The sequence below is a fragment of the Kribbella sp. CA-247076 genome (assembly GCF_050942445.1).
Classification (GTDB): Bacteria; Actinomycetota; Actinomycetes; order Propionibacteriales; family Kribbellaceae; genus Kribbella.
Window position 1 is genome coordinate 2,347,562 of record NZ_CP192051.1, and the last position, 113,910, is coordinate 2,461,471.

The window sequence follows — 113,910 nt, forward strand, 5'->3', positions numbered from 1 at the left end:
GCGGCCCGCTCGTCGGGCGCGCGCCGGCGAGCACGATCCGGTCGTGGTGGGTGAGCGCCGCGCTGACCGTGTCCGGGACGAAGAGGTCGTCGACCAGGTAGTGCCGCCGCAGCGCGGCCGTGTCGAAGCCGGGGACCTGGTCGGGATGAGTGGCGTGCCTGATCTGCAGATTCACGGAACCAGGTTCTACTTCGCGGAACTCGCTGTCAACGCCGAGCGGTGGAACGGTGGACGGAATTGTTCCAGGTTCCGCGCCTTGACACTAAGTTCTGGTGAATGGAACCTTCCACACAGCACCCATCGCCCCTGGGAGGAACCACATGACCGCAGTGGACTGGACGGTCCTGGCCGGCTATTTCGTCTTGATGGTGCTGATCGGCATCTGGTCGCGCTCGAAGATCAAGACGGTGGTCGACTACTTCACCACCGGTGGCCGGATCCCGTGGTGGCTGTCCGGCATCTCGCACCACATGTCCGGCTACAGCGCCGTCATGTTCGTCGCCTTCGCCGCGGTCGCCTACACCTACGGCATCACCGTCTACGTCTGGTGGGCGGTGTCGATCGGTGTCGGCGTCGGCATCGGCGCGTTCGTGTTCGCGGCCCGCTGGAACCGGTTGCGCGCCAGACACGGCGTGGTCTCTCCGCTGGAGTACCTCGCCCGCCGCTACAACCTGCCGACCCAGCAGGCCCTGGCGTACTCCGGTGCCGCGCTGAAGGTGGTCGACATCGCGTCGAAGTGGGTGGCGATCGCCGTCCTGCTGAACGGGTTCACCGGCGTCCCGATCCGCTGGGGCATCCTGCTGACCGGCGTGGTCACCATGCTCTACGCGACCCTCGGTGGACTGTGGGCCGACGTGCTGACCGACTTCGGGCAGTTCGTCATCCAGTTCGGCGCCGGCATCGCGATGTTCGTCGGCGTACTCGCGCACCTCGGTGGCGTGTCGACGCTGTGGACGATGTGGGACCGGCTGCCCGAAGGCCACGGCGACCCGCTGAACGGGCCGTACACGACGATCTTCCTGGTCGCGTTCCTGTTCATCAAAACCTTCGAGTACAACGGCGGCATGTGGAACCTGGCGCAGCGCTACATGGCCGCGCCGTCCGGTTCCGCGGCCAAGCGGTCCGCGCTGCTGTCGTCGTTCCTGTGGCTGGTGTGGCCGCTGATCCTGTTCATCCCGATGTGTGCCGCGCCGCTGCTGGTCAGCCCGGGCAAGCCCGAGCAGTCGTACGTCGAGCTCGCCCAGCTCCTGCTGCCGACCGGCCTGATCGGGCTGGTGCTGGCCGGGTTCTTCTCGCACACGATGGCGATGGTCGCCTCCGACGCGAACGTGATCTCCTCCGTCATCACCCGCGACCTGGCGCCGGTGCTGGTGCCGAAGGTGCGCCGGCTGACCGAGGCGGGCGCGCTGAAGTTCGCCCGGATCACCACCTTCACCTTCGTCACCGTCAGCATGCTGATCGCGATCCTGACCAACGGACAGGGGGTCGTGCTGAAGATCGTCGTCGACCTGGTGGCCGCGACGATGGGCCCGATCTCGATCCCGCTGATGCTCGGCCTGCTGCCGTGGTTCAAGCGCAGTGGACCGCGGGCGGCGCTCGCGTCCTGGGCGACCGGCCTGGTGGTCTGGGCGATCGTCAAGTGGGGGATCGAGTCCACCGACACCACCCTGGTCGTCGCGTTGCCGCTGGCAACTTCCTTGGTGGTGTACGTCGGCCTCGGGCTGCTGCTGCCGGAACGCCGTACCGAGGTCGACGAACTGGTCGACTCGCTGAACACCGACCCCGACGAGACCGACGAGATCGCCGCCCGACGCACCGCGCTGGCCGGCTGAATACTGTCCCGTGACACAGAACAACTGAGTGGAGTGCCTGTCATGCCGAACATCACCGTCGAACTCCTGTCCGGTCGCACCCTCGACCAGCGGCGCGAGTTCGTCGCCGCCGTCACCGAGTCCGCGATCTCGATCCTGAACGCGAAACGCGAGTCCGTCCGCATCGTCTTCACCGAGATCGAAACCACCGACGTGGCCAACGGCGGAGTCCTCGTCTCCGACTCCTGACGGTCTCGTCCCACGGCCCGGCCTCCCGTCCGCCCCTGGGAGGCCGGGCCGCCGCATGCTGAAATTCGGCGGTGCGGCCGTGGCCGACGAACTAGGGTGCAGGCATGCGAGTCGGAGTGTTCGGGGCCACGGGCCAGGTCGGCAGTGTCATGCGGGAGTTGCTGGTCGAGCGGCAGTTCCCGGTGGACGAGGTGCGGTACTTCGCGTCCGCGCGGTCGGCAGGTACGAAGCTGCCGTTCGGCGACACCGAGATCACGGTCGAGGACTCCGCGACCGCCGACTTCACCGGCCTCGAGCTCGCGCTGTTCTCCAACGGGAAGACGGCGTCGAAGGAGCTCGCTCCGAAGGTCGCCGCGGCCGGGGCGGTTGTGGTCGACAACTCGTCCGCCTGGCGGATGGATCCCGACGTACCGCTGGTCGTCTCCGAGGTGAACCCGGGCGACCTCGCCGACCTGCCGAAAGGCATCGTCGCCAACCCGAACTGCACCACCATGGCCGCCATGCCGGTGCTCGCGCCGCTGCACCGCACCGCGACCCTGAGCCGGCTCGTGGTGTCGACGTACCAGGCCGTCTCCGGCTCCGGTGGCGTCGGCGTCAGCGAGCTCGAGGGCCAGGCACGCGCGCTGGTCGAGACGGGCGGCCGGCTCGCCCGCGGGACCGAGGGTGTGACGCTGCCGGAGCCCAAGGTGTACGCCGGACCGATTGCGTTCAACGTGCTTCCGCTGGCCGGATCGATCGTTGCCGATGGCACCGGCGAGACCGACGAGGAGCAGAAGCTGCGGAACGAGAGCCGCAAGATCCTGCACATCCCGGACCTGCCGGTCGCCGGCACGTGCGTCCGGGTGCCGGTCTTCACCGGTCACTCGCTGAGCATCCACGCCGAGTTCGCCGAGCCGATCACGCCGGAGCAGGCGACCGAGCTGCTCCGCGCCGCTCCCGGCGTCGCGCTCGCCGACCTGCCGACGCCGCTGCTCGCCGCCGGTCAGGACCCGTCGTACGTCGGTCGCATCCGGCAGGACCAGTCGGTCCCGGGCAACCGCGGCCTGGTGCTGTTCGTCTCCAATGACAATCTCCGCAAGGGTGCGGCGCTGAACGCGGTCCAGATCGCGGAGCTGCTGGCGGAGCGCTGACTCCGGCTTTTGTCAATAAAATGTCACAGACAGAGAACTCCTGCGAACGCTGACCCGGCGTAGGGTGTGCCTTTCCTGCTGGTTGTTCCAGGACGATCTCGTCGGCCGGGAGCAGGGGAGGTGACCGAGCTGGCGCAGCGTGGGGTGGACGGGCTGCGGTTCCGCCTGCTCGGAACGATGGAGGTGCGGACCGCCGAGGGTGCGGTGATCCCGCTGCCGTCGCACCGGCCCGCCGTACTGCTGGCGGCGTTGCTCCTGCGGCTCAACCGCACGGTCCGTACGGCGGACCTCGTCGACGTCCTGTGGGAGGACGACGAGCTGCCGAGCAACCCGCGCGCGGCGCTGCAGATCTACGTGTCCCGGCTCCGTGCGGCTCTCGGCGACACCGGCCGGTCGATGATCCGCACCGGCGACGGCGGCTACACGCTGCATGCGGACCGCGAGCAGTTGGACCTCGAGACCTTCCGGTCGCTGGTTCGTGCTGCCGGTGAGGCGAGCGACCCCGCCCACCGGTTGGCTCTCGTCAGCGAGGGGCTGGCGCTCTGGCGCGGAGAGCCGCTGGCCGGGCTGGACGCGGGGGCGCTGACGCGCGAGATGATCCCGCGGCTGGTCGAGGAACACCTGCAGGCGCAGGAGTTGGCGTTCGACGCGCGGCTGGCCATCGGCGATGCGGCCGCGGTGATCCCGGAGCTGACCGAGCTCGTCGAGCGCCACCCCACCAGAGAGCGGTTCTGGGCTCAGCTCATGCGCGCGCAGCACGCGTCCGGACGGCAGGCGCTCGCGTTGTCGACGTACGCGGAGGTCTCTCGCCGGCTGCGTGAGCTGCTCGGTGTCGGGCCCGGCCCCGAGCTCCAGCGTGTGCACGCCGAGCTGCTCGCGGCCACGGACACCGGGAGCATGGTGGTCCCGCGCCAGTTGCCGACGGCCGTGCCGGCGTTCGCCGGGCGGACCGAGCATCTCCGGCGGCTCGACCAACTGCTCCCGGACACCCACCTCGGCCTGATCATCGGACCGGCCGGCGTCGGCAAGACCTCGCTCGCGATCCACTGGGCCCGGCAGGTCGCCGACACCTTCCCCGACGGCGTCCTGTACGCCGACCTGCTCGGGTACTCGCCGTCGCTGGAGCCCGCCGACCCGCTCGCGATCCTGCCGCGGTTCCTCGCCGGGCTGGGGATCCCGGCCGACCGGCTGCCGATCGCCGCGGACGAGCAGATCGCCTTGTACCGGAGCATGCTCGCCGACCGAGCGGTCCTGCTCGTCCTCGACAACGCCCGGACCGCCGAGCAGGTCCGGCCGCTGGCAGCCACCGGGCCGGGCTGTCTCACCCTGGTGACCAGCCGGAACGAGCTCGCCGGGCTGGTCGCGACCGAGCAGGCCGAGCCGATCCAGCTGGACATGCTGGATCCGGCGCAGTCCAGGCAGTTGCTTGCGGCAAGGGTCGGCGAGCGGCGGCTGCACGAAGATGCCCGGAGCACCGACGAGCTGATCGCCCGGTGCGCAGGGCTTCCGCTGGCGCTTTCGTTGCTCGGGGCCCAGATCGCGCTGCGGCCGCGACGGCAGCTGGAGTCCTTCGTGGACACGTTGAGCCTGGCTCCGCTCGACGCCCTCGCGACCACCGACGGCGTCGACGTACGGACGATCTTCTCCTGGTCGTACCGGCAGCTCCGGCCGGAGCTCGCGCGGATGTTCCGGTTGCTCGCCCAGCATCCCGGTGCCGAGATCACGCTGGGCGCCGCGGCGGCGCTGGCCGGCGTACCCGTTCGTGAGGCTCGCGGGCTGCTCGCCGTACTGGTTGCGAACCATCAACTACTCGAGCTCGGGCCGGATCGCTACGCGCTGCACGATCTGCTGCGGAGTTACGCGCGGGAGTTGTGTGAGGAGCAGGAGGCCGACGAGGCGTTCGAGCGGCTGCTCGGGTATCTCGTGCACACCGGCAGCGCGGCCGCGTTGGTCCTCGCGCCCAGGCGGGATCCGGTCGAGTTGCCCGGGCTCGATCCCGGAGTCGAGGTCGCGGTGCCGACGACGCGCGAGGAGGCGTTCGCGTGGTTCGACTCCGAGCAGCCGAACAATCTCGCCGTACTCCGGGCGGCCGTCGGACGGGCGGACGGGTTGCTGTGGTTGTACGTGTGGACGATCGCGGACTACCTGGATTTCCGCGGGCGCCCCGGATACATGGAGTCGGAGGAGCTCGCACTCGAGGCGGCGGTCCGGCTCGGCGATCTGCGCAAACAGGCCCAGACCCGGCGGGACCTCGCTCGCGGCCACATGGCGTTGCGGCAGTGGGACCAGGCGATCCGCCAGCACGAGTTGGCGCTCGGTATCGCCGAAGAGCTCGCCGACGACGCCGGGATCGCACACGGCTCGCTCAGCCAGGCGCGCGTGCTCAGCCGGATGGGGCAGCACGGCAAGGCCATCGAGAAGACCACCCGCGCCCTCCGGATCTACGAGCGGACCGGCCACGCCGACGCGCGGGCCAACGCGCTGAACAACCTCGGCTGGTACTACGGGCAGCTCGGTGAGTTCGCGGCCGCGGTCGACTACGCCCAGCAGGCCCTCAAGCTCTACGAGGAGCTCGACTCGGAGTACGGGCGTGCCGTCGTCAGTGACACCAAGGGGTACGCACTGGCCGGCTCGGGCCGGCTCGACGAAGCCGTCGCCAGTTACGCGACCGCGGTCGCGATCCTGCGGACGCAGGGCCGGCGGGGGGAGACGGCGGAGTGCCTGATGTCGCTGGCCGAGGTCCAGGAGCGGGCCGGTCAGCTCGACGCTGCGCGGACGAGCTGGACCGAGGCGCTGGAGATTCTGGAGGCGCTGAACCACCCGGACGCGGAGACGGTCCGCGGTGCGCTGGATCGGCTGCGGCGCGGCGGTTGACGAGGCCCGCTGGGGGAGGGGTAGAACTGACAGTGAGACGCAGGCCACTGGCCGTGTGCAGGCGTTGCGGAAACGTAATGGAGAAGGTGGGGGCGGGCGAGCGAGGGGCATAGTCAGCCGTGCCCACTAGCCATTACCCTCCAGTCACTTGACCCCCGATGGAGGCCAGACCATGAAGCCAGTCGCCGATGAGGGCCAGCTCGCGCTGCTCAGCAACCGCAAAGAGAACATGGCCGCGATGTTCCTCGACCGGGTCGCCGCGACCCCTTCGCGCGAGGCCTTCCGGTACCCGTCCGGGGACCAGTGGAAATCCGCCAGCTGGCGCGAGCTCGACGAGCTGGCCCGGCGCCGGGCGGCCGGCCTGATCGCGCTCGGCGTACAGCCCGAGCAGCGGGTCGCGATCGCGTCCAGCACCCGGATGGAGTGGGTCGAGTGCTACCTGGCCGCCGTCCTCGCGGCCGCCGCGACCACCACCATCTACCCGACCACGATGGCCGCCGACGTCGCGTACATCGTCGCGGACGCCGACGTCCAGGTCGTGTTCGCCGAGGACGCGACGCAGCTGGACAAGCTGCGGGAGCACCGGTCCGAGACGCCGTCGCTGCAGAAGGTCGTGCTGATCGACGGCGAGCCGTCGGCGGAGGACGAGTCCTGGGTCCTCTCACTGTCCGCGCTGGACGAGCTCGGTACGTCGTACCTGAAGGACAACGCCTCGGCGATCGACGACCGGCTCGCGCAGATCAAGCCCGACCACCTCTGCACGCTGATCTACACCTCCGGCACGACCGGCCGGCCGAAGGGGGTCCGGCTGCCGCACTCGGTGTGGACGTACGAGGGCGCCGCGGTCGAGGGGATCCGGGTGCTCAGCCCGGACGACCTGCAGTTCCTCTGGCTTCCGCTGTCGCACGTGTTCGGCCAGGTGCTGCTCGCCGTCCAGTTCCAGATCGGGTTCGCGACCGCGATCGACGGGCGGATCGACAAGATCGTCGAGAACGCGGCCGTCGTACAGCCGACCTTCATGGCCGCGGCGCCGCGCATCTTCGAGAAGGCGCACGCCCGGATCGTCACCATGATCGAGTCCGAGGGCGGGGTGAAGGCGAAGCTGTTCCACTGGGCCTTCGGCGTCGGCGCCCGCGTCTCCGAGCTGCGGCAGGCCGGCAAGGAGCCGAGTGGTGCGCTCGCCGCGCAGTACACACTGGCCGACAAGCTCGTACTGTCGAAGATCCGCGCCCGCTTCGGCGGCCGGATCCGGTTCTTCGTCTCCGGCTCCGCCGCCCTCGACAAGCACCTGGCCGAGTGGTTCCACTCCGCCGGCCTGCTGATCCTGGAAGGCTACGGCCTGTCCGAGACCGCGGCCGGCTCGTCGCTCAACCGGCCCGGCCAGTACCGCCTCGGCAGCGTCGGCCCGATCTTCCCCGGCACCGAGGCGAAGATCGCCGAAGACGGCGAGATCCTGATCAAGGGCCCCGGCGTGATGAGCGGCTACCACAACCAGCCCGACCAGACCGCCGAGGTGATCGACGGCGACGGCTGGTTCCACACCGGCGACATCGGCCACTTCGAGGACGAGTACCTGTTCATCACCGACCGGAAGAAGGACCTCTTCAAGACCTCCGGCGGCAAGTACGTCGCCCCGCAGGTGATCGAGGGCCGCTTCAAGATGATCTGCCCGTACGTCGGCCAGTTCGTTGTCCACGGCAACAAGCGGAACTTCGTCAGCGCGCTGGTCACCCTGGACCCGGACGCGATCCAGGGGTGGGCGGAAGCGAACGGTCTGGGCGGGAAGTCGTACGCCGAGATCGTCAGCTCGGACGCGGCGCGGACGATGGTCCAGGGGTACGTCGACGAACTCAACGCCGGGCTGAACCGGTGGGAGACCATCAAGAAGTTCACCATCCTCGACCGCGACCTCACCGTGGAAACCGGCGAGATGACACCCAGCCTGAAACTGAAGCGCAAACACGTCGAGACCCAGTACGCCGACCTCCTGGACAAGATGTACGACTGACACTGACGTCTTCCCCACGCGGCGGCTACGCGCGGCTCCTGCGTCGCCGTGCTCGCGCCGCTCCCACCCACCCCGAGGGTGTGCGCGTGCTGTCGCCCGCTTCAGTTGAAAGCCCTGTGGAGTCGCCTGCCCGTGGATGGGTGAGGCGGCTCTCTGGGTGTGTTCCCCACGCGCCGACTACGCGCGGCTCCTGCGTCGCCGTGCTCGCGCCGCTCCCACCCGCCCGAGGTGTGCGCGTGCTGTCGCCCGCTTCATTTCAAAGCCCCGTGGAGTCGTCTGCCCGTGGATGGGTGAGGTGGATCCGCTGGGGCGTGTTTCCCCATGCGTCGGCGACGCGCGGCTCCTGCGTCGCCGTGCTTGCGCCGCTCCCACCCGCCCGAGGTGTGCGCGTGCTGTCGCCCGCTTCGTTCGAGAGCCCCGTGGGGTCGCCTGCCCGTGGATGATGGGTGAGGCCGCTCCGTGAGAACTGAGCAGGCGGTCAGTCGACGGTGGCGGGTGGGGTGTTTTCGGTGTCCAGGAGGTGGGTCTTTTCGCGTTTGCGGGGGAGCATGAGGGCGGGGATGAGGGTGAGGGCTACCAGGATCCAGGCGACCCAGTAGGTGTTGGCGAATGCGGTGGCGGCGTCGACCAGGCCGCGGGCGATGGTGGCGGGGTCGAGGTTGAGAGGGCCGAGGGCCTCCGGCCGGGTGTTGGACAGGATCGCCGCCTGGGTCTCGCGGAGGCCTTCGCCCTGGCCGGGGGCGCGCTGCGTGCCTGGGATGATCGGCGAGTCGTTCAGCTGGTTGGTGAGGATGACCGACATCGTCGCGACTCCGCAGGAGGACGCGATCTGCTGGGTGATGTTGAGCAGGGTGGAGCCGCGCGCGACCTGGGCGCCGTTCAGCGTTCGCAGCGCGGAGGTGAACAGCGGCATCATCGTGCCGCCCATCCCGAAGCCCATCACGACCAGCATCGCGATGAGCAGCGGGTACGGCGTCGTCGCGGTGACCTGGGTCAGGCCGAACATCCCGATGACGATCAACCCGATCCCGAACGGCACGATCCGGCCGACCGGGAGCTTGTCGACCAGCCGCCCGGCGATCGGCATGGTCACCATCGCGCCGAGTCCCTGCGGTGCGACCAGCAGGCCGGCGTTCAGCGTGGACTCGCCGCGGATCTGCTGGAAGTACGTCGGCACCAGCAGCAGACCACCGAAGAACGCGGCGGCGAACAGGAACATCGTGATGATCGAGACGGTCAGGTTCCGGTTCCGGAACAGCCGCAGGTCGAGCAGCGGATGCTCCGGCCGGAACGAGTGCCAGACGAACGCCACCATCAGCAGCACCCCGGCCAGCATCGACACCCACACCTTGGGGGCCCCGAAGTCACCACCCTCGGCCGGCAGGGACGAGACGCCGAACAGGAACAGCGCGAGCCCGGGGGACATCAGCGCCACGCCCAGGAAGTCGAAGGACTCCGACGGCTCGGGGCTGTCCTTGGCCAGCGCGAACCACGCGTAGACGAGCGCGATCAGGCCGAGCGGCACGTTGATCAGGAAGATCCAGTGCCAGCTCGCGATCTGGATCAGCCACCCGCCCAGGATCGGGCCGAGGATCGGGCCGAGCAGCATCGGTACGCCGAGAATCGCCATCAGCCGGCCCATCCGGCGCGGCCCCGCGGCCCGGGTCATGATCGTCATGCCGAGTGGCATCAGCATGCCGCCGCCGAGGCCCTGCAGGACGCGGAAGGCGATTAGCATGTCGATGCTGGTGGCGGTCGCGCAGAGCGCGGAACCGGCGGTGAAGAGGAAGATCGCGGCCATGTAGAGCCGTTTGGTGCCGAACCGGTCGGCCGCCCAGCCGGTCAGCGGGATGACGGTCGCGAGCGCCAGCGTGTACGCCGTGACCGTCCAGGCCACGGTCGAGTACGCGACCGGGCTCTCGGGTGAGCCGAACTCGTCCTGGAACGTCGGCAGCGCGACGTTGACCACGGTGATGTCGAGGATCGACATGATCGCGCCCAGGACGACGACGCCGGCGATCTTCAGGACGGCGGCGTCGATGTGGTCGGGATACTCGGACTGGGTAGCAGGCTGGCTCACGTCGGGTCCCCCCTGGGCACGGGTCACGTCCCTGCCGAGCCTACGCTCGGCCCGCCGCTCCGCACGACCACATTCCCCGCCCACCGAAACGGTCCCCCCCGCACCACCGCCCCGCCGAAACAGTCCGCCCGCACCACCGACCCGCCGCCTCCGCCCGGACGCCGCCACCTCCAGCCCGACGCGCGGCGCCTTCGCCCCGTCGCCTCCGATCCGCACGAACACATTCCCCGCCCCGCCGAAACAGTCCGCCCGCACCACCGACCCGCCGCCTCCGCCCCGACGCCCAGCGCCTCCGACGCGCCACCTCCGGCCCGGCGACTCCGACCCGCGGCCTCCGCCCCGGCGCCTTCGATCCGCAGCCTCCGACGCGGCGCCTCCGATCCGCCGCCTCCGATCCGTCGCCTCCGACGTCTGGCGCCTCCGACCGCCGTCTCCGCCCCGGCGCCTCAGGCCCGGCAACAGGGACCGAAAGCTCGGAGGAGGCGGAGAGATTCCGCCTGGCTACTCTCCGGCGGCAACTGGAACGGGCGACCCGGGCTATGAGGGCTTCTCGTGTGGTGTGAGTTGGGTGATGTCGGCCAGGGGGTTGGCGGTTTCGTGGCGGGTGATGCGGAGTGGGGTGTCGGCGATCGTGGCGGTGAGGGAGCGGGTCAGGGTGGCGCCGCCGACCGTGGTCAGGACGCGGCTGGCGAGGCGGCGGCCGGGGCCGGGCTCGGCGTCGTGGAACTTGCCCAGGATCCAGATGCTTCCGTCCGGCGTCAGCACCCGAGCAGCCTCGGCCAGGGCGCGGCGCGGGTCGTTCACGACGCTGAGCACGTAACTGAGGATGACGACGTCGAACGAGGCGTCAGGAAACTCGAGGTGCTCCGCGTCCATCTCTTGCAGCGTGGCGCCCGTGCCGCGGGCGCGGGCCCGGTCCAGCATCGCGGGGGACAGGTCGATGCCGGTGACGTCGGCGCCGGCTGGAAGGTACGGCAGATCCTGACCTGTCCCCACCCCGATCAGGAGGACGCGGTCGCCGGGCTGGATGTCGGCGAGGGAGAACAGCCGACTCCGCGGACGGGCGATCAGCGGTAGTCGAGCCGCGACGTCGTAGATCGACGCCAGCCGCTGGTAGATCGCGCGGTTCCGCTCGTTCCCGCTGCGCATGGTCCGACAGGCTACGACGAGCTGTTGTGGGTGGCCAGGGCTGCGCCTACCTGGTCGGCCAGGGCGACGGCGACCTGCCGTTGGGCGAGGGAGGGACGGGCAAGCCGGGTCGAGGCGATCAGGAGGAAGCGGCCGCGGGTGATGCCGTTGTGGTGGACCCGGAGCTCGATCTCACAGTCCGTGGGCAGCCCGAGGCGGTCCACGGCGAGCTCGCGACCTCGGCGTACGACGGTGCCGTCGCGAACGAGCGCGGCCGGCGCCTGATCCCGGGTGTCGCTGTCGAAGTAGCAGTCGTCGACGCCCAGCAGGTCGACGAGCTGGTCGGCGACGTGCTCGATGACGCCCTCGGTTCGGGCGCTGCCGGCGGCGACGAGGCCCGCGGTCCGCAGGATGCCGGTGAGATAGGTCTGCTGCTGTCCGGCCCTCGTCTGCCGGCGCCGCGCCCACAGGATCTCCGCGACGGCGACGCCGACGAGCGTGAGCAGGGCCGCGGTGACCATGTCGGACTCGTCGGTGATGGTGATCTGCTGGTAGGGCTGCGTCAGGAAGAACGCCCAGCACGCCGAGCCGGACAGAGCGGCGACGGTCCCAGCCCAGCGGACACCACTCGCCGCCGCCGCGACAACGACCAGGACCAGCACCAAGGCAGTGTTCGTGTTCTCGACCCGAGCCCGAAACGGCACCATCGCCGCGCACACCACCGCTGGAACGACAACGGCACCCGCGACCACCGCCGTACGCATCCGCTCGGCCAGCTGAACTCGCATCCCCCAATGATGAGACCTCCCCACCCCACTCTGAACCTCTGGGGCCTGTCCGAGAGGTGAGCCCAGCCGCCGACCAGCCCATCCGGCGACACCTGCACAGAACCTTCACGAGTTGTGACTGACTCCTGACCAGCTGGGCTCCTACGCTCGAGGCGTGGGAGTCGACGGAGCGGGGCGCAGGATCCTGGTCGTGGAGGACGAGCCGGTGATCAACCAGGCGGTGACGGATCGTCTGCGGGGGTCGGGGTACGACGTCGTCCAGGCGTGGGACGGGCCGGGAGCGGTCGAGAGGTTCGAGGCGACCGCGCCGGATCTGGTGCTGCTGGACGTGATGCTGCCCGGGTTCGACGGTCACGAGGTGTGCCGGCGGATCCAGGCCGGGCGGCCGGTGCCCGTACTGATGCTGACCGCGCGCGACGACGAGGCGGACATCCTGGTCGGGCTGGGGATCGGCGCCGACGACTACCTGACCAAGCCGTTCCGGATGCGGGAGCTGGTCGCGCGGGTGGCGGCGCTGCTACGCCGGGTCGACCGCGCTGCCGAGCTGGCCGGCCGCTCGGCCACCGAGCTGGGCGACCTGCGCGTCGACGCGGCCGCCCGCCGGGTGTGGGTCGAGGACGCGGAGGTCCATCTGACCCCGACCGAGTTCGACCTGCTGCTCTGCCTGGCCGCCAAGCCCGGCGTCGTACTGACGCGCGAGAACCTGTACGCCGAGGTCTGGGGCTGGCCGGGTGCGTCCGGGACCCGCACGGTCGACAGTCACGTCAAGGCGCTGCGCGCCAAGATCGGTGCGGAGCGCGTGCGGACAGTGCACGGCGTCGGCTACGCACTCGAGATCCGGAGCGCCACGTGAGCGGCCCGCTGATGGACCAGGTCACGTCGGTCAAGGTCAAGCTCGGGCTGCTGGTCGCGGTCAGTGTCATCGTGGCCGCGCTCGTCGCGGCAGTCGGTGCCGCTGGCAACGTTCCGCTCTGGCTGAGCATCCCGGTCACGGTCGCGCTGGCGCTCGGCGTCACCCAGTTGCTGGCGGTCGGCATGACGTCGCCGCTGCGCGAGATGACCGCCGCGGCCCGTGGGATGGCGCGCGGCGACTACTCCGCCCGGGTGACCGCGAGCTCGAGCGACGAGGTGGGCGAGCTGGCCCGGGCCTTCAACCGGATGGCCGAGGACCTGGCCGCCGTCGACCGCCAGCGCCGCGAGCTGGTCGCAAACGTGAGCCACGAACTGCGTACGCCGCTCGCCGCCTTGTGCGCCGTCCTCGAGAACCTGGTCGACGGTGTCGCCGAACCGGATCCCGTGGCACTCCGTACGGCGCTCGACCAGGCGGAACGCCTGTCGACCCTGGCCAACGATCTCCTCGACCTGGCGCGCGTGGACGCCGGCGCAGCTCGCCTGTCCACCACCGAGGTGTCTGTCGCGGAGTTGCTCGATCGTGCCGTGGCCGAGGCGCGAGTGGTCGGCCGCGAGGTGCGGTACGACGTACGCGTCACGCCCCCGGACCTGACCGTCCCGGCCGACCCGGCGCGGTTGCATCAGCTGATCGCCAACCTGCTCGACAACGCGTCCCGGCACAGTCCGGCCGGCGGGGTCGTCGAGCTCACCGCCCAGACAACTGGTTCGGGATGGCGATTGGAAGTCGCCGACGAAGGGCCGGGGATCCCGGTCGCTGATCGTGACCGGGTGTTCGAGCGGTTCGGCACGCTGACCGAGGCCGAGGGCGGTGGCGGGACCGGTCTCGGTCTGGCGATCGCCCGCTGGGTCACCGATCTGCACGGTGGCACCATCCACTTCGTCGACCCGGCGCCACGCCGTACCGGGGCGCGGGTCCGCGTGGACCTGCCGAGCCGGCCGCTTCGTGAGGCAACACCAAAGCAACCCGTTCACGTCACCAGAAAGGCACAGGAGCCAGTCATGACGAAGCCGGTCGAGACGCCCGCCCCCGCCGTACCGCGGGCACCGGAATCCGGGATGGACATGCTGTTCGGCAAGTTCTGGCCGGAGGTCGAGCTGCCCGGCAACCTCCGAGCGGTCCTGTACTGCCTGGGCGTCGGCGTGCTGGCCGGCATCATCCTGCCGTTCCGCGACCTCGGTCTCGGGACGTTCGTCGTACTGCTGGCGGCGGGCGTGGTCATCCTGCGGTTCAGCGTGAACCGCCGGTCCCGCTTCACCCGGGCTTGTGCCGCGCTGTGTCCGTTGCTGGCTGCGGTGACTGTACTGCGTGACGCCGAGTGGATCGCGGTCCTGTGCCTGCTGGCGGGCATCGCGGTCTGCATGGCCGGGCTGGTGAACGGCCGCACCGTGCCCGCGTTCGTGGTCGCCGGGGTGTCGTGGCCGCTCGCCGGGCTTCGGGGCCTGCCTTGGCTCGGTCGCTCAGCGCAGGCCGTCAAGGGGCTGCGGACGAGCGCGGCGGCGTTGCGGACCATCCTGTGGTCGTTGCTCGGAGTCGTTGTCTTCAGTCTGCTGTTCGCCTCCGCGGACGCGATCTTCGCGGAGTGGGCCGGTGCGATCGTCCCGGATCTCGAGATCGACACGTTCGTCCTGCGGGCGTTCGTCACCGTGGCCGTAGGTGGTGTCGTGCTGGCGGCGACGTACCTGGGGCTGAACCCGCCGAACGTCGAGACCGGCAACGGCCCGGTCCGGCCGGTCGCGCGTCGCTACGAGTGGCTTGTGCCCGTGCTGCTGGTCGACGCGGTGTTCCTGGTCTTCCTGGCAGCGCAGGCGACTGCGAACTTCGGCGGGCACGCGTACTTGGAGCGCATCACCGGGCTGACCTACGCGGAGTACGTCCACCAGGGCTTCGGCCAGCTGACGGTCGCAACTGCGCTGACGCTGCTCGTCGTCTGGGCGGCAGCGCGGAAGGCGCCGCGGACCACGACCGCGGACGTGACCTGGCTGCGCGCATCCCTCGGTCTGCTGTGCCTGCTGACGCTGGTCGTGGTCGCGTCCGCGCTCTACCGGATGCACCTCTACCAGGAGGCGTACGGCTTCACCGAGCTCCGGCTGCTCGTCGACGTCTTCGAGGGCTGGCTCGGCCTGCTCGTGATCGCGGTGATGGTGGCCGGCGTGACGATGAAGGCGTCGTGGCTGCCGCGGGCCGCGCTGCTCAGCGGCGCGAGCCTGCTGCTCGGGATCGCCGCACTCAACCCCGACGCCTGGGTTGCCCAGCACAACCTCGACCGGTACGTCGAGACCGGCAAAGTGGACTGGACCTACCTGCAGGGCCTCTCCGACGACGCCGTACCCGTGCTGGCCGAGGCACCCGACGACGTGGTCGACTGCGCGATGGCAGACCGAGAGCGCAGCGACGACGACTGGCTCGAATGGAACCTCGGCCGCACCCGAGCCGAATCCCTGATCCCCTCCCAACCCGAGGTCATGCCGCTCAGGTGCGTCAGCAACCCACCACGCTAACGACTGGGGTAATCCCACGCGCCGCTACGCCCGGCTCCTACGTCGCCGTGCTCGCCGCCGCTCCCACCCGCCCAGCTGCGCGGGCTGCCGCCCTCAGCTTGCGGGCTCCCGCCCGCAGTGCGCGGGCTCCCGCCCGCAGTGCGCGTGCTACCGCCCGCTTGGTTGAATGCCTCGTGGACCGGCGTGCGTCGTGGGACGGCTGAGGTGGATCCCTACGCGCGCTCCTGAGTAGTCGTGATCGTCGGCCCTCCCATGCGTCCTGGGTGCGGTGCCGTCCGCCGCCTGAGCCTGGGAAGCCGTAGCCAGCGGTGTGCGGGGTGCCCGCTCAGTTGAACGCCTGATGGCTCGGCGGTCTGATCAGCCGACAGTCCACGATGACTGCTGGTGTGTGGAGCAGACCTGTGCGCACCGTGGTCTGTTGCCTTGGGCTCGGAAGGCGTCCGGGTTGTGGGACGAATCGCCGGTGGGGGTGTGAGGTGGGGCCGGGGTTGGCAGGGTAGAGCGGGAACGTTTCCGTTGAAGGGTCAGCGAGGAGACATGGTGACTGAACCGCTGAAGGTTGCGGTGCTCGGGTTCTGGCATGTTCACGCGCGGGATTACGCGCGGCAGGCGCAGGCGCATCCGGGCACGGAGCTGGTCGGGGTGTGGGACGACGACGTCGAGCTGGGGCAGGCGGGGGCCGACGAGTTCGGGGTGCCGTTCAGTTCGGACCTCGACTCGGTGCTGGCGGATCTCGACGGGGTGGTGATCACCACGCCGACGAGCGACCACCGCGACATCATGGTCAAGGCCGCGAACGCCGGGAAGCACATCTTCACCGAGAAGCTGCTCGCGCCGACCGTCGCGGAGGCGGAGGAGATCCTCGCCGCGGCCGACGCGAACGGCGCGAAGGTGGTCGTCTCGCTGCCTCGGCTCGCGCACGGGTACACGCAGGCGATCAAGGACGTCATCGCGAGCGGCGAGCTCGGCAAGCTCACGTACGCGCGGGTCCGGCTGTCGCACGACGGCGCGATCCCGCGCGACGGCGGTGACGGGTGGCTGCCGCAGCGGTTCTTCGACCAGAAGACGGCGATCGGCGGCGCGCTCACCGACCTCGGGTGCCACCCGGTGTACCTGGTCCAGTTGTTCCTCGGCACCGGTCCGGACACCGTCAGTGCGACGTACCGGTCGGTCAACGGGCGCGGGCTGGAGGACAACGCCGTGGTCACCGTCGGGTACGGCGACCAGGCGATCGGTGTGATCGAAGCCGGCTTCACCAGCCGGAACCCGTTCACGATCGAGGTCTTCGGGACCGAGAGCAGCCTCACGTACACCGAGGCCGGCAACCTTCTCCAGGTCGGTGACCGGCAGGTCCCGGTGCCCGAGCACAACCCGGATCCGTTCGCCCAGTGGGTCGACCACATCACCAACGGCACCCGGGCCGACGACAACCTGCAACGCGCGGTCGAGCTGACGCGCCTGGTCGTCGCCGCCAACCAGGCCGCGGACGAGGGCCGGACCATCACCTACGGAGGCTGACATGCCACAGATCAAGGTCGGGCTGATCGGCGGCGGCGGGATCGCGGGTGCCCACATCCGCGGGTACGCCGAACACGCTGAGCGGATCGGGATCACCGCCGTCGCCGACGCGGTCGAGGGAACGGCGGTTGCGCGGGGCAAGGAGTTGGACGCCACGCCGTACGTCGACTACCGCGAACTGCTCGCGAACGCCGACGTCGACGCGGTCGACATCTGCCTGCCGCACCACCTGCACCGGGACGCGATCGTCGCCTCCGCGGAGGCGGGCAAGCACATCCTGTGCGAGAAGCCGCTGTGCCTCACCGCGGACGAGGCGGCCGACGTACGAAAGGCGGTGCAGGAGAACGGTGTGACGCTGATGTGCGCGCACAACCAGCTGTTCCTGCCGGCCGTGGCGAAGGCGAAGGAGTTGCTCGAGGCGGGGACGATCGGGACCGTCTACGAGGTGCGGACGACGGACAGCTTCTTCAACGACTTCGACCCGAGCAGCATGGGCTGGCGGGCGAGCAGCAAGACGAGTGGTGGTGGCGAGCTGATCGACACCGGGTACCACCCGACGTACCTGATGCTGCACCTCGCCGGTGGCCTGCCGGTCGAGGCGACCGCGATGCTGTCGACGCATCGGCTGACGTTTATGGAGGGCGAGGACTCCGCGCAGGTGCTGATCCGGTTCGACAACGGCGCCGTTGGGCAGATGGTGACCAGTTGGGCGTACCAGCCGGCGCCGGGGACCGAGCGGTTCTCCGCGGTGGGTGAGCTGGGGTCGCTGACCAGCGACGGGAGTTCGCTGACCTACAAGCTGCGGTCGGGTGAAACCGAGACGTTCGACCTCGAGCCGGTCGACACGTTCGCCGCCGAGATCGGCCACTTCGCGGACTCGCTGCTCGCGAAGACCCGGCCGATCCACACCGAGGAGGAGGGCATCGCCGTACTCGGCATCCTCCTCGCCGCCTACGAAGGCTCGCGCACCAAGACGATCGCCCCGGTCCTGCAGATCCCCTGACAGCCTGCCTCCTGCCCCGGGGGTCCACTCGGGGCGGGAGGCGGTTCAGCGGCGGTCGGAGTGGCCGAGGTTTCGGTCCGGGGCGATGCGGTCGCGGACGAGTTGCTTGAGGGGTGCGAGGTCGGGGAAACCGTCCTGCGCCTTCCGGGACCACAGGGTTTCGCCGTCGAGGCGGATGTCGAACACTCCTCCGGTCCCGGGAACCAGCGCGACCTCGCCGAGCTCGGTGGTGAAGGTGGTCAGCAGTTCCTGCGCGGTCCAGGCCGCCCGCAACAACCACCGGCACTGCGTGCAGTACTCGATCTCCAACCGCGGCTCTCTACTCACGCCGACCAGTATCTCCACGGAGCGGTCTGCTGATCAGGTCAGGCGCTGATCTCGCCCGAGTCCCGGCCGCAGACGGCACTCAACGAGCTGCACGAGCGACGACGTCCCCGCCGGTCAGCAACAACACCGTGAATCCTGCTTTCGTCAGCTCCGCACGCAGAGCGGCGGCCGTGAGGTGGCGGCGGTACGGCAGTCCGTCCCGGTAGCAGATGCCGGTCGCGGAGTCGTACTGCAGCTCCTCGTCGTACACCCGGTCCGGCGTGTACAGCGCGGTGGAGATCAGGTAGCGCCCGGCCGGTGCCAGTCGATCGCGTACGCCGCGGAAGACCGCTGCCCGGTCCTCGTCGAGGACGATGTTTTGCAAGCAGTAGCTGTCGACGACGAGGTCGTAGCGCTGGTCGGCGGCCGGCCACCGGCACACGTCCTGTACGCCGAAGTTGACTCGGAGCCCACGTTCCTCGGCGAACTGGCGAGCCAGGCCGATCGCCTGCGGGTCGAGATCCACCGCGTCGACCCGAAGGCCCCGTGAGGCGAGGAAACACGCTGCCGGGCCGGTTCCGCAGCCGTACTCGAGGACGTCGGTGATCCCGCGCAGTTCCGGAAGCACGCGCTCGAGGAACGCCCGGTTGGGAAAGTCGTCGAAGCCGCCGGGCCGACCGGGCTCGAAGGCATCGCTCCACTGGGTCATGTGGTCACGAGCCACTTGCCGGTAGACGGCTGCGGGTTCGACCTCGTAGTACCGCATCCACTGATCGTAGGAACGCAAGGTGAGCCCACGCACCTCGATTAGTCGTTTCAGCTGGGGTTGAGGATTTGGTGGGCTGCTTGGTGGACGAGGGTGGCTAGTTCTGTGGGGGCGAGGACTTGGGCGTCGCCGGCTTGGGCCAGGACGGCGGCTCGGGCTTCGTTGATGTTCTCCAGGTCGGTGTGGACGATGAACCAGCCGTCCGCGTCAGGCAGCGGCGGAGCCGTCGGGTGGAAGCGCCGTACGGCGCGATCCCGCACGCGCAAGGTGATCGGGTACGACGGCCGCGTGGCCAGGAAGTGCTTCTGTGCCTCGGCCCAGTAAGCGGACAGGTCGAACCCGGCCGGTCGCGTGAACGACTCGTCGGTCAACGCCGCCGACGTCACCCGGCTCAAGCGGTACGTGCGGACGTCGTCGTCGGGCCGGCGGGCGATCAGGTACCACGTCCGGCTCTTGGCGACCAGCCCGAGCGGCTCGACCTCGAACGGGTCGGCCGGATCCCGGTAGGTGATCGCGATCCGCCGTTCCGCCCAGATCGCCTGCCGGCAGAGATCCAGCCACCGCGGCGCCTCCCGCCGGTCGTCCCAGCCCGCGTGGTCGATCAACAGCCGCTGCCGCGCGTACTCGGCATCGCGCCGGGCGCTCTCCGGCAACGCCGCGATCAGCTTCGACATCGCCAGATCGCTCGACGCGTCCATGCCGAGGTCCGCGAGCACGTGCGCGGTCGCACCGACGAACACCGACATCACCTCGGCCGGCGCCAGACCGGTGAGCCGGGTCCGGTAGTCGGGCAGCAACGACCACCCGCCGCCGCGGCCGCGGACGGAGTACACCGGTACGCCGGCGAGGCTGAGCGCGTCGAGGTCGCGCTGGACCGTCCGCGGCGAGACCTCGAGATACTGCGCGAGCTCGTTCACCGTCGACTGGCCGCGGGTCTGAAGCCGCAGCAGGAGCCGGAGGAGTCGTTCGGCGCGCACGGTTCGAGTCTGCCAGGAAAACAAGCCATCAGCTGGCGTCTTTTCCTCCTACGGTCGTGCTCATGACTGCGATCGAGGTGGCCGGCCTGTCCATGTCGTTCCGCGCACCGGTCCGGAAGTCGGGGCTTCGCGCGGCGTTCGGTTCGCTGGTACGCCGCGAGTACCGCGAGGTGCAGGCGCTCGACGACGTCTCGTTCGCGATCGCGCCGGGCGAGGTCGTCGGGTTCATCGGGCCGAACGGCGCCGGCAAGACGACCACGATGAAGATCTTGTCCGGCATCCTGCACCCGACCGGTGGTGACGTCCGCGTGCTCGGATCCGTACCGTGGCAGCGTCGTACGGCGTTCCTCAAACGGATCGCGTTCGTCCGCGGGAGTCAGCCGGTCGGTGGTTCGCAGGAGCTGACCGTGATGGACTCGCTCGAGTACCAGCGGCTGCTGTACGACGTACCGCGGGCGGACTTCGTGGACACGCTCAAGGTCCTCGAGGAGCTGCTCCGGCTGACGCCTCTGCTGGACCGGCAGTTGCGCGCGCTGAGCCTGGGGGAGCGGATGCGGGTCGGCCTCGCGTTGGCGCTGAGCTACCGGCCCGAGGTGCTGTTCCTCGACGAGCCGACCATCGGGCTGGACGTGACCGCGGCCGGTCAGATCCGTGAGTTCGTTGCGGACTACGTCAACCAGACCGGGGCGACCGTGCTGCTGACCAGTCACTACATGGCCGACGTCGCGTCGTTGTGCCCGCGGCTCATCCTGATCGACCAAGGTCGGGTCGAGTACGACGGGCCGCTCGCCGAACTGTCCGCACGACTATCGCCGTACAAGCTGATCCGGATCACCGCGCGGGGTGGACCGGAGCCGGCATTCGGTGAGGTGGTGGAGGCGTCGGAGGGGATGTGGGTACTCCGGGTGCCACGGGACGAGATCGCGCAGACGACCTCCCGGCTGCTGCAGTCGCTCGACGTCGTGGATCTCGCGATCGAGGAACCCCCGCTGGAGAAGGTCATCGACCGCGCCTACCGGGAGGGTCTCCGATGAGGACCTTCGTGTTGCTGGGGTTCAGGCTCCGGCAGGAGGTGCTGGAGTGGTCGGGGGCGTGGTGGTTCCTGGCGACGCTGGTCGTGCAGGCCGTGATCGGTCCGCTCATCGGGCTCTTCGTCTGGTCGGCCGTCTACCCCGGCGATCCGACGATCGCGCGGTATTACGTCGCGATCATCCTGGTCACGCTGATGACCGAGTCGTTCGAGCAGCACACCTTCTCCGAGCGGATCTACGACGGCACCATCAGCCACGAACTGCTCCGCCCACAGCCGGTCGTGATCGGCGTCCTCGGCGCGAACCTCGCGATCCGCGCGTGGCTGACGCTCCTCGGCGCGCCCGTCGTACTGCTCACCGGACTGTCGCTCGGCACCGGCTTCGCCTGGCGATCGGTAGTGCTCAGCCTGCCGTTCGTCGTCCTCGCCGCGGCTCTCGTCTTTTTGTTGACATTCCTATTGTCGATGACCGCGTTCTGGACCCAACGCGTGCACGCGATCGTCGGCTTCGGGCACTCGCTGATCTTCCTCTTCGGCGGTACGGCGGCCCCGGTCGGATTCCTGCCGGATCTCTGGCGTCAGGTGGCCGAACTGTCGCCGTTCTACGCGATGAGCGGTCTCCCGGCCGAGCTCGCGACGTACGGCGGATCCGTGTGGTCGGCGCTCGCGTTGCAGCTGTTCTGGTTGGTGGTCCTGCTCGCGGCGGTCCGGCTGCTCTGGCGGGCAGGCGTACGGCGGTACACGGCGGTGGGCTCGTGAAGCTGTTGACCCTGCTCGGTGCGAGCTTCTCGATGTCGCTGCGGCGCAGCATGGCGTTCCGGATCAACCTCGTCTTCGACGTCCTGCTGGCTTTCGTCGGCCTTGGTACGGCGGTCGCGCCGGTGCTGATCGTGTTCACGCAGGCCGACACGCTCGCTGGGTGGTCGAAGGCGGAGACGCTCGTCCTGATCGGCACGTATCAGCTGATCACCGGCTTGCGCAGTACCTTCATCGACCCGAACCTGTCGTGGTTCCCGGACAACGGCATCCGCAACGGCAAGCTCGACAGCTATCTGTTGCAGCCGGCATCGAGTTTGTTCCTGGCGAGTCTGTCGCTGTCCACGCCGCTGACCCTGATCCAGTTGGTCCCGGGACTCGGCGTCATCGGGTGGGGGATCGCGGTCGCCGACGTACGTCCCAACCTGGCCGGGGTCCTAGGGTGGCTGTTGCTGCTCGCGGCCGCGCTCGTGGTCACGTGGGCGCTCAGTGTTCTCCTTGCCTGCCTGGCCTTCTGGGCGCCGAAGCTGCAGCTCGACGTCTTCTACCACTCGGCCTGGCAACTCGGCCGCTACCCGACCGACATCTTCACCCGCCCGCTGCGCGTGGTGCTCACCTACGTGTTCCCGATGGCTCTGATCGCCTCGGTGCCCTCCGCAACTCTTCTTCGCGGCGTCCACTGGCCCGTCCTCCTGGGCGCCGTACTGGCCGCGGCTGTCCTGGCGCTCCTGGCCGCGACCAGTTGGCGGGCCGGCCTACGCCGCTACACGGGCGCCACCTCGTAGGTTCCGCAGGAGCGATGACGGGGCAGGGGGTTTGGCTGTTCGCAGCAGCGGTGCTCGATGCTCTCAGCGCTGGCTGATGTCGATGGGGGTTTGCGGAGCGCCGTCGCGGAGTAGGGCTCGGAAGCGGGTGCCGAGGTCGGGTGGAAAGACCTCGGCCGTGGTCGCGATCAGCTCGTCGGCCGTCCACCACCGGAAGCCCGTGATGTAGGTCTGCTCCTCGTCGGTCAGCGCCTGCGTCGACGGTGTGAAGCGGTCGGTGCGTGCGACGAACCAGCGTTCGTGGACGTCGGTCCGGGTGCCTCGCCACGAGTACAGCTGCTGTCGGTGCCAGACCTCCGGGCCGATCGTGACGTCGCGGGATCCGGTCTCCTCCTCGATCTCGCGGAGCGCCGCGGTCACGGCGTCCTCGCCGGGCTCGAGTCCGCCTCCGACCGGGAACCAGATCGGATGGCCGTCGGCGTACTCGTCACCCCGGAGCAGCAACAGCCGGTCGGACTGGTCCAGCAGGAGCACCTTGACGGTCCGTCGTACGGGCATCACCTTCACCTCTCGAACAACCGAGGGCCAGGCTACTCCCGGCCTCAGCGCGCAAGAGCCACTTTGTGCTTCCACCATTCACCTGGGAGCGCAGGCGGTGGATGGTGGGTGCACAGAGTGGGCGTGGTGGGCGGGTCCGTACGATGGAGGGGTGCCGTCGACACTGCCCGAGGGGGAGGTTGCGCCTCGGGATGGGGTGCTGCCGGAGTCTGCTCTGCGCGAGGCGGGTGCGCGGCCGTTGGGGTTTTACCTGCACGTGCCGTTCTGCGCGTCGCGGTGCGGGTACTGCGACTTCAACACCTACACCGCGAAGGAGCTCGGCGGCGGTGGGTCGCAGGCGTCGTACGCCGAGACCGCGGTGCACGAGGTCCGGCTGGCGCGGCGGGTGCTTGGCGAGCTCGATCGGCCCGTGGAGACGGTGTTCTTCGGGGGCGGTACGCCGACCTTGCTGCCGGCCGCGGATCTCGGGCGGATGCTGGCCGCCGTACGCGATGAGTTCGGGCTGGCGCCGGGCGCCGAGGTGACGACCGAGGCGAATCCGGAGTCGGTGGATCAGGCGTACCTCGAGGGATTGCTGGAGGCCGGGTTCACGCGGGTGAGCTTCGGGATGCAGAGCGCTTCGACGCACGTACTGCGGATCCTCGATCGGCATCACACGCCGGGGCGGGCGTTGCAGGCGGTCAAGGAGGCGACGGCGGCCGGCTTCGAACACGTGAATCTGGACCTGATCTACGGGACTCCGGGGGAGTCGCTCGAAGACTGGCGGGCGTCGCTGGAGTCGGCGTTGTCGGCCGAGCCGGATCACGTGAGCGCGTACGCGTTGATCGTCGAGGACGGCACGCAGTTGGCCCGGCGGATCCGGCGCGGCGAGCTGCCGATGCCGGATGACGACGACCTCGCGGACAAGTACGTGCTGGCCGACGAGCTGCTGACCGCGCACGGCCTGCACTGGTACGAGGTCTCCAACTGGGCCCGCACCGACGCCGCGCGCTGTCGGCACAACGAGCTCTACTGGCGCGGCGACACCTGGTGGGGCGTCGGCCCGGGCGCCCACAGTCACGTCGGTGGCATCCGCTGGTGGAACGTCAAGCACCCCAGCGCGTACGCCGAACGCCTCAACGCCGGCGACAGCCCGGCCCACGCCCGCGAAACCCTGGATCCCGCAACCCGCCGCATCGAACGCGTCCTCCTCGAGATCCGCCTGTCCGCCGGCCTGCCCCTCGACGTCCTGGACACCCCCGGCCGAGCAGCCGCCGACCAAGTAGTCGCCGACGGCCTGGCCACCCTCATGAACAACCGCCTAACCCTCACCAACCGCGGCCGCCTCCTCGCCGACGCAGTAGTCCACACCCTCCTACCCTGACCGCCCCAGCACCCCGCGCCACTCACACCACCACCGCGCTCCCGCGCCCCGCCGACTGCCGCGCCCCGCCCGCTGCCGTGGTCCCGTGCCCCGCCCGCTGCGGCGGTTCCCCGCGCCCCGCCCCCCGGCCCGCGCCCCCGCCCACCGCTCCGGTCCAAAGCCCTCGATCACCGCCACGGGCCCCGCGCCCCCGCGCGCCGCCGACTGTCGCGGTCCCGTGCCCCGCCCGCTGCCGTGATCTCGTGCCCCGCCCCCCGCCCACCGTTCTGGTCCAACGCCGCGCCCACCGCTCCGGTCCAACGCCCCCGCCCACCGCCACGGGCCCCGCGCCTCCGCGCACCGCTCCGGTCCAACGCCCCGCCTACTGCCGCGGTCCCGGGCGCCCGCTCACTGCCGCGGTCCCGTTCCCGCCGACCGCCGCGCTCCCGCGTCCCCGCCCATTGCCGCGGTCCCGCACTCCCGCCCACTGCCGCGGGCTTAGACCGCCGCGAGGTGTCGCCTTTTTGCTGTTCACGTTAGGACATGAAGTGATCAGAAGTGATCGTTGTGGGCTGTTGACGACTGTTGTGTGCATGTTGAAGGGTGTGTGGTAAGCGCTTGCTGCCTACCGCCCCGAGGAGTTGCGATGCCGTCCTTCGTCAGTCGACGTGTGTTGATCCAGGCCGGCCTGGCCGCCGGCGCGCTGGCCGCGACCGGACTACCCACCGCGCGACCGGCAGCGGCGGCAGACGAGTTCGACGTACTGCGGGAGCGCTGGGCTGCCCTGAACACCGGCGGCACGTTCGACCCGGCGGATCCGGCGTACGCCGACGCGTTGGCAAAGCTCACCGCGCAGGCACAAGAGCTTGTCGACAATCTGATCGTCGACGCGGACCGGGTGGCGCTCTGGCCGGACCTCCCGCTGAGCCCGACCTCGGGCAACTTCTCGATCAGCTACACCAGGCTGAAGACCATCGCGCTCGCCCGGGCGACACCCGGCACCACGCTCACCACCGACCCGGCCGACCATATCGCCGCAGCACTCGACTTCCTCAACCAGCGGGCCTACAACGAGACGCTGCCGGAGACCGGCAACTGGTGGTTCTGGGAGATCGGCGCACCGCGGGCACTGCTCGACACCTGCATCCTCGCGTACGACGCGCTCACCGCCGACCAACTCACCGCGTACCTGCGGGCCGTCGACCGTTTCGTCCCCGACCCCAACCGGCGGACCAACTCGCCGAACCTGCGCGAGACCGGCGCGAACCGGGTCGACAAGGCGCTGATCGTCGCCCTCCGCGGCATCGTCGGCAAGTCCGCCGACAAGGTCGCGGCGGGCCGCGACGCCTTGAGCGATGTCGCCGAGGCGGGGAAGAACAGCGTGTTCACCTACGTGACCAGCGGCGACGGCTTCTACCGCGACGGCTCGTTCGTCCAGCACGGCAACCTCGCGTACGTCGGCACGTACGGCAACGTCGCGCTCGGCGGCGTGGCGAACCTGTTCTCCCTGCTCGGCGACTCGACCTGGCAGATCACCGACCCGAACCGCGCGGTCATCCTCGATGCGGTCGAGGCCAGCTTCGCGCCGTTCATTGTCGACAATCTGATGATGGACTGCGTCTCCGGCCGCGCCATCTCGCGCGAACGGGCCGGCGACCACCGCAACGGTCACGCCACCACCTCGAGCGTGCTGTTGCTCGCCGGCGGGGTCGCGGAGCCGTACGCGAGCCGCTACCGCGCACTCGCCAAGGGCTGGATCACCCGGGACCGCCTCGACGACTACCTGAGCGGTGCCTCGATCCCGGAGATCTCCCGCGCGAAGGCGGTCCTCGACGATCCCGCCGTACGCCCGGCGCCGGCCATGCCTGCGCACTTTCAGTTCCACAACCAGGACCGCGTCGTCCACCGTCGGCCCGGCTGGACGTTCGCGATCGCGATGTCGTCCAACCGCATGGCGCGGTACGAGTGGGGCAACGGCGAGAACCTTCGTGGCTGGTACGTCGGCGACGGCATGACGTACCTCTACAACGACGACCACGCCCAGTTCTACGACGCGTATTGGCCGACCGTCGACGCCCAGCGCCTGCCCGGTACGACGGTCAGCACGAAACCTCGGCAACCGCACGGGACCGGTGGCGGGACCGGGACGATCGCCGCGTACGCCGAGTGGGTCGGCGGGGCGTCGTACCGCGGTGAGGCCGGTGCCGTCGGCATGCATCTGATCAACCACGACAAGACGCTGCAGGCGAGGAAGTCGTGGTTCTGCCTGGCGGACTCGGTCGTCGCACTGGGCGCCGGGATTGTCGGCACGGACGGCTATCCGGTCGAGACCGTGGTCGAGAACCGCAACCTGCACGCCGACGGTACGGCGGCGCTCGTGGTCGACGGGGTCACGCAGCCGGGCGATGCGACGTACGACGATCCGCGGTGGGCGCATCTGGACGGCGTCGGGGGATACGTGTTCCCGGACGGCGGGCGGGTTCGCGCTCGCCGGGAGGACCGGACCGGGACGTGGCGAGAGATCAACACCGGCAACGACACGGCCGGGTCGACGACGCCGTACACCCGGCGGTACGTGTCGCTGGTGGTGGAACACGGGACGGACTCGGGTGACTACGCCTACATCTTGTTGCCTGGGGCAAGCAGGTGGCGGACGGCCGCGCGGGCGGCGGATCCGGGGGTGACGGTGGTGGCGAACACGGCCGAGGTGCAGGCGGTCCGCTCTGGTCGCGATCGGTTGACGCTGGCCAACTTCTGGACCGCCGGCTCGGCCGGCGGGATCACCGTCTCCGGCCCGGCGTCCGTCGTCGTTGGGTCCGAAGGTCGCACGATGACCGTGGCCGTGTCCGATCCGACCCGGACGGTCCAGACCCTTCGTCTGATTGTCGACAAGCACGTCCGCCGATTGTCGACAGCCGACGAGACCGTCACCGTCGTCGCGACCGGCAAGCAGCTGATCCTCGACATCACCGTCGGCGGCTCCCGCGGCGCCACCCACACAGCCACCTTCACCCACGCCTGACCGGGCCGGCGCCTAAACGAGCCGAAGCCTGACCCGGCCGACGCCTGACCGGGCCGACGCTCCACCCGGCCGGACGGCTGACCCGGCCGGCACCGGACCTGCCGGACCCTAGTCAACCGGGCGTGGTTACGGCGTGTGGTCAGCGGCGGGTGATCGGGGCGGTTCTCTGCGTGACGACACGCTCGGGTATGTCCGGACGTGAACTCGGGGGTATCTCAGCGTGACAGTGTGACGCTTGACATATCCGGATGAAACGACTGAAACTCAGCACACTTTCGCGATCCGAGAGCGCTCTCCTAACTCCGTCCAGTCCAGGGAGCTTCAGATGCGGCCGAGTGCCGGCAAACGCCCCATTGCGCTCCTCCTTGCCTGTGGCGCGGTCCTGCTCGCGTCCGCCTGTGGCGGCGGCCCGGAGGATTCCGATGCCTCCGGCAACGAAGCCGACGGGCCGAAGATCGAGCTGACCATCGCCACCTTCAACGAGTTCGGGTACGACGACCTGTACCGCGAGTACGAGGCGCAGCACCCGAACATCAAGATCGTCGCGCGCAAGGCCCCGACCGTCGACGCGCACATCAAGAACCTGGACGCCAACCTCGCGGCCGGCACCGGGCTGGCCGACATCGAGGCGATGGAGGTCAGCTGGATCTACAACTACCTGGCCAAGGCGGACAAGTTCGTCGACCTGCGTCAGTACGGCGCCGACGACCTGAAGGAACGCTGGCTGGACTGGAAGGTCGCCGGCGCGACCACGCAGGACGGGAAGATCATCGGGTACGGCACCGACATCGGGCCGGAGGCGATCTGCTACCGCCGGGACCTGTTCGCGAAGGCCGGCCTGCCCACCGACCGGACCCAGGTGGCCGAGCTGTTCCCGGACTGGTCGTCGTACTTCGCGGTCGGGCGGAAGTTCAAGCAGAAGGTGCCGGGCTCGGCCTGGTACGACTCCGCGGTGCTCACCTGGGAAGCGATGCGCAACCAGTTGATCCAGGCCTACTACTCCAACCAGGACCGCTACCTCGGCGCCGAGAACCCGCGGCTGAAGAAGGTCTGGGAGCAGATCGTCCAGGGCAGCGAGGACGGGCTGTCGGCGAAGCTCCCGGCCTGGAGCGACGACTGGAACAAGGCGTTCCGGACCGACAAGTTCGCGACGATGGCCTGCCCGGGCTGGTTGCTCGGCGTGATCCAGGACAACGCGGGCAGTTACGGCAAGGGCAAGTGGGACGTCGCCGACGTGTTCCCCGGCGGTGGTGGCAACTGGGGCGGCTCGTACCTGACGGTGCCGAAGCAGTCCCCGCAGCCCGAGGAGGCGGCCCGGCTGGCCGCCTGGCTGACCGCGCCCGAGCAGCAGGTGAAGGTGTTCAAGAAGGTCGGCTCGTTCCCGTCCACGCTGGACGCGTACGACGACGAGCAGGTGAAGAGCCAGGTGAACGCGTACTTCAACAACGCGCCGGTCGGGCAGATCTTCATCAACCGCGCGAAGAACGTGATCCTCAAGCAGCACAAGGGCCCGCGGGAGGGCGAGATCAACCAGGTCTTCAGCGCCGCACTCGCCCGGGTCGACGAGGGTAAACAGAGCCCGGAGGCAGCCTGGAAACAGGCCCTCGACCTGGCCGACAAAGCCGCCAACACGAGAACGAAAGGCTGAGTAAAAAAGCAACGGACGTACTACGGTGGGAAGGTCACTCACTCGTCCGTAGGAGGACCGATGAAGGACTCTGGTTCTCCGACTCTGGAGCAGGTCGCCGCCCTCGCGGGCGTCTCCCGGGCCACCGTGTCACGGGTCGTGAACGGCTCGCCCAAGGTGCTGCCGGACACGGTCGCCGCGGTCGAGCGGGCGATCGGCCAGCTCGGCTACGTACCGAACCGGGCGGCCCGGGCGCTGGTCACGCGGCGGACCGACTCGGTCGCGATCGTCGTCCCCGAGCCGGACAGCCGGGTGTTCTCCGATCCGTTCTTCGCCGGCATCCTGCGCGGCGTCAGCCACACGCTCGCGCCGACGTCGTCCCAACTGGTGCTGCTGATCGAGCCGGCCGAGGGCGACGACCAGCGCCTGCTGCGGTACCTGCGCGGCGGCCACGTCGACGGCGCGATCATCGTCAGTCACCACGGCCGCGACAACGTGCTGCAGGAGTTGGCGCAGTTGCCGCTGCCGATCGTGTTCAGCGCCCGGCCGCTCGGGGTCGATGTACCGGTGGCGAGTGTGGACGTGGACAACGTCGAGGGTGCGCGGAAGGCGGTGGAGTATCTGGTGTCGATCGGGCGGAGCCGGATCGGGACGATCGCCGGGCCGCTCGACATGACCGCCGGGCAGGATCGGCTGACCGGTTACCAGGAGGCGGCCAAGGCCGCCGGGATGACCGAGGCCGTTGCCTTCGGCGACTTCACACCGGACGGCGGCGAGCAGGCGGCGCTGCGGTTGTTCGACGAGTTCCCGGACCTGGACGGGCTGTTCGTGGCGAACGACCTGATGGCGACGACGGCGCTGCGGGTGCTGTCGCAGCGTGGGAAGCGGGTGCCGGAGGACGTCGCGGTGGTCGGGTTCGACGACTCGGTGATGGCGACGACCACGACGCCGAAGCTGACCACGGTCCGGCAGCCGATCGAGAAGCTCGGCGCGCGGATGGCGGAGCTGCTGCTCGCCAAGATCGCCGGCGCCGACCTCACCGGCCCCGAGGTCTACCCGACCGAACTCATCATCAGAGACTCCGCCTAGGGTGCGCCGGCCTACGGCGGGTCGTTCTGGAACTGGAACTGGACGCGGATCGAGCTGTCCAGCGGGATGACGACCGTCGTATTCGACGCGGTCCACCGCTGCGGCACGAGGAACAGCCGGTTCTCGCCGACGACGAGCAGCCGCAGCCCGCGGTAGCGGTAGTTGAACGTCTGACCGGCACCCGCCCGCAACGCGGTCTCCTCGATCCCCGGTGACCGCAGCGCCAGCTTCTCCTTGGTGTCGAGGATGACCACCGGGAACTTGTCCAGGTTCTCCGCGTCCGCCTTCGCCAGACCACGACCGGAGTACTGCGCCGTCGTCGCGGTCGCCCAGAACGCGCACGTCACGGTGACGACCGCGAGCAGCAGGATCAGCGATCGCTGCCCCTCCCGCGGCTGGAACTTGCGCCGCAGGTAGGTCAGATAGGCCAGCGTGGCCGCGGCCAGCCCGATCACGCCGGGTACGACGAGCGCGTAGTACGCAAGCTGTCCGATCAACGGGAACGCGAGCAGGCCGGCGACACCGATCACCAGCAGTACGACGGTCGCGCGGGCGGCTCGTCGGACGCCGGCCTCAGTCGGGTGGATCGCGTTGTGCACCAGCAGACCGGCGACCGCGAGCAGCGTGATCACGAGCAGCGGGACGAGGAGCGGCTGCGGACTGCGCATCACGTAGTCCTGCGTACTCAGGCCGATGGTGTCGACGTCGATGCCGAAGTACTCGTACTGCGAGCGCGCCGAGACGTAGCCGAAGTAGAACAGCAGCGCGGTGACGAGGGTGATCGGGGTGACGAATTTCGCCGCGAAGCTCACCCAGCGTTCGATCTGGGACTGCTCCTCCTCAGCCATCCGACGGCGTCTCGCTGGTCGGCGTCCCCTCCGACGTGGGCTCAGTAGTCGGCGGCTCGGTCGTCGGGGTCTCCAGGACGTCCGGCCGGAAGCGGATCTGACTCTTGCCGAAGCCTTCCAGCAGGCTGTCGCAATCGTCCTGGGTCTTGCAGGTCGCCTCCATCGGGATGATCAGCGTGACGTCCTCGGTGCCGTTCCCGATCTGCCGCGCGCCGACGTAGCAGGGCTTGAAGTCGCCGCTCTGCCACCGCACGTCGGCGCAGGCGCGGACGTCACCCGGGCAGGCGCCCTGGTAGAGCTCGAAGACGCCGGACGAGGAGAGCCCGGCCGCGCCGAGGCTGATGGTGGTGCCGTCGGGGATCGGGCTCTTCCCCAGCCAGTTGACCTCGGCGCAGCGTTCGATCCCGTCCTCCTCGACGTTGCCCCCGATCGGCGCGCTCGCGGTCGAGATCGACGGCTCGTCGATCCTGGTGCCGGTCGTCTCCGGCGTGGTCGGCTCCGGCGAGGGTTCCCCGGTGGTCTCCGTGAAGGTGGGAGACGGCGTTCCGTTCGGCGTGTCCTGACAGCCGGCCGCCAGGACCGCCAGCAGCACGACCGCCACAGCTGTTCTGCGCATGACGACCACCCCCAGTTACAGAATGACGCGGGGTGATGCCTTCGACAACGGTCCGTGGTATCCCTGGGACAAAGAGGGGGATGGGGGACATGACCGATCACGAGGTCCGGATCGCGCTGGTGCTCAACGGTGGGGTCAGCCTCGCCGTCTGGATGGGCGGGGTGACGCACGAGCTGGACCTGATCCGGCGCGCGTCCGGCCCGGAGGGGATGCCGCCGTCGCAGTCGTACGACGAGGTGCTCGCGGACCGGTGGCGGGAGTTGTGCCGGCGGGGTGACGAGCGCCGGCGAGTGGTGGTCGACGTGATCGCCGGGACGAGCGCCGGCGGCCTCAACGGGTCCCTGCTGGCGACCGCGATCTCGAACGGCTCGACCCTCGACCCGGACGGCGAGCACGGCCCCTGGCTGCGGCAGAAGTGGGTCGGGCTCGGGTCGCTCGAGGTCGGGAAGCTGGTCCCGTCGGCGAACGTCGAGTCGAAGTCGGTGCTGGACGGCGACTACTTCCTGACGCAGCTCGACAGCTTGATCAAGGGCGTCGCGGAGGCCGGTGACTCGACCGCCGAGGAGGCGGTCACGCTGTTCGTCACCGCGTCCGGGCTGGGCGTGCAGCAGTTCGAGGCGACCGACGCGGCCGGGCAGTGCTTCGTCGTACCGGACCATCGGTACCTGTTCCGGTTCACCAGTGAGCGGACCGCGACGTACGACGGCAGCACGCGGACCTTCTCGGTCAGCGAGAAGAACGAGCTGTCGAACACCAAGCTGCTCGCGCTCGCCGCCCGCGCGTCCGCGTCCTTCCCGGCCGCGTTCGCCCCGGTCCAGGAGACGCCGAAGCTGGCCGGTTCGCCGCCGCGGATGCAGCCGACCACCGCCGAGCCGGGCGCCTGGCTGGTCGACGGCGGTGTGCTCGACAACGCGCCGTTCGGGCCGGTGCTCGACGTCGTCGCGCGGCGGCCGGTGGCCGGACGGGCGAGCCGTTACGTGCTGTACGTCGTACCGTCGGCGGGCGTCGGCCACGCGGCGACCGAGCTGGTCGGCACCGATGCGCCGAGCTGGCGGAAGGCGGCGTTGTCGGCGGTGCAGTTCCCGCGCGAGGTGGACTTCCGGGCTGACGTCGAGCAGCTCGAGCGGCTGCTGCTGGAGGCGGACGCGTCCTGGTCGGACACCCAGCGGCTGTTCGATCGTTGCATGGAGCAACCAGGTGAGCGGGTTCGGCTGCGGGCGGCGGCGAAGGCGCTGCAGCCGACGTACGCGCGCGGCCGGGCCGCCGGCGACGTCTGGGAGGCGGTGACGATCGCGAGCGACGAGCAGACCACCGTACTCGACGCCGCGACAGCGCTGTCCGAGGAGGACATCGACGAGATCCTGCGGACGGACCACCCGTGGGTCCCGGAGCCCGACGGTGAGACGGCGCCGCTGCGCAACGACGCGGACGGCAACCCGAGCTGGCCGTGGGGGACCGGAGCCGCCGAACGCGTCGTCCGGCTGGTGCTGCGATCGTTGCGGACGAAGCTCGGCACCGCGCCGCCGGCCGAGCGGGAGGAGTTGGAGAAGCGGCTGCAGGAGACCAGCGACTGCCTGCTGAAGGCCCAGGCGGTGCGGGACGCGTTGTCCGCACGGCTGGTCAAGGCCGAGCTGGAGCTGGGACTGCCGGGTGGAGCCGAGACCGTCGCGGTCGGGCTGAGCGACATCTTCGAGGATCTGCAGGTCCAGCGCGCCCTCGGGGACGCGTTCGCCGACGTGATCGCCGCGGTCGGCTGGGATCTGGTCGAGACCGCGCTCGAGGTGGAGATCGTCTCGCGGTGTACGTCGGCGCGGACACCGCAGCAGCGCAGTGCGCCGTTCCAGTTCGTCCGCCTCGGGCCGGACATCCCGCTGACGCTGCTCGACGACCTGCAGGAAGGGTCGGTGGCCAACTCGCTGAAGGACCGGATCCTCTACGGCACGCAGGTCGGGCACTTCGGTGCGTTCGGCGCCGCGGACTGGCGGCAGTGGGACTGGCTGATGGGCCGGCTGCACTGCGTCGCCCACCTCGGCGCGATGCTCGGCGCCGATCCGGACTGGATCCGGGAGACGCAGCGACAAGTTCTGCTGGCGGAGGACTGGAAGGTCGAGAAGGTCGCCGAACGAGTGCAGCGGCTGGCCGACGACTTCCGCGACGCCACTGTGCTGTCCGCGCTCACGACCATGCGGGACGAGCTCAACCAGTCCGCCGAGGGCCGGGCCACGACCAAGGGGCTGGCCGACCGGATGGTCCAGGTCTCCGGCGGTCTCGGTGAGCAGCCGGGGAACTGGATCAAGGCGATGGCCGGCCGGAAGAACCAGCCGGGATCGTGGCTGCTGCGAGCGGCGAGATGGTTCACCGAGCCGGCCCGGGTCACCGTGTGGGAGCGGCTGGTGCGCAGTCCGAAGCTGACGCCGGCCAAGCGGCCGCTGATCTTCGAGCGGTGGTTGCCGCTGGCAGCCATCGGGCTGAGTGCCGTGCTGCTGGTGGTGGCCGGCGTTGTCGATGTGGCCGCCGTACGGATCGTCGCCGCCTTGCTCGCCGGGCTGGTGCTGGCCGCCGGTCTCGTCCTCGGGGTGGTGACCTGGTATGTCGGACGGTTCCGCAACCGGATCCAGGAGTGGATCGCGGCGAAGATCCCGGCGTTCAGTCCAGAGTCACGAAGTCGATGAGCTCCTCGACCCGGCCGAGCAGCGCCGGCTCGAGGTCGGCGTAGCTGTTCACCTTGGACAGGATGTGCTTCCAGGCCGCGGCCACGTCGGCCTGGTCGGTCGCCGGCCAGCCGAAGGCCTGCAGGACGCCCTTCTTCCACTCCTGCCCGTGCGGGATGACCGGCCACGCCTTGATCCCGACCGAGGACGGCTTGACCGCCTCCCAGATGTCGATGAACGGGTGGCCGACGACCAGTACGTGCGCACCGGTCACCTGGGCGGCGATCCTGGACTCCTTCGAGCCGTCGACCAGGTGGTCGACGAGGACGCCGAGCCGGCGACCCGGACCGGGCTGGAAGCGGTTCACGATCGCGGGCAGGTCGTCGACCCCTTCGAGGTACTCGACCACGACGCCCTCGATCCGCAGGTCGTCACCCCAGACCCGCTCGACCAGCTCGGCGTCGTGCCGGCCCTCGACGTAGATCCGGCTCGCCCGGGCCACCTTCGCCCGGACGTTGTCCACGGCCACGGAACCTGATGCCGTCCGGGTCTTCTTCGCCGGCCCGGCCTTCTTCGGTGCCTTCAGGCTGACCGGTTTGCCGTCCAGCCAGAACCCGGGCCCGAGCGGGTAGGTCCTGATCTTGCCGAACCGGTCCTCCAGGTCGACCACGCCGTGCTCCCAGCGGACCACCGCGCCGACGAAACCCGAGCTCGGCTCCTCGACGACCATGCCCTTCTCGAGCTCGACCTCGACGGTCCGCCCGTTCTTGGGCTTGCGCCAGTCCCCGGCGAGTACGTCGTTCCCATACCGATCAGCCACCGCCCAACCGTATGTCGTGGGCGGCGGCTGACCGGTCAACCACACACCTGGTGTCGCAGCCGGGGCCGGCCCGGACGCGGTTCAGATGCGGGTCATGGTCGAGTCGTAGCCGCCTCCGCCCGGGTAGGTCCATTCGCCGGTGACCGAGCGGCCGTCCGCGCTGAAGGTGCCGCGGTAGTACGCCGGGCTGCCCTTGGCGCCGGCCCAGATCCACAGGGTGTCCCCGTCCAGCTCGTAGGCGTAGTCGAAGGTGTTCCCGGAGGTGTCGTAGAACCGGGAGACGACGTCCGCGCCGACGGGCTCGCCGAACGGGTGCAGGTTGCCGATCATCTCCAGGCCCATGGTCTCCTGCCCGTACTGGCTGAGCTCGACGTGCTGCATCAGGAAGTAGCCGCCTTCCATCCACTCGTAGCGGACGGTCCCCTCGGCGCCGCCGGTCACCTTCCACGAGCCGACCAGGCGGTCGAGCGCGCGCAGCGCCGCGGTGGGCTCCGGCTGCTCGGCGGCGTAGGCGGTGGTGTCGTCAGCGGCCTGGTCGCGAATGTCCTCGGTCATCACAGTGCTCCTTCTCGGTGGTCTGCGTCCCCAGCGGCCGCAGTCACCGACACCTCGGAGCGAGGACGAGGTTTTCCACATTCGCTTGCTGTGATCCACGTCACATCCACGGCACGTCAAAACCACGAAGCGGCGACCGAGGTAGCTGTGTTCATGGAACGTGTCCGTGGAGCACACGATGGTGGTGCGGTACGCCGCGCCTCTCCCCGAAGGAGCGCCCGATGAAGTTCATCCTGCTGGGTTACACCCCTGCCGCCAGTTGGGACGCGGCTACCGCCGACTCCGCCTCCGAGGAGGCGATGGCCGCGTTCGCGACGTACCAGAAGTTCGAGGCCGAGCTGCGTGCGACGGGGGAGTTCGTCACCAGCGAGGGGCTCGGGCATCCGGTGATGACCACGACCGTGCGGAAGACCGACGCCGGCGTGGTCGCGACCGACGGGCCGTTCGCCGAGCTGAAGGAGGTGCTGGCCAGCTTCGCCGTGCTCGACTGCGCCAGTCACGACCGGGCCGTCGACATCGTCAGCCGGATCGTGGAGATCCTCGGCGAGCCCATCGAGATCCGGCCGATCATGGGCGAGGACTTCACGAGCTGATGGCAACGACCGACCCGGACCACGCCATCGAGGACCTGCTGCGCGAGGAGGCGCCGCAGGTCCTCGGGGCGCTGGTCCGCAAGTTCAGCCGGTTCGACATCGCCGAGGACGCGGTCCAGGAGGCCCTCCTCGTGGCCAGTCGCCGCTGGCCGGACGAGGGGATCCCGGCGGAGCCTCGGAGCTGGCTGATCCGGGTCGCCTATCGCCGGATGATCGACATGGTCCGCTCCGAGCAGGCCGCCCGGCGCCGCGAGCAGGAGGCCGGCCTGGCGGATCCCGCCGTACTCGCGGGCCCGGCGCCGGCTGTCGTCGACTACGACGACAGCCTGCTTCTGCTTCTCCTCTGCTGCCACCCGGCTCTGAGCCAGACCTCCCAGGTGGCCCTCACGCTGCGCGCGGTCGGCGGCCTGACCACCACCGAGATCGCGCACGCGTACGGCGCGGCCGAATCGGCCATGGGGACGCGGATCAGCCGGGCCAAGCAGCGCCTCAAGCAGTCGGGCGCCCGGTTCGAGCCACCGAGCGCCGACGACCTGCCGGCCCGGATCGACGCGGTGATGACGGTTCTGTACCTCGTCTTCAACGAGGGGTACACCGCGAGCAGCGGCGACCGGCTCGAACGGGTGGAGCTGACCGAGGAGGCGATCCGGCTCACCCGGATGCTGCACCGCTTGCGGCCGGACGACGCCGAGGTCACCGGCCTGCTCTCGCTCATGCTGCTCACCCAGTCCCGGCGAGCGGCTCGCGCCGAATCCGGCGGCGAACTCGTCCCGCTCGACGAACAGGACCGCTCGAGGTGGGACCGCGAGCTGATCGACGAAGGCATCGCCCTGATCGAGTCCGTCTGGCCGGCCGGGAACGTCGGCCCGCACCAGTTGCAGGCGGCGATCGCCGCCGTGCACGCGCAGGCGACGACCGCGGCGGAGACCGACTGGCCGCAGATCGCCGCGCTCTACCTCTGGCTGGAGCGATTGTTGCCGACCGACCCCATCAGCCTGAGCAGGGTGGTGGCGGTCGCCAAGGCGTACGGACCGACCCGCGGCCTCGCGCTCCTCGACGACCTCGAACGGACCCACAAGTTCTCGGAGAACCCACTCACCCGCCACCGCGAACTTTCCGTCCGGGCACACCTGTTGGAGGAACTCGGTGACCTGCCCGCGGCCCGGGCCGCGTACCGGTCGGCCGCCGACCTGACCGACAACGAGGTCGAACGGGCCTATCTGCTCGGCCGCGCCGACGATCGCTAGAACATCGGCGCCGCGCTCCGCTCACGAGCCGGGGCGAACCGCGTCAACAGCAGATAGGTCAGGAACCCGGCCACCAGCCCGACCGCCCACGAGTAGTCGTACAGCGGCTTGAGGAACGGGATCAGGCCGTCCTCCGGGAACGGGCCGGCGCCCGGGTTGGAGTAGGCGCCGCCGACCGCGAGCAGCGAGCCGAGCACGGTCGCGACCACGGCCCGCCAGTTCCACCCGGCGGCGTACCAGTAGCGGCCACTGGGCTGGTAGAGGTCGGCCAGGTACAGGTTCGTCCGGTCGATCAGCCAGTAGCCCGCGATCAGTACGCCGGCCACGGACGCGAGCAGGCCGCCGTAGAAACCGAGCCAGGTGAAGATGTAGATCGACGGATCCGAGATCAGCCGCCACGGCTGGATGAGGATGCCGATGACGCCGGTGACCAGGCCGGCGGTGCGGTAGTTCAGCAGCTTCGGGACGGCGTTCGAGAAGTCGTACGACGGACTGACCACGTTCGCGGCGACGTTGGTGGTCATCGTCGCGAGGATCGCGATCACCAGGCCGAAGACCACCACGACCGGGTTCTCGAACCGGGCGGCGAGGACGACGGGGTCCCAGATCGCCTCGCCGTACACGACGACGGTGCCGGAGGTGGTGATGATCGACATGATCGCGATCAGCGACATCGTCGTCGGCAGGCCGAGCGCCTGCCCGAGCGCCTGCTGCTTCTGGCTCCCGCCGAACCGGGTGAAGTCCGGCATGTTCAGCGACAGCGTGGCCCAGAAGGCGATCATGCCCATCAGCGACGGCGCCGCGATCCGCCAGAAGTCGGCGCCCCAGCCCAGCTGCGACGGCTGGTCGAGGATCGGGCCGAGACCGCCGGCCTCGGCCACCACCCACACCATCAGGGCGAGGAAGCCGACCAGGACGAGCGGCGCGGCCCAGCTCTCGAACGACCGCAGGGCCTCGATCCCGCGCCAGATCAGCAGCATCTGGATCACCCAGAAGAAGGCGAAACTCAGCCACAACGTCCAGGCGTGGCCGCCGATCGCCGACGCGTTGGTCCAGCCGTCCCCGGCGAGCTTGCCGACGATCACGTAGATCGCCTGGCCGCCGACCCAGGTCTGGATCCCGAACCACCCGCAGGCGATGAACGCCCGCAGCAGCGCCGGCAGGTTCGCGCCGCGCAGCCCGTAGAACGCCCGGGCGAACACCGGGAACGGGATCCCGTACTTCGTCCCCGCGTGACTGTTCAGCAGCATCGGCACCAGGACGACGAGGTTCCCGACGGTGATGACCAGGAACGCCTGCAACCAGTTCATACCGAGCTGGACGAGCCCCGCGGCGAGCAGGTAACTCGGGATGTTCAGCGCCATCCCCATCCACAGGGCGGCGTAGTTGTACGTCGTCCAGTTGCGCTCCGGCAACCGGGTCGGGGCGAGCTCCGCGTTGCCGTACGGGCTGTTCGCCACCGCGTCGGGATCGGTCAGTTCGATTCGGCCGTCGGGATGCACGGTCTGCTCAGCAAGGGCCATCGGTCCCACCACCCCATCCGGTTCAGGACGACTGCTTCGCAACAAGTTGCGCTCTGGCAGGACGTCCTGTCAACGGACAACTACCTATGGCTCGAGGCAGGGGTCCATCAGGGTCCGAGCAGGGGGAGGGTCGGGCGGCGGGGAGTGCCGAGGGCCTCGTAGCCGCGCTTGATCGCGTCCTGCAGGTGCTCGAGCGGCCAGGGCCAGTCGTCGGTGTGCTTCAGCGCGTCCGCCAGCGACGTACCACCGTGGTGCAGCCCGGAGATCGTGTTCGCGACCGTGCCGAGGTCGCCGGCCTGCGCGCGGACGAACTCGGCGTCCACGACCGCGCCGTGACCGGGGACCACCTTCGACGTCTCGGACAGCATGCCGATCACGCGGTCGATCGTGTCCGGCCACTCGAGCGGGAACGAGTCCTCGCCGTACGACGGCGGCGCGGACTCCTCGATCAGGTCGCCGAGGAAGAACACGTCCACATCGGGTACGACGACGACCGTGTCGCCGGACGTGTGCGCGTTGCCCAGATGCAGTAGTTCGACCCGGCGATCACCCAGGTCGATCACCTTCGCGACCGAGAACGTCGTACCGGCCAGGTCCTCCTCGGCGGCGGCGTTCTCGTGCAGGTAGACGGTGGCCTCGGCGAACACGCTGTTGCCGACCACGTGGTCGAAGTGGGCGTGCGTGTTCACCACCCAGCGGACCGGTTGGTCGGTGAGCTCGCGGATGTGGGTCGCGAGCTCCTCGGCCTGTTCGGTGGTGGCCCGGGTGTCGATCACGAGGGCGCCGTCGCTGCCGGCGACGACGCCGACGTTGAGGTCCCATTCGTCGTACCGGCGGACCCAGGTCCGGTCCGCGATCTCCACCCACGCACTCATGGCCTCGACACTACTTGCTGAGTACGTCGCCCCTGACCACCTGGTCGCGGTCGACGTCCCGGAGCACGAGGCCGACGTTCTCACCGGCGTTCGCGACGTCGACGACCTTGCGGAACATCTCGATCCCGGTCACCTCGGTCTGCAGCAGCGGCGTACCGGCCCGGCTGATCAGCACCTGGTCGCCGACCCCGACCGTGCCGGCGGTCACCCGCCCCGTCACGACCGTCCCCCGGCCGGTGATCGAGAACACGTCCTCGACCGTCAGCCCGAACGCACCCGTCGGTACGACGTCCTGCGGCCGGGTCACGTGGTCGGTCGGCCGTTCGCTGTCGCGCTTCCAGAACTTCCAGCCCATACGGCTGACCCTAGTGCGTCTTCCGGCCGGTGGAATCGCACTTGAAGGCCGGTCGGGCGGGGCTTAGTGTCACGGTGGCGGGGCGCAACTTTTCCGAGCTCGACATCGAAACTTTCGAAGGGCGGACGGCGTGACGACACGACGTGCACTGGTGGTCCGGGGCGGTTGGGAAGGGCACTCGCCGGTCGAGGCGACCGAGCTGTTCATCCCGTACCTGCGGGAGAACGGCTTCGAGGTGACCGTCTCCGACACGACCGAGAGCTACCTCGACCTGGACGGCGTCGACCTGGTGCTGCAGTGCGTCACGATGAGCGAGATCGAGCCCGAGCACTTCAAGGGCCTGGACGCGGCGATCCGCAAGGGCACCGGGTTCGCCGGCTGGCACGGCGGCATCTGCGACTCGTTCCGCAACAACGCCGACTACAGCTTCGTCACCGGCGGTCAGTTCATCTCGCACCCGCACGGCTTCACCGACTACCGGGTCGACATCGTCCCTGAGCAGACTGGGCACCCGATCGTCGAGGGCATCAAGCACTTCGACGTCCACACCGAGCAGTACTACGTCCACTACGACCCGACGAACACCGTGCTCGCGACCACGACCTTCCGCTCGCACCCGGACTTCCCGTGGATCGAGGGCGCCGTGATGCCGGCCGTCTGGACCCGGACGTGGGGGGCCGGCAAGGTCTTCGTCTGCACCGTCGGCCACAAGCTGGACGACCTCGAAGTACCGGAGGTCCGGACCATCATCGAGCGGGGGCTGCTGTGGGCGAGCAAGTGACCGACGCAGTGACCCGCATCGGCATAGTCGGCACCGGCGTCATCTCGGGGACCTACCTCGACCACCTGGCCAAGCTGCCCGGCGTCGAGGTGGTCGCGGTCGCCGACCTGGACGTGGCCCGCGCACAGGCGATCGCCGATCAGAACCCCGGCATCCGCGCGCTCCCGCCCGCCGAGCTGTACGCCGCGGACGACGTCGACCTCGTGGTCAACCTGACCATCCCGGCCGCGCACGCGTCCGTGCACCAGGCCGCGATGGAGGCCGGCAAGCACGTGTACGGCGAGAAGCCGCTGGCCGTCGACCGGGCCGAGGCCGAGCCCCTGCTCAAGTACGCCGCCGCGAACAACCTGCGCGTGGGCTGCGCGCCGGACACCGTGCTCGGCACCGGCACCCAGACCGCCCGGGTCGCGATCGACCGCGGCGACATCGGCGTACCGACGGCGGCGACCGCGTCCTTCGTCACGCCCGGCCACGAGCTGTGGCACCCGGCACCGGAGTTCTACTACCAACCCGGCGGCGGCCCGGTGCTCGACATGGGTCCGTACTACGTGACCAGTCTCGTCACCCTGCTCGGTCCGGTCCGTCGGGTCACCGCCCGCGCCGGACAGTCACAGCAGCAACGGAAGATCCACACCGGTCCGCGGGCCGGCGAGACCTTCGCGGTCGGGGTGCCGACGCACGTGACCGGCGTACTCGAGCACGAGTCCGGCGCGTTGACCAGCCTGCTGATGTCCTTCGACGTGTGGGCCGCCCGGCTGCCGCGGATCGAGGTGCACGGGACCGAGGGCAGCCTCTCTGTGCCGGACCCGAACGGCTTCGACGGCACGGTCGAGATCGCCACCGCCACGCAGCGCGACTGGACGCCACTGCCCGTCGCCGGTGGGTACGCCGGAGCCGGCCGGGGCGTCGGGGTCGCGGACATGGCCCGGGCGATCCGCAACGGCGAGCCGCACCGGGCCGATGGAGCACTGGCGTACCACGTGCTCGACGTACTGGAGTCCGTGCTGGAAGCGGCCGCCCAGGACCAGCCGGTGGACGTCGCGAGCACGGTCGAGCGGCCGGCCGCCGTACCGTTGGGGGCGTCTCCCGATCGTGCCTGACACGGCCTGAGACCCGCCCCACGCCGCAAGTCGGCACTGGCGGCTACTACGGCTCGGTAGACTGGCACTCGAATCATCGGAGTGCCAAGGTCGCCGAGAGAGGGTGGTGCGCGTGCTGGACGAACGCAAGCTGGATGTACTCCGCGCCATCGTCGAGGACTACGTGGCCACGCACGAGCCGGTCGGCTCCAAGACCCTGGTCGACCGGCACAACCTCGGCGTCTCGCCGGCGACCGTCCGCAACGACATGGCCGCGCTGGAGGAGGAGGGGTACATCACCCAGCCGCACACCAGCGCCGGCCGGATCCCGACCGACGCCGGCTACCGGCTGTTCGTCGACAAGCTGAGCACGGTCAAGACCCTGACCGCGGCCGAGAAGAAGGCGATCACTTCCTTCCTGGCCGGCGCGGTCGACCTGGACGACGTCGTCCGCCGGACCGTCCGGCTGCTCGCCCAGATCACCCGCCAGGTCGCGATCGTGCAGTATCCGTCGCTCAACCGGTCCAGCGTGCGGCACATCGAGGTGGTCACGATGACACCGCGCCGCCTGCTGCTGGTGCTGATCACCAGCACCGGCCGGGTCGAGCAGCGGATCGTCGAGCCGCCGCACGACGTCGACGAGCAGCTGATCGCGGATCTGCGGTCCCGGCTGAACACCGCGCTCGCCGGGCAGCGGCTGACCGAGGCGACCACCTCGCTGGCCGCGGTCACCGAGCTGTTCGCGCCGGCCGACCGGCCGCTGGTGGCGGCGATCGTCACCACGCTGCTGGAGGCGTTCACCGACGAGGTCGGCGAGCAGCGGATCGCGGTCGGCGGCGCGGCCAACCTGACCCGGTACGGCGACGACTTCGAGCGCAACGTGAAGCCGGTGCTGGAGGCGCTCGAGGAGCACGTGATCCTGCTCAAGCTGCTCGGTGAGGCGACCAATCCGCAGACCCTGACGGTCCGCATCGGGCACGAGAACCCGTACGAGGAGCTGGCCACCACCTCGGTGGTCGCGACCGGGTACGGGTCCAAGTCGGAGGCGCTGGCCACGCTCGGCATCGTCGGCCCGACCCATATGGACTATCCCAGCACGATGGGCGCCGTCCGCGCCGTCGCGCGCTACGTCAGCCAGATCCTGGCCGACTCATGACGACCACCACACCAACCCCCTGGCTTGGAGTATGAGCACCGACTACTACGCCGTCCTGGGCGTCAGCCGTGACGCGTCACCGGACGAGATCAAGAAGGCCTACCGCAAGCTGGCCCGCCAGTACCACCCGGACGTGAACGACTCCGAGGACGCGCACCACAAGTTCCAGGAGATCGGCCGCGCGTTCCAGGTGCTGAGCGACCCGCAGAAGCGGCAGTTGCACGATCTCGGCGGTGACCCGTTCGCGACCGCCGGCCCGGGCGGCGGGCCCGGCGGGTTCGGGCAGGCCTTCACGTTCACCGACATCATGGACGCCTTCTTCGGCCAGACCGGCGGGGCCACCCGCGGGCCGCGGCCGCGGACCCGGCGCGGCCAGGACGCGCTGATCCCGCTGCGGATCGACCTGGCCGAGGCCGCGTTCGGCACCACCCGCGAGCTGAAGGTCGACACTGCCGTACTCTGCCCGACCTGTTCGGGCTCGGGTGCGGCGGCCGGCTCCGAGCCGGTCACCTGCGACATCTGCCACGGCCGCGGCGAGGTCACCCACACCCAGCGGTCGTTCCTCGGAGAGGTCCGGACGATGCGCCCCTGCCCGAACTGCCGCGGCTTCGGCACGATCATCCCGAACCCGTGCGTCGAGTGCTCCGGCGACGGCCGGGTCCGCTCCCGTCGTACCGTCACCGTGAAGATTCCCGGCGGCGTGGACACCGGCACCCGGGTCCAGTTGTCCGGTCAGGGCGAGGTCGGCCCCGGCGGCGGCCCGGCCGGCGACCTGTACGTCGAGATCGAGGTCGAGCCGCACGACATCTTCACCCGCAACGGCGACGACCTGCACTGCACCGTCACGCTGCCGATGACGGCGGCCGCGCTCGGCACGACGATCGACCTGCCGACGCTGGAGGGCGAGACCACTCCGCTGGAGATCCGGCCCGGCACCCAGTCCGGTACGGCGATGACGCTGACGGCCCGCGGTGTCCCGCGGCTGCGGCACGCCGGCCGGGGCGACCTGATCGTCCAGGTGATCGTCGAGACCCCGACCAAGCTCGACGACAGCCAGGCCGACCTGCTCCGGCAACTGGCCGGCATCCGCGGCGAGGAGCGCCCGCAGGGCCAGGTCCAGGCCACCCACAAGGGCGTCTTCGGCCGCCTGCGTGACGCCTTCGGCGCCCACTAGGCGATGGGCGTCGCGGTCTTCTTCTGCGAGGACCTGTCGGGTGCCGAGCTGCGGCTGGAGGGTGCTGAGGGGCGGCATGCGGCGGTGGTCCGGCGGATCGGGCCGGGCGAGCGGGTCCGGCTGACCGACGGGCGCGGGGCGTGGGCCGAGGGGGCGGTGACGACCGCGTCCAAGGCCGGGCTGACTGTTGCCGTGGACAACCGTGGGGCCGTGGCCGCGAGCAGTCCGCGGCTGGTCGTCGTACAGGCGCTGCCGAAGGGGGAGCGGGCCGAGCTCGCGGTGGAGATGCTGACCGAGGTCGGCGCCGACGTGATCGTGCCGTGGAACGCGGATCGGAGTCAGTTCCGCGGCAATCCCGAGCGGTCGGCGAAGACGCTGGCGAAGTGGCAGGCGTGGGCGTTCGAGGCGAGCAAGCAGTCCCGCCGGAGCTGGTTCGCGGAGGTCACCCCGATTGCCACGACCGCGGAGGTCGCCCGCCTGGTGGCCGGCGCCGCGCTCCCCGTCGTACTGCACGAGGAAGCCAAGGTTCCACTTGCCTCGCTCGACGTCCCCACCGACGGCGACATCGTGATCGTCATCGGCCCCGAAGGCGGCATCACCCCCACCGAGCTCACCACCTTCGCCGTCGACCCCGTCCGCCTCGGCCCCACCGTCCTCCGCACCTCCACCGCCGGCGTGGCCGCCGCCGCAGCCCTCCTAACCCCCACCCGCTGGCGCTGACAACGGCCGAGGTTGTCGGTGGCTGTTGGTAGACCTGGTGTTCTGCCGTTCTGGCCGACCGAAGGAGGCCGCGATGCCGGACCGACCGCGTGTGGTGGTCAGCGTGGGAGCCAGCGTGGACGGGAAGGTCGCCCTCACCCGGGAGGCGATCCTGATGCATCCGCCGAGCTCGGCTCTGTGGGCAGCGATGACGCCGTACGCCGACGATCCGGTCTCGATCGACGTCCTCGAAGTGGTCAGGGAGCAGTACGGCTGCAACGCCGTACTCGAGGGCAGCGGCAGCCTGGTGGCCGAGGACGAGGTTCCGGAGGAGCTACCGGCGTACGACGGCGACACCGCCGAGCTCTACCAGCACTTCCTTCCGCCTGACATCACCGGACAGCCGTCGCCGCCGCACCTGTGGTTCACCGTCGTCGACAGTCGCGGACGAGTGCGCTGGACCGAGAAGCACGAGAACTGGGACGCCCTGGTCCTGGTGGCGCGGTCGACCCCACCCGACTATCTCGCCTACCTCCGTCGGGAACGAATCTGCTACCTCGTCGTCGGTGAGGACCAGGTAGACCTGACGCAGGCGATCGCGGCGATGGGGACCGAGCTCGGCGTCAGCTGTGTCCTGTCGAACGCGGGCGGCGGGCTCAACGGTGCATTGCTGCGGGCAGGTCTGATCGACGAGCTGCACCTGACGCTGGCGCCTGCGCTCATCGGCGGGCTAGGTACGCCGTCAGTCGTCGACGGACCGCCCCTGGCCGTCGGCGAGCAACCAACCCCGTTGCGGCTGCTCTCAGTGCACACCGACGCCGGTGGCTCCGTGCGCCTGCACTACACCGTCTCCCGCGACTGACGGTGCCGGCTACTTGAGGTGGAAGGTTTTGGTGTCGGTGGAGGTGGGGCGGCCGTCTTCGGCGGAGGGTTCGAAGACCTCGACGGTGTAGGTGCCGGGTGGGAGTTTCTCGACGACGAAGGCGAACGGAGTGAACTTGTAGGCCTCGCTCGTCTGTGTCGGGCCCTCGGCGACGACGCGGCCGGTCTTGGCGTTGAGGATCCGCCAGTTCAGGTGCGCTTCGTACGCCGAGCCGAGGCCGGTGACCTTGATCGGGGCGGTCGTCGCGGCGCCGTCCTCGGGCGAGGTGATCCAGATCAGTGCCTGCACGTCGGTCGACTTGGCCCGGGCGAGTGGGGTCGAGGTGTCGACCTGGCCGAAGAGCTTCGTCCCGGTCCGGCCCTGCTCGGTGACCTGGACCCGCTCGGTGTCGGCGGCCAGAGCGCCCTGCACGGTGTACACGAGTTGCTGGACCGCGACCTTCGCGGCGGCGGCGTCGAGACGGGTCCGTGGGAGCTGCTTGAAGTCGACGGTGACGAGTCCGGGGGACCGCGTGACCGAGTTGAGCTGGGCGCCGCGCCAGACGGAGTAGTAGTCCGGGTCACCGGGCTTCGCGGACGTCATGATCCGGACCGCCTCGGTGGCCGGGCGGCCCTTGACGTTGGCCCACGTCCGGTACAGCCGGACCTCACCGGCGCGGTTGGCGCCGACCCGGTCGCCGAGCCAGTAGACCGGGACGACCGCGCTCTTCACCACCTGCTCGGGCTTGCCGCCCAGCGTCGGCTCAGATGACGTCGGCGTCGTGGTGGGCGGCGTGGTCGGGGCTGGCGTGGGAGCGGGACTGGGCTCCGCGCCGGTCGCCGGAGCGGAGGAGAACGGCGCGCGGCTGGCGGAGGTCGTGGTGCTCGGGCTTCCGGCCAGCGGCTCGTCGCCGGCGTTGTCGTCCAGCACGGTGAACGCCCCGATCGCCGCGGCCGTGCCGATGGTGGCCGCGCCGGCGGTCAGGATCCAGGGACGTCGGCTGCCGGTACGACGCTGTCCGCGGACGCGGGCCTGGATCTCCGGCAGCGCGTCGGCCGGCTCCACCCGGTCGGCCTCCTCGGCCAGCGCCCGGCGCATCAACTCGTCGAACGGATCGTTCGGCTGCTGGTCGTTCATAGGTTCTGCTCCAGGAGCTGGCGGAGCGACTTGCTCGCCCGCGCGGCGTGGCTCTTCACGGATCCGCGGCTGATCCCCATCGTCTCGGCGATCTCCGCCTCGGACAGGTCGCCGTAGTACCGCAGCACCATCACGGTGCGCTGCTTCTCCGGCAGGGTGCGCATCGCCTCGATCACCCGGTCGGTCTCGACCGTCCGCAGGACGGCCTGCTCGGCGCTCGGCTCGTCCGGCAGTGAGCGGGGCGTGTGCTTGTCCACCACCACGAGATGACGCTGGCGGGAGCGGCAGCGGTTGACCACCGCCGTCCGCAGGTACGCGAGCGCCTTGTGCGGGTCGCGCAACCGGTGCCAGCGGGCGTGCATCGCGACGAACGCGTCCTGCACGATCTCCTCCGCCGTACCGGTGTCACGCAGCAGCAAGGCGCCGAGGCGGACCAGCGACGTGTAGTGCGCCGTGTAGACCGCCGTCAGCGCCTCGTCGGCATCCCACGAGGACTCGTGTGTCACGTCCTCTTCGTACACCAAAGCCGGTTGCGCCACGAAAAGACGACGCGAAGACCTCGTTCCAGGTTGACAACAGCGCTGCCCCCGGCGGGATGAGAACCTGACGGCATGAAGCAGCGCGGCGACGGCCACTGGTCGGGACATCGCGACATCACCCACGCCGCGGTCGCCCGGCTGTACCAGGAGCTGGACGGACCCGGCGGCAGGCTCCACGGCCTCCGGCAGCAGGAGTACGCCGAGGCGCTCGACAAGGCGCAGGCGTACATGGACCGCGCGGTCGGCGCCGGCGTGATCAAGAACTTCGCCGGGACCGGCCGGTCCGTCCCGTACGCCGGTCTCGGGCCGACCGGCCACTCGGCGTACGCGAACCCGAACGCCCAGCGCGAGCACTTCATGGCCGACCCGTACCGCCGCGGTGTGGACAACCTGGCCCTCAACACCGAGTACGTCTTCGAGGAGCTTGCCGCGGCGCACGGGTCGGCCGACGAGATCAAGCACCTCGGCGCCGCCGCGCACGCCCTCCAGGACAGCTACTCCGGCGCACACGCGTGGCGGGAGGAGTCTGTGTACGACGGGGATCCGACCGCTGCGGTGCAGTCGCTGCACGTGTTCACCCCTGCACATGCCGTGGGGATCGACGACGGCCGCAACACCCATTTCGACCAGTTCGACGAGCCGCCGGCGACCTCCGGGTCCACCCGGGCCGCGGTCGAGGCGACGTACCGGATGCTGCTGGCGCACGAGCTGAACCGGGAGAAGTCACCGCAGGAGGCGGCCCGGGCGCTGCGGGCCGATCTCGAACCGATGCTGAGGCCGTCCGCGACCGGCGTCACCGTGAACCTGAACCCGGGCCGGGAGTGGACCGCCGAGCGCAACCGGCGCCTCGCCCTCGAGCACGGCGTTCTGCGGCCGGGTCCGTCGGGTGGCGAGCTGTCCCGGCTGTCCGGCGTACTTGCGGCCAATCCGGCACCGAGCCGGCGAGGCGCTGCTCCGCCCGCCGAGGCGGCCGGGAAGCCCGCGGCGAGCGTGTCCCGGGGAATTACGCGTGAGGGTGTCGGACGAGGCGGCTAGCATGGGTGAGTCAGTCACCACCGGCATCAGGAGGAAGAGCCTGTCCAGGCCACGCAGTATCGAACCGGAGGCGCGCGCGAACGGCACCGTCGCCAACGCCGCCACCACCACGCAGGCGTCGCACAAGATCGTCGTGCCGAACAGCATCGACATGGTGGCCCTGCTCGGAGCCCGGGACGAGTTCCTCCGCATCGTCGAGAAGGAGTTCGCCGCCGACATCCTGGTCCGCGGCAACGAGATCACGCTCACCGGTGAGCCCGCCGAGCTGGCGCTGGCCGAGCGGCTGATCGACGAGCTGATCGCGGTGGTGCGGACCGGCCACGGGCTGACCGCGGACTCGGTCGAGCGCAGCATCGCGATGATCAAGGCGGCCACCGCCGAGAGTCCGCGCGACGTGCTCACGCAGAACATCCTGTCCAGCCGCGGCCGGACGATCCGGCCGAAGACGCTGAACCAGAAGCGCTACGTGGACGCGATCGACAAGAACACGATCGTGTTCGGCATCGGCCCGGCCGGCACCGGCAAGACCTATCTGGCCGTCGCCAAGGCGGTCCAGGCGCTGCAGGCCAAGGAGGTCAACCGGATCATCCTGACCCGGCCGGCCGTCGAGGCCGGCGAGCGGCTCGGCTTCCTGCCCGGCACGCTGTCGGAGAAGATCGACCCGTACCTGCGCCCGCTGTACGACGCCCTGCACGACATGCTGGACCCGGAGTCGATCCCGCGGCTGATGACCGCGGGCACGATCGAGATCGCTCCGCTGGCGTACATGCGCGGCCGGACCCTGAATGACGCCTACATCATCCTGGACGAGGCGCAGAACACCTCGCCGGAGCAGATGAAGATGTTCCTCACCCGGCTCGGCTTCGGCTCCAAGATGGTGGTCACCGGCGACGTCACCCAGGTCGACCTGCCGACCGGGACGAACTCCGGCCTCCGGGTCGTCCAGGACATCCTCGACGGCGTCCAGGACCTCGCCTTCTGCCGGCTGACCTCGCACGACGTCGTCCGGCACAAGCTGGTCGGCCGGATCGTCTCGGCGTACGAGACCTACGAAGGCAGCTCTGACACCAGCAGATGAACGTCGAGGTCAACAACGAGTCCGGGGTCGAGATCGACGCGAACGGACTGATGCGGCTGAGCCGGTTCGTGATGTCGTCGCTGCGGCTGCATCCGGAGTGTGAGCTGTCGATCAAGCTGGTCGACGAGGACACGATGGCGCGGTACCACGTCGAGTTCCTGGACCTGCCGGGTCCGACCGACGTGATGTCGTGGCCGATGGACGAGCTGCGACCGGGCTCCGGCGACACCGCCGACGACGCGGACCTCCCGCTCGGGCATCTCGGCGACATCGCGCTGTGCCCGACCGTGGCGGCCGCGCAGGGCGCCAAGGCCGGGCACGGCACCTGGGCCGAGCTCGAGCTGCTGACCGTGCACGGCATCCTGCACCTGCTCGGGTACGACCACGCCGAGCCGGCCGAGAAGGCGGAGATGTGGGACGTCCAGGGCCGGCTTCTGGAAGCATGGCGCGCACCCGGAAACCGGATCGAGGGTGCCTGATGGCTCGCCGCAGGCACCCGCTGGGACAGGAGTGACGTTGCGGTGACCTCCCACGACCTCGTTCTGCTGGTTGTGGCCGCGGTGCTCGTGCTGCTCGCCGGCCTGTTCGCCGGCGCCGAGGCGGCGCTGTCGTCGTACTCGACGGTCCGGGCGAACGAGCAGGTCGAGCAGGGCAACCTGCGCGCCGTCCGGCTGCGCGCCCTGCTGTCGGACGCCCCGCGGTACCTGAACTCCCTGCTGCTGGTCCGGCTGATGTGCGAGATCACCGCGATCGTGCTGGTCACCCAGGCGCTGTCGGAGGTCTTCCCGGTCACCTGGGAGCACATCCTGATCACCGCCGTGGTGATGGTGCTGGTGTCGTACGTGATCATCGGCGTCGCCCCGCGCACCCTCGGCCGGCAGCACTCGGACCGGTTCGCGATCATCTCGGCCGGGCCGGTGATGGCGCTGACCCGGATCCTCGGTCCGCTGCCGAAGGTGCTGATCATGCTGGGCAACGCGCTGACCCCGGGCAAGGGGTTCGCCGAGGGCCCGTTCGCGACCGAGGCCGAGCTGCGGGCGCTGGTCGACTACGCCGAGAAGTCGGCGGTGATCGAGTCCGGCGAGCGGCAGATGATCCACTCGGTGTTCGAGCTCGGCGACACCATCGTCCGCGAGGTGATGGTGCCGCGGACCGACATGGTCTACATCGAGAAGCACAAGAAGCTGCGCCAGCTGACCTCGCTGGCGCTGCGGTCCGGGTACTCGCGGATCCCGGTGATCGGCGAGTCGCTGGACGACATCCTCGGCGTCGTCTACCTCAAGGACGTGATGCGCCGGGTGTACGACAACGCCCAGGCCGAGTCGACCGAGCGGGTCGAGTCGGTGATGCGGCCGTGCATGTTCATCCCGGACTCCAAACCGATCGACGAGCTGCTGCGGGAGATGCAGGCGGCCCGGATGCACGTCGCGATGGTCGTCGACGAGTACGGCGGCACGGCCGGCCTGGTCACCATCGAGGACATCCTCGAGGAGATCGTCGGCGAGATCACCGACGAGTACGACGAGGTGCCGGACTCGGTGCAGGAGCTGTCGGACGGGGCGTACCGGGTGTCGAGCCGGCTGCCGATCGACGAGCTGGGCGAGCTGTTCGGCGTACCGCTGGACGACGACGACGTGGACACCGTCGGCGGCCTGATGGCGAAGCTGCTCGGCAAGGTGCCGATCCCCGGCGCCGAGGTGGAGATCGCGGGGCTGACGCTGACGGCGGATCGCCCGTCCGGCCGCCGCAACCAGGTCGGTACTGTGCTGGTACGGCGGGAGGAGACCGCCGACCCCTCGCCCGACCAGAACCACCAGCACGCCTGATCGCAGCACCACCTCGCCTAGGAGCACCCACCTTGTCAGACCTCTCGGCGGAAGACGCCAAGCTCGTCACCCTCGCCCGCGCCGCGCGCGCCCGTACCCGGGCCGCCGAAGGGGCCGCGGTCCGCGACTCCGACGGCCGGACGTACGCCGCCTGCACGGTCGCGCTCGACACCGTCGACCTGACCGCCCTGCAGCTCGCGGTCGCGATGGCGCTGGCGTCCGGGGTGAAGGGTCTGGAGGCGGCCGCGGTGGTCACCGAGGGGTCCGCGGTCGATGTCAACGTGGTCCGGCACTTCGCCGGCGCCAACGTCCCCGTAGTACTTGCCCAAGGCACCGGAGAGGTCCGCGATGTCGTCCACACCTGAGCCCTTCAAGTCCGGGTTCGCCTGCTTCGTGGGCCGGCCGAACGCGGGCAAGTCCACGCTGACCAACGCCCTGGTGGGCCAGAAGATCGTGATCACCTCGTCGAAGCCGCAGACCACCCGGCACGCGGTCCGCGGCATCGTGCACCGGCCGGACGCCCAGCTCGTGCTGGTGGACACGCCCGGTCTGCACAAGCCGCGCACCCTGCTGGGCGAACGGCTGAACGACCTGGTGAAGACCACCTGGGCCGAGGTCGACGTGATCGCGGTCTGCCTGCCGGCGTCGGACAAGATCGGTCCGGGCGACCGGTTCCTGGTCGGTGAGGCGGCCAAGGTCGCCAAGACGCCGAAGGTCGCGCTGGCCACCAAGGCCGACCTGGTCGAGCCGGACCGGATGGTCGAGCACCTGGCCGAGATCGCCGCGCTGGGCGAGTCGGCCGGGATCGAGTGGGCCTCGATCGTGCCGGTCTCGGCGACGTCCGGATTCCAGGTCGACGTGGTCGCCGACGAGCTGGTGAAGCTGCTGCCGGAGGGGTTCGCGCTCTACCCGGACGGCGACATCACCGACGAGCCCGAGGAGACCCTGGTCGCCGAGCTGATCCGCGAGGCGGCGCTCGAGGGCGTCCGGGACGAGCTGCCGCACTCGATCGCGGTCACGATCGACGAGATGGGGTTGCGCGAGGACCGGCCGGACGACAAGCCGCTGCTGGACGTGTACGCCAACATCTTCCTCGAGCGGGACAGCCAGAAGGGCATCGTCATCGGCCACAAGGGCGCCCGCCTGCGCGAGGTCGGCGCGGCCGCCCGCCGCCAGATCGAGGCGTTGCTCGGGACGCCGGTCTACCTCGATCTGCACGTGAAGATCGCGAAGAACTGGCAGACCGACGCCAAGCACCTGCGCAAGCTGGGCTTCTGACTACAGCGACTTCTGGTAGTCGGGGATCCGGGTGATGATCCGGTAGTTGAGCGCCTCGTTGATGGCGATCATGTGGTTGTTGGACTCGGCGTTCCAGGTGTCGAGCTGGGCCAGCTGCGGCTCCTGGTCGCGCATCCACAGCAGCATCGCGGACTTGACCAGCGCGCCGAGGCGGTGGCCGCGGTGGGCGCGGGCGACGGCGGTGTCGTTCTGCTCGCCGATGTGCGGGCGCTCCCGCTCGACCGTGATGGTGGTGTGGCCGGCCAGCTCACCGGTCGCCTTCTCCCGGGCGATCACCCGGTACAGCGTCCGCTCGCTCTTCTGCTGCGCCTCCTCGTAGGCCCGCAACCGCTCCGGGGTGTACTCGTCGTCCTCGACGTCGAGGTCGTCCTTCGGCGCGTCGTTGATCGAGGCGGTCACCGCGACCATGCCCTCGAGCAGCTCGTCCGGCAGCGTCCCGGTGATCTGGATCAGCTCGTACGCCGAGGAGGCGGCGACCGCGTCGTCGTACAGCCGCTGCACGACCGACCAGTCCAGGCCGGCGACGTCCTGCCGCCGGTTCACCTCCATCGCCTTCCGCTCGAAGCCGTGCCGGCGCGCGAACGCGTCCGCGGCCGGCAGGTCGAACGTGCTCAGGCCGATCGAGTTCCGGCCGAGCTCGGCGGTCAGCCGCTCGGCGTGCGCGATCAGCGCCGGCCCGATCCCGCGTCCGCGACGGTCCGGGTGGACCGTGCCGAACGCCCACAGCAGGTTGGTGTTGTCGTACGTCGGGATCGAGGCCTCGAGCAGCCCCACCGCGGCGCCGTCCTCGTCCCGGGCCAGGAACGCCTGGCCCGGATTCAGGTCCCACCCGTACCGCAGCCCGTTCGCGAAGCCGCGCGGCGTCGGCAGCAGGACCTCCGGGCAGTCCACCTTGGCGGCGGCGCTCATCACCGCAACAGCATCAGCACACCCGACCTCGTCGTCGGGCGACAGTCTCGTGATCTCCACGCCCTCAGCTTCCACACCCCGACCGTTTACCGCGAGTGAATTTCCCCGGTGGGAAATCACCACACCGCGCGCCGAATCTTGACTGATTCCAGAAGGGGCGGAAGACTGCAGGTGTGGCAGTCGAGTCCGACCTGCACCGGAGGTTGCGCGAGGTGGCGCTCCGGGTCACCCGGCCGCGGGTGGCCGTGCTGCACGCTGTCCACGCGCATCCGCACGCCGACACCGACACCATCATCCGCGCGACCCGGGAGGAACTGCCCGACGTCTCCCACCAGGCGGTGTACGACGTCCTGCGCGCACTGACCGACACCGGGCTGGTGCGGCGGATCCAGCCGGCCGGTTCGGTCGCACGGTACGAGGCCCGGGTGGGGGACAACCACCACCACGTCGTGTGCCGCTCGTGCGGCGCCATCGAAGACGTGGACTGCGCCGCCGGCGAGGCGCCGTGCCTGCATCCGTCGGACCACCACGGCTTCTCCGTCGACGAGGCCGAGGTCGTCTACTGGGGCCTGTGTCCCGCCTGCTCGGCCGCTTCCCGCGACCGGGCGACCGCATCGCACTCCTGATCAGCAACCGCACCGAAAGGTTGAGCATGTCCGACACGTCCGGCGTCACCCCCCACGGCAGCGAGAGCGAGAACCCGGCGATCGACGCCCCGACTGTGAAGCCGGGCCGGCCGAGGACGAACCGCGACTGGTGGCCGAACCAGCTGGATCTCTCGATCCTGCACCCGCACCACACCCGGTCGAACCCGATGGAGGAGGACTTCGACTACGCCGCGGAGTTCGCCGGCCTCGACGTCGACGCGCTGAAGGGCGACATCGTCGAGGTGATGCGGACCTCGCAGGACTGGTGGCCGGCCGACTTCGGCCACTACGGCCCGCTGTTCATCCGGATGAGCTGGCACGCGGCCGGCACCTACCGGATCGAGGACGGCCGCGGCGGCGCCGGTGACGGCGCCCAGCGGTTCGCACCGCTGAACAGCTGGCCCGACAACGCGAACCTGGACAAGGCCCGCCGGCTGCTGTGGCCGGTCAAGCAGAAGTACGGCCGGAAGATCTCGTGGGCCGACCTGCTGGTCCTGGCCGGCAACGTCGCCCTGGACGACATGGGCTTCAAGACGTTCGGCTTCGGCTTCGGCCGCGAGGACATCTGGGAGCCGGAGGAGATCTACTGGGGTCCCGAGGACACCTGGCTCGGTGACGAGCGCTACAGCGGCGACCGCGAGCTGGGCTCGCAGCTGGGCGCGGTCCAGATGGGCCTGATCTACGTCAACCCCGAGGGCCCGAACGGCAACCCGGACCCGCTGGCCGCGGCGCGCGACATCCGCGAGACCTTCCGCCGGATGGCGATGAACGACGAGGAGACGGTCGCGCTGATCGCCGGCGGCCACTCGTTCGGCAAGACCCACGGCGCCGGACCGGCCGAGAACGTCGGCCCCGAGCCGGAGGCCGCGCCGCTGGAGGCGCAGGGGCTCGGCTGGCACAGCACCTACGGCTCCGGCAAGGGCAAGGACACCATCACCAGCGGGCTCGAGGTGACCTGGACGCAGACCCCGACCCGCTTCGGCAACGGGTTCTTCGAGAATCTGTTCAACCACGAGTGGGAGCTGACCAAGAGCCCGGCCGGCGCGCACCAGTGGGTCGCCAAGGACGCGCCGGAGGACGTGCCGGACGCGCACGTCGAGGGCAAGAAGCACCGGCCGACGATGCTCACCACCGACCTCGCGCTCCGGCTCGACCCGGTCTACGGGCCGATCTCGCGGCGCTTCTTCGAGAACCCGGACGAGTTCGCACTGGCCTTCGCCAAGGCCTGGTACAAGCTGCTGCACCGCGACATGGGCCCGGTCTCGCGCTTCCTGGGTCCGTGGGTGCCCGAGCCGCAGCCGTGGCAGGACCCGGTGCCGGCGGTCGACCACGAGCTGATCGGCGACGAGGACATCGCGGCGCTCAAGGACAAGCTGCTCGCGTCCGGTCTGTCCGTCCAGCAGTTGGTCGGCACCGCGTGGGCGTCCGCGGCCAGCTTCCGGACCACCGACAAGCGCGGCGGCGCGAACGGCGCGCGGATCCGGCTCGAGCCGCAGCGGAGCTGGGAGGTCAACGAGCCGGCCGAGCTGGCCAAGGTGCTGCAGACGCTCGAGCAGGTCCAGCAGGAGTTCAACGGCTCCGGCAAGCAGGTGTCGCTGGCCGACCTGATCGTGCTCGGCGGCTGCGCGGCCGTGGAGAAGGCGGCCCGCGACGCGGGAACCGAGATCACCGTCCCGTTCCACCCCGGCCGGACCGACGCCTCCCAGGAGCAGACCGACGTCGACTCGTTCGCCGTCCTCGAGCCGCGGGCCGACGGGTTCCGCAACTACGTCCGGGCGGGGGAGAAGCTCTCGCCGGAGACGCTGCTGCTCGACCGGGCGTACATGCTGAGCCTGACGTCGCCCGAGCTGACGGTCCTGGTCGGCGGCCTGCGCGCGCTCGGCGCGAACGTCGGCGGCGCGCAGCACGGCGTGTTCACCGACCGGCCCGGCACGCTGACGAACGACTTCTTCGTCAACCTGCTCGCGCCGGGCACGGAGTGGAAGACGTCGGAGTCGGCCGAGAACGTCTTCGAGGTCCGGGACGTGGCCACCGGTGACGTCAAGTGGACCGCGACCGCGGCCGACCTGGTGTTCGGTGCCAACTCCCAGCTCCGGTCGCTGGCCGAGGTCTACGCCAGTGCCGACGCGAAGGAGAAGTTCGTCAAGGACTTCGTCGCGGCCTGGGTGAAGGTGATGGAGCTCGACCGGTTCGACCTCAGGTAGGCCTCGGCATCCCGTAGGCGTGGTCGATGGTCATCGAGAAGACGAGTCGCTTGTCGGTGACCATCGCCCGCCGGTACTCATCCCAGTCCGGGTGCTCGCCGGACGCCGTCCGGTAGTAGTCGACCAGGTCCTCGACCACGGCGTCGTACGGGTCGGCCGCCACCGCGCTGAGCTCGGCCTTGCCCTCGACGACGACGTACGAGCGGCCGCCGGGACCGTCGACGTACAGGCTGGCGCGCGGGTCGCGGCGGAGGTTCTTCGTCTTCGCGCGGCCGTCGGTGAGCGAGACCCGGATCCGCTCGCCGTCGAACACGTAGGTGACGTTCGACAGTTGCGGGCGGCCGTCGCGTTTGAGCGTGACCAGCACACCGAGGCCGTGGCTGCCGATCCGGTCGAGGAGGTTCGAGGTCATGCACAGAGCTTAAGAATTCAAGCACGCTTGAAGACAACCCAGCTGTGGGTTGACTGAAGAAACCGCCCGGATCCTGGTCTGGGGCTGCGCGGCCGGAAACGATCGAGGCATGACCGAGATCAGCGAGCGCGCCGCGGTACGGCGGCTGAACGACCGGCTCGGGTTCGGACCGGCGCCGGGGGACCTGGACGCCGGGTACGACGCGACCGTCCGGCGGCTGCTGGGTCCGCTGACGGATCCGGCCGCCGCCGCGGTGACCCCACCGACCGGACTCGCCCCGCCGATGGCCGAGAAGAAGGATCCTGCCGAGAAGAAGGATCCCGATGAGAAGAAGGACCGGGAGGCGAAGAAAGCGGCGGCGCGGCAGCGGGCGGCGCAGGAGCGGACGCTGGGCGTCTGGTGGCTGGACCGGATGGTCGTCAGCCGGACGGCCGCCGAGCGACTGACCTGGTTCTGGCACGGTCACTTCGCCACCAGCAACCAGAAGGTGCGCAACGCCGCCTGGATGCTCGGGCAGAACCAGACCCAGCGGACGCACGCCCTCGGCCGGTTCGGCGACCTGGCGCAGGCGATGGTGGTGGACACCGCGATGATCCGCTGGCTGGACGGCCAGAAGAACCGCCGCGGGACGCCGAACGAGAACCTCGCCCGCGAATACCTCGAACTCTTCACCCTCGGCATCGGCAAGTACACCGAGAAGGACGTGGCCGAGGGGGCGCGCTGCCTGACCGGCTGGGTGCTGGGCAAGGACGGCAAGGGCGCGACGTTCCAGCGGAAGCGGTTCGACTCCGGCTCGAAGACGCTGCTGGGCAGGACCGGCGCCTTCGACGCCAAGGGGTTCGCCGCGCTCGCCCTGGCACAGCCCGCCTCGACGAACTTCGTGATCGGACGGCTGTGGTTCCGGCTGGTCTCGCCGACCCCGCCCGACAGTACGACGGCCGGCCGGCTGACCACGGCGTACGGCGCGGACCGGGACGTACGGTCGTTGCTGACGGCAATGGTCGCCGAACCCGCCTTCCGCGACCCGGCGTCGGGGCTGGTGAAGCAGCCGGTGGAGTGGGCCGCCGGACTGATGCGGGCTCTCGGTGTCCGGCCGGGCAAGCTGGACGAGAAGGAACAGACCAAGCTGCTGGCCGGACTGCGCGGGATGGGGCAGCTGCCCTTCCGCCCGCCGAGCGTCGGCGGCTGGCCGGCTGGGGCGAGCTGGCTGACGACGTCCGCCGGCCTGACCCGGCTGCAACTCGCCCAGCACCTGGTGAAGCAGGCCGACCTGTCCGCCGTCGAGGACGCCAAGGACAAGGTGGCTGCCGTGGCCGCGGTGCTCGGCGTCGACGGCTGGTCGGCGCGGACCAAGGACGCGCTGGCCGGAGTGAAGGATCCCGCGCAGCTGACGGCGGTCGCCGCCTGCGCCCCCGAGTACGTGGTCAGCGGATGAGCGGCCGAGGAGGACCGATGGACAACCTGACGAGACGGCGGTTCCTGACGCTGAGCGGGGTGACCGCCGCCGGTGCGCTGGCGGCCGGGGCGACCCAGGTCAACTGGTCGGACCTGCTGACCGCGGCGGTCGACGATCCGCTGCCGGCCGACGAGTCCGTGCTCGTGGTCATCACCCTGTACGGCGGCAACGACGGCCTCAACACCGTCGTGCCGGCCGGCGATCCGGCGTACCAGAAGGCCCGGCCGGACCTGGCGTACGAGCCGAACGAGGTGCTCGAGCTGGGCGACGGCCTCGGCCTGAACCCGGGCATGAAGGGCCTGAAGGGTCTGTGGGACGACAAGCGGCTCGCGATCGTGCGCGGCGTCGGCTATCCCGAACCGGATCGCAGTCACTTCCGGTCGATGGCGATCTGGCAGACCGCCTCGCCGAAGTCACCGGTCCCGACCGGGTGGCTCGGGCGCTGGCTGGACGCGACCGGCGCGGATCCGATGCGCGCCGTGTCGGTCGAGCCGACCCTGCCTCCGCTGCTGGCGGGGGAGACCACGGCAGCTGCCTCACTGCCCCTGCGCGGGCTGGCCCTGCCCAAGGGAGCCCTCGGTACGGCGTACGCGGCGCTGGGCGAACCGAGTGCGGGTGAGGGTCCCTGGCAGGCGCGGGCGGCGAAAGCGGTCCATGACCTGCACGAGGCGACCCGCGTGCTCGGAGGCGCCGTACGCACCGGGCAGGAACGGGAGGACGAGGAGGACGAGGAGCGCACGAAGGGAGCGTCGGCCGGCGGCGCTTCCCAACTCGGGGCGCAGCTCGAACTGATCGCCGGCTTGATCGAAGCAGGCGTGCCGACGCGGGCGTACTCCGCGTCGCTCGGTGGCTTCGACACCCACGCGGACGAGCGGGGTACCCAGCAGCGGCTGCTGACCGAGCTGGACGGGGCGGTGACGCCGTTCATGCAACGACTGCGCAAGACCGACCGTGGGCGGAACGCCGTGGTGCTGGTGTACTCCGAGTTCGGCCGCCGCGTGCAGGCCAACGGAAGCGACGGAACGGATCACGGGACCGCCGGACCGGTGTTCGTCCTCGGCGACAAGGTCACCGGCGGCTTCTTCGGCGAGCAGCCCAGCCTCACCGATCTGTCCAACGGCGACCTGAAGGCGACCACCGACTTCCGGGACGTCTACGCCACCGTCCTCCGCGACGTCCTCGGCGCCGAGCCGGGGAAGGTGCTGGCCGGGCACGAAACCGCGGTGGACGGCCTGTTGCGTGCATAACGACAGGAGGTACCGCGCTGCAGCAGGCTCCGCCGGGCTGCCGTAAGCGTGGTCAGCCTCGGCGGCGTCGGACACCTCCTGTCCTTATGCACCCCTCGGGAGGTGCACCCGGAAGGCGGCCCCGCGTCGTCCGTCCGCCCGGTCGGTGACCGTCAGGTCGCCGCCGTGTGCCCGGGCGACGCCGCGGGCGATCGCCAGGCCCAGGCCGGCGCCCTTGCTCTGCGGACCGTGCACCAACCGATGGAAGATCCGCTCCCGCACCTCCACCGGCACGCCGGGCCCGTCGTCCTCCACCAGCAACCCGGTCGGACCGACCGCGATCCGCACTGCCTGAGCGCCCGCCTGGCGGGCGTTGTCGAGCAGGTTGGCGAGGACCTGGGCCAACCGCTCGGAATCGGCGGTGACCGTGCCGGAGCCGGTGACCTCGACGCTGACGTCGGGAGCGACGAGCCGGATGCGGGCGGCCTGGGACTCGGCCAGGTGCCGGAGGTCGACCTGGGCGAGGTCCAGCTGGAGACCGGCGTCGATCCGGCTGAGCTCGAGCAGATCGGCGACCAGGCTGCCGGCCCGGCGGGACTCGCGGACGAGGAGCAGCTCCAGCTCCTCGCGGCGTTCGGCCGGCGCGGCCGGGCCGAGCTGGATCAGCGTCTCCGCGGCCGTCTGCAGCCCGGCGACCGGCGTCCGCAACTCGTGAGCGGCGTCCGCGACGAACTGGCGCATCCGGTCCTCGGACCGCCTGGCCGCACCCTCGGCGCCCTCGAGCGCGTCCAGCATCTCGTCGAAGGCGGCCGCCGTCCGCCCGAGCTCGGTGTCCGGCCGATCAGGCTCCAGGCGCCCGCCGCGACGGCCAGCCGCGATCGAGCGGGCCAGCCCGGTCATCGCATCGAGCGGTGCCAGCGCGAACCGCATCCCGACGACCAGAGCGAGCGCGGTGATCAGGATGGCCGCGGCTCCGGAGATCAACAGGACGTTGCGGAGGTGTGCGCTCGCGTCCGCCAGCAACGCGGTGTCCGCCGACAACAGCAAGGTCGCGCCGCGGGTCCGTTGCCCGGCCTGCAGCGTCGCCCGGACCTGCCGAACGGTCCCGCCCGGCTCGACCGGCGGGGCGCCCAGCTGCTGACCGGTCCGCAGGATCAGGGTCACTCGCACCCCGTCCGCGTCGATCCGGCGGACGAGATTGCCTGGAGCAACGTTCTGCCGAGCGAGCTGCTGGGCCAGCTGAGCCCGCCCGGTCAGCAGCGAGTCGAGGCTCCGTTCGGCCTGCGCGTCGAACACCGCCTTCACCGTCAACCCGGTCACGGGCAGCACGACCAGCAGTACGGCGATCGCCGTCAACGTCACCCGGACGCGCAGCGACGACGTCCGCAGGGGTTTCACGACGGCGGCCGGAGGACGTAGCCGGAGCCGCGGACGGTGTGCAGCAGGCGGGGGCCGTTGGCCTCCAGTTTCCGGCGGAGGGCGCTGATGTGGACCTCGACCAGGTTGGCCGCGTAGTCGTCGTACCCCCAGACCGCGGTCAGCAGCTGGGTCTTGCCGACGACCTTGCCGCTCCGCCCGGCGAGGAACTCGAGCAGCTTGTACTCCGTCGCCGTCAGCTCGATCGTCCGGCCGGCGCGGGTGACCGAGCCGGCCTCCACGTCGACCGTGAGGTCGCCGACCTCGAGCACGGTCCGGAGCCGGCCCATCCGCCGCAACAGGGCCTCGACCCGCGCGATCAGCTCGGCGAGCACGAACGGCTTGACCACGTAGTCGTCGGCGCCGGTCCGCAGACCGTGCAACCGGTCCTCGACGCCGTCGCGCGCGGTCAGCAGGATGACGCCGGCGTTCGACGTCTCCCGGGCGACGGACAGCAGCTCGAAGCCGTCGCGGCCGGGCAGCATCACGTCGAGCAGGACGAGGTCGGGCCGGTACTCGGCGAGCTCGCGCTCGAAGCCGTCACCGTCCGCGCGCGTCCGGACCTCGTGACCGGCGTCGGTGAGCGCGATCCCGACCCCGGTCCGGATCGGTTCCGCGTCCTCGACCACCAGCACCCGCGCCGCCATCCGGCCATCCTCGCACCGCCGGGGACCTGGTCCACGCCGCCCAGGCCCGGTTCTTCAGCACATCTTCAGCACGGCTCCGTCACGCTCCGTGTCTCGGCGGTCGAGACCCCTGGTTCGACGGGCGGGCCCGGTTGTGCATAGACTCCCTGGCATCATGCGGCACCAGCTTCTCCTCCTTCGCTGCCGCGGCGAGGCCTGACAAGGCCGGTTCCCTCGCCGCGGAGTCTGGTCGTTCGCCGGTCGTCTCAACGACCCCCGCAGTACAGCTCCCGAGGAGAACCCCCGTGGCACCGAAGAACCAGCCCAAGCCCGTCCAGCAGCCGTCCGGGATGCCGATCCAGCGCTACCGCGCGTTCCCGCCCATCGACCTGCCGGACCGCACCTGGCCGGCGAAGTCCGTCGACCGGACCCCGCGCTGGCTGTCCACCGACCTCCGCGACGGCAACCAGGCCCTGGTGGAGCCGATGTCGCCGGCCCGCAAGCGGCGGATGTTCGACCTGCTGGTGAGGATGGGCTACAAGGAGATCGAGGTCGGTTTCCCGAGCGCCAGCCAGTACGACTTCGACTTCGTCCGCAGCCTGATCGAGGACGACGTCATCCCCGACGACGTCACCATCTCAGTGCTGACCCAGGCCCGCGAGGAGCTGATCGAGCGGACCGTGCAGTCGCTGCAGGGCTCGCCGAAGGCGACCATCCACCTCTACAACGCGACCGCCCCGCTGTTCCGCCGGGTGGTGTTCAACGTCGACAAGGCCGAGTGCCGCACGATCGCGGTCCGCGGCACCGAGACGGTCATGAAGTACGCCGACGAGATGCTGGGCGACTGCGAGTTCGGGTACCAGTACAGCCCGGAGATCTTCACCGGCACCGAGCTGGAGTTCGCGCTCGAGGTCTGTGAGGCGGTCAGCGACGTCTGGCAGCCGGGAGAGGGCCGGGAGATCATCCTGAACCTGCCGGCCACCGTCGAGATGTCCACGCCGAACGTGTACGCCGATCAGATCGAGTGGTTCGGCCGCAACCTGACCCGCCGCGAGCACAGCACGATCAGCCTGCACCCGCACAACGACCGCGGGACGGCGGTGGCCGCGACCGAGCTGGCGCTGATGGCCGGCGCCGACCGGGTCGAGGGCTGCCTGTTCGGCCACGGTGAGCGCACCGGCAACGTCGACCTGGTCACGCTGGGGATGAACCTGTTCAGCCAGGGCATCGACCCGCAGATCGACTTCGCCGACATCGACGAGATCCGCCGCACGGTCGAGTACTGCACGCAGATGCGCGTCCCCGAGCGGCAGCCGTACGCCGGTGACCTGGTCTACACCGCCTTCTCCGGCTCCCACCAGGACGCGATCAAGAAGGGCCTGGAGGCGCTCGACAAGCAGGCCGCGGCCGAGGGCCGGCCGGTCTCCGAGATCGCCTGGGAGGCGCCGTACCTGCCGATCGACCCGAAGGACGTCGGCCGGTCGTACGAGGCGGTCATCCGGGTCAACTCGCAGTCCGGCAAGGGCGGCGTCGCGTACATCATGAAGTCGGAGCACCGGCTCGACCTGCCGCGCCGGCTGCAGATCGAGTTCAGCCGGGTGATCCAGCAGCACACCGACGCCGAGGGCGGCGAGGTCGGCCCGCAGCACATGTGGGACATCTTCGCGGCCGAGTACCTGGCGCCGGGCAAGCTGTCGCTGCTCACGGTCAACTCGTCGTCCGGCGAGGGCCGGGGCGACGAGCTCCGCGTGCAGGTGTACTCGAACGGCGTACCGCACGAGCTGACCGGTGAGGGCAACGGCCCGGTCTCGGCCTTCGTCGACGCGATCAAGCCGCTGAAGTACGACGTCCGGGTGCTGGACTACCACGAGCACGCGCTCTCGGCCGGCGGCGACGCGCTGGCCGCCGCGTACGTCGAGTGCGAGGTTGGCGACGAGGTCTACTGGGGTGTCGGCCGGGACGCCAACATCCTCACCGCCTCGCTGAAGGCGGTCGTCTCCGCGATCAACCGCGCCACCCGCTGACCCCGACACGCCCGATATCGGCCGCCACCTCCGGGTGGCGGCCGATATCCGTCTCCAGGGGCCCGGAATCGGGTAGTTTCGGCACGCACCGTCGCGCTGCTGGTGCACAGTGCAACCAGTTTGGTCACGATTCGGCATGCCGGTCACACGTTCACACAAAGCGTTGACTCGGTGTCTGTGGTTGCGCAGACTGTCGACCTACGAGCAGATCCTTGCAAAGCAAGGTCTCTTACTAAAGGGTGTCAACCGGGGGTCGTTGTCGGTAGTCACGTGGAGGTGAGCAGTGGGCGGTGCGGTCGACACACCGGCTTCCGAGCTGATCGAAGGTCCACCCGAGGAACCCAGACCGAACGTCGCGCGGAGGTTCCTGAACGCGTGGCTGGTCCGGCGGCTGGCGAAGGCGCTCCTGACCGTCTTCATCGTCACCACCGGGACGTTCTTCCTGGTCCGGCTGCTGCCGGGCAACCCGGTCGACACCTACATCCAGACGCAGATCGCGCAGACCGGCATCTCCTACGCGGACGCCGCGTCGCAGGCGCGCAACCTGTTCTCGCTGGACCCGGACGAGCCGCTGATCCTGCAGTACGTCCAGTACATGCTGAACCTGCTGCAGGGTGACTTCGGCAACTCGCTGCTGTCACCCGGCACGACGGTCGCCGAGGTCATCAAGACGTACCTGCCGTGGACGCTGTTCTCCGTCGGGATCGCCCAGATCCTGAGCTTCGCCGTCGGCATCCTGGCCGGGATGGTGATGGCCTACCGCCGGGAGAGCTGGATCGACCACCTGCTGACCTCGCTGGGAGCGCTGCTGCACGCGATCCCGAACTACATCCTGGCGATCCTGATCGTGGTCTTCCTGGGCGTGAAGCTGCAGTGGTTCAACCTGACCGAGGCCCGCGGCTCGTACACGCCCGGCGTGGAACCGGCCTTCAGCCTCAGCTTCCTGAACGACATCCTCTACCACGCGACGCTGCCGATCCTCGCCTACGCGCTGACCACGGTCGGGTCCTGGGCGCTGGTGATGAAGTCGTCCACGGTGGAGACCCTGGGCGAGGACTACGTGACCGTCGCCCGGGCGCGCGGCCTCAGCGACGCCCGCATCCGCGGCGGGTACGTCGGGCGGAACGCCGTACTGCCGTTGTTCAGCGTGCTCGCCGTGCAACTGGGGTTCGTCGTCGGCGGGTCGATCTTCGTGGAGCGCATCTTCGGCTACCAGGGCATCGGGTTCAGCCTCTACAACGCCGTCTCCGGACGTGACTACCCCGTCCTGCAGGGGATCTTCCTGGTCATCACGATCTCGGTCGTGGTGGCCAACCTGCTCGCCGACATCCTCTACAGCCGGCTGGATCCGCGGATCCGGGTGCCCGGCACGGCGAAGGGGTGACGGGCCATGGCTGACTTCGCCGAAATCTCCCCGGCCGAGGTTGCGATCGGGACGACCAGCGTCTCCCGGTTCTCCGGCATCATGAGCTCCCTGCGGCGGAGCCCGGCGGGATTCATCGGATTCCTGATCGTGCTGCTGCTGGTCCTGGTCACCGCGATCGGGCCGTTCTTCACGCCCGACGTGGCCCCCGACGTGCAGAAGATCCTGCTCCCGGCCGGGTCGCCCGGGCACCTGCTCGGCACCGACAACGAGGGCAAGGACGTCCTGATCCAGATGATCGACGGCGGCCGGTCCGTCATCTTCATCGGATTCTTCGCCGCGGCCATCTCGACCGTGGTCGCGATCGTGCTCGGCTCGCTGGCCGCCTACCTCGGCGGCAAGACCGACTCGTTCGTGGTCACCGCCGCGGACGTCGTCCTCACCGTCCCGCAGATCGTCCTGCTCGCCGTTCTCGGCGCGATGTTCCGGCTGGACTCGCCGCTCCTGCTCTCGCTGCTGATCGGTGCGCTGTCCTGGCCGGTGCTGACCCGGGCGGTGCGCTCCCAGGTGCTGTCGCTGAAGGAGCGCGAGTTCGTCGAGGCGGCCCGGTTGCTCGACCTCGGCACCGCCCGGGTGGTGTTCGTCGAGATCCTGCCGAACATGGCCAGCTTCATCCTGATGAACTTCATGATCGGCGTGACCAACGCGATCTACCAGTTGGTCGGCCTCTACCTGCTGGGCCTCGCGCCGCTGACCGGGTCGAACTGGGGCATCATGCTGAACCGTGCCTGGATCGCCGGCGCGATCTTCAACGACGCCAGCCTGGCCTTCATCCTGAGCCCCATCGTCGCGATCGTTCTCCTGCTGCTCGGATTGGTGATGATGACGAGATCGCTCGAGGAAATCCTCAACCCGCGGCTCCGGGACCGGTGAGCATGGTGACTGCGACCTCTTCCAGCACTCGCGCGGTCCGCGGCGGCGCGGGCAAACCGCTGCTGTCGATCCGCGACTTCAACGTCGAGTACCGGACCGGCGCCGGCTCCACGGTGGAAGCCGTCCGCGGCGTCGACCTCGACCTGTACCCCGGCGAGAGTCTCGCCCTGGTCGGTGAGAGCGGCTGCGGCAAGACCACGTTCGGTCTGGGCCTGTTGCGGTTGCTGCCGCGCCTCGGCCACGCCAGCGGCAAGGTGATCTTCAACCGCGGTGACGGCACGGAGATCGACGTACTCGGCCTGGACGGGCGCGATCTGCGCCAGTTCCGCTGGCGGGACGCGGCCATGGTCTTCCAAGGGGCGATGAACGCGTTCAACCCGGTGCTGAAGATCCGCGCGCACATGCACGACACGATGCGGGCGCACGGCCGGGCGTCTCGGCAGGAGATCGAGGACCGGGCCGGCGAGCTGCTCCGGCTGGTGCGACTCGAGCCGGAGCGGGTGATGGACTGCTACCCGCACGAGCTGTCCGGCGGCATGCGCCAGCGGGTGCTGATCGCGATGAGCCTGCTGCTCGAGCCGGAGGTGCTGATCCTGGACGAGCCGACCACGGCGCTGGACATCCTCACCCAGCGGTCGGTGGTCGACGTCCTGCACGAGGTCCGCGAGCGGCTCGGCTTCTCGATGATCTTCATCTCGCACGACCTGTCGCTGGCCGCCGAGCTCGCCGACCGGGTCGCCACCATGTACGCCGGCCGGATCGTCGAGACCGGTGGAGTCCGAGACCTGTTCTACAAGCCCCGGCACCCGTACACGCTCGGCCTGATCAAGGCCGTGCCGCCGATCGTCGGCGACCTGCCGGACCTCGAGTCGATCCCGGGCGGTCCGCCGAGCCTGGCCGCGTTGCCGCCGGGGTGCAAGTTCAACCCCCGGTGCCGGTACGCCACCGAGGAGTGCACCGAGGCCGACCCGCCGCTGTTCCCGGTCACCGACCAGCCGGGCGCGGGGCACGAGGTCGCCTGCATCCACTGGAAGGACGTGCACCTGGACCGCCAGGTACGCAGCGAGGACATGGGGACCGCATCGTGACCGCGACCGAGACGACTCCGCCCGCGGCCGCCGCCGGACGCACGCCGTTGATGACGCTGTCGGACGTCAGTCAGGTGTTCCAGACCAAGGTGGGGCCGATCCGGGCGGTCGACCACGCGAACCTGTCGATCAACCCGGGCGAGGTGCTCTGCCTGGTCGGCGAGAGCGGGTCGGGCAAGACCACGGCCGCGCGGATGGCGGCCGGGCTGGCGAAGCCGTCCGACGGTGAGGTCGCCTTCGCCGGCACCGACATCTGGTCGATGAACCGGCGGGACTTCAGCACGTTCCGGCGCAGCGTCCAGTACGTCCACCAGGACCCGTACGCGTCGCTCAACCCGACCCGGACGATCCAGCAGACCCTGACCGCACCGCTGCTCAAGCACGGGGTGGTGAAAGGTATGCGGGCCGCCGCCGAGCGGGCGGCCGAGCTGCTCACGAAGGTCGACCTGACGCCGCCGGAGAACTACCTGCCGAAGTTCCCGCACCAGCTGTCCGGTGGCCAGCGGCAACGTGTCGCGGTGGCCCGGGCGCTGACGCTGGACCCGAAGATCATCATCGCCGACGAGTCGACCTCGATGCTCGACGTGTCCATCCGGATCAGCGTGCTGGCCATGCTCGGACGGCTGCGGGACGAGCTCGGCGTGGGGTTCCTGTTCATCACCCACGACCTGGCGATCGCGAAGTACTTCGGCTGGAACGGCAAGACCGCTGTGATGTACCTGGGCCGGATCGTCGAGTTCGGGCCGACGCCGGACATCATCAACGCGCCGACGCACCCGTACACCCGGGCGCTGATCGACGCGATCCCGGAGCCCGATCCCGATCTCACCAAGACGAAGGGCACCGGGTCGCTGCGCAGCCTGGAGATCCCGAGCCTGGCGCACCTGCCGCCCGGCTGCTCGTTCCATCCGCGCTGCCCGTTGTTCGAGGACGGGCTGTGCGACCGGTCGGTGCCCCAGCTGGTCGAGATCCGGCCGGGTCAGTCGGCGGCCTGCCACGTCGTGGCTCGTGACGGTGCGGAAGCGGTCCGTCCGGATGAACCGGCCCGCTGATGCCCCCGGAGGTCGGCCGAGCGGCACTCGGCTGGGCGGCGTTCCTGGTGCTGGCCAGCGTGGTGCTGCTGCTCACGCTGACGCCGGGCACCCCGGAGTACGTCGTCACCCTGTTCACCTTGTGTTTGGGCCTGCTCCTGGGCCTGATCGTCGTCGCCGGGGTGCTGGTCGCCCGGCGCCGCGGAAAACGCGAGGACGGTTAGCAAGTGCGTGTCACCCAGAAGTAGGACTGGCCACGCGGGTCGTGCGGTCAGGATCAGGAAAGGACGAAGGATGAGTCCCACCGGCAACAACGAATCCGGCGCGAGCGACCGGACCAACGAGGTCTCTCGCCGGCACGTGCTCCAGCTGTTCGGCCTCGCCGGAGTCGGCGTCGCCGGCGTCGGGTCGCTGACGGCGTGCTCGCCGAGCGACCCGACGAACGAGGAGGGCGGCGAGTCCGGCGGCAACAAGGAGTTCCACGGTGCGTATCCCTACCAGCTGCCACCGAAGGGTCACTTCAACCTCGGCGCGGGCGTGCTCGACGGCATCCAGCAGCAGAGCCCGTACCTCGACCTGATCTACCCGAGTGCCGGCATGTACTACTGGGCCGACAAGAAGTGGGAATACCTGATGGCCGAGTCCAGCTCGCTGGACGAGGCGGCCAACACGTACACGATGAAGCTTCGCTCCGGGCTCACCTGGAGCGACGGCTCGCCGGTGACCAGCAAGGACGTCGTCTCGACGTTCAACCTGCGCTGGCTGATGCGCCAGCAGGACTGGACCTTCCTGTCCGACGTGAAGGCCCAGGACGACACCACCGTGGTGTTCACCATCGGCACGCCGTCCACGGTGCTCGAGCGCTACATCCTGCGGGCGCCGATCCTGCCGAGTGCGGTGTACGGCGAGTGGGCGACGAAGGCGGAGTCGATCCGCAAGGCCAAGGGCAGCCTGGACAGCGGCCCGGGCAAGACGCTGAACGCCGACTTCCAGAAGTTCCGCCCGGAGAACCCGGTCGTGTCGGGGCCGTACAACTACGACCCGAAGAGCATGACGAACTCCCAGATGACGCTGGTGAAGAACGACAAGGGCCTGTTCGCCGACAAGGTCGGCTTCGCCAAGGTCGTCCTGTTCAACGGCGAGACCTCGGACATCACGCCGGTCGTGATGAACAAGGACGTCGACTACGCCACCCACGGCTTCGCGGTGGCCAGCGAGAAGACCTTCCAGTCCAACGGCTTCCGGATCCTGCGGCCGCCGGTGTACTCGGGTCCGTCGCTGGTGTTCAACTACACCACCCGCCCGGAGTTCGCGGACGCCCGCGTTCGGCAGGCGATCGCCTACGTCCTCGACCGCAACGAGAACGGCACCGTCGCGCTCGGTGACTCGGGCAAGCCGTGCAAGTTCATGGCCGGCTTCTCCGACATCCTGGTGCCGGACTGGATCTCCGACGCCGACCAGAAGAAGCTGCAGGCGTACGAGAAGGACCTGGACAAGGCCACCCAGCTGCTGCAGCAGGCCGGCTGGAAGAAGTCCGGCGACAAGTGGACGACGCCGCAGGGCAAGCCGGCCACGTACGACATCAAGTTCCCGACCGAGTTCGCCGACTGGAACCCGGCCGCGACCAACGCGGCCGACCAGCTGAACAAGTTCGGGTTCAACATCGTCAAACGCGGTATCACCTTCACCCAGCTGAACCCGGACGTCCTGGCCGGCAAGTTCGACATCGCCATCCAGGGCTGGGGCGCCTCGAACCACCCGCACCCGTACTTCGCGTTCGTCCAGGACCTGTACACGTTCAACTACGTGACCGCGGCGAACCAGGGTGGCAAGGGGATGAACTTCCCGCTCAAGCAGACCACCTCGGCCGGACCGATCGACCTGAAGTCCGTGGTGGACACGTCGGCCCAGGGCCTGAACCTGGACGAGCAGAAGAAGAACATCACCGCGGCCGCGATGGCGTTCAACGAGCTGCTGCCGATCATCCCGCTGTGGGAGCGCTACGGGAACAACCCCGCGCTGGAGGGGAACCGGGTCGCCAAGTTCCCGGCGGACGACGACCCGATCATGAAGAACGCGCCGTACGCGGACAACTTCGTGATCATGGGGATGTACTCGGGCAAGGTCGCACCGGCCTGAGGCTGCGCGCCGGAGGTCCGCATCCGGGCGGGCCTCCGGCGCATCCGCTTCTGTCTTCCGGCACCGCGTCCGGGCGCTCATCTGTGCGCTGATGCCGGCGTCGTGCCGTGCGGGCCGGAATTCGGTGGTCGGTGAGCCGCTGAGCTGGTTGGCTCGGTCGGGTGATCAGCGTGCGGGAGATCGATCCGGCCGACCTGGCTCTCTTCGACGAGTGGTACGACGCCCTGCGGATCGGGGTGTCCGCGGGTCGCGACGCCGCGCTCGTGGTCGGCCGGGAGGCTCTCGGCTTCTCGCTGCGCAACCCCGGACCGCTGAAGCGTCGGCTCGCGGTCGGTGCGTTCGAGGACGACCGGGTGCTCGGCGCCATGCTCTTCGAGTACCGGCTGACCGACAACCTGGACACGGTCGAGGTCGAGATCGACGTACCGCCCCAGCATCGTCGCCGCGGTGTCGGTACGGCGTTGTGGCAGTGGGCCGTTACCCGGGCAGCGCAGCTCGGGCGGACCATCTTTCAGACCGAGCTCGGGGTCCCGTCGGAGCCGTGGCCGGGTGCGGAGTTCGCCGATCGGCTGGGCTTCTCCGTCGAACATGTCGAGGACCATCTCGTCGTACCCCTGCCGTTCGACGAGGTCCGGCTGGACGAGCTGCGGCGGTCGGCCGGCGTACTCGACGGGTATCGGTTGACGTCCTGGGCAGGGGTGTGCCCGCCGGAGCACCAGCAGGCGTACGCCGACCTGCACACGGCGATGGACGAGGACGTGCCCACCGGCGGGATGACGCGCGAGGTGGTCCCGTGGACGGTGGAGAAGCTGCAGGCGAGTGAGCAGCGGATCGACCGGAGCTACCTGGCGCTGGTCACGATGGCGCACACGTTGTCGGGGGAGCCGGCGGGCTACACGTTGATGTACCTGCCGCGGGCGGATGCATCACACGCCCAGCAGGACGACACGCTGGTACTGCGGGAGCACCGCGGACACAATCTGGGCACGCACCTGAAGCTGGCCAACCTCGACCAGTTGGCGAAGCACCGGACGACCCAGCGCTACCTGCACACGTGGACCGCACTGTCGAACGCTCCGATGCGGAAGGTCAATGCCCGCTTCGGTTTCCGGTCGGTCGAGCAGCACCGCGAGCTCGAGCTCACGTATCCACGGCTGCGGCCGGCGGCGCGGGCCGTCGTACTCGACCCGTCGGATCGCATCCTGCTGGTCCGGTTCGAGTTTCCCAGCGGCACACTGTGGGCGACGCCGGGCGGCGGGCTGGAGGCGGACGAGTCGCTGCGCGACGGCCTCCACCGTGAGCTGCAGGAGGAGATCGGGCTGGATGCTCCTGCCGATCCGATCCACCTCTGGCACCAGGAAGTAGTTGCCGAGGGCCACGCCACCGGCTACGACGGCGTGATCAACGACTACTTCCTCGTCCGCACCGACCCGTTCACCGTCGCCGGCACGATGACCGAAACCGAACTCCAAGCCGAAAACCTCCACGGCCACCGCTGGTGGACCCTCGACGAGCTCCTGACCGCCAAGACCCGCTTCGCCCCCCGCGCGCTGCCCACCCTGCTCCAGGAACTCCTACAGAACGGCCCACCGACCATCCCCACAAGGCTCGGCCTGTGAACCTCCGCCACGCCACCCGGGCCCTCCTCCTGGCTCCGGACGACCAGCTGCTGCTCCAGCACTGCGAACTCTCACACCTGTCCTTCTGGCTCGCACCTGGAGGAGGAATCGAGCCCGGCGAATCGCCGCACGAGGCGCTCACGCGCGAGCTGCGCGAGGAGCTCGGGCTGCTGACGTTCGCCATCGAGGACTACGTCTGGCGACAGGAGGCGGTCGGTCCGTACGCGAGCGGCTACGACGGCGTCCGCAACGACTACTACGTCGTTCGCACCGCGCACTTCACGCCTGAGTGGATGCCCGAGTGGGAGGCGGAGCACGTCACCGAGTGCCGCTGGTGGACGATCGAGCAACTGCTCGCGACCGACGCCGAGTTCTCACCCAAGGCGATGCCTGCTCTGATCAAGGCCTTGCTGACCGACGGCGCCCCCGCGGAGCCGCTGCGGTTCGGGGTGTGAGAAAGGCAGGTTGGGGTGGGGATCCGGGGGTGCCCGGGCTCACCAGGACCCGGTTCTCGTCGGAGCCGAGGTGGGCTCAGAGGCGCCGTACCCAGGTCAGGCGGCCCTCGTCCATTAGAGCGTGGCCGTCGGCTGCTTCGGCGACGGTGGGGTCGTGGGTGGCGACGACGACGGCGGCGCCGCGGTCGGCCTGCGTGCGGAGGAGGTCGAGGACGCGTTCGCGGTTGGTGCCGTCGAGCTCGCTGGTCGACTCGTCGGCCAGGATCGCCTTGCCCCGCTGGGCGATCCCGCGCGCGACCGCGACCCGCTGCTGCTCACCACCGGACAACTCCTCGACCAGGTGGTCGCCGCTCTCCAGCAGCCCGACCGCGGTCAGCGACTCCTCGATCACCCGGTCGACCTCGTCCGCGGGCCTCCGATCCGCGAGCAACGGCATCGACAGGTTCTCCCGCGCGGTCAGGACCCGGGCGAGCCCGTTGCCCTGCGGGATGAGTACGACGCCGTGCGCCGCGGCCGCCGGCCGGTCCGTGATCACCAACCCGTCCACCTCGATCTGACCGGACGCGACCGGCACCGCACCGGCGATTGCCCATAGCAACGAACTCTTCCCGGCCCCGGACGGCCCGCTGACCGCCAGCACGAAGCCCGGCGGTACGTCGAACGACACGTCCGCCACTGCGACCACCTCGCCGTACGCGACCGTCACCCTGCTGACCCTGATCACCGCGGTCCCTCCTGCTGCACCGGCGTCAGGCGGATCTCGCCGTCCTCCGTCGTCACCTGCACCAGCGTCCCCGCCGGCAGTAGTTCGGCGACGTGCGGCGGCAGTGGCAACGACCCGTCGGTCGCCACCACGGCGTACTCCTCACCCGACCGTCCCTCCGACGCGATCCGACCGTCCCGGATGGTGATGGTCCGCGGCAGCGTCGCCGCGACCTCCGGGTCGTGCGTGATCAGCAGGACCGTCATCCCGGTCTCCGCGTTGATCGTCCGGATCGCCGCCAGGACCTCGTCCCGAGCCCGGTGGTCCAGCTGACTGGTCGGCTCGTCCGCCAGCAGCAGACCCGGGTACGTCGAGATGCCCACGGCGACCGCACACAGCTGGATCTGCCCCGGCGAGAGCGACGCCAGGGGAGTGGCGGCGTGCTGTTGCAGACCTACCAGCGCGAGTACGTCGTCCGGACTCGGCAGCTCGCGGTCGCGGGGCGCCGCGCGTTGGGCGTAGCGGATGTTGTCCAGCGGCGTCAGATAAGGGATGAGGTTGCGCCCAGCCCCCTGCAGAACGATGCCGACATCGCCCGCGCGCATCCGGTTCAACTCGGCCTCAGTCATCGTCGCGACGTTGTGCTCGCCGATCTGCAACCTCCCCGCGCTCGGCGTCAGCAGACCACCACACAACTGCAGCAGTGTTGACTTGCCGGCACCCGACGGACCGAGCAGCCCGACCAGCTCACCAGGCCGCACGGTGATGCCGATGCCTGACAGCGCCGCGACGTCGTGGCCGTGGGCGCGGTAGATGTGCACCAGTCCCGTCGTACTGATCGCCAGACCCGTCATGTCAGCTCCTCCCGGATCCGGTGGTAGCCCGCGCGTCGGTTGACCCCGGTGCCGAGCAGCAAGGTCGCTACCGCCAGCACTGCGGTTCCAGCCAGCCAGAGCACGAGTGCGACGGTCCAGTTGGTGTCGAGCTCCAGCGGGACAGGCCCACCGGGATCCGCGAACAAGGGGATCAGTGGCAATGCCACCTGCGCCCCGACCACGCCACAAACCGTCCCGAGCAGGACCGCAAGCGCCACCGGACCGGTCTGCTCCCAACGCGCCGCTCGACCGGTCGTGGTTGCGGGTACGCCGGTGATCCGCAGGCTGGCGTAGTCCTGCGCCCGCGACCGCCACGACGTCACCACGGTCAGCAGCAGTACGACGATCGCCAGCGCCCAGCCCGCGATCCCGACGACCGGTGTCAGTTGCAACGCGAGCGCACTCGCCGACCGCCCGTACGACGCGATGCGGTCGGACCGCTGGTCGACGAGCTCGGCCGCGAAACCGGCCTGGTTGAGCTGGACAATGAGATTGTCGACAATCGCCAGGCCGTCCGCGTTCAGCCAGAGCTCGTAGTCGGTGGCCGCTTCGTCGACGCTCCCGGCGAGGCGTCGCACTGTTTCGAGATCCACCACCGCGGTGCGGTCCGGGTAGCGGTTCACCGGCCCGTGGAGTTGGTCGAGTTTGGCCAGCGGCATCGGCGAGCCGTCGATCGCCGGGCTGGTCGTCGCGGCGTCGTCGTACGGGTATTCCGGGGTGATCAGCGCGGGGACGACCGGCGGCACGGTCGCGTACTGCAGGAACTGGTCGTTGCCGAGACTCCGGATCGCGATCGTCAGCGATCCGCCGGCCTTGGCCGTGATCGAACCCTGGTCGGAGCCAGGCTGACGGACCGAGCTCCAGTCGGTTGCGGGACCGAGCGGGATCGACGGCCGGTCCGCGCTCGCGATCTTGCTGATCGTCACCTCACCCTCGACGCCGGCCTGGTCCAGTGGCTCGCGGCCGGCGCCGAGCTGCAACAGTTGGCAACCGCCGAGACAGTCCACGGCGGCCGTCAGGTCGAACTGCTTGCCAGGCACGAGCGGCATCGGCGGGAAGCTGACCAGAAGGCGGCTGCCGTTGCGCAGGCTGACCACACTCGCTCGCAGGATCACCGACCTCGGCGGCGCCATGGCCGGCTGCTCGCCGTTGGCGGTCTCCGCGGCGACCTGTTTCATCCGGCCGGTCGACGCCGTCACCGTCAGCCGCGCGCTGCGGAACTCGATCGGCTTCGGGCCGGTGGGTGCCTTCAGCTTCGCCCAGCCGTCCGCGTCGGTGAGCGAGTCGCCGCGGTACGCGATCCTGCGGAAGCTGTCGGGCTCGATCATCATCGACTTCAGCGCGTCCGGCGACGGCGGGCTCGCGACCACCACGGGCGTCAGCCACCGCCGGTCCGGATCGATCTGGTCGACCGCCTTGCTGAACTCACCGAGGTACAGCGCGTTCATCCGCAGCACGCCCTCGGCGCCCGTCTCGTATCCGGCCCGGGTCTCCCGATTGTGCTCGCCGACCGACGCTGCCTGTCCCGCGAACGCGAGGAGCGCGGCCGCGACCGCAACCGCGGCCACGATGCGGGTGCCCGCAGGACGGCGTGACACCTGCAATGCACCGAGTGCCAGACCGAGTCGACCCCGCCGGGCAGCCTGACGACTGAGCGCACCGGCTGTCGGCAGCAACAAGTGCGCGAACGCCAGCCCCGCCCCCAACGCCAGCAGAGCGGGCGTCAGCACGGGCAGCGGACCACGCCCGGCTCCGCTGAGCGCAGCGATCAGTCCAGCTACCGCGAACACGATGATGCCGAGGTCCACCACACCCAGAGCCCTGCGCCGACGCGGCACAACCCGTCGCAGCAGACCGGAGATCGGCTGCCGTACGACGCCGCGCACCTGCAGCTGTACGACGACCAGCGCAACCACGACTGCGACGGCCAGCGCCACCGGCACCGTCCACGGCAACTCGATCGGCGACCCGTTCCGCAACCAGGTCGCTCTGACGATCAGCAGCAGACCGAACCCGGTCAAACCGCCGGCAACGCTCCCGACCAGCACCGGCAGGCCGAGCTCGAGTGCAAGCGCCCGTGCGGTACGTCGTGCGCTCGAGCCACGTAGCCGGGCCAGTGCGATCTCAGGCCGCCGCTGGTCGACCACGGCTGCGAGCGCGAGTGCCAGCACGACCACCCCGAACAGGGCGACCTGCACCATCACCAGCGGAATGATCGTGGTCGCCTGCTCCCGCTCGCGCTGGACCCGATCGGCCAACGTGGCCAGGCCGGACGTGTTCTCGGCGAACAGTCCGAGCTCCGCCGCGTTGCCGTTGACCGTGTTCGACGCCGCCTGCAGACGCTCCAGATCGTCGATCCGTGCGACTCCGGGAATCGGCCGGGTGTCGGCGGTCAGCCGCGGAGCCCAGTCCGTCTGCGCGAACGTCGTACGGTCGGTGAACAGGTAGTCGGAGGATCCGGGATCCTTGGCGCCGGGGATGCGGGAGTGGCCGGTCGGGTACTGACCGAACCAGTAGGTCGCGCGGGGTTCCTTCGGCCGGTACAGGCCGACGACGGTGAGGGTGCCGCCGCCTTCGAGATTGTCCGACGGGAGGGCGTTGAGCGTGGTGCCGATTCTCAAGTCCCAGGTGTCGACGTCCGCGACCGACGCGACGACCTCGTTGGGCTTCTCGGGGCAACGTCCCTCGACCACGGTGAGCCGGTCGCAGTAGCCGTCCCGCCAGGTCAGCCGGCCGGATGGTGCCGGGTCGTCGCCGGTGCTCGGCAGGCGCCAGCCGACGTTCGAGTAGATGCCGTGCACCGGCGGCGTGAAGAGCGGCCTGAGGTCGGCCGGTACGAGCTGGTCGAGGGCTTCCGGGGACTCGGCCTGACCGGGTCCGCGCGACCGGGCCGGCGCCCGCGACTCGATCCGCCAGGCGGCGGTCAGGGCCTGGCCGGACAGCGCCTCGGTCATCACGGTCTGCTCGACCGCCCGCGCGAACCACGGCGCGAACACCGCGCAGGTGCCGATCAGCAGACTGACGCCGGTCAGGACCATCGCCTGGGTCCAGCGGTACCGCAGCGCCCTTCGTAAGAACATCCGGCCCCCTTCGTGCCCGCTCGAACATACGGGCCGGGCGGGGCTACGCCGTTGCATCGATGCAGAGTTGTTGTCCGGGGTCACTCAGGGTGACGGCGTCAGGGTCTTGCCCACAGCAACGGGTGACGACGGTAGGTTCGGGGCATGCGTGAAGCGAAGCTCGGTGACCTGCACGTCTCCTGCCTCGGCCTCGGTTGCATGGGGATGTCCCAGTCCTACGGCGTGACGACGGACGAGGCCGAGTCCGTCGCCACCCTGCACGCCGCCATCGACGCCGGCTGCACTTTCATCGACACGGCCGACGTGTACGGCGACGGCGCCAACGAGGAGCTGGTCGGCCGGGCGCTGGCCGGCCGCCGCGACCAGGTCGTGCTGGCGACCAAGTTCGGCTTCAAGAAGCCGGCCAGCCCGACCGATCCGCCCACGGTCGTCGACGGCAGCCCGGCGTACGCGCGCCAGGCCCTGGACGCCTCGCTGCGCCGGCTCGGCGTCGACCACATCGACCTGTGGTACCTGCACCGGCGCGACCCGAAGGTCCCGATCGAGGAGACCGTCGGCGCGATGGCCTCGATGGTCGAGGCGGGCAAGGTGCGGTACCTCGGGCTGTCGGAGGTCAACGGCGACACGGTCCGGGCCGCGCACGCCGTACACCCGATCAGCGCGGTCCAGAGCGAGTGGTCGCTGTGGACGCGCGACCCGGAGACCGTCGTGCTGCCGGCGCTGCGTGAGCTCGGGGTCGGCTTCGTGCCGTTCAGCCCGCTCGGCCGCGGCTTCCTGACCGGCCAGCTCAAGTCACCGGACGACTTCGAGCCGGACGACATGCGGCGCGGGCTGCCGCGGTTCAGCGGCGAGAACTTCCAGCGCAACCTCGACCTGGTGGAGAAGGTGCGGTCGCTGGCCGCGGAGAAGGGCGTCACGCCCGGCCAGTTGGCGCTCGCCTGGCTGCTTGCTCAGGGCAATGACGTGGCACCGATCCCGGGGACCAAGCGGCGCAAGTACCTGACCGAGAACCTCGGCGCCGTGGACGTCGAGCTGACGGCCGAGGAGCTGGCCGCGCTGGACGAGGCGTTCCCGCCGGACGCGGTGTCCGGGCAGCGGTACACCCAGGGTGGGATGGACCTGGTGGGCAAGTGATCGGCGTCACCGGCTCCACCGGCCGGCTCGGTTCGCGGATCGCGCGGTTGCTGGCGGAGGCCGGCGTACCGCAGCGGCTGATCGTGCGCGACCCCGGGCGGGCTCCGGCGCTGCCGGGTGCCGACGTGGTGCAGGCGGCGTACGGCGAGCAGGCGTTCGCGGACGCGCTCGACGGGGTGGAGACGTTGATGTTGCTCAGTGCAACCGAGTCGGCCGACCGGGTCGCGTTGCACAAGGCAACGGTCGAGAACGCGGTGGCGGCCGGGGTGCAGCGGATCGTGTACACGTCGTTCCTGGGCGCGGCGCCCGGGGCGACGTTCACGTTCGCGCGGGACCACTGGCACACCGAGGAGCACATCCGGTCCCTCGGCGTCGACTTCACGTTCCTGCGGGACAACCTGTACCTCGACTTCGTCACCGGCTTCGTCGGCGAGGACGGCGTCATCCGCGGCCCGGCGGGGGACGGGCGGGTAGCCGCGGTCGCCCGGGACGACGTGGCCGCGGTGGCGGCACGGGTGCTGGTGGAGCCGGGGCACTCCGAGGCCGTCTACGACCTGACCGGACCGGTTGCGTTCACGCTGGCCGAGGCGGCCGCCGTACTGTCCGCCGCCTGGGGGCGCCGGATCCGCTACGAGGCGGAGACCCTGGACGAGGCGTACCGCTCCCGTGAGTCGTACGGCGCTCCCGCGTGGGAGGTGGCCGGCTGGGTCACCTCGTACGCCGCCATCGCCAGCGGCGAGCTGAGCGCCGTCTCGACGGCCGTCGAGGACATCACCGGCCGCCCGGCGACCAGCCTGGACAGCTACGTGTCGCGGGATGCGGATCCTGGGGGTGGCGGGTGAGAAACTGGGCGGGTGCCGCTCTACCGGGATGAGGCGATCGTGCTGCGCACCCAGAAACTGGGTGAGGCGGACCGGATCGCCACGCTGCTGACCCGCGGCCGCGGCAAGATCCGCGCCGTCGCGAAGGGCGTCCGCCGTACGTCGTCCCGGTTCGGCGCCCGGCTCGAGCCGTTCAGCCACGTCGACCTGCAACTCGCCACCGGTCGCAGCCTCGACGTCGTCACCCAGGCCGTCACGATCGCGGCGTACGGCGAAGACATCGTCAACGACTACGCCCGCTACACCACCGGCACGGTCCTGCTCGAGACCGCCGACCGCCTCGTCGTCGAGGAGAAGGAACCCGCCACCCAGCAGCACCTCCTGCTGGCCGGCGCCCTCCGCGTCCTGTCCACCGGCGAACGCGAACCGGCCCTCGTCCTCGACTCCTTCCTCCTCCGCTCCCTCGCCATCTCCGGCTACGCCCCCTCCTTCGCCGACTGCGCTCGCTGCGGCGAACCCGGCCCGCACCGCGCCTTCAACCCCGCCGCCGGCGGAATGGTCTGCAGCTCCTGCCGCCCGCCCGCCTCAGCGATGCCCACCCCCGCCACCGTCACCCACCTCGCCGCCCTCCTCACCGGCGACTGGCCCACCGCCCTCCAAGCCGACCCCCGAACCCGCCGGGAAGCCACCGGCCTCATCGCAGCCTTCTTCACCTACCACCAAGACCACCAACTCCGAAGCCTCCCCCACCTAGACCTCACCTGACCCCTGCAACAACCTGCAACCTGTGGATATCCCCCCACCCCGGAACCGTACGTATGAAACAGTTGCACTCTCAGTAGTCTCGCTTCGCCTCGGAGGGTGCATGATCAGGCAGTTGGTGGCAGTGACGTCCGGCTTCGCAGCCCTGACGCTCATAACCGCCTGCAACTCAACCAACAGCGCCACCCCGCCACCCTTCACGCCGTCGACATCACGAACTCACCGACGCCGACACCCACCGAGTCCGCGGAGACCAAGGCAGTCGCCGCAGCTTCGACCGCCTACCGACAGTTCATCGCAGCGACCGACACGTCCTATGCGTCTGGTGGAGTCAATGTCGCCGAGCTCAAGAAGCACGCCACTGGCGTCATGCTCGCAGCCGAGCTGAACCAGGCGGCGACTTTCAGAGGCAGGAAATGGCACAGCGTCGGCCGTCAAAGAGTGGTGTGGGTCAAGCCGCTGACCGTAGGCAAGCCGGACGCGAGCGGGCAGATCAACGGGCTGACCCTTCAGGCATGCATCGACGGCTCGAAGGCCACGGCTGTAGACGCCACTGGGAAGAGCGTCAAGGCTCCAGGTACGCCGCTTGAAACCATTGACGAGATGCGCATGCTCCGTGTGCAAGGCATCTGGAAGGCCGACTACCCGCAGAGTCGGAAGGCTGGGAAGTGCTGATTCCCAAGGTCATTGCGGCGTCGGTTGTCGTCTTCGCCCTCACCGCGTCCGTCGCGACGGCCAACGTTCGGAACCCGCCCCAGCCCGGTGCGCCCGACTGTGTCTACAACGTCGTGAGCGGACAGTGCGAGATCGCCGTCAATGACGGCGACGATCCGCCCTCGACGTCCGGGACGGACAAGCCTGGGGCGAGCACGGCAGGCAGGTCAGAGTGCGTTTACGAGGGCAAGCCGATTCCGTGTCGGACGGAGAACGGCTTTTGGGATGCGGCGTCGGGGTGCTATTTGACACAGACACCGACGCTGGTGTCGATCGGACACTCGGCCAGCGTCTACCCGCCAGGCACGAAGTTCTATCGGTGCTGGGTCGTGCTTGGAGTGGTGGAGGGCAGGCCGGAGGGCATCGAGCGGTTTGAACCCGTTGTCCGGCCGCCGGGGGAGCCGGAGGCTATTGATCCTCGGGTGGCGGCTCAGCGGGTGGTGGAGACGATGGAGTTCGTGGCGCCGCGGCTCGGGTTGTCGCCGTACGTGCAGAGCTCCACGCGCGAGGGAATCGTGAACGTCCCGGTCTGGATGTGGGTGACCGATCCGGGTGCGCACACGACCGGTCCCCTCACCAAGCGAGCAACCCTGGGCGGCGTCACGATCTCCGCGACCGGGACCGTCGACCGGATCGAGTGGTCGATGGGCGCCGGCGACGTCGTCAGTTGCAAGGGAGGCGGTACGCCGTTCACGACAGCGAACGCCGAAGGCAAGTCGTTGAAGGAGATTCCGGCCTCTCCAACCTGCGGACACACCTACCGCAAGACCTCCCGCTGCGAGAAGCCCGGCCAGTTCCAGGTCACGGCGACCGCCTACTGGACTGTCCACTGGACCGGCGGCGGCATGGAAGGCGACATCCCCCTCAACTTCAGCCGCTCCACCACCCTCCGAGTCACCGACCTCCGCCCAGTCCTCGTCGCCCCCGAAGGTGGCGAGACCACGACCCAACCCAAGCCCCGCCCCTGCCCCTAGCCCACCACCCCGAATCGCCTCCACGGCGATGGACCACTCGGGGCGCGGAGTCGTGTCGATCCTCCTACCGTTCCAGCCCCGGGTGCGGCCGGCATCGATGACTCCGGTCGCGGTCAGAGGTCTTTCTCGGACTTCTTGGAACGATTCTGTGACGGCTGATCACCCTTGCGAGCTTGCGGGGTCTCCGCCGGAACCTGTGCAGCGCCTCCGGCCGGTGCCAGACCGCTGAACGCTTTCGACGCGGCCGAGCCTCGCTGGTTCGCCGTGAGGACCTCGGCGGTGCCTCGTTGATCGGGTGGCACGACCGAGTTCAGGTTCTGCGCGAACGCACGAAGTTCTGGTTGGGCGGCCATCTTGTCGAGAAGTTGGGACATGGTCCGCGGGTCGCGTTTGTTGCGGTTGACCATGTCCTGCAGCGCCCCCTGTACCTGCTGCGGGTTCTCCTGCAACTTACGACTGAGGAACTGGGACAGCTTCTCGACGCGCATCGCGTTCGGGCCGGTCGACGGCGGGTTGAAGTCCTTGACGTTGTCGGTGACGAGGACCGCCGACTCGCTCCGTACGGCGGCCGCCAGAACATGCTTGTCTTTCGGGTCGGCCTGCATCTGCGGTTCGAGATCTTCGTAGCCACTGGTCATCGCCTTGGGGAAGACCTTGTTCATCGTGGCGATGCGCTTGTCGATCTTCTCCTCGGACACACCTTCGGGCCGGTTACGGCGCATCTCGTCGAGCACGTGCTGCGACCAGCGCGGCTCGAACACATCGCGGTGGGCCACCGACATCAAGATGTCGTTGGTCAGTTGACCGCGAATCACGTTCGCATCCAGGAATGCGCGCTCCGTCCGCGTCGGACTGGTCGGCGGCGACGCCGTCACGCGCGGTTCCCGTCGCTGTCGTTCTCATCCCACGGCTCTTCGTCCAGCAACTCCTGCAGTGCTGCGCTTCGCTCCTGCCGGCGTTTGCTGTCCCACGCGATCACATCGGTCAGCCGCACCCAGTCGACGTACTCCGTCGACCTGAACGGAATGGCGCCCTCGCCAACATACGACCGCAGATCGTCGCGACCGATCCCGATCGCGTCGGCTGCCTCATCGATCGGCAGTTCGAGCCGCAGCGGCGTGATCTTGACCGCCTGCCCCGCTCGCATCGCCTCGAGCACATGCTGGACGGCCAGGTAGACCGCGTGCGGAATCTCCTCCCGCGCACCGTCCGGTCCAACCACCGCGGGTCCGTTGGGCACGATCTGCCGCTCGTCGGCATTCAGCAGGTAGATCCGCGCGTCAGTACTCGGCCCAGGCATGAGCCGAGTCTAGTGAACGCCGGATTCCGGCCGGACGGGCAGCGCGCCGTCCAGTTCCGAGCGCTGTTGTCACCTGACCGACCGAACTGGCGCGACCCGGCCGCCGACTATCCAAGGTCCTGCTCGGACTGCCTGTCCCGTTGAGCGTCCTGGTCAGTGGACTTGCGGGCTTCGGGCGTCTCCGCGGGCGCCTGAAGCCCGTCCAGAGGTGCCACCCCCTCGAGCGCCGTGTGCTGAGCTGAGCCTGGCCGGCCGGCTGCGAGCACCTCGGACGCGCCGCGCTGTTCTGGCGGTACGACGGAGTTGAGCTCCTGCGCGAATCCGCGGAGCTCCTGTCCCTCTGCCATGGTGTCGATCAGCGCGGACATGGTGCGCGGATCGCGGGTGTAGCGCCGCAGCATGTCGTGCAACGCCGCTTGCACGCGCTCGGGGTCTTCCTCGAGTTTGCGATTGAGGAACTGGTTGAGGCTCTCGACCCGCATCGCGTGCGGACCGGACGGGGGCGGATCGAAGTCCTTGAGATTGTCCGTGACGAGAACGTCCGACCCGCTGTGGACCGCCCCCGCCAGGACATGCTTGTCCTTCGGATCGGCCCGCATCTGATCCTGCAGCCCAGCCGGAGGAGCCTCCGTCAACGCCCCGGGGAACGCCCGGTTCATCGTCTTGATGCGCCGGTCGATGTCGGCCTCGGACAACTCCGGCGGTCGGTTGCGGCGCATCTCGTCGATGACGCCCTGAGTCCACCGTGGCTCGAACACGCGGCGGCCGGCCATCGACAGGAGTACGTCGGTCGTCTGTTGTCCTCGAATCACGTTGGCGTCGAGAAAGGCCCGCTCGACCCGAGTGGGGAGTGGCCTCCGCGTCTCGGTCACCGCTGTTCGTCGTCGTTCGTCGGATCGCCGCCCATCAGCTCGTCCAGGGCGGCCTGCTGTTCTGCGTAGCGTCTGTTGTCCCACTCGATGACGTCGGCGAGCTTGACCCAGTCGACGTACTGCGTGGACCGGAACGGGATGGCGCCGTTGGCAACGTTCTTCCGCAGGTCGTCACGGCCCATGCCGATCGCATCGGCCGCCTCGTCGATCGGTAGCTCCGGGCGAAGTGGTGTGATCTTGACGCCTCGGCCGTCCCGCATCGCCGCAAGTACGTGCTGGACCGCCTCGAACGCCAGCGCGGGAATCTCCTCCCGCACGCCGTCAGGACCCACGACCGCCGGCCCGCCGGGCACGACGCGGCGCTCGTCCGCATCCAAGAGGTAGATCCGCGAGTCAGTCGTCGGCCCAAGCATATTTGGATTGTAGTGACCTTCGGACCTACCTTCTCGAACCACCATCACACCGGCCTCAGCAGCTTCCCTTGGCCGGTACGGCGGCTTGAGCGTCATCCGGATCAACCAACACCGGCACCGCCTCGCCGATCCGCAGCTGAGTCGCCGCCTCCTCCGTCATCGAGATCTCCCCGGTATCACCCAACGTGCTCCGCCAGGTGATATCCCACTGAGCCGTAGCAGTAACCGGATATACGCACTTTTCCAATTCCCGCGACGACTTCTTATACCGATGCCCACAATCAGGCGAGTCCTTGATCCCCATCGCCTTCGTGTACGGCGTCCCGCCGCCCGCGCATCTAATGGTCTTCCCGTCACCCATCGACCAGTTGATCGCCTTGACCTGCGCGGTGGCGGTAACGCTCAGGCCGGGCACACTCGCCGTACGCGCGATCGGCCCCCAGGTGTTCTCCGTCTTGTCCACCCACAACCAGACCGGCATGTTCACCAGCCCGACCTGCCCCACGCCGGGTGCCGTCCTCACCAACGGTGGCGCCAACTGCATCATCGCCACCGCCCGATAGGCCAGCGTCACCGGATCAACCACCACCGTGTCGGGCTCCCCAGGCAACCAAACCCACTCAGTCACCAGATGCTCGCCCTCGTCATACCCCTGCTCACGAACACAAGCCCAGATAGACCCATCCGTGTGCCCCTCCCACCGAGGATCACTGAACGGCGGCGGAGGCACTTCCCGCTTCATATAACACTGCTGCCCATTCGACCAGTTGCCGAACTCCGGGTCGGTGCACGCCTGCGCCGCGCCACCGAACTGGCACGCTGGCTTGGTGGTGCCAACTTGCTTCCCATCGCTCCCAGGATCGCTGGGCGTGGAGGGGAGGACGATCAAGTTGGTCGCTACCCAGCGGCATTGGCCATAGGAGTTGCAGACCCATTCGTAGTTCGCGCCTGGCGGCGGCGGTTTGTCAGACCCGAACGCGAGTTCCCCCGACGTGGTCCACAAGCTCGCCATCAAGAGCGCGAGGACGATACGTCCGGCTCTGACCCTCAGCATTTCCCAGCCGCCTTCTCTGAGACCAGGAACCACATCTTCTCCCCGCCGGGTGCGGGTGGCGCGTAGACCAGTCGCGATGAGAACAAGTGCCGGTTGCCGTTGCCGGGCCCCATGGGGACCGGCTTGTCATCTCTCGTGAACCTGGTGACCACTCCGGAACTGTCGACGCAGTTGCTGAGCAATACTTCGGGTTGCTCAATCTCGAGCTTGACCGAAACCACCTTCTTGGTGAAGATCTTCGCTCTGCCACTCTGGTACCACCCGTTGCGTTCCTGGAAGCGAGCGTCTCCGATGACGGCGATGATCCACTCACCGCCGTTCCCGGCCTTCTCGAGACCGGACCGGTTGAGTGCTTCCGGATCGGCGAGCGCCTTCTCCACCGCAGCCCGAGCGGCGACGTAGCGGGCTTTGGCTGCGGTGATGGCTGCTGTTTCTTCTGGGGTCCATTCGGGGGTGGAGGGGGCGGTGGGGGTGGGGGTTGCGGTGGGGGACGTGGGGGTGGTGTTGGGGTGACCTGCCTCGGGGGAGCCATTGCAGGCTGTTAGCGCGGTGAGGGCGCTGAGCGTGGCGATGGCTACGGTGAGCGGTCGGGGGGTCATTCAGGCTCCGTTCTGGGTGCGGGTGGTGTAAGGGTGTCATACGGAGGGTGTTCGCCGGCCGGGGTTATCCACAGGTTGCAGGAAGCTGCAGGGGTGGTCGGTGGATGGGGTCGCGTGGTGGGAGAGACTTCGGTTATGTCGCCTATTGGTCGTCGTCGGGGTCGGGATGTCGGGAACGCCGCGAGGGACAAGGTGGTCGTGCCGCCGGATGCGCATCCGTCGGGTGCCCGGCCGCCGCACATCCCGGCGGAGCTGGTGCCTCAGCACGTCGCGATCGTGATGGACGGGAACGGGCGGTGGGCCAAGCAGCGGGGTCTGGCCCGGACCGAGGGGCACAGGGCGGGGGAGGCGTCGCTGCTGGACGTGATCAAGGGCGGCATCGAGATCGGCGTGAAGTACATCTCGGCGTACGCGTTCTCGACCGAGAACTGGGCCCGCTCGCCCGAAGAGGTCCGCTTCCTGATGGGGTTCAACCGGGAGGTGATCCACCGGCGCCGGGACGAACTCGACGCGATGGGCGTACGCGTGGTGTGGTCCGGCCGGCGGCCGCGGCTATGGAAGAGCGTGATCGACGAGCTCGAGTACGCGCAGGAGCGGACCAGGCACAACGACACCATCACCCTGCAGTTCTGCGTGAACTACGGCGGTCGTGCCGAGCTCGCGGACGCGATGCGGTCGATCGCCCACGAGGTTGCCGCCGGCAAGATCAAGCCGGACCGGATCACCGAGCAGACGGTCGCGCGGCACCTGTACGCACCGGACATCCCCGAGGTGGACCTGTTCGTCCGCTCGTCGGGCGAGCAGCGTACGTCGAACTTCCTCGTCTGGCAGCTCGCGTACGCCGAGATGGTCTTCCTCGACACCCTCTGGCCGGACTTCGACCGCCGCGACCTGTGGCGGGCGATCGAGCTCTACGCCCAACGCGACCGCCGCTACGGCGGCGCCATCCCCAACGAGCTAGCCCAGTAGCCAACGGGGTAGCCCAGTAGTCGACGTGGAGCCCAGTAGTCAACGAGGCAGCCCAGCAGTACGTCGCTAGCGGGGCCGGGGGTTGGGGAGGAGGCCTTGTTCGATGGCGACCGTGACGGCTCGGGTGCGGTCGTCGACGTCGAGTTTGGTGAACAGGCGTTGGAGGTGCGTCTTGACCGTCGCCTCGCCGATGAAGAGTTCCCGGCCGATCTCGGCGTTGCTGAGACCGCGGGCGACCGCGGCCAGCACCTCCAGTTCACGCGGCGACGGCTGAGCGGTCGCCGGCGCGGTCGGCGTACGCAGCCGTGACATGAGCCGAGCAGCAACGGGCGGCGCCAGCACTGTCTCGCCCCGAGCGGCGGCGCGGATGCCGTCGAGCAGCTCCGCGTGCGGCGTGTCCTTCAGCAGATAACCGGCCGCGCCTGCCTCGACCGCGTGCAGGATGTCGGTGTCCGTGTCGTACGTCGTCAGCACCAGCACTCGCGTCGACGGATGCCTGGACACGATCGCCTCGGTCGCGGAGACCCCGTCCATGCGCGGCATCCGCAGATCCATGAGTACGACGTCCGGCTCGGTGGACTGCACCAGCGCGAGGGCTTCGTCGCCGTCGCCCGCTTCGCCGACCACCGAGATGTCCTCGGTGACCGCGAGCATGCCGATCAGTCCGGACCGCACCACGGGATGGTCGTCGACCACCAGTACTCGAATCACACGTCCTCCGCCGGAATCAACACCTGCACCCGGGTCCCACGACCCGGCGCACTCTCCACCTGCACCGATCCACCCGACTCCTCGACCCGCCCACGCATCGCCGCCAGCCCGAAGCCGGCCTCCGTCGCACCCGGCGTGAACCCGGACCCGTCGTCGCGGATCTCGATCCACACGCCGTCGTCGGACAGGCCCAACGTGATCTGCACCTGCGTCGCGCCGGCGTGCTTGCGAACGTTCGCCAACGCCTCCTGCGCCGACCGCAACAGCACGACCTGCTGTCCTTGCGGGAGCGCGGCGACCTCCTCGTCCGGCAGATCGAGCGACACCTGTACGTCGACGCCGGTCTCGGCCGCGAAGCGCTCGGCCTGCCGCCGGAGCACCTCGGTCAACGTTGCCCCGGACAACGCAACCGGGGTGAACGCGGCAACCAGCGCACGGGCCTCGGCCAGGTTCTCCCGGGCCGTGTCCTCGATCGCCGCCAGCCGGGCCGCGGCGCCCTCGGTGCCGCCGCGTTGCAGCTCGACCGCAGCCGTCTGCGCGAGCATCACGATGCTCGTCATGCCTTGCGCGAGCGTGTCGTGGATCTCTCGCGCCATCCGCTCACGCTCGGCCATCACGCCGGCACTGTGGTGCGCCTCGGCGAGCTCGTCCCGGGCCGACTGCAGCTCCTCGATCAGCTCGGCGCGCTGCTCGCTCTGGGTGATCACCCGCTCGATCCAGATGCCGAACAGCAGGCTCACGACCAGGCTGACCGCCATCCACGGCAGGATCGACCAGAAAGCGTCCCAGCCCCAGCCGGCGCTCCACAACTGGGCGGAGCCGACGCAGATCACCAGGAGCAGGCTGATCGCCGCTCCCTCGCGCACCTGCTCGGACAGCAGCCAGATCTGCGCCGACGCGATGAACATCAGGAACACCGACGGCGGATACAGCGCGACCAGCACCATCAAGCAGCCGATCATCACCAGTCGGTACGCGTACGACGGAAGCGGCCGGCGGGACAGGATCGCGGGCATCCCGACGAACTGGTACGCCGCTGCCAACACAACGGTTGCACTCGTGTAGACAATCCGACGCCCAGGGCTGAGGTCGGCCGTGAACGAGACCGCCAGCGTCATCGCCACCAGCACCCAGAACACGATGTGCCAGCCGATCAGCGATCGCAACCAGATCGGCTCGTCCACCCGCGTCCTCGGCTCCACGGTGTCTATCTTCCTCTCATCTGATTGTCGACAATCAACCCGCGTCTCGGCGGGTCCAGCGGAACGCCCGCTGAGCGACGACCAGACCGACGATCAGCCACACCGACAGCACGATCGCGCCGGTGCCGAGCTGCCAGGACCCGTCCGGCTCGTTCACCTCGAAGCCGGCCGGCAGGAACACCGACCGCATGCCCTGCGCGAGCCACTTCAGCGGGAAGATCTCCGCGACCGACCGCATCCACTCGGGCAGGCTGCTGTAGACGAAGTACACGCCGGAGATGAACTGCAGCAGCAGGACGACCGGTGTGACCACCGCCGACGCCGCCTTGCCTGAGTTCGGGACGACGGAGAACGCGATTCCGAGCACCGATCCGGAAGCCGTGCCGAGCACGAAGATCCAGAGGAAGTGCAGCCACTTCGTGGGCTCGGAGGGGATGTCGACACCCAGCAGCAGGCCGGCCAACGCGAGCAGCAGCCCGAACTGCAGCACCGACGTGACCAGGACCAGGCCGATCTTGCCGATGAAGTAGGACTGCGGCGACATCGGCGTGCCGCGCAACCGCTTCAGCAGGTTCTCGTCGCGTTCCATCGCGATCGTGATCGACAGCGACTGGAAGCTGGTGAGGAAGATGCCGGAGGCAATCATCCCGGGAGTGAAGTAGGTGGCGGCGTCGACTCCGTCGGCGAAGTCGGTGCCGCTGAACACGGCCGAGAAGATGCCCAGGAAGATGATCGGGAAGAGGAAGGTGAAGATCAGTTGGTCGCGCTCGCGGAAGAACTGCTTGACCTCCAGTCCGGTCCGCGAGAGTCCGACCTTCATCGGCGACGGGAGTACGGCGCTCACTGCGCGGCTCCTTCCAGGTCCGGAGCGGCGGTGGCCGACCCGATCAGTTCCAGGTAGATGTCTTCGAGGCTCGGTCGCCGTACCTCGAGCTCGGGCACTTCCGCACCGTCGTACTGCGCCATCAGCCGGGCGATCTCGGCGGTCGGCCGGTCGGTGCGGATCTCGCGCATGCCGTCGGCGGACAGCCAGGAGACTCGCGCCGTCCGGGCGCCGCGACCGCCGAGGGTCTCCGGGGTCCCGATCTCGACCATCCGGCCGTCGGCGATCACCCCGACGCGGTCTGCCAGGTGCTCGGCCTCGTCCAGGTAGTGCGTGGTGAGCAGGATGGTGGTGCCGGCGGTCCGGAGGTTCTCGATCAGCGTCCAGAACTGGCGGCGCGCCTCGGGGTCGAAGCCGGTGGTCGGCTCGTCCAGGAAGAGCAGTTCGGGGTTGCCGATGACGCCGAGCGCGACGTCGAGGCGGCGGCGCTGACCACCGGACAGCTTGCGCGTGCGGGTACGGCGCTTCTCCGTCAGACCGACCGCCGCGATCACCTCGTCGGGATCCCGCGGATCCGGGTAGTAACCGGCGAAGTGATGCACCAACTCGGCGACCGACAGCTCGGCCTCGTCCCGGGACGTCTGCGCGACGATGCCGATCCGCGACCGCCAGAGCCGGTCGCCGCGGACCGGGTCGACGTCGAGGACGCTGATCGAACCCTCGTCCGCGCGGCGATACCCCTCCAGGATCTCCACGATCGTCGTCTTGCCGGCCCCGTTCGGCCCGAGCAGGGCGAACACCTCACCCCGGTGGATGTCCAGGTCGACCCGGTCGACCGCCAGCTTGTCCGGGTACCGCTTCACCAGCCCCCGCACCCTCACAGCCTCAGCACTCTCCATGCCTCCAACCCTCCCGTGCCACCTCCGGCCCTCGGGAGCACCGCCCGGATGACCCGCTGTCCCCCGACCGGGGGACACCCCGCCGAGTCCTGTCTGCGGGCGGGTGTAAAGGAGGGCAGCAGGGCGGTGGTCGGGGAGGTGGTAGTGGCGGCGCGCCCGGGCGGGATGACGCGGGCGGAGGGCGCCGGTAGCGTCGGGGCATGCGGCAGACGGTGCGTGGTGTGGTGGCGATGGGCAAGGGGCAGCCGGTCTCGATCGAGGAGATCACGGTGCCGGATCCTGGCCCGGGTGAGGCAGTGGTGAAGGTGCAGGCCTGCGGCGTCTGCCACACCGATTTGCACTACCGCGAAGGCGGCATCAACGACGAGTTCCCGTTCCTGCTCGGCCATGAGGCGGCCGGTGTCGTGGAGGCGGTCGGCCCAGGCGTCACCGACGTCCAGCCGGGGGACTTCGTCGTACTGAACTGGCGGGCCGTGTGCGGCAACTGTCGCGCCTGCCTGCGCGGCCGCCCGTGGTACTGCTTCAACACGTACAACGCCGAGCAGAAGATGACGCTTGCCGACGGCACCGAGCTCTCGCCGGCGCTCGGTATCGGCGCGTTCGCCGAGAAGACCCTGGTCGCGGCCGGCCAGTGCACGAAGGTTGACCCGGCCGCCAAGCCCGAGGTCGCCGGTCTGCTCGGCTGCGGCGTGATGGCCGGCCTCGGCGCCGCCATCAACACCGGCAACGTCGGCCGTGGAGACTCGGTCGCGGTGATCGGCTGCGGAGGTGTCGGTACGGCGGCCGTCGTCGGAGCCCGCCTGGCCGGGGCCGCGAGGATCATCGCCCTCGACATCGACGAGCGCAAACTCCAGACGGCCCGGGAGCTCGGCGCGACCCACACGGTCAACTCGAAGGGCCTCGACCACGACGGCGTGGTGGCCAAGGTCCAGGAGCTGACCGGTGGGTTCGGCGCCGACGTGGTGATCGACGCGGTCGGACGCCCGGAGACCTGGAAGCAGGCGTTCTACGCCCGCGACCTGGCCGGCACCGTGGTCCTGGTCGGCGTACCGACACCGGAGATGACACTCGAGATGCCGCTGCTCGACTTCTTCGGCCGCGGCGGCTCACTCAAGTCGAGCTGGTACGGCGACTGCCTGCCGACCCGCGACTTCCCGCTGCTGATCGACCTCCACCTGCAGGGCCGGCTGCCGCTGGACCGCTTCGTCTCGGAGACGATCGCGCTGGACGAGGTGGAGGCCGCGTTCACCAAGATGCACCACGGCGACGTCCTACGCTCAGTGGTGATCTTCTAGAACGAGATCCACACATCCGGCGGCGCGCCCGGAGCACCCTTCACGGGCCGCTTCTCCTCGGACCACGACGACCCGGAGATCTCGGCCGCGACCCGCCGCCAGAACCGGACCGCCGTCTCGTTGCTCTCCTGGAAAGCGACCTCCCACCGCCCCGGGTGCTGGGCGACCACGTCCTGTACGGCGCGCAGCCCGAGGCCCTGTCGTCGTACCGGCCGGACGAGGAAGAAGCTGTTCAGCACCCGCACCGGCTCCGTCAGCGCGCGCACGAACGCGAACCCGACCGGGTTCTCCCCGGTGTGGAACAGGTAGCCCGCCCAGTTCGGATCACCGGTCAGGACGTTCTCGAGCCAGTCGCTGCGGTAGCTCCCGTCCGGCCGCGGCAGCTGCCCCTGATACTCCGACAGGTCGTGCCGGAACATCAGGAACAGCCGCTCCAGCACCACCCGATCGGCCGAACCGGCACGGCGTACCACCAAGTCGGACATGAGTCTCCTCAGCAACGAGAAATGGGATGAGAACGCAGAAAAGCCTCCCGCGGGCAGCGGAAGGCTTACTACGGGCAGTTTACCACCCAGGTCCCGGATCAGGCCTTCTGGCAGTCCTGACAGGTGCCGAAGATCTCGAGGGTGTGACTGATGTCGGCGTACCCGTGCTCGGCCGCGACCTTGTCGGCCCAGCGCTCCACCGCCGGCCCCTCGACCTCGACGGTGCGGCCGCAGTTGCGGCAGACCAGGTGGTGGTGGTGCCCGCGGGAGCAGCGCCGGTACGCCGTCTCGCCGTCGGCGGTCCGGAGTACGTCGACCTCGCGGGAGTCGGCCAGCGCCTGCAGCGTGCGGTAGACAGTGGTCAGGCCGACAGCCTCACCGGCGGACCGGAGCTCCTGGTGGATCTCCTGGGCGGTCCGGAAGTCGTCGAGATTGTCGAGCGCGGACGCGACCGCGGCGCGCTGACGGGTCGAGCGTGTTCCGATGGCCACCGTTCCTCCTGTCATTCCGTCGCCGTGATTCTCCCGGCGACCCAGGGCAATTCTAGTGCTCGTCCCAATGATCACCGTGCGCCGCGTGCAGGTGACCGTCGTGCACGTAGTCCACATGGTCCCCGTGCTCGACGGCAGTGTGGCCGCACTTCGCGGTGTGGGTGTGCGGGTGCCCAGCGCTGACCACGTGCGGTGCCGGCTCGGGTACGCCGACCTCCGGCTCCTCGTCCGCGAGCGGTGCGACCCGCCCTTGCCGCCGCCGGATCAGCGTCCCCACCGTCGCGGCCACCACGAACCCGGCCAGCGCGAGTACGACGATGGTCGCGCCCGGAGCCACATCCGCGTGGTACGACGTGATGATGCCGGCCAGGCACGCGACCACACCGATCCCACACGCCACCACGAACGTACTGCGGAACGACCGGGTGATCTGCTGCGCGGTGGCCACCGGCACGACCATCAGCGCACTGACCAGCAGCAACCCCACAGTCCGCATCGCCACCGTGACGGTGACCGCGGCCATCACGGCGATCACCAGGTTGAGCAACTGCACTCGCAGCCCGGTGACGCGCGCGAACTCCTCGTCCTGGCAGACCGCGAACAACTGCGGTCCGAGACCGATCGCGACGACCAGTACGGCGACGGCCAGCCCGACGACGACGTACAGGTCGGAGGGAGACACCGTGGTGAGTGAGCCGAACAGATAGGTGTTCAACGTGGCCGCACCCTGTCCGGCGAGGCCGATGAGCAGCACACCGCCCGCGATGCCGCCGTAGAAGAGCAGTGCGAGCGCGACGTCGCCGCTGGCCTTGCCGCGGGCACGGACCAGCTCGATCGCGGTCGCGCCGATGATGGCGACGATGATCGCGGTGAGGACCGGCGCCGTCCCGGTGAGCAGGCCCAGGGCGACACCGGTGATCGCGATGTGACCGATCCCGTCGCCCATCAGCGACAACCGGCGCTGGACCAGGTAGGTCCCGATCGCCGGTGCCGACAGTCCGGTCAGCAGGCCGGCGATCAGCGCCCGCTGCATGAACTCGAGCTCGAACAGGGTCACGACAGCCACCCCGGCTCTTCGCCGCCGTGCGAGTGGTGGACGTGCGCATGCGTCTGCGAGACGTGCGGCGGGCCGTCGTACACGATCCGGCCGCGGCGCAGGACCACGGAACGGTCGATCAGGGCGTCCATCGGGCCGAGGTCGTGGCTGACCATCACCACGGTGGTGCCGCGGGCGACGCGTTCGCGGATCGCGTCCGCGAAGATCTGCTGGCTGGCCAGGTCGACGCCGGCGGTCGGCTCGTCGAGGATCAGCAGCTCCGGATCGGACACCAGCGCCCGCGCGATCAGCACGCGCTGCTGCTGCCCGCCGGACAGCTCGGCGACCGCGTCCTTGCGCCTGTCGGCCATGTCGACGATCTCCAGCGCCTCGTCGATCGCCTGCTTCTGCGCGGCCCGCAGGGGAGTGAACAGCCGCCGCGTCGACAGCAGTCCGGACGACACCACCTCGTGGACGGTCGCCGGTACGCCGCCGGCCGCGGTGATGCGCTGCGGGACGTACCCGATGCGATGCCACTGCCGGAAGCGCGGCACCGGCGTACCGAACAGGCGCACCTCACCACGGGCCGCGGGGAGCAGGCCGACGACGGTCCGGACGAGGGTGGACTTGCCGGAACCGTTGGTGCCGAGGACGGCGACCACCTCGCCCTGGCGGATCTGCAGGCCGACGCCCCGCAGCACGAGACGACCGCCCAGGTCGACCGAGAGATCGGCGACCTGGACGGCCATCGCAGCAGTGCCTGGTGATGTCACGCGCAGCTGTTCGCCTTCCGGAGCTCCTGCAGATTCTCCCGCATCAGCGTCAGGTAGGTCTCCTGGGAGTTGGCGTCCGACAACCCCTCGATCGGGCTGAGTACGGCGGTCTTGACGCCGACGTCACGGGCGATCGTCTCGGCCACCTTCGGGCTGACCAGCTCCTCGGAGAAGATCGTGGTGACGTGCTGGGCCTTCACGATGTCCTGGACCTCCTTGATCCGGGCCGGGGTCGGCTCGGCGCCCGGGCTGAACCCGGCGATACCGACCATCGTCAGACCGTACCGCTTCGCGAGGTAGGCGAAGGCCTGGTGACTCGTCACGAAGGTCTTGAGTTGGCAGCTGGCCAGTCCGGTCTTGAACTCCGAGTCGAGCTTGCCGACCTCGTCGACCAGCGTCTTGGCACGGGCCTTGTAGCCGTCGGCGTTGGCGCTGTCGGCCTCGACCAGCTTGTCGGTGACGGCCTGCACCACGTCGGCGTACCGGACCGGGTCGAGCCAGAAGTGCGGGTCGAGCGCCTCGCCCTCCTCATGGGACGGATCAGCTTCGTCACTGTGCGTATCGGGCGTCCCGGGGGAGGTGCTCTCCTCGGCGTGCTCCTCGCCTTCCTCGTGCTCCGCGAAGTCGGCGCCGGTCGCCTCCAGTTTGGCCGCCGGGGCGACGTCGAAGCCGGCCTCCTTGGCGTTCTGGTCGATCGCCTCGTCCACTGCGGGCTGCAGGCCCTTCTCGTAGACGACCAGCTTCGCCTCGGCGATCTCACCGACCTGCTTGGGCGTGAGCTCGAGGTCGTGCGGCTCGACGCCGGGCGCGGTCAGGGTGGTCACGTTCACCGCGTCACCCCCCACTGTGCGGGCGATGAACTCGAGCGGGTAGAACGAAGCGACGACGTCGAGCTTGTCGCCACCGGAGCCGCTGGCGGACGAGTCGCCGCATCCGGCCAGGGTGAGGGCGGCGGCCAGAGCGGTGGCGCCGGCGACGACAGCACGAGTACGAGATCTCATGACAATCATTTTCATTTAATTGGAAGTGGTTGTCAAAACAGGGAGTTGACCTCATGGCCAGGCGCAACGCCGGACGCAGACGAGCCGACCACCGGGCCAACCGGCGCCGCAGCCTCGACATTCCCGCGGGTCCCGGTCATGGGCACGGTCATGGACACAGTCACGGGCACGGACACGGGCACAGCCACGGACACGGCGATCACGTGGTGGACACCTCGGTCGTGGACGCGGACGCGATCGTCGCCCGGCGCGTCCGGATCGTGGTCGCCGCGGTACTGATCCCGCTGATCACGGCCGCGGTGGTCGCGATGATCGTGCTGTGGCCGGGCGGCGGGGTGAAGGTCGCGTCGTACCAGACGGACACCGCCCGCGGTCAGGTCACGGCGATCACGGCCTGTCCGGATCCGAAGGACCAGTGCGACCTGGCGACGGTCAAGCTGAGCACCGGCCCGGAGGAGGGGCAGTCGGTCCAGGTCACGGTGCCCAAGACCGATCAGGTGGCGATCCCGGTCGAGGTCGGTCAGTCGGTGATGCTCGGCGTACAGGCCGATGCCCAGACGGAGACCGATCGGTACCAGTACGTCGACCACGACCGGTCCCAGCCGCTCCTCCTGCTGGCCGCGCTGTTCGCGGTGGCGGTGGTGGCGTTGTCGCGCTGGCGCGGGTTCGCGGCGCTGATCGCGCTCGCGGTCACCGCGGTCATGCTCACGCAGTTCATCCTGCCGGCGATCCTGAAGGGCTCGAATCCGCTGGTGGTCGCGGTGGTCGGCGGCACAGTGATCATGACGATCGCGCTCTTCCTGACGCACGGCATCACCGCGGAGGCGTCGATAGCCCTGTCGGGCACGATCGCGGCTCTGGGGCTGACGGTCCTGCTCGGCTGGTTCTTCACCGAGTTGACCCAACTGAGCGGCCTCGCGTCCGAGGGCGCGTCCGCGGCGAAACAGTTCGCCCCCGACCTCAACCTGACCGGACTCCTGGTGGCCGGCATGGTGATCGGCGCCTTGGGTGTCCTCGACGACGTCACCGTCACGCAGGCGGCCGCCGTCTGGGAGCTGTCCGCTGCGAACCCGTCCGCGAGCCGGCGTGAGCTGATCGGTGCGGGCCTCCGGATCGGCCGTACGCACGTCGCCTCGGTCGTCAACACCCTCGTCCTCGCGTACGCCGGAGCCGCGATGCCGACCCTGATCGTATTCGCCATCCAGGGGCTTCCCGGCCGGTACGTCGTCTCCACGGAGACCGTGGCGATGGAGGTCGTCCGGGGTCTCGTGGGCAGTCTGGGGATCATCGCCGCCGTCCCGCTGACGACTGCGCTCGCGGCGATGGCGGTGGCCCACCGCTCCAAGGACCTGGTCACCACGGAACCGGAGCACGTCGGTCGCTGAAACCCCTTGTCACAAAAGGGGAACCAAGTCTTCACAGCGCGTCGTCAGACTCCTACAGTGCGTACTAGGTCACGGAAAGTCCGCCCACGATTACTTTCCGTGCCCTGACGGGGTGAGGAGGTCGGAATGAGGTTCCGGCATCGGGACGGGTCGACGGTCCATCTGGGCTACAGCGCCACTGTGCACCCGGCCGAGGATCTGGACGGGGTAATCGCCGGCCTGGACGGCTACGCAGCGCTCGTCCGGCAGGAGCTCGACGTACCGCGGCTCGGCGTCGGACTGTGGTTCGCGAGCCCGCTCGCCGACCGCCTGGCGAACTCGCCGGCCGCGATCAACAAGCTCCGCCGCGCCCTCACCCGCAACCAGTTGGAAGTCGTCACGCTGAACGGCATCGCCCACTCGTCGTTCACGGACGCGGTCGTCGGCACGAAGGTCTACTGCCCGGACTGGACCGAGCCCGAGCGCCTGCGCTACACCCTCGACCTGGTCGACATCCTCGCCGTGCTGCTGCCGCGCGACGCGTCGTACGGATCGATCTCGACGCTTCCGCTCGCCTGGCGGGTGCCGTGGTCGAAGGCGCGGGACAAGGCCGCGCAGAAGGCGTTCGAGCGACTCGACTGGCACCTCGAGCGGACCGAGCAGCGCACGGGCCGCAAGATCCGGGTCGCCGTCGAGCCCGAGCCGGGGTGCGTCCTCGAGATGACCGGACAGGCCGCCGCCTGGCTCAGCCGCTACTCCAGTCCGTACGCCGGTTCGTCGCGGATCGGACTGGGGTTCGACGCGTGTCATCTCGCGGTCCAGTTCGAGGAGCCGACGGAGGCGTTCGAGACGTTGTGGCGAGCCGGAGTGGACGTGGTGAAGGCGCAGCTGTCGGCGGCTCCACAGCTCGTGGATCCGTCGGATACCGCGGCTCGGCGCCGTCTGGCCGACCTCGGCGATCCGCGCTACTTGCGGCCGGTGCGGGAGTGGTGTGGGCCTGGGGTCGACGACGTCGAGCAGGCGTACCAGTTGTCCGGCCACGCGGCCTGGCGGATGCACGCGCACGTCCCCGCCCATTGCTCGCTACCCGATCCGCTCACCGGGACCAACGCCGTACTCGAGGACTGTCTGGCGCGGCTGGTGGGGTGCGGTCAGCCGCTCACGCATCACCTGGAATCGGAGACGTACGCGTGGGCGCGGAAGCCGCGAACCCCCGAGACGCTGGCGAAGAAGATCGCGAAGGAGCTCGACTGGCTGCGAAAACGTCTGCTGTCCTTGGGACTGCAAGAGATCTCAGGCTGACTCGCGGACGACGAGCTCGGTCGGCAGGATGACCGACTCGGCCTCGCCGTCGGCGAGCAGGTCGAGCAGCAGCCGAGCTGTGCGCGCCGCCTGGTCGCCCATCGGGCTGCGGATCGTGGTCAGTGCGGGAGCCGTGTAGAGCGCGGCCTCGATGTCGTCGAAGCCCACCACCGCGACGTCGTCGGGCACCCGCCGGTCGGCCTCGCGCAGGGTCCGGAGCGCGCCGATCGCCATCAGGTCGTTGGCCGCGAACACCGCGTCCAGCTGTGGGTCGTCGTCCAGCAGTTGCCGCATCGCCTCGGCGCCGGAGATGCGAGTGAAGTCGCCGAGGGCAACGATCGAGCGCCGGCCGGTGCCCTGCAAGGTCTCCCGGTACGCCGTCAACCGGTCCTGGGCCGCGGTCATGTCGAGTGGCCCCGAGATGGTCGCGATCCGGCGGCGGCCCTGCTCCAGCAGGTGGTGCACGGCCTTGGTGGCACCGCCGACGTTGTCGTTGTCGACGTACGGCATCAGGCCGCGGGCCGCCAGCCGGCCGTGCGAGACCACGGGCAGACCGGTCCGCGCCAGCAGGGCGGGGAGCGGGTCGGAGCCGTCCATCGAGACGAGCATCGCGCCGTCGACGTGACCGGCCGCGAGGTACTGCTCGACGCGGCGCCGGCTCTCATCCGAACCGGCGAGGACCAGGGACACCTGTTTGCCCGCGTGCTCGAGCTCGCGGCTGGCGGCCCGGACGACCATCGCGAACATCGGGTCGTCCGACACCAGGCCGGCCGGCGGGTCGGAGACGATGATCGCGATCGTGTTCGTCCGCTGGGTGACGAGATTGCGGGCGGCACCGTTGGGCACGTACCCGAGCTCGGCCACCGCGGCCAGCACCAGCTCCCGGATCCCGGGCGCGACCGTCGGCTCGCCGTTGATCACCCGCGAGACGCTCGACTTGGACACGCCCGCCCGAGCCGCCACCGCGTGCAGGGTCGGCCGTCGCATGACCTGAGCATCCCGACGGTTCCGGAACCTGTCAACCCTTGACACCGTTCCCGCAGCCGCCCACGCTCAGGCTCAGGGAACGTTCCCCCAGCTTTCGCCCGACCGCCCCGGAGACGCCCATGAAACCTTCGTCCGCTCCACCGCGGCTTCGTGCCGCCGCCGTCGTCGTCACCGCGCTCTCTCTGCTCTTCGCCTTCCTCGTCACCACCCCTGCCCGGGCCGCCGATGTCCTGCTCTCCCAGGGCCGGACCGCGACCGCGTCATCCACGGAGAGCGTCGCCTTCCCGGCGTCGGCCGCCGTCGACGGCGACGGCGGGACACGGTGGTCCAGCGGGTTCTCCGACCCGCAGTGGATCCAGGTGGACCTCGGTCGGACGGCGACCGTGACGCAGGTGCAGCTCGCGTGGGAGGCGGCGTACGCGTCCGCCTTCCAGCTGCAGACCTCCACCGACGGCACCACCTGGACCACCGTCCACACCGCCACGAACGGTGCCGGGGGCAACCAAACGATCGAGGTGTCGGGGTCCGGCAGGTACGTCCGGCTGCTGGGCACCTCGCGCGCCACGCAGTGGGGTTACTCGCTCTGGGAGTTCAAGGTGTTCGGCACCGGCTCGGCGCCTGGAAGCGGTCTGCTGTCGTACAACAAACCCGGTGTCGCTTCGTCCCAGCAGCACGACAGCAACTGCTGGGAGTGCACGCCGGCCCGCGCGTTCGACCTCGACCCGGCCAGCCGCTGGGCGACCGCGACCGACTCCGGCTGGGTCGACCCGGGCTGGATCTACGTCGATCTCGGCGCGGTCGCACAGATCGACAAGGTCGTCCTGCAGTGGGATCCGGCCTCGGCGAAGTCGTACCAGCTCCAGGTCTCCAACGACGCCACCAACTGGTCGACGATCTACCAGACCACGACCGGTCCGGGTTTCAAGGAGACGCTCGCGGTGTCGGGCAGCGGCCGGTACGTGCGGATGTACGGCACGCAGCGCAATTCGCCGTACGGCTATTCGCTGTGGGAGTTCCAGGTCTACGGCACCGGGGGCGCGCCGAACACTCCGCCGACTCCGCCGGAGGACCCGGCCGACCCGCCGCAGCTGATCTGGGCCGACGAGTTCGACGGCGCGGCCGGGGCCAAGCCGGACGCCGCCAAGTGGAGCGCTGACCCGGGCATCGGGCAGAACAACGAGTTGCAGGTCTACACCAACCACGACAACGCCCAACTGGACGGTCAGGGCCACCTCGTGCTGGAAGCGCGCCGGCAGCCGACTCCAGGTACGACGTGCCCGGTCGACCCCCTCAGCGGCAGTACGACGTGCCAGTACACGTCGGCCCGGATGAACACCGGCAACAAGTTCCACACGACGTACGGGAAGATCGAGGCCCGGATCAAGGTGCCGAAGGGCAACGGCCTGTGGCCCGCGTTCTGGATGATGGGCGCGGACTTCCTGACCGGCCGGCCGTGGCCGTACAACGGCGAGATCGACATCATGGAGATCCTCGGCCGGGAGACGACCAAGGGCTACTCGACGCTGCACGCGCCCGCGTACCACGGCGGCGGCGGGTACGGCGGAAGCTACGGCCTCCCGGGAGGCGCCGACTTCGCGAACGACTTCCACACCTGGACGATGCTGTGGAACTCCACCGGCATCACCTACCAGGTCGACGGCACCACGGTGTTCACGGTGGACAAGGCCGAACTCGAAGCCACCCGCGGTCCGTGGATCTTCGACCACCCGTTCTACCTGATCCTCAACCTGGCCGTGGGCGGTGACTGGCCGGGCCCGCCGGACGCGAGTACGCCGTTCCCGTCACGGATGCTCGTCGACTACGTCCGCGTCTACCACTGAGTCGTCTCGAAGGTCAGCTTCCTGCCGTTCGCGGTCTCCGGGGTCAGCCGCCGGCGATCCGGGAGACCGCGAACAGCAGGATGATCAGGATGGAGAAGATCCGCAGGAAGCGCTGACCGGTGGTGACGACCGGCCAGGACAGGAACCCGAGCCAGGACAGCAGCAGCGCCAGCAGGACCAGCGCGGGAACGGCGAACGCGACCGGAGCGAAGACTCCGATCAGCGCGAGCACCAGGGTGATGCCGGGCAGGGTGAGCTTCGGCATCCCGTGCAGCTTCGCCACGTACGGGTAACTGATCTTGGTGATCCGCTGCCGCAGCGGACTCACCGGCTGACTGCTCGGGGAACTCATTCCCCCATTGTTCCAGGCAACCGAAGCTGTGGATAACCACGGCCTCGGTCGTGGCTGTGGATAACGGCGGCCCGGGTCGGGCGAAAACGCATAGATTTCAGGGCATGACCGGTTTGCCTTCCGTAGACGACATCCGCGCCGACCTGCCCGCCGTCCTGGCGCGCTTCCGCGCGGGCCGCACGCGTGCCTTCAGCTTCGGCGCGGGCGTGCCCGAGGCGGTGCTGCTCACGTACGACGAGTTCGAGGACCTCGGCGGTGAGACCAAGTTCACCGTCGGGGCGACGGTGCTCGAGCCGGCCGCCCTGGCCGAGCGGTTGCCGGCCGTGATGGCGGCCGCCCGGGCCGGCTCCGGCGACCCGGTCGTCTGGGGCGAGTCCGGCGAGCCGGAGGCGGTGATCCTGTCGACCGCGCAGTACCGACACCTCCGCGGCGACGACGACCCCCCACCCGGCATCACCGACGACCCCACGGTCCGCCCCTACACAACCCAACCGATGCCAGACAGCCGCCCCCTGAACCTCGACGAGTGGGCGGCCTCGATGGGGCCTGAAACCCAGCAGATCCTGGAGGAGCTGCGCCGGGAGGACAACCCATGAGCGAGCACTACCTGCTCCTGGGCAATCCCGGCTTCGACCTCGACTACCGCCGGCTCGACGCTGCGGCGAGCAGATACCCCACCGGCCCCGAGGCTTGGCTCCGGCGCCAGGTTCTGCGCCATCTGCTGGACCTCTCGAACGGCAAGACCGACGGGCACCATGCGCTTGGGTATGAGCCTGGGAAGGGGGACCTGCGTGATTGTGTGGTCGGGTACGTGCAGTCCGATCCGGAACGGAAGCCTGACTATCGGTTGGTGTTCCGCGAGATCGGCCCCGACGGACCGGGGAAGCTGCCGCGGCGGGAGTTGCTGGCGGTCAAACCGCGGCACGGCTCGAACAACATCTACGCCCACGTCTGCGCCCGCCTGGATCGCCATCCGGCAGACCGGCAGCGCGGGCTCAACCGGTTCGGCGACCGCCCGGCGGACTCGGGCGGGAGCCAGGCGACCCGTCAGGCCGAGCTCGACACCAAGCGCGCGATCGCTCACGCCTGGGCCGGCCAGCAACCGTTGGCGACGTCGCGACCCCTCCAAGTCGGCCCAGGCCCACCGCGCACCTATGCCGAGGCGTCAGGCCGCGGCTGGACACCGGCCCTCACGGCAGCCACGAGCCGAGCGAGTCGGCCACTGCCTGCCACGGCGAGACCCGGCCCCACCGGCTGGCCACCGACGCGCGCCGCCCCGCCGTGGACCCGCGGCTGAGTGCCAGGCCGGGCAACCGTAAGGTGAGCGCGTGTTCGTGGTGATCAGGTTCCGGGTCGCGGAGGCCGAGCAGGCGGAGTTCGCCGTCCGGTTGCAGGCCGCGGTCGACGTACTGCAGCGGCAGAAGGGGTTCGTCACCGCGCGGGCCGGGCGGAACGTCGACGACCCTGAGTTGATCGCGTTGACCATGGAGTGGCTGAACGTGGGCAGTTACCGTCGCGCGCTGTCACCGTACGACGTGAAGCTGGCCGCGGTGCCGTTGCTGTCGCTGGCGATCGACGAGCCCACGGCGTACGACGACCTGCCGGAGTTGCTGCCGTAGCACCGATCTCCGCGTGGATTCCGCCACCGGCCGGTCGGACCGATAGCCTGGACCCTTCCGTATTGCAAAGTGCCGTTACTGGAGTCGCAAAGTGCCCGTGGAAACCGTCGATGCCGTCGTCAGCCTCAGTAAGCGGAGAGGCTTCGTGTACCCGTGCGGCGAGATCTACGGCGGTACCAAGTCGGCCTGGGATTACGGACCGCTCGGTGTCGAGCTGAAGAACAACATCCGCGCCCAGTGGTGGCGGGCGATGGTGACGAGCCGCGACGACATCGTCGGGCTGGACTCGTCGGTCATCCTGCCGACGAAGGTGTGGGAGGCGTCCGGGCACCTGTCCGAGTTCGTCGACCCGCTGACCGAGTGCCAGTCGTGTCACAAGCGGTTCCGCGACGACCACCTGCGTGAGGACTTCGCCCGGCGGAAGAACAAGGACCCCGACGAGGTCAAGCTGGCCGAGATCGCCTGCCCGAACTGCGGTAACAAGGGCACGTTCACCGAGCCGCGGATGTTCAACGGCCTGCTGAAGACCTACCTCGGCCCGGTCGAGTCCGCGGAAGGGCTGCACTACCTGCGCCCGGAGACCGCGCAGGGCATCTTCGTGAACTTCGCGAACGTGATGGGAACCGCGCGGAAGAAGCCGCCGTTCGGCATCGCCCAGGTCGGCAAGAGCTTCCGCAACGAGATCACCCCGGGCAACTTCATCTTCCGGACCCGCGAGTTCGAGCAGATGGAGATGGAGTTCTTCGTCGCCCCCGGCTCCGACGAGGAGTGGCACGAGTACTGGCTGAACGCCCGCTGGGACTGGTACGTCGACCTCGGCCTGAACCCGGACAACCTGCGCCGCTACGAGCACCCGCAGGAGAAGCTCAGCCACTACTCGAAGCGTACCGTCGACATCGAGTACCGGTTCAACTTCGGCGGCAAGGAGTTCGACGAGCTCGAAGGCATCGCGAACCGGACCGACTTCGACCTGACCACGCACTCCAAGCACTCCGGCGCCGACCTGTCGTACTTCGACCAGGAGAAGGGCGAGCGCTGGACGCCGTACGTGATCGAGCCGGCGGCCGGGCTGACCCGCAACGTGCTCGCGTTCCTGCTCGACGCGTACACCGAGGACGAGGCGCCGAACGCCAAGGGCGGTGTGGACAAGCGGACGGTGCTGCGGTTCGACCCGCGACTGGCCCCGGTCAAGGCGGCCGTGCTGCCGCTGTCGCGGAACGCCGAGCTGTCGCCGAAGGCCAAGGATCTGGCCGGTGAGCTCCGGAAGAACTGGAACGTCGACTTCGACGACGCCGGCGCGATCGGCCGCCGCTACCGCCGCCAGGACGAGATCGGCACGCCGTACTGCATCACCGTCGACTTCGACACCCTCGACGACCAGGCCGTGACGATCCGGGAACGCGACTCGATGAAGCAGGAGCGGGTCGCGCTCACCGAGGTCACCGGCTACCTCGCCCAGCACCTGGTGGGTTGCTGACGATGCGCTTCCTGTCGGCACGTCACCTGCGGTTCGGGCTGACCGTCTTCGGGCTGTCGGCGGTTGCGGTGTTCGGGCTGACCGCGTGCTCGGACAGCGACCCGGAGGCGGGCAGCGGTAACCCCGCCGCCACCCCTTCCGCGTCCGCGCCGTCCAGCGCGCCGATCCCGACCCCCACCACGCCGTCGCTGACCCCGCTGCCGACTCCGTCGAAGCCGTGGCCGACGCCGAAGGTCACCGGCGAGCCGGAGAACGACGCCCCGCTGGCCGAGCGGATCCAGTTCGCGATCGCCGAGCAGGCACAGATCGCGGCCGGCAAGGCCGCCGCCACGACGGTGAAGTGCCCGGGGATCTCGGAGGCCGACAAGCCCGGCAAGCACGAGCTCACCTGCACGGTCACGTACGCCGGGAAGCCGTACAGCGGCACGTTGACGGTCGACGCGAAGACGTACTCGGCGTCGTACAAGTTCACCTCGGAGTCGGTCGCGATCGTCAAGCCGAAGGTGGTCGACGCTGTGCTGCGGAAGGCGCCAGGTGCGGCCAAGGTGACCTGCACGATGGATGATGTTGCCGTGGTCAAGCATTCCGGTGAGCCGATCGCGTGCGACGTCACCACGACGGAGAACGCGGTGCAGCCCTACACGGCACAGGTCTCGGGCAACGGCCAGGTCCTGGTGGCGAAGGCCTGACCGTGCCGACCTCATCCGCACCCCACCACCCCGGGCTGAAGCTGGGCAACCTCGCCATCGACACGCCCGTCGTGCTCGCGCCGATGGCCGGCATCACGAACGCGGCGTACCGGCGGCTGTGCGCGGAGCAGGGTGCCGGGCTGTACGTGTGCGAGATGATCACCTCACGCGGCATCGTCGAAGGCGACCAGAAGTCTCTCGACATGCTCACGTTCGACGAGCGCGAGACGGTCCGCTCGGTGCAGCTGTACGGCGTCGACCCGGTCTACATCGGCCGCGCCGTCCAGATCCTGTGCGACCAGTACGGCGTCGCGCACATCGACCTGAACTTCGGCTGCCCGGTCCCGAAGGTCACCCGCAAGGGCGGCGGCGCGGCGCTCCCGTGGAAGCGCAACCTGCTCGGCGCGATCCTCGAGTCGGCGGTCCGTGCTGCGACCCCGTACGGCGTACCCGTGACGATGAAGACGCGGATCGGGATCGATCACGCGCATCAGACGTACCTCGACGCCGGGCGGATCGCCGAGGAGTCCGGTGCGGCGGCGATCGGGCTGCACGGGCGGACGGCGGCGCAAGCGTACTCGGGGCAGGCCGACTGGTCGACGATCGCTTCGCTGGTGGAGCACGTGAGCATCCCGGTGCTCGGCAACGGTGACATCTGGGAGGCCGGGGACGCGTTGCGCATGGTCGCGGAAACGGGCTGTGCCGGGGTGATCGTCGGGCGCGGATGTCTGGGGCGGCCGTGGTTGTTCCGCGATCTCGCGGTCGCCTTCGCCGGAGGTGAGGCGCTGAACTTGCCGACTCTCGGCGAGGTCGCGGTCGTCATGCGGCGGCACGGCGAGTTGCTGGCCGACTTGATGGGGGAGCAGCGCGGGCTGCGCGACTTCCGCAAGCACGTCCCGTGGTACCTGAAGGGCTTCCCGGCCGGCGGCGAGCTCCGCGCCGCCCTCGGCATGGTCGAGTCCCTCGCCCAACTGGACGACCTCCTCGCCCAACTCGACCCCACCGTCCCCTTCCCGGTCGCCGAGCTCGGCGCCCCCCGCGGCCGCCAGGGCAGCCCCCGCGACCACGTCGTACTCCCCGAAGGCTGGCTGAACGACACCGACGGCCTCACCACCGACCTCACCGCCGCCGAACTAGGCATCTCCGGCGGCTGACCAACCACCCTACCACGGCCCGCGCAGGAGATCCGTAGTTATTGTGGAGTCCAGGGTTATTGGCTGTGGTGGATCGGGGTTGTGATGGGTGATGCGCCTAGTGGTGGGGATCTTTCGCGGTTGCGGCAGCTGAATGCCTTGGGTGTGTTGCGGGTTCTGCGGGACGAGCGGCCGCTGACGTTGACGGAGTTGGCGCGACGAACGGGTTTGTCTCGGGCTTCGACCGAAGATGTGGCTCGGGAGTTGTTGGCTCGGGGGTGGGTGGCGGAAGTTGCGCCGGAGGCGGGGACGGTGGGGCGGCCGGCTCGGCGGTATCGGTTTCGGGCTGATGCCGGGCGGATCCTGGGTGTGGACGTGGGCGGGCACAAGGTGCTTGCCATGGTCACCGATCTCGAAGGGGTCGTCCTGCAGCAGACTCGGGTGGCGGTGAGTGCGCGGGTCGGGCGGCGGGAGCGGTTGGCAAAGCTGGACGACTGCGTACGTCGGACGCTGGCTGCGGCCGGCGTGCGGCCTGAGCAGGTCTGGTCGACCGGGGTCGCGACAACCGGGCTCGTCGACGGGACCGGCAAGGTGATGTTGTCGGACTCGGTGCCGGAGTGGACCGGGGTCGACCTGGCGGGGCATCTTCGTCGGCTGGTTGCGGCGCCGGTTCGGGTGGAGAACGACTGCAAGCTCGCCGCGCTCGCGGAGTCGTGGCGGGGCGTGGCGCGGCATGCCGGAAACGTCGTGTTCCTGCTCGCCGGTCTGCGGACCGGGGCCGGGTTGATCATCGACGGGAAGTTGCATCGGGGATTCTCCAACGCGGCGGGCGAGATCGGTGCGCTGCCGGCCGCCGGCTGGTTGCGTGCCCCGCAGCACCTGAACGACTGGCTGGTCGCCAACCACCCGCCCGGAACAGAACGTGCTGAGTACGCCGGTGACGATGTGGAGCCGGTGTTCTTGGCGGCTCGGGACGGGGAGCGGGGCGCGGCGCGGGCAGTCCGGGGATATGTGCGGGATATCGCGGTCGGGGCGTCGGCGTTGGTGCTGATGCTCGATCCGGAGTTGGTGGTGATCGGAGGCGGGTTCTCGCGGTCGGCCGACGTACTGGTGGAGCCGCTGCGGCGTGAGCTCGATCGGTGGTGTCTGCGGACGCCGGAGATCCGGGTGTCGGAGTTCGGTGACGAGGGGGTGGCGCTCGGCGCGGTGCGGCTCGCGCTCGAGGAGGTCGAGGCGACGAGGTACGACGGCAACCTGCCGAGAGACGCCGCCGAGGTCTTGACATAGTTTTCCTGGAGTCCATGATTATTCGCAGGACGCCCCGGGAGGACCGATCATGAGACGGCTCGTCACGCTCGTTGCCCTCGTCAGTCTGCTGTTCGCGCCTCAGGCCGCGGCGGCGCACGGCCCCGGGTCGGAGTCGACCCGCACGTACGCGCCGTCCGATGCGGTGATCGCGAACCAGGAGCGCGGCTTCTACCACCACACCGAGACGCACTACCGCGCCGACGGCACCGGCTACACGCCGCTCGACGTCGCGACCCTGCGCGGCTACCGCACGCAGGAGAACATCACGCAGATCCTCCGCGTCTTCTACCTGGAGAAGTTCGCCGGCCAGGACAAGCTAAATCCCGCGTACCTCGACCTCGTGCGCGCGGACTTCCGGACGATCCGCGCGGCCGGTGTGAAGGCGATCATCCGGTTCGCGTACGCGCAGCCGCCCGGCTGGCCGCCGACGATCCCGTACGGCGACGCGCCGGTCAACCGCGTGCTCAAGCACATCGCCCAGTTGACGCCGGTACTGCGGGAGAACGCGGATGTGATCGCGGTCGTGCAGTCGGGGTTCGTCGGCCTGTGGGGTGAGGGCTACTACACCGACCACTTCGCCGACCCGCAGGACCCGAGCCAGGTCTCGGACCAGAACTGGGCGGACCGCCGCGCGGTCGTCATGGCGTTGCTCAAGGCGTTGCCGAAGGACCGGATGATCCAGGTGCGGACGCCGTACATGAAGCAGCGGATGCTCGGCGTACCGACCGGAACCGAGGGTGGTCTGACTGCGGAGCAGGCGTACAACGGTACGCCGGTGGCGCGCGTGGGTCACCACAACGACTGCTTCCTGGCCAGCCCGGACGACTTCGGGACGTATCTGAGCGACCCGGTCGAGCTGGACAAGGATTTCGTTGCCCAGGACACCAATTACGTACCGGAGGGCGGCGAGACGTGTGCGGTCAACCCGCCGAGGTCGGAGTGGGCGTCTGCCGCGGCGGAGATGGCGCGGTTGCACTTCTCGTACCTGAACATCGACTACAACAAGGACGTGCTGAACAGCTGGGGTGAGAACATCACGATCGCCAAGCAGCGGCTCGGCTATCGGTTCGCGCTGACGGAGGGCACGTTCACGAACACCGCGAAGCCGCGTGGCACGGTCGGGGTCGAGCTGGGGATCCGCAACGACGGGTGGGCGGCGCCGTACAACCCGCGTCAGGTCCAGCTGATCTTCCAGGGCGACAAGCACAGCTACCGGGTGACGCTGCCGGCCGATCCGCGGCGATGGGGCGCTGGTACGACGACCGAGCTCGAGCGGAAGGTGTGCGCGCCGGCCGTGCCGGGTCGCTATCGCCTGCTGCTCAACCTCGCCGATCCGGCATCTCGACTGCAGTCACAGGACCGCATGCCGGGGTCGACCGAGACGTACAACTCGGCGTACGCGATCCAGCTCGCCAACGCCGGCACGTGGCAGGCGGCAACGGGCTACAACGACCTCGGCCACACGCTGACCGTGAGCCCGAAGCACCGCGGCGGCTCCTGCGGCAACCTCCCCAAGCCCCAACTGATCCGCTGAGCTCCGGTCTGCTCAGTGGATGAAACACCGCTCATCCACTGAGCGGACCGGGCGGATCGACGTGGTGGTGGTTCACGGTGGGCCGGGGGGCTTCTAAGCTCTGGGGATGGCGAGCAAGCCGGACGAGACGCGTGACGGGGTAGGGCTGACCAACCTGGATCAGCCGTTGTTCGACGAAGCCGACGCGACCAAGCGGGATCTGGTCGAGTATCTGGACGCCGTGCACGAGCGGATCCTGCCGGAGTTGCGGGAGCGGCCGCTGTCGGTGATCCGGATCCGCCCCGGGCAGCCGGCGTTCATGCAGAAGAACGTGCCGAAGTACACGCCCGAGTGGGTGAAGACGGTCTCGGTGTGGGCGGAGGCGTCCAAGCGGGAGGTCTCGTACGCGTTGTGCGACGACCGGCGGACGCTGCTGTGGTTCGCGAACCAGCGGGCGGTCGAGTACCACCCGACGCTGATGCGCGCCGACCGCTGGGATCGAGTGACTCATCTGGTGCTCGACCTGGATCCGCCGGAGGGCGAGACGTTCTCGATGGCGGTGCAGGCGGCGTTCCTGGTGCGGCAGGCGCTGACCGATTCGGGGCTGGCGGGTGCGGTGAAGACGAGTGGGGCGAAGGGCGTGCACGTCTTCGTGCCGATCGACGAGTCGGTGTCGATCGAGGACGCGGCGGCGGCGACGCGGGCGATCGCGGCGCGGGCCGAGCGGGTCGATCCGGACGTGGCGACCACGGCGTACATCAAGGAGGACCGGCACGGGAAGGTGTTCGTCGACTCGACGCGGTCCGGTGGGGCGACTGTGGTTGCGGCATACAGTCCGCGGGTGCGGCCTGGGGCGACAGTGTCGTTTCCGGTCGGGTGGGATGACCTCGACCGAGTCACGCCTCGTGACTTCACGATCCGCACGGCTCCGGAGCTGCTGGGCGACGCCGATCGGTGGGCCGAACAGTTGCCGGCTCCGCAGGCTCTTCCCGAAAACCTGCTGGAGGAGGGTCGCGCGATCCCGGTCGCCCGAGTCGCGGCCATGCACGAGGGCAAACGCCGCAAACGAGCCAAGGAAGCCGCCGAGAAACAGGAAGGTTCGGAGGCCTGAGGTTCGCCGGGGAAGGCCGTCAGGTTTCGGAGGTGGGGGTTAGGTCTAGGGCTTGGTGGCGGATGGTGGGCTGGGGGTGGTTGCGGAGGGCAATGAGCAGGGTGCGCCACTCCGCGGGCCAGCCGGCTCGGGGTGCGGCGGCTGACAGGAGGGTGTGGGCCAGGAGGCCGGAGGCGGGGTCGGTGGCCTGGGTGAGGGTGTCGGCGATGGGGTGAAGGTCTGCCGGGGTCCAGGTTGATTTGGTGGCCGCGAGGCGGTGGCGGAGGAGGTCGGCTGCGGTCTGCGCGGCGAGAAGATTGTCGACAATCGCCAGGTGAAGCTCAGCCACTTCCGATGCTAGGTGCGCAGTCTGGAGTGACGTGGTCAGCAGGCGCAGACGAAGGTGCAGGTAGTCCGCGGTCGTCAGCTCGTCCGCGACCTGCTTCAGGATCGCGCGGACCGGGGCCGACCGGGCGCTCACCTGGTTACACAGCTGTGTGACCAGGTGCGTCAGACGTTGCCGGGCCGGGTGGTCTCGGTCGGCGGTCGCATTCGGCAGGTCGGGATCGTCCTCGAGCCGGACCAGCATACGTACGGCGTCGAGCAACTCGTCGAGCCCGTCCGCGGGGTCCGTGGCGACGATCGTGACGAGCGCCGTGACCGCATCCCGCCAGATCCGGTTGCGCAGGGACAGCTCGCTGACGAAGTCCGCACACACCCGGGCGGCAGCGCGGTTGTACCGCGCCCACTGCCCCAACGCGAGCAGTGCCGGCCCGACAACCTCCGGCTCGCTCCTGGTTGCCACCGCGATCAACAGGTCCGCGTACCGCGACCGATTATCAAGAGGTACGTCGTACGCCCGCCGCTCGGTCAACACCACCGCAGTAGCCGCAGAATCGTGTACCGCTTGCTCCAGCACCGCCCACGCGGCCGCGTCGTACAGCAGGTACTGCGACACCGTGCCGGCGATCGCGCCTCGCACATCCCGATGCGCCGTCGGCCAAGCCTCTGTCAGCAGGGCGCCTGCGCCGGGCGCACGGAGTTCGCCGAGCAGCCGGACTGCCTCCTTGCGCGAGGTGATCTTCCCATCCGACAGGACCGGCTGAAGCAGTCCAGGCAACAGGCTCGGCCGCACGTACCGAGCGGCCCGCGAGGCTGCATACACAGCCACGCGTGCGCGGTCACCACCCGCATGCCCAAGCAACACCGGCAGAGCACGATCCGGCCGACTCGACCGAGCCAACGCCGCGAGCGCAGCCTCCTGCAGCAGCACCTCGTCGCTGGCGAGGAACGGCGACAGGTCAGCTCCCGGCACGCGGCCGAGCGTCTTGACTGCCGCCGCCCGGTACCAGTCGTGCATCCGCTCGTCACGGGCCACGTCGGCGAGCAGTTCGGCGTACCGGGTCTGCTGGCGTGGCAACCACTTGCGTAGTGCGTAGTCAGGCACGTCCCAGGACGTGCTGTTGCGGTCGAAGCGCCGGATGCTGTCCGCGGCGGCGAGCACCGGGTCGAGCAGATCGGTGTAGATCTCGGAGACGAGCCACCACACCGGATGGAAGCGCGCCATCGTGACGTCGCGGTCGAGGATCTGCCGGAGCCGCGCGTACCGGGTTGGCGGCGGATCGAGCCAGTATCGGCACGCCCGGTCGGCGGTGTACTCGTTGTCCGACCACACCGCCTGCTCCAGTACGCCGTGCAGGTGCTCGAGCGACCACCCGCGACGCCCGAACGCCGACGCCACCGTGAAGGCGAGCGAGTACTCCTCACGTTTCGCCGCGGCCTCGATCGCGGGCCGGAGTACGTCGTACACCTCGGACTCCCGGCCGCGCGGGAGATTGTCGACAATCCGATTGAGGTCAATCGTGCCGCGGTTCTCGGACAGCCGGGCATGCGCCTGGAGACCCCAGTCCAGCAAGGCGGTCCGGTCGTTCACTGCGCCTTGTACGACGGCGTGCTCGGCGATCGTGGTGAGCGCCCGACGCGTGGCCCACGACGTGTCGCGTGCGTTCAGCGCATCCGTGAGCAGGTTCTCCAGCGAACCCGTCAGCGCATCGGTGAGGAGCGACGGCGAGATGCGAGCGACCGACTGGAGGAGGCTGCAGCGGACGGTGTCCCGGTCGTTCCGCACCCGCTCGGCCGCCCAGTCGAGCGCCCGCCGAAGCTGATCCGCTCCGCGAGCCGATCCCTGGGCCGATGCCCCGACCGACCCGCCGACGAATCCCTGGGCTGATCGGATGATTGCCTGGTGGACCGACGCTCGCACCGCCGCGTCTGGATCGCGACCATCCGACTCGAGCAGGGCGAACGCCTCGTCGAAGGGCAGGTACCCGGTCAGTGTCCGCCGCAGAGAAGCGGCCTCGCGAACCTTCGGCAGCTCCAGCATCCGGCGGGCCTGGTCGGCACGCAGCCCATGCGGAAGAACGGCCAGCAGCTCCTCCGGCAACACGGCCTGGCGAAGGTCGACCGTCCGGGCGACCGCCTCGAAGACCGCCGTACGACGAGACGGCGCAAGCTCGCGCAGCAGTCGTGCCAGGTCCGGCCAGAGCAGCCGCCCGAGCGCGACCAGTTCGTCGTCCGAGTACCGGTGGAGCCGGCGACGGAACCCAGGAGTGAGCGCCTTCGACAGCACGGGCCGCCGATCGGGAGCGAGCAGCAACTCCAGGACGACGCTTGGCGCACGATCCGTAAGACGCCCGAGTACGTCGAGCACCGCGACCGGCAGGTCGTCCGCCGGCATCGCCGTCCTGATCAGCGAGACGACCGTGGACGGATCGCGGTCGAGCGCCGCGACCACACCGTGCCCGACGCCCTGCCACCACTCGTCCCGATCCTCACCGCTCGGCAGCGTCCGCGTCGCGAAGGCGAGCACCTCCTCGACGTGATGCTTGGCGAGCCGACGCCACCCACCCGGCGACACGCAGTACGCCAGCTCAGGCAGCAGCCGGGCGACCGTCGAGGCCGAGGTCGCCTCGAGCAGACCGGCCGCGGCCACGTCGCCCCAGCGAGCCCGGTGTTCGTCGATGAGCCGGGTCGCGAGCCCTGCACGCCGCGTCCGCCGTATCAGGGAGACGAGTTTGGTCCGTAGGGCCGCGGGGGCGTCGTCGTACAGGATCCGGAGGTCGTCGTCCGAGACGGGGACGCCCCGGCCGACCGCTGCCAAGGCGCGTGACTGGACCGCCGGTTCGGGGTCGTGCAGCAGGCGGGTGATGTACGGGGTATCGCGGGTGACCTCGGCGATCTGGATGCCCAGCGTGCGCTCGAAGGCGTCACCCCGGCCGAGCTCGTCGAGCAGTCCGGTGAGCTGCTCCGCGTGATCGGCGAGCAGCCGCACCCGCTGTCCGTACGAGAGTCCGTCGATCGACCGCAGCAGCTCACCCGTACGCATGCGCCCCATCCTGCCGAGCCCGGGTGTCAGCCACGCGGCGGGGCCGCGTGCTGCGCGAGCTCCGCGAAAGCGTCCGCGAGTCGCGGAAGCGTGTAGTGCGCATTCAGGCCGCTCGGGTTCGGCAGGATCCAGACGCGGGTCTCGCCGATCACCCGGTCCTGCCGGCCGATCCGCGCCGTACGGTCACCGAAGGCGTCCCGGTACGCCGTGACCCCGACGACGGCGAGCCATTCGGGCTGGTAGCGGAGGACCTTCTTCACCAGATTCTCCCCGCCGGCGACGTACTCCGCGCGGGTCAGCTCGTCGGCCCGCGCGGACGGGCGGTCGACCA

General features: G+C 69.5%; 106 protein-coding genes and 1 pseudogene (2 of these 107 only partly in view). 64 read left to right on the top strand and 43 right to left on the bottom strand.

All coding sequences use genetic code 11. From position 1 onward, the window contains the following. Positions 1-175: the 5' end (the start) of a 5-dehydro-4-deoxy-D-glucuronate isomerase gene (gene kduI / locus ACQPYZ_RS11365; RefSeq protein ID WP_433167427.1), read on the bottom strand. Its footprint begins 650 nt before the window's first position; only the first 175 of its 825 coding nucleotides appear in the window; the start codon lies at positions 173-175; the stop codon falls past the left edge of the window. 145 nt (positions 176-320) lie between these two features. Here kduI and ACQPYZ_RS11370 point away from each other — a divergent pair, with 145 nt between their 5' ends. From ACQPYZ_RS11370 to ACQPYZ_RS11390, 5 genes are all read left to right on the top strand, one after another. Next, a complete protein-coding gene (locus tag ACQPYZ_RS11370; protein WP_433167428.1) occupies positions 321-1,832 on the top strand; it encodes a sodium:solute symporter family protein in 1,512 nt (503 codons plus the stop codon). 42 nt (positions 1,833-1,874) lie between these two features. Then, on the top strand, positions 1,875-2,060 hold the full coding sequence (locus ACQPYZ_RS11375) for a tautomerase family protein (protein ID WP_433167429.1): 186 nt from the start codon (positions 1,875-1,877) through the stop codon (positions 2,058-2,060). 104 nt (positions 2,061-2,164) lie between these two features. Beyond that, the gene (locus ACQPYZ_RS11380; RefSeq protein WP_433167430.1) at positions 2,165-3,190 is read left to right on the top strand and encodes an aspartate-semialdehyde dehydrogenase; all 1,026 of its coding nucleotides are present in this window, start codon (positions 2,165-2,167) and stop codon (positions 3,188-3,190) included. Between the two features lie 120 nt (positions 3,191-3,310). After that, positions 3,311-6,064, top strand: coding sequence for a BTAD domain-containing putative transcriptional regulator (locus ACQPYZ_RS11385; protein ID WP_433167431.1), 2,754 nt, complete (start codon positions 3,311-3,313; stop codon positions 6,062-6,064). 172 nt (positions 6,065-6,236) lie between these two features. Beyond that, positions 6,237-8,072 (top strand): AMP-dependent synthetase/ligase, encoded by a 1,836-nt coding sequence (locus ACQPYZ_RS11390; RefSeq protein WP_433167432.1) that lies wholly within the window; start codon positions 6,237-6,239, stop codon positions 8,070-8,072. A gap of 478 nt (positions 8,073-8,550) precedes the next feature. On the opposite strand, the gene ACQPYZ_RS11395 is transcribed toward ACQPYZ_RS11390, so the two are convergent. The 3 genes from ACQPYZ_RS11395 to ACQPYZ_RS11405 all read right to left on the bottom strand — a co-directional run bounded on the left by ACQPYZ_RS11395 (position 8,551) and on the right by ACQPYZ_RS11405 (position 12,068). Further along, positions 8,551-10,152, bottom strand: a complete 1,602-nt coding sequence (locus ACQPYZ_RS11395; protein WP_433167433.1) for a DHA2 family efflux MFS transporter permease subunit — start codon at positions 10,150-10,152, stop codon at positions 8,551-8,553. Positions 10,153-10,689: 537 nt separating this feature from the next. Continuing rightward, positions 10,690-11,301, bottom strand: coding sequence for a class I SAM-dependent methyltransferase (locus ACQPYZ_RS11400; RefSeq protein ID WP_433167434.1), 612 nt, complete (start codon positions 11,299-11,301; stop codon positions 10,690-10,692). Positions 11,302-11,312: 11 nt separating this feature from the next. After that, positions 11,313-12,068 carry a DUF4118 domain-containing protein gene (locus ACQPYZ_RS11405; protein WP_433167435.1) on the bottom strand — a complete coding sequence of 252 codons (756 nt, stop codon included), beginning with the start codon at positions 12,066-12,068 and terminating at the stop codon, positions 11,313-11,315. Between the two features lie 154 nt (positions 12,069-12,222). On the opposite strand from ACQPYZ_RS11405, the gene ACQPYZ_RS11410 reads away from it, so the two are divergent. From ACQPYZ_RS11410 to ACQPYZ_RS11425, 4 genes are all read left to right on the top strand, one after another. Further along, positions 12,223-12,921, top strand: coding sequence for a response regulator transcription factor (locus ACQPYZ_RS11410; RefSeq protein ID WP_433167436.1), 699 nt, complete (start codon positions 12,223-12,225; stop codon positions 12,919-12,921). Continuing rightward, complete coding sequence (locus ACQPYZ_RS11415) at positions 12,918-15,479, top strand: DUF4153 domain-containing protein (RefSeq protein WP_433167437.1); 2,562 nt, start codon at positions 12,918-12,920, stop codon at positions 15,477-15,479. The genes ACQPYZ_RS11410 and ACQPYZ_RS11415 overlap by 4 nt, the downstream gene beginning before the upstream one ends. Before the next feature lie 540 nt (positions 15,480-16,019). Next, entirely contained in the window at positions 16,020-16,997 is a 978-nt protein-coding gene (locus ACQPYZ_RS11420; RefSeq protein ID WP_433167438.1) for a Gfo/Idh/MocA family protein, read from the top strand. A 1-nt stretch (position 16,998) separates the two neighbouring features. Further along, positions 16,999-18,000 (top strand): Gfo/Idh/MocA family protein, encoded by a 1,002-nt coding sequence (locus ACQPYZ_RS11425; RefSeq protein ID WP_433167439.1) that lies wholly within the window; start codon positions 16,999-17,001, stop codon positions 17,998-18,000. Between the two features lie 45 nt (positions 18,001-18,045). Here the strand turns inward: ACQPYZ_RS11425 and ACQPYZ_RS11430 are convergent, their stop codons facing one another. From ACQPYZ_RS11430 to ACQPYZ_RS11440, 3 genes are all read right to left on the bottom strand, one after another. Then, positions 18,046-18,327: a SelT/SelW/SelH family protein gene (locus ACQPYZ_RS11430; RefSeq protein ID WP_433167440.1), complete on the bottom strand. Its 282-nt coding sequence runs from the start codon at positions 18,325-18,327 to the stop codon at positions 18,046-18,048. 79 nt (positions 18,328-18,406) lie between these two features. Beyond that, positions 18,407-19,072 carry a class I SAM-dependent methyltransferase gene (locus ACQPYZ_RS11435; RefSeq protein ID WP_433167441.1) on the bottom strand — a complete coding sequence of 222 codons (666 nt, stop codon included), beginning with the start codon at positions 19,070-19,072 and terminating at the stop codon, positions 18,407-18,409. Positions 19,073-19,122: 50 nt separating this feature from the next. Further along, complete coding sequence (locus tag ACQPYZ_RS11440) at positions 19,123-20,049, bottom strand: helix-turn-helix transcriptional regulator (RefSeq protein ID WP_433167443.1); 927 nt, start codon at positions 20,047-20,049, stop codon at positions 19,123-19,125. A 62-nt stretch (positions 20,050-20,111) separates the two neighbouring features. Here ACQPYZ_RS11440 and ACQPYZ_RS11445 point away from each other — a divergent pair, with 62 nt between their 5' ends. From ACQPYZ_RS11445 to ACQPYZ_RS11455, 3 genes are read left to right on the top strand one after another with little or no spacing between them, the layout of a single operon-like run. Further along, positions 20,112-21,083 carry an ABC transporter ATP-binding protein gene (locus tag ACQPYZ_RS11445; protein WP_433167444.1) on the top strand — a complete coding sequence of 324 codons (972 nt, stop codon included), beginning with the start codon at positions 20,112-20,114 and terminating at the stop codon, positions 21,081-21,083. Continuing rightward, positions 21,080-21,838 (top strand): ABC transporter permease, encoded by a 759-nt coding sequence (locus tag ACQPYZ_RS11450; protein WP_433167445.1) that lies wholly within the window; start codon positions 21,080-21,082, stop codon positions 21,836-21,838. The genes ACQPYZ_RS11445 and ACQPYZ_RS11450 overlap by 4 nt, the downstream gene beginning before the upstream one ends. Then, positions 21,835-22,620 (top strand): ABC transporter permease, encoded by a 786-nt coding sequence (locus ACQPYZ_RS11455; RefSeq protein ID WP_433167446.1) that lies wholly within the window; start codon positions 21,835-21,837, stop codon positions 22,618-22,620. Before ACQPYZ_RS11450 ends, ACQPYZ_RS11455 begins: the two co-directional genes overlap by 4 nt. A 63-nt stretch (positions 22,621-22,683) precedes the next feature. On the opposite strand, the gene ACQPYZ_RS11460 is transcribed toward ACQPYZ_RS11455, so the two are convergent. Next, on the bottom strand, positions 22,684-23,157 hold the full coding sequence (locus tag ACQPYZ_RS11460) for an NUDIX hydrolase (protein WP_433167447.1): 474 nt from the start codon (positions 23,155-23,157) through the stop codon (positions 22,684-22,686). Positions 23,158-23,308: 151 nt separating this feature from the next. Here ACQPYZ_RS11460 and hemW point away from each other — a divergent pair, with 151 nt between their 5' ends. From hemW to ACQPYZ_RS11480, 4 genes are all read left to right on the top strand, one after another. Next, the gene (gene hemW / locus ACQPYZ_RS11465; RefSeq protein ID WP_433167448.1) at positions 23,309-24,520 is read left to right on the top strand and encodes a radical SAM family heme chaperone HemW; all 1,212 of its coding nucleotides are present in this window, start codon (positions 23,309-23,311) and stop codon (positions 24,518-24,520) included. A 625-nt stretch (positions 24,521-25,145) separates the two neighbouring features. Continuing rightward, complete coding sequence (locus ACQPYZ_RS11470; RefSeq protein WP_433167449.1) at positions 25,146-27,521, top strand: polysaccharide lyase 8 family protein; 2,376 nt, start codon at positions 25,146-25,148, stop codon at positions 27,519-27,521. A 325-nt stretch (positions 27,522-27,846) separates the two neighbouring features. Further along, positions 27,847-29,169: an ABC transporter substrate-binding protein gene (locus ACQPYZ_RS11475; protein WP_433167450.1), complete on the top strand. Its 1,323-nt coding sequence runs from the start codon at positions 27,847-27,849 to the stop codon at positions 29,167-29,169. Between the two features lie 60 nt (positions 29,170-29,229). Further along, a complete protein-coding gene (locus ACQPYZ_RS11480) occupies positions 29,230-30,237 on the top strand; it encodes a LacI family DNA-binding transcriptional regulator (protein WP_433167451.1) in 1,008 nt (335 codons plus the stop codon). Between the two features lie 11 nt (positions 30,238-30,248). Here ACQPYZ_RS11480 and ACQPYZ_RS11485 read toward each other — a convergent pair whose 3' ends face one another. Beyond that, the gene (locus ACQPYZ_RS11485; protein ID WP_433167453.1) at positions 30,249-31,085 is read right to left on the bottom strand and encodes a hypothetical protein; all 837 of its coding nucleotides are present in this window, start codon (positions 31,083-31,085) and stop codon (positions 30,249-30,251) included. Continuing rightward, on the bottom strand, positions 31,078-31,701 hold the full coding sequence (locus ACQPYZ_RS11490) for a hypothetical protein (RefSeq protein WP_433167454.1): 624 nt from the start codon (positions 31,699-31,701) through the stop codon (positions 31,078-31,080). The genes ACQPYZ_RS11485 and ACQPYZ_RS11490 overlap by 8 nt, the downstream gene beginning before the upstream one ends. Before the next feature lie 89 nt (positions 31,702-31,790). Between ACQPYZ_RS11490 and ACQPYZ_RS11495 the strand changes: the two genes are divergently transcribed. Continuing rightward, a complete protein-coding gene (locus tag ACQPYZ_RS11495; RefSeq protein ID WP_433167455.1) occupies positions 31,791-34,373 on the top strand; it encodes a DUF3376 domain-containing protein in 2,583 nt (860 codons plus the stop codon). On the opposite strand, the gene ACQPYZ_RS11500 is transcribed toward ACQPYZ_RS11495, so the two are convergent. Both ACQPYZ_RS11500 and ACQPYZ_RS11505 read right to left on the bottom strand, forming a co-directional pair. Further along, positions 34,348-35,172, bottom strand: a complete 825-nt coding sequence (locus ACQPYZ_RS11500) for a DUF3097 domain-containing protein (RefSeq protein ID WP_433167456.1) — start codon at positions 35,170-35,172, stop codon at positions 34,348-34,350. The two genes, ACQPYZ_RS11495 and ACQPYZ_RS11500, sit on opposite strands and share 26 nt — an antisense overlap. 81 nt (positions 35,173-35,253) lie before the next feature. Next, the gene (locus tag ACQPYZ_RS11505; RefSeq protein ID WP_433167457.1) at positions 35,254-35,727 is read right to left on the bottom strand and encodes a hypothetical protein; all 474 of its coding nucleotides are present in this window, start codon (positions 35,725-35,727) and stop codon (positions 35,254-35,256) included. A gap of 221 nt (positions 35,728-35,948) precedes the next feature. Here ACQPYZ_RS11505 and ACQPYZ_RS11510 point away from each other — a divergent pair, with 221 nt between their 5' ends. Both ACQPYZ_RS11510 and ACQPYZ_RS11515 read left to right on the top strand, forming a co-directional pair. Next, entirely contained in the window at positions 35,949-36,320 is a 372-nt protein-coding gene (locus ACQPYZ_RS11510; RefSeq protein ID WP_433167458.1) for a YciI family protein, read from the top strand. Beyond that, a complete protein-coding gene (locus ACQPYZ_RS11515) occupies positions 36,320-37,567 on the top strand; it encodes an RNA polymerase sigma factor (protein ID WP_433167459.1) in 1,248 nt (415 codons plus the stop codon). Before ACQPYZ_RS11510 ends, ACQPYZ_RS11515 begins: the two co-directional genes overlap by 1 nt. Here ACQPYZ_RS11515 and ACQPYZ_RS11520 read toward each other — a convergent pair. The 3 genes from ACQPYZ_RS11520 to ACQPYZ_RS11530 all read right to left on the bottom strand — a co-directional run bounded on the left by ACQPYZ_RS11520 (position 37,564) and on the right by ACQPYZ_RS11530 (position 40,320). Further along, positions 37,564-39,090: an NCS1 family nucleobase:cation symporter-1 gene (locus ACQPYZ_RS11520; protein WP_433167460.1), complete on the bottom strand. Its 1,527-nt coding sequence runs from the start codon at positions 39,088-39,090 to the stop codon at positions 37,564-37,566. The two genes, ACQPYZ_RS11515 and ACQPYZ_RS11520, sit on opposite strands and share 4 nt — an antisense overlap. Before the next feature lie 107 nt (positions 39,091-39,197). Next, positions 39,198-39,965, bottom strand: coding sequence for an MBL fold metallo-hydrolase (locus ACQPYZ_RS11525; RefSeq protein ID WP_433167461.1), 768 nt, complete (start codon positions 39,963-39,965; stop codon positions 39,198-39,200). A gap of 10 nt (positions 39,966-39,975) precedes the next feature. After that, positions 39,976-40,320, bottom strand: a complete 345-nt coding sequence (locus ACQPYZ_RS11530) for an EF-Tu/IF-2/RF-3 family GTPase (RefSeq protein WP_433167462.1) — start codon at positions 40,318-40,320, stop codon at positions 39,976-39,978. A gap of 130 nt (positions 40,321-40,450) precedes the next feature. Between ACQPYZ_RS11530 and ACQPYZ_RS11535 the strand changes: the two genes are divergently transcribed. The 6 genes from ACQPYZ_RS11535 to ACQPYZ_RS11560 all read left to right on the top strand — a co-directional run bounded on the left by ACQPYZ_RS11535 (position 40,451) and on the right by ACQPYZ_RS11560 (position 46,071). Then, positions 40,451-41,101 carry a ThuA domain-containing protein gene (locus ACQPYZ_RS11535; protein ID WP_433167463.1) on the top strand — a complete coding sequence of 217 codons (651 nt, stop codon included), beginning with the start codon at positions 40,451-40,453 and terminating at the stop codon, positions 41,099-41,101. Next, on the top strand, positions 41,098-42,201 hold the full coding sequence (locus tag ACQPYZ_RS11540; RefSeq protein ID WP_433167464.1) for a Gfo/Idh/MocA family protein: 1,104 nt from the start codon (positions 41,098-41,100) through the stop codon (positions 42,199-42,201). The genes ACQPYZ_RS11535 and ACQPYZ_RS11540 overlap by 4 nt, the downstream gene beginning before the upstream one ends. A gap of 112 nt (positions 42,202-42,313) precedes the next feature. Continuing rightward, positions 42,314-43,336 (top strand): heat-inducible transcriptional repressor HrcA, encoded by a 1,023-nt coding sequence (gene hrcA / locus ACQPYZ_RS11545; RefSeq protein WP_433167465.1) that lies wholly within the window; start codon positions 42,314-42,316, stop codon positions 43,334-43,336. A gap of 31 nt (positions 43,337-43,367) precedes the next feature. Then, on the top strand, positions 43,368-44,510 hold the full coding sequence (gene dnaJ, locus ACQPYZ_RS11550; protein WP_433167466.1) for a molecular chaperone DnaJ: 1,143 nt from the start codon (positions 43,368-43,370) through the stop codon (positions 44,508-44,510). A gap of 3 nt (positions 44,511-44,513) precedes the next feature. Beyond that, positions 44,514-45,230, top strand: a complete 717-nt coding sequence (locus ACQPYZ_RS11555; RefSeq protein ID WP_433167467.1) for a 16S rRNA (uracil(1498)-N(3))-methyltransferase — start codon at positions 44,514-44,516, stop codon at positions 45,228-45,230. A 73-nt stretch (positions 45,231-45,303) separates the two neighbouring features. Continuing rightward, positions 45,304-46,071 carry a RibD family protein gene (locus ACQPYZ_RS11560; RefSeq protein WP_433167468.1) on the top strand — a complete coding sequence of 256 codons (768 nt, stop codon included), beginning with the start codon at positions 45,304-45,306 and terminating at the stop codon, positions 46,069-46,071. A 9-nt stretch (positions 46,072-46,080) separates the two neighbouring features. On the opposite strand, the gene ACQPYZ_RS11565 is transcribed toward ACQPYZ_RS11560, so the two are convergent. Together ACQPYZ_RS11565 and ACQPYZ_RS11570 are read right to left on the bottom strand one after the other, a co-directional pair. After that, on the bottom strand, positions 46,081-47,208 hold the full coding sequence (locus tag ACQPYZ_RS11565; RefSeq protein WP_433167469.1) for a Gmad2 immunoglobulin-like domain-containing protein: 1,128 nt from the start codon (positions 47,206-47,208) through the stop codon (positions 46,081-46,083). Next, positions 47,205-47,714, bottom strand: coding sequence for a SigE family RNA polymerase sigma factor (locus ACQPYZ_RS11570; RefSeq protein ID WP_433167470.1), 510 nt, complete (start codon positions 47,712-47,714; stop codon positions 47,205-47,207). Before ACQPYZ_RS11570 ends, ACQPYZ_RS11565 begins: the two co-directional genes overlap by 4 nt. 105 nt (positions 47,715-47,819) lie before the next feature. Here ACQPYZ_RS11570 and ACQPYZ_RS11575 point away from each other — a divergent pair, with 105 nt between their 5' ends. From ACQPYZ_RS11575 to era, 6 genes are all read left to right on the top strand, one after another. Then, a complete protein-coding gene (locus ACQPYZ_RS11575; RefSeq protein ID WP_433167471.1) occupies positions 47,820-48,782 on the top strand; it encodes a hypothetical protein in 963 nt (320 codons plus the stop codon). A 151-nt stretch (positions 48,783-48,933) separates the two neighbouring features. After that, a complete protein-coding gene (locus tag ACQPYZ_RS11580; protein WP_433169660.1) occupies positions 48,934-49,860 on the top strand; it encodes a PhoH family protein in 927 nt (308 codons plus the stop codon). Continuing rightward, complete coding sequence (ybeY, locus tag ACQPYZ_RS11585; protein ID WP_433167472.1) at positions 49,857-50,339, top strand: rRNA maturation RNase YbeY; 483 nt, start codon at positions 49,857-49,859, stop codon at positions 50,337-50,339. The genes ACQPYZ_RS11580 and ybeY overlap by 4 nt, the downstream gene beginning before the upstream one ends. A gap of 42 nt (positions 50,340-50,381) precedes the next feature. Beyond that, positions 50,382-51,686: a hemolysin family protein gene (locus tag ACQPYZ_RS11590; RefSeq protein ID WP_433167473.1), complete on the top strand. Its 1,305-nt coding sequence runs from the start codon at positions 50,382-50,384 to the stop codon at positions 51,684-51,686. A 32-nt stretch (positions 51,687-51,718) separates the two neighbouring features. Further along, positions 51,719-52,051, top strand: coding sequence for a cytidine deaminase (locus tag ACQPYZ_RS11595; RefSeq protein WP_433167474.1), 333 nt, complete (start codon positions 51,719-51,721; stop codon positions 52,049-52,051). Continuing rightward, positions 52,035-52,964 carry a GTPase Era gene (gene era, locus ACQPYZ_RS11600; RefSeq protein WP_433167475.1) on the top strand — a complete coding sequence of 310 codons (930 nt, stop codon included), beginning with the start codon at positions 52,035-52,037 and terminating at the stop codon, positions 52,962-52,964. The genes ACQPYZ_RS11595 and era overlap by 17 nt, the downstream gene beginning before the upstream one ends. Here the strand turns inward: era and ACQPYZ_RS11605 are convergent, their stop codons facing one another. Beyond that, a complete protein-coding gene (locus tag ACQPYZ_RS11605) occupies positions 52,965-53,954 on the bottom strand; it encodes a GNAT family N-acetyltransferase (protein WP_433167476.1) in 990 nt (329 codons plus the stop codon). A gap of 113 nt (positions 53,955-54,067) precedes the next feature. On the opposite strand from ACQPYZ_RS11605, the gene ACQPYZ_RS11610 reads away from it, so the two are divergent. Both ACQPYZ_RS11610 and katG read left to right on the top strand, forming a co-directional pair. Next, positions 54,068-54,520: a Fur family transcriptional regulator gene (locus ACQPYZ_RS11610; RefSeq protein WP_433167478.1), complete on the top strand. Its 453-nt coding sequence runs from the start codon at positions 54,068-54,070 to the stop codon at positions 54,518-54,520. Between the two features lie 26 nt (positions 54,521-54,546). After that, complete coding sequence (gene katG / locus ACQPYZ_RS11615) at positions 54,547-56,745, top strand: catalase/peroxidase HPI (protein WP_433167479.1); 2,199 nt, start codon at positions 54,547-54,549, stop codon at positions 56,743-56,745. Here the strand turns inward: katG and ACQPYZ_RS11620 are convergent. Further along, positions 56,738-57,157 (bottom strand): PPOX class F420-dependent oxidoreductase, encoded by a 420-nt coding sequence (locus ACQPYZ_RS11620; RefSeq protein WP_433167480.1) that lies wholly within the window; start codon positions 57,155-57,157, stop codon positions 56,738-56,740. The genes katG and ACQPYZ_RS11620 overlap by 8 nt on opposite strands. 109 nt (positions 57,158-57,266) lie before the next feature. Here ACQPYZ_RS11620 and ACQPYZ_RS11625 point away from each other — a divergent pair, with 109 nt between their 5' ends. After that, positions 57,267-58,592: a DUF1800 domain-containing protein gene (locus ACQPYZ_RS11625; RefSeq protein ID WP_433167481.1), complete on the top strand. Its 1,326-nt coding sequence runs from the start codon at positions 57,267-57,269 to the stop codon at positions 58,590-58,592. A 17-nt stretch (positions 58,593-58,609) separates the two neighbouring features. Next, the gene (locus tag ACQPYZ_RS11630; RefSeq protein WP_433167482.1) at positions 58,610-59,860 is read left to right on the top strand and encodes a DUF1501 domain-containing protein; all 1,251 of its coding nucleotides are present in this window, start codon (positions 58,610-58,612) and stop codon (positions 59,858-59,860) included. An 84-nt stretch (positions 59,861-59,944) separates the two neighbouring features. On the opposite strand, the gene ACQPYZ_RS11635 is transcribed toward ACQPYZ_RS11630, so the two are convergent. Then, entirely contained in the window at positions 59,945-61,237 is a 1,293-nt protein-coding gene (locus ACQPYZ_RS11635; protein WP_433167483.1) for an ATP-binding protein, read from the bottom strand. After that, positions 61,234-61,902, bottom strand: coding sequence for a response regulator transcription factor (locus ACQPYZ_RS11640; protein WP_433167484.1), 669 nt, complete (start codon positions 61,900-61,902; stop codon positions 61,234-61,236). The genes ACQPYZ_RS11635 and ACQPYZ_RS11640 overlap by 4 nt, the downstream gene beginning before the upstream one ends. Positions 61,903-62,231: 329 nt before the next feature. On the opposite strand from ACQPYZ_RS11640, the gene leuA reads away from it, so the two are divergent. The 9 genes from leuA (at position 62,232) to ACQPYZ_RS11685 (ending at position 72,533) form a co-directional block, all read left to right on the top strand. Next, positions 62,232-63,905: a 2-isopropylmalate synthase gene (gene leuA / locus ACQPYZ_RS11645; protein WP_433169662.1), complete on the top strand. Its 1,674-nt coding sequence runs from the start codon at positions 62,232-62,234 to the stop codon at positions 63,903-63,905. A gap of 283 nt (positions 63,906-64,188) precedes the next feature. Further along, a complete protein-coding gene (locus tag ACQPYZ_RS11650) occupies positions 64,189-65,289 on the top strand; it encodes an ABC transporter permease (RefSeq protein ID WP_433167485.1) in 1,101 nt (366 codons plus the stop codon). A 6-nt stretch (positions 65,290-65,295) separates the two neighbouring features. Beyond that, positions 65,296-66,201 carry an ABC transporter permease gene (locus ACQPYZ_RS11655; protein ID WP_433167486.1) on the top strand — a complete coding sequence of 302 codons (906 nt, stop codon included), beginning with the start codon at positions 65,296-65,298 and terminating at the stop codon, positions 66,199-66,201. Positions 66,202-66,206: 5 nt separating this feature from the next. Further along, positions 66,207-67,289 (top strand): ABC transporter ATP-binding protein, encoded by a 1,083-nt coding sequence (locus tag ACQPYZ_RS11660; RefSeq protein ID WP_433167487.1) that lies wholly within the window; start codon positions 66,207-66,209, stop codon positions 67,287-67,289. Next, on the top strand, positions 67,286-68,341 hold the full coding sequence (locus ACQPYZ_RS11665; RefSeq protein WP_433167489.1) for an ABC transporter ATP-binding protein: 1,056 nt from the start codon (positions 67,286-67,288) through the stop codon (positions 68,339-68,341). Before ACQPYZ_RS11660 ends, ACQPYZ_RS11665 begins: the two co-directional genes overlap by 4 nt. Continuing rightward, entirely contained in the window at positions 68,341-68,544 is a 204-nt protein-coding gene (locus ACQPYZ_RS11670; RefSeq protein WP_433167490.1) for a hypothetical protein, read from the top strand. The genes ACQPYZ_RS11665 and ACQPYZ_RS11670 overlap by 1 nt, the downstream gene beginning before the upstream one ends. 70 nt (positions 68,545-68,614) lie before the next feature. Further along, positions 68,615-70,459, top strand: a complete 1,845-nt coding sequence (locus ACQPYZ_RS11675; protein ID WP_433167491.1) for an ABC transporter substrate-binding protein — start codon at positions 68,615-68,617, stop codon at positions 70,457-70,459. Positions 70,460-70,620: 161 nt separating this feature from the next. Then, the gene (locus tag ACQPYZ_RS11680) at positions 70,621-72,078 is read left to right on the top strand and encodes a GNAT family N-acetyltransferase (RefSeq protein WP_433167493.1); all 1,458 of its coding nucleotides are present in this window, start codon (positions 70,621-70,623) and stop codon (positions 72,076-72,078) included. After that, positions 72,075-72,533: an NUDIX domain-containing protein gene (locus tag ACQPYZ_RS11685; protein ID WP_433167494.1), complete on the top strand. Its 459-nt coding sequence runs from the start codon at positions 72,075-72,077 to the stop codon at positions 72,531-72,533. Before ACQPYZ_RS11680 ends, ACQPYZ_RS11685 begins: the two co-directional genes overlap by 4 nt. 76 nt (positions 72,534-72,609) lie before the next feature. Here the strand turns inward: ACQPYZ_RS11685 and ACQPYZ_RS11690 are convergent, their stop codons facing one another. Genes ACQPYZ_RS11690 through ACQPYZ_RS11700 form a run of 3 tightly spaced genes read right to left on the bottom strand, consistent with a single transcriptional unit; the run spans position 72,610 to position 77,191 of the window. Next, positions 72,610-73,257 carry an ATP-binding cassette domain-containing protein gene (locus tag ACQPYZ_RS11690; RefSeq protein WP_433167495.1) on the bottom strand — a complete coding sequence of 216 codons (648 nt, stop codon included), beginning with the start codon at positions 73,255-73,257 and terminating at the stop codon, positions 72,610-72,612. Then, positions 73,254-74,090: an ABC transporter ATP-binding protein gene (locus tag ACQPYZ_RS11695; RefSeq protein WP_433167496.1), complete on the bottom strand. Its 837-nt coding sequence runs from the start codon at positions 74,088-74,090 to the stop codon at positions 73,254-73,256. The genes ACQPYZ_RS11690 and ACQPYZ_RS11695 overlap by 4 nt, the downstream gene beginning before the upstream one ends. Then, positions 74,087-77,191, bottom strand: coding sequence for an FtsX-like permease family protein (locus ACQPYZ_RS11700; RefSeq protein ID WP_433167497.1), 3,105 nt, complete (start codon positions 77,189-77,191; stop codon positions 74,087-74,089). Before ACQPYZ_RS11700 ends, ACQPYZ_RS11695 begins: the two co-directional genes overlap by 4 nt. Positions 77,192-77,335: 144 nt before the next feature. Here ACQPYZ_RS11700 and ACQPYZ_RS11705 point away from each other — a divergent pair, with 144 nt between their 5' ends. The 5 genes from ACQPYZ_RS11705 to ACQPYZ_RS11725 all read left to right on the top strand — a co-directional run bounded on the left by ACQPYZ_RS11705 (position 77,336) and on the right by ACQPYZ_RS11725 (position 81,596). Further along, entirely contained in the window at positions 77,336-78,325 is a 990-nt protein-coding gene (locus ACQPYZ_RS11705) for an aldo/keto reductase (RefSeq protein ID WP_433167498.1), read from the top strand. Then, a complete protein-coding gene (locus tag ACQPYZ_RS11710; protein WP_433167499.1) occupies positions 78,322-79,167 on the top strand; it encodes an NAD(P)H-binding protein in 846 nt (281 codons plus the stop codon). The genes ACQPYZ_RS11705 and ACQPYZ_RS11710 overlap by 4 nt, the downstream gene beginning before the upstream one ends. Positions 79,168-79,179: 12 nt before the next feature. After that, positions 79,180-79,911 carry a DNA repair protein RecO gene (recO, locus tag ACQPYZ_RS11715; RefSeq protein WP_433167500.1) on the top strand — a complete coding sequence of 244 codons (732 nt, stop codon included), beginning with the start codon at positions 79,180-79,182 and terminating at the stop codon, positions 79,909-79,911. A gap of 96 nt (positions 79,912-80,007) precedes the next feature. Beyond that, positions 80,008-80,583, top strand: coding sequence for a hypothetical protein (locus ACQPYZ_RS11720; RefSeq protein WP_433167501.1), 576 nt, complete (start codon positions 80,008-80,010; stop codon positions 80,581-80,583). Positions 80,584-81,044: 461 nt separating this feature from the next. Then, positions 81,045-81,596 (top strand): hypothetical protein, encoded by a 552-nt coding sequence (locus ACQPYZ_RS11725; protein ID WP_433167502.1) that lies wholly within the window; start codon positions 81,045-81,047, stop codon positions 81,594-81,596. Between the two features lie 113 nt (positions 81,597-81,709). Here ACQPYZ_RS11725 and ACQPYZ_RS11730 read toward each other — a convergent pair whose 3' ends face one another. From ACQPYZ_RS11730 to ACQPYZ_RS11755, 6 genes are all read right to left on the bottom strand, one after another. Continuing rightward, positions 81,710-82,471, bottom strand: coding sequence for a PIN domain-containing protein (locus ACQPYZ_RS11730; protein WP_433167504.1), 762 nt, complete (start codon positions 82,469-82,471; stop codon positions 81,710-81,712). Further along, entirely contained in the window at positions 82,468-82,896 is a 429-nt protein-coding gene (locus tag ACQPYZ_RS11735) for a hypothetical protein (RefSeq protein WP_433167505.1), read from the bottom strand. Before ACQPYZ_RS11735 ends, ACQPYZ_RS11730 begins: the two co-directional genes overlap by 4 nt. Before the next feature lie 107 nt (positions 82,897-83,003). Continuing rightward, the gene (locus ACQPYZ_RS11740; protein WP_433167506.1) at positions 83,004-83,669 is read right to left on the bottom strand and encodes a PIN domain-containing protein; all 666 of its coding nucleotides are present in this window, start codon (positions 83,667-83,669) and stop codon (positions 83,004-83,006) included. 95 nt (positions 83,670-83,764) lie between these two features. Beyond that, positions 83,765-84,181, bottom strand: coding sequence for a hypothetical protein (locus tag ACQPYZ_RS11745; RefSeq protein WP_433167507.1), 417 nt, complete (start codon positions 84,179-84,181; stop codon positions 83,765-83,767). A gap of 55 nt (positions 84,182-84,236) precedes the next feature. After that, positions 84,237-84,923, bottom strand: coding sequence for a hypothetical protein (locus tag ACQPYZ_RS11750; protein ID WP_433167508.1), 687 nt, complete (start codon positions 84,921-84,923; stop codon positions 84,237-84,239). Positions 84,924-85,228: 305 nt separating this feature from the next. Then, positions 85,229-85,834, bottom strand: a complete 606-nt coding sequence (locus ACQPYZ_RS11755) for a hypothetical protein (protein ID WP_433167509.1) — start codon at positions 85,832-85,834, stop codon at positions 85,229-85,231. A 135-nt stretch (positions 85,835-85,969) separates the two neighbouring features. Between ACQPYZ_RS11755 and ACQPYZ_RS11760 the strand changes: the two genes are divergently transcribed. After that, positions 85,970-86,803, top strand: a complete 834-nt coding sequence (locus ACQPYZ_RS11760) for an isoprenyl transferase (RefSeq protein WP_433167510.1) — start codon at positions 85,970-85,972, stop codon at positions 86,801-86,803. A 66-nt stretch (positions 86,804-86,869) separates the two neighbouring features. On the opposite strand, the gene ACQPYZ_RS11765 is transcribed toward ACQPYZ_RS11760, so the two are convergent. The 4 genes from ACQPYZ_RS11765 to ACQPYZ_RS11780 are packed head-to-tail and all read right to left on the bottom strand — an operon-like array spanning position 86,870 to position 90,438. After that, positions 86,870-87,514 carry a response regulator gene (locus ACQPYZ_RS11765; protein WP_433167511.1) on the bottom strand — a complete coding sequence of 215 codons (645 nt, stop codon included), beginning with the start codon at positions 87,512-87,514 and terminating at the stop codon, positions 86,870-86,872. Then, complete coding sequence (locus tag ACQPYZ_RS11770; protein ID WP_433167512.1) at positions 87,511-88,716, bottom strand: sensor histidine kinase; 1,206 nt, start codon at positions 88,714-88,716, stop codon at positions 87,511-87,513. Before ACQPYZ_RS11770 ends, ACQPYZ_RS11765 begins: the two co-directional genes overlap by 4 nt. A gap of 34 nt (positions 88,717-88,750) precedes the next feature. Beyond that, positions 88,751-89,560 carry an ABC transporter permease gene (locus ACQPYZ_RS11775; protein WP_433167514.1) on the bottom strand — a complete coding sequence of 270 codons (810 nt, stop codon included), beginning with the start codon at positions 89,558-89,560 and terminating at the stop codon, positions 88,751-88,753. Further along, positions 89,557-90,438, bottom strand: coding sequence for an ABC transporter ATP-binding protein (locus tag ACQPYZ_RS11780; protein WP_433167515.1), 882 nt, complete (start codon positions 90,436-90,438; stop codon positions 89,557-89,559). The genes ACQPYZ_RS11775 and ACQPYZ_RS11780 overlap by 4 nt, the downstream gene beginning before the upstream one ends. A gap of 200 nt (positions 90,439-90,638) precedes the next feature. On the opposite strand from ACQPYZ_RS11780, the gene ACQPYZ_RS11785 reads away from it, so the two are divergent. Beyond that, positions 90,639-91,733, top strand: coding sequence for an S-(hydroxymethyl)mycothiol dehydrogenase (locus tag ACQPYZ_RS11785; protein ID WP_433167516.1), 1,095 nt, complete (start codon positions 90,639-90,641; stop codon positions 91,731-91,733). Here ACQPYZ_RS11785 and ACQPYZ_RS11790 read toward each other — a convergent pair. The 5 genes from ACQPYZ_RS11790 to ACQPYZ_RS11810 all read right to left on the bottom strand — a co-directional run bounded on the left by ACQPYZ_RS11790 (position 91,730) and on the right by ACQPYZ_RS11810 (position 95,519). Continuing rightward, positions 91,730-92,218 carry a GNAT family N-acetyltransferase gene (locus ACQPYZ_RS11790; RefSeq protein WP_433167517.1) on the bottom strand — a complete coding sequence of 163 codons (489 nt, stop codon included), beginning with the start codon at positions 92,216-92,218 and terminating at the stop codon, positions 91,730-91,732. The two genes, ACQPYZ_RS11785 and ACQPYZ_RS11790, sit on opposite strands and share 4 nt — an antisense overlap. Positions 92,219-92,316: 98 nt before the next feature. After that, complete coding sequence (locus ACQPYZ_RS11795; RefSeq protein ID WP_433167519.1) at positions 92,317-92,709, bottom strand: Fur family transcriptional regulator; 393 nt, start codon at positions 92,707-92,709, stop codon at positions 92,317-92,319. Positions 92,710-92,761: 52 nt separating this feature from the next. Continuing rightward, on the bottom strand, positions 92,762-93,766 hold the full coding sequence (locus tag ACQPYZ_RS11800) for a metal ABC transporter permease (RefSeq protein ID WP_433169664.1): 1,005 nt from the start codon (positions 93,764-93,766) through the stop codon (positions 92,762-92,764). Then, a complete protein-coding gene (locus tag ACQPYZ_RS11805; protein ID WP_433167520.1) occupies positions 93,763-94,518 on the bottom strand; it encodes a metal ABC transporter ATP-binding protein in 756 nt (251 codons plus the stop codon). Before ACQPYZ_RS11805 ends, ACQPYZ_RS11800 begins: the two co-directional genes overlap by 4 nt. After that, positions 94,515-95,519: a metal ABC transporter substrate-binding protein gene (locus ACQPYZ_RS11810; RefSeq protein WP_433167521.1), complete on the bottom strand. Its 1,005-nt coding sequence runs from the start codon at positions 95,517-95,519 to the stop codon at positions 94,515-94,517. Before ACQPYZ_RS11810 ends, ACQPYZ_RS11805 begins: the two co-directional genes overlap by 4 nt. Positions 95,520-95,725: 206 nt before the next feature. On the opposite strand from ACQPYZ_RS11810, the gene ACQPYZ_RS11815 reads away from it, so the two are divergent. Both ACQPYZ_RS11815 and eboE read left to right on the top strand, forming a co-directional pair. Further along, complete coding sequence (locus ACQPYZ_RS11815; protein ID WP_433167522.1) at positions 95,726-96,904, top strand: YibE/F family protein; 1,179 nt, start codon at positions 95,726-95,728, stop codon at positions 96,902-96,904. Between the two features lie 126 nt (positions 96,905-97,030). Then, complete coding sequence (eboE, locus tag ACQPYZ_RS11820) at positions 97,031-98,185, top strand: metabolite traffic protein EboE (protein ID WP_433167523.1); 1,155 nt, start codon at positions 97,031-97,033, stop codon at positions 98,183-98,185. On the opposite strand, the gene ACQPYZ_RS11825 is transcribed toward eboE, so the two are convergent. Next, the gene (locus tag ACQPYZ_RS11825) at positions 98,177-99,172 is read right to left on the bottom strand and encodes a LacI family DNA-binding transcriptional regulator (protein ID WP_433167525.1); all 996 of its coding nucleotides are present in this window, start codon (positions 99,170-99,172) and stop codon (positions 98,177-98,179) included. The two genes, eboE and ACQPYZ_RS11825, sit on opposite strands and share 9 nt — an antisense overlap. A 119-nt stretch (positions 99,173-99,291) precedes the next feature. Here ACQPYZ_RS11825 and ACQPYZ_RS11830 point away from each other — a divergent pair, with 119 nt between their 5' ends. Further along, positions 99,292-101,013, top strand: coding sequence for a discoidin domain-containing protein (locus ACQPYZ_RS11830; protein ID WP_433167526.1), 1,722 nt, complete (start codon positions 99,292-99,294; stop codon positions 101,011-101,013). Positions 101,014-101,056: 43 nt separating this feature from the next. On the opposite strand, the gene ACQPYZ_RS11835 is transcribed toward ACQPYZ_RS11830, so the two are convergent. Beyond that, positions 101,057-101,365: a DUF6703 family protein gene (locus ACQPYZ_RS11835; RefSeq protein ID WP_433167527.1), complete on the bottom strand. Its 309-nt coding sequence runs from the start codon at positions 101,363-101,365 to the stop codon at positions 101,057-101,059. A 104-nt stretch (positions 101,366-101,469) separates the two neighbouring features. Between ACQPYZ_RS11835 and ACQPYZ_RS11840 the strand changes: the two genes are divergently transcribed. The 10 genes and pseudogenes from ACQPYZ_RS11840 to ligD all read left to right on the top strand — a co-directional run bounded on the left by ACQPYZ_RS11840 (position 101,470) and on the right by ligD (position 110,215). Then, positions 101,470-101,961 carry a hypothetical protein gene (locus tag ACQPYZ_RS11840; protein ID WP_433167528.1) on the top strand — a complete coding sequence of 164 codons (492 nt, stop codon included), beginning with the start codon at positions 101,470-101,472 and terminating at the stop codon, positions 101,959-101,961. Continuing rightward, on the top strand, positions 101,958-102,662 hold the full coding sequence (locus ACQPYZ_RS11845) for a hypothetical protein (RefSeq protein ID WP_433167529.1): 705 nt from the start codon (positions 101,958-101,960) through the stop codon (positions 102,660-102,662). The genes ACQPYZ_RS11840 and ACQPYZ_RS11845 overlap by 4 nt, the downstream gene beginning before the upstream one ends. Positions 102,663-102,693: 31 nt before the next feature. After that, positions 102,694-102,984, top strand: coding sequence for an antibiotic biosynthesis monooxygenase family protein (locus ACQPYZ_RS11850; RefSeq protein ID WP_433167530.1), 291 nt, complete (start codon positions 102,694-102,696; stop codon positions 102,982-102,984). 91 nt (positions 102,985-103,075) lie between these two features. Further along, a complete protein-coding gene (locus tag ACQPYZ_RS11855; RefSeq protein ID WP_433167531.1) occupies positions 103,076-104,461 on the top strand; it encodes a glycine--tRNA ligase in 1,386 nt (461 codons plus the stop codon). A 2-nt stretch (positions 104,462-104,463) separates the two neighbouring features. Then, entirely contained in the window at positions 104,464-105,150 is a 687-nt protein-coding gene (locus tag ACQPYZ_RS11860; RefSeq protein WP_433167532.1) for a hypothetical protein, read from the top strand. An 83-nt stretch (positions 105,151-105,233) separates the two neighbouring features. Continuing rightward, a complete protein-coding gene (dusB, locus tag ACQPYZ_RS11865) occupies positions 105,234-106,304 on the top strand; it encodes a tRNA dihydrouridine synthase DusB (protein WP_433169666.1) in 1,071 nt (356 codons plus the stop codon). Positions 106,305-106,388: 84 nt separating this feature from the next. Beyond that, positions 106,389-106,520, top strand: a pseudogene (locus ACQPYZ_RS11870) (helix-turn-helix domain-containing protein); the annotation flags it as partial. A gap of 162 nt (positions 106,521-106,682) precedes the next feature. Further along, entirely contained in the window at positions 106,683-107,570 is an 888-nt protein-coding gene (locus tag ACQPYZ_RS11875) for an ROK family protein (protein WP_433169668.1), read from the top strand. A 49-nt stretch (positions 107,571-107,619) separates the two neighbouring features. Further along, positions 107,620-109,125, top strand: a complete 1,506-nt coding sequence (locus ACQPYZ_RS11880) for a DUF4832 domain-containing protein (RefSeq protein ID WP_433167533.1) — start codon at positions 107,620-107,622, stop codon at positions 109,123-109,125. A gap of 106 nt (positions 109,126-109,231) precedes the next feature. After that, positions 109,232-110,215 carry a non-homologous end-joining DNA ligase gene (gene ligD, locus ACQPYZ_RS11885; protein ID WP_433167534.1) on the top strand — a complete coding sequence of 328 codons (984 nt, stop codon included), beginning with the start codon at positions 109,232-109,234 and terminating at the stop codon, positions 110,213-110,215. Positions 110,216-110,234: 19 nt separating this feature from the next. On the opposite strand, the gene ACQPYZ_RS11890 is transcribed toward ligD, so the two are convergent. Both ACQPYZ_RS11890 and mug read right to left on the bottom strand, forming a co-directional pair. Beyond that, positions 110,235-113,579 (bottom strand): hypothetical protein, encoded by a 3,345-nt coding sequence (locus ACQPYZ_RS11890; protein ID WP_433167535.1) that lies wholly within the window; start codon positions 113,577-113,579, stop codon positions 110,235-110,237. A gap of 26 nt (positions 113,580-113,605) precedes the next feature. Further along, positions 113,606-113,910 carry the 3' portion of a G/U mismatch-specific DNA glycosylase gene (mug, locus tag ACQPYZ_RS11895; RefSeq protein WP_433167536.1) on the bottom strand. 211 nt of this gene lie beyond the right edge of the window, so only the last 305 of its 516 coding nucleotides appear in the window; its start codon lies off the right edge, out of view; it ends in the stop codon at positions 113,606-113,608.

Excerpts from the sequence above, each read along its gene's own strand:
- ACQPYZ_RS11370 (WP_433167428.1), top strand. The coding sequence starts at position 321 with ATGACCGCAGTGGACTGGACGGTCCTGGCCGGCTATTTCGTCTTGATG.
- ACQPYZ_RS11375 (WP_433167429.1), top strand. The coding sequence starts at position 1,875 with ATGCCGAACATCACCGTCGAACTCCTGTCCGGTCGCACCCTCGACCAG.
- ACQPYZ_RS11380 (WP_433167430.1), top strand. The coding sequence starts at position 2,165 with ATGCGAGTCGGAGTGTTCGGGGCCACGGGCCAGGTCGGCAGTGTCATG.
- ACQPYZ_RS11390 (WP_433167432.1), top strand. The coding sequence starts at position 6,237 with ATGAAGCCAGTCGCCGATGAGGGCCAGCTCGCGCTGCTCAGCAACCGC.
- ACQPYZ_RS11400 (WP_433167434.1), bottom strand. The coding sequence starts at position 11,301 with ATGCGCAGCGGGAACGAGCGGAACCGCGCGATCTACCAGCGGCTGGCG.
- ACQPYZ_RS11405 (WP_433167435.1), bottom strand. The coding sequence starts at position 12,068 with ATGCGAGTTCAGCTGGCCGAGCGGATGCGTACGGCGGTGGTCGCGGGT.
- ACQPYZ_RS11425 (WP_433167439.1), top strand. The coding sequence starts at position 16,999 with ATGCCACAGATCAAGGTCGGGCTGATCGGCGGCGGCGGGATCGCGGGT.
- ACQPYZ_RS11435 (WP_433167441.1), bottom strand. The coding sequence starts at position 19,072 with ATGCGGTACTACGAGGTCGAACCCGCAGCCGTCTACCGGCAAGTGGCT.
- ACQPYZ_RS11445 (WP_433167444.1), top strand. The coding sequence starts at position 20,112 with ATGACTGCGATCGAGGTGGCCGGCCTGTCCATGTCGTTCCGCGCACCG.
- ACQPYZ_RS11450 (WP_433167445.1), top strand. The coding sequence starts at position 21,080 with ATGAGGACCTTCGTGTTGCTGGGGTTCAGGCTCCGGCAGGAGGTGCTG.
- ACQPYZ_RS11460 (WP_433167447.1), bottom strand. The coding sequence starts at position 23,157 with ATGCCCGTACGACGGACCGTCAAGGTGCTCCTGCTGGACCAGTCCGAC.
- ACQPYZ_RS11470 (WP_433167449.1), top strand. The coding sequence starts at position 25,146 with ATGCCGTCCTTCGTCAGTCGACGTGTGTTGATCCAGGCCGGCCTGGCC.
- ACQPYZ_RS11475 (WP_433167450.1), top strand. The coding sequence starts at position 27,847 with ATGCGGCCGAGTGCCGGCAAACGCCCCATTGCGCTCCTCCTTGCCTGT.
- ACQPYZ_RS11480 (WP_433167451.1), top strand. The coding sequence starts at position 29,230 with ATGAAGGACTCTGGTTCTCCGACTCTGGAGCAGGTCGCCGCCCTCGCG.
- ACQPYZ_RS11485 (WP_433167453.1), bottom strand. The coding sequence starts at position 31,085 with ATGGCTGAGGAGGAGCAGTCCCAGATCGAACGCTGGGTGAGCTTCGCG.
- ACQPYZ_RS11490 (WP_433167454.1), bottom strand. The coding sequence starts at position 31,701 with ATGCGCAGAACAGCTGTGGCGGTCGTGCTGCTGGCGGTCCTGGCGGCC.
- ACQPYZ_RS11495 (WP_433167455.1), top strand. The coding sequence starts at position 31,791 with ATGACCGATCACGAGGTCCGGATCGCGCTGGTGCTCAACGGTGGGGTC.
- ACQPYZ_RS11505 (WP_433167457.1), bottom strand. The coding sequence starts at position 35,727 with ATGACCGAGGACATTCGCGACCAGGCCGCTGACGACACCACCGCCTAC.
- ACQPYZ_RS11510 (WP_433167458.1), top strand. The coding sequence starts at position 35,949 with ATGAAGTTCATCCTGCTGGGTTACACCCCTGCCGCCAGTTGGGACGCG.
- ACQPYZ_RS11515 (WP_433167459.1), top strand. The coding sequence starts at position 36,320 with ATGGCAACGACCGACCCGGACCACGCCATCGAGGACCTGCTGCGCGAG.
- ACQPYZ_RS11520 (WP_433167460.1), bottom strand. The coding sequence starts at position 39,090 with ATGGCCCTTGCTGAGCAGACCGTGCATCCCGACGGCCGAATCGAACTG.
- ACQPYZ_RS11525 (WP_433167461.1), bottom strand. The coding sequence starts at position 39,965 with ATGAGTGCGTGGGTGGAGATCGCGGACCGGACCTGGGTCCGCCGGTAC.
- ACQPYZ_RS11530 (WP_433167462.1), bottom strand. The coding sequence starts at position 40,320 with ATGGGCTGGAAGTTCTGGAAGCGCGACAGCGAACGGCCGACCGACCAC.
- dnaJ (WP_433167466.1), top strand. The coding sequence starts at position 43,368 with ATGAGCACCGACTACTACGCCGTCCTGGGCGTCAGCCGTGACGCGTCA.
- ACQPYZ_RS11555 (WP_433167467.1), top strand. The coding sequence starts at position 44,514 with ATGGGCGTCGCGGTCTTCTTCTGCGAGGACCTGTCGGGTGCCGAGCTG.
- ACQPYZ_RS11560 (WP_433167468.1), top strand. The coding sequence starts at position 45,304 with ATGCCGGACCGACCGCGTGTGGTGGTCAGCGTGGGAGCCAGCGTGGAC.
- ACQPYZ_RS11565 (WP_433167469.1), bottom strand. The coding sequence starts at position 47,208 with ATGAACGACCAGCAGCCGAACGATCCGTTCGACGAGTTGATGCGCCGG.
- ACQPYZ_RS11575 (WP_433167471.1), top strand. The coding sequence starts at position 47,820 with ATGAAGCAGCGCGGCGACGGCCACTGGTCGGGACATCGCGACATCACC.
- ACQPYZ_RS11580 (WP_433169660.1), top strand. The coding sequence starts at position 48,934 with ATGGTGGCCCTGCTCGGAGCCCGGGACGAGTTCCTCCGCATCGTCGAG.
- ybeY (WP_433167472.1), top strand. The coding sequence starts at position 49,857 with ATGAACGTCGAGGTCAACAACGAGTCCGGGGTCGAGATCGACGCGAAC.
- era (WP_433167475.1), top strand. The coding sequence starts at position 52,035 with ATGTCGTCCACACCTGAGCCCTTCAAGTCCGGGTTCGCCTGCTTCGTG.
- katG (WP_433167479.1), top strand. The coding sequence starts at position 54,547 with ATGTCCGACACGTCCGGCGTCACCCCCCACGGCAGCGAGAGCGAGAAC.
- ACQPYZ_RS11620 (WP_433167480.1), bottom strand. The coding sequence starts at position 57,157 with ATGACCTCGAACCTCCTCGACCGGATCGGCAGCCACGGCCTCGGTGTG.
- ACQPYZ_RS11625 (WP_433167481.1), top strand. The coding sequence starts at position 57,267 with ATGACCGAGATCAGCGAGCGCGCCGCGGTACGGCGGCTGAACGACCGG.
- ACQPYZ_RS11630 (WP_433167482.1), top strand. The coding sequence starts at position 58,610 with ATGGACAACCTGACGAGACGGCGGTTCCTGACGCTGAGCGGGGTGACC.
- ACQPYZ_RS11640 (WP_433167484.1), bottom strand. The coding sequence starts at position 61,902 with ATGGCGGCGCGGGTGCTGGTGGTCGAGGACGCGGAACCGATCCGGACC.
- leuA (WP_433169662.1), top strand. The coding sequence starts at position 62,232 with ATGCCGATCCAGCGCTACCGCGCGTTCCCGCCCATCGACCTGCCGGAC.
- ACQPYZ_RS11655 (WP_433167486.1), top strand. The coding sequence starts at position 65,296 with ATGGCTGACTTCGCCGAAATCTCCCCGGCCGAGGTTGCGATCGGGACG.
- ACQPYZ_RS11670 (WP_433167490.1), top strand. The coding sequence starts at position 68,341 with ATGCCCCCGGAGGTCGGCCGAGCGGCACTCGGCTGGGCGGCGTTCCTG.
- ACQPYZ_RS11675 (WP_433167491.1), top strand. The coding sequence starts at position 68,615 with ATGAGTCCCACCGGCAACAACGAATCCGGCGCGAGCGACCGGACCAAC.
- ACQPYZ_RS11695 (WP_433167496.1), bottom strand. The coding sequence starts at position 74,090 with ATGACGGGTCTGGCGATCAGTACGACGGGACTGGTGCACATCTACCGC.
- ACQPYZ_RS11700 (WP_433167497.1), bottom strand. The coding sequence starts at position 77,191 with ATGTTCTTACGAAGGGCGCTGCGGTACCGCTGGACCCAGGCGATGGTC.
- ACQPYZ_RS11705 (WP_433167498.1), top strand. The coding sequence starts at position 77,336 with ATGCGTGAAGCGAAGCTCGGTGACCTGCACGTCTCCTGCCTCGGCCTC.
- ACQPYZ_RS11735 (WP_433167505.1), bottom strand. The coding sequence starts at position 82,896 with ATGCCTGGGCCGAGTACTGACGCGCGGATCTACCTGCTGAATGCCGAC.
- ACQPYZ_RS11740 (WP_433167506.1), bottom strand. The coding sequence starts at position 83,669 with ATGGCCGGCCGCCGCGTGTTCGAGCCACGGTGGACTCAGGGCGTCATC.
- ACQPYZ_RS11745 (WP_433167507.1), bottom strand. The coding sequence starts at position 84,181 with ATGCTTGGGCCGACGACTGACTCGCGGATCTACCTCTTGGATGCGGAC.
- ACQPYZ_RS11750 (WP_433167508.1), bottom strand. The coding sequence starts at position 84,923 with ATGAAGCGGGAAGTGCCTCCGCCGCCGTTCAGTGATCCTCGGTGGGAG.
- ACQPYZ_RS11755 (WP_433167509.1), bottom strand. The coding sequence starts at position 85,834 with ATGACCCCCCGACCGCTCACCGTAGCCATCGCCACGCTCAGCGCCCTC.
- ACQPYZ_RS11760 (WP_433167510.1), top strand. The coding sequence starts at position 85,970 with ATGTCGCCTATTGGTCGTCGTCGGGGTCGGGATGTCGGGAACGCCGCG.
- ACQPYZ_RS11780 (WP_433167515.1), bottom strand. The coding sequence starts at position 90,438 with ATGGAGAGTGCTGAGGCTGTGAGGGTGCGGGGGCTGGTGAAGCGGTAC.
- ACQPYZ_RS11785 (WP_433167516.1), top strand. The coding sequence starts at position 90,639 with ATGCGGCAGACGGTGCGTGGTGTGGTGGCGATGGGCAAGGGGCAGCCG.
- ACQPYZ_RS11790 (WP_433167517.1), bottom strand. The coding sequence starts at position 92,218 with ATGTCCGACTTGGTGGTACGCCGTGCCGGTTCGGCCGATCGGGTGGTG.
- ACQPYZ_RS11810 (WP_433167521.1), bottom strand. The coding sequence starts at position 95,519 with ATGAGATCTCGTACTCGTGCTGTCGTCGCCGGCGCCACCGCTCTGGCC.
- eboE (WP_433167523.1), top strand. The coding sequence starts at position 97,031 with ATGAGGTTCCGGCATCGGGACGGGTCGACGGTCCATCTGGGCTACAGC.
- ACQPYZ_RS11825 (WP_433167525.1), bottom strand. The coding sequence starts at position 99,172 with ATGCGACGGCCGACCCTGCACGCGGTGGCGGCTCGGGCGGGCGTGTCC.
- ACQPYZ_RS11830 (WP_433167526.1), top strand. The coding sequence starts at position 99,292 with ATGAAACCTTCGTCCGCTCCACCGCGGCTTCGTGCCGCCGCCGTCGTC.
- ACQPYZ_RS11835 (WP_433167527.1), bottom strand. The coding sequence starts at position 101,365 with ATGAGTTCCCCGAGCAGTCAGCCGGTGAGTCCGCTGCGGCAGCGGATC.
- ACQPYZ_RS11840 (WP_433167528.1), top strand. The coding sequence starts at position 101,470 with ATGACCGGTTTGCCTTCCGTAGACGACATCCGCGCCGACCTGCCCGCC.
- ACQPYZ_RS11845 (WP_433167529.1), top strand. The coding sequence starts at position 101,958 with ATGAGCGAGCACTACCTGCTCCTGGGCAATCCCGGCTTCGACCTCGAC.
- ACQPYZ_RS11860 (WP_433167532.1), top strand. The coding sequence starts at position 104,464 with ATGCGCTTCCTGTCGGCACGTCACCTGCGGTTCGGGCTGACCGTCTTC.
- dusB (WP_433169666.1), top strand. The coding sequence starts at position 105,234 with ATGGCCGGCATCACGAACGCGGCGTACCGGCGGCTGTGCGCGGAGCAG.
- ACQPYZ_RS11875 (WP_433169668.1), top strand. The coding sequence starts at position 106,683 with ATGGTCACCGATCTCGAAGGGGTCGTCCTGCAGCAGACTCGGGTGGCG.
- ACQPYZ_RS11880 (WP_433167533.1), top strand. The coding sequence starts at position 107,620 with ATGAGACGGCTCGTCACGCTCGTTGCCCTCGTCAGTCTGCTGTTCGCG.
- ligD (WP_433167534.1), top strand. The coding sequence starts at position 109,232 with ATGGCGAGCAAGCCGGACGAGACGCGTGACGGGGTAGGGCTGACCAAC.
- ACQPYZ_RS11890 (WP_433167535.1), bottom strand. The coding sequence starts at position 113,579 with ATGCGTACGGGTGAGCTGCTGCGGTCGATCGACGGACTCTCGTACGGA.